This is a genomic window from Microbacterium sp. NPDC090003, assembly GCF_044748385.1.
GTDB lineage: Bacteria > Actinomycetota > Actinomycetes > Actinomycetales > Microbacteriaceae > Microbacterium.
The window spans coordinates 392,200-503,724 of sequence record NZ_JBIVFW010000002.1; the positions used below are offsets into that span (position 1 = coordinate 392,200).

The window sequence follows — 111,525 nt, forward strand, 5'->3', positions numbered from 1 at the left end:
CCTGGACGGTCTCGAGGCCAACGCCGGTCACGAAGCTCCGTACAACATCGAGCTGTTCTCCGGCGCTGCAACGGACGCCAACTCGTCCGTCTTCTTCGACGGCGCGATGGATGTGCTTCAGCCCAAGATCGATGACGGCACGCTGAAGGTCGTCTCGGGTCAGACGGAGATCGCTCAGACGGCGACGGAGGGCTGGCTCCCGGAGAACGCTCAGAACCGCATGGACACGATCCTGACCGGTTCGTACAGCGGTGACACCGTCATCGACGGTGTCCTCTCGCCGAACGACACGCTTGCACGCGCCATCATCACGTCGGTGCAGCAGGCGGGCAAGCCGGTCCCGGTCGTCACGGGCCAGGACTCCGAGGTCGAGTCCGTCAAGTCGATCATGGAGGGTGTGCAGTACTCCACGATCAACAAGGACACGACGCTCCTCGTGGCGCAGGCCATCAAGATGGTCGAGCAGCTGCAGAAGGGCGAGGAGGTCGACGTCAACGACACCGAGTCCTACGACAACGGGGCCAAGATCGTCGACTCGTACCTGCTCGACCCGGTGATCGTCACCAAGGACAACGCCGCCGAGGCCTACGCCAACGTTCCGAGCCTCCTCGAGATCGTGAAGTCGTACCAGTAAGCGATTCGCAGAGTCTCACGACGAACCGTCCGCCCTTCGGGGCGGGCGGTTTGTCGTTCTGGCCGATATCGGGAAATGCGGAGGAAACTCCCTGCTGGGTCATTTCTGTCTTCATATGTGACCCTCGTGTCGGTACGCGAGGCGACATATTCCGCCGCCGCGTTCGTCGTTCTGAACGAGGGGTTGACAGCCGATAGGAGCACTGGAAACGTACCGGCCATATCCCGCACAAAGGGGTGTGATCGGAGGAAGTCATGAAGAAGAAATCACTGATCGGCTGGGGCGTCGCCGCCGTGGTCGCGTTGTCGACCATCGCCGCGCCGAGCGCCGCCAGCGCGCAGAGCGCGCCGGCCAGCGCGCCGGCCACCGCTCAGGTCGCCGTTCAGCCCGCATCGACGGGTGACTACGAGTACATCTGTGTCGGCACCGATGGGTCGTCGTATTCGATGGCTAATGGCGCGCCGCTCAGCGACTGCAAGGGTTCTTACCTTCAGAAATACATCAACGGCCAGCAGGTCGACAGCATCAGCCTCACAGGAACAGGTGCCGTGGCGAGCGTTCCCGCGGATAAAGTCCAGTGCGTGATCTGGCTCGGGAAGACCGCGGGCGGTATGGTTCTCGGCATCGTGGTCGTGGGAGCCGGTCCATTCACTCTGGCGGGATTCTTGTCCAAAGTCGCTCTCGGCGCACCCAATTGCACCGCGTGATTCGGTAATGCATGTATAACGCATCGGCGTCATCGTGAGATGTGCCGAACGGAACCGCCCGGGTCGCCCGACCCGGGCGGTTCCGCGCGTGTGTGCCGGGGCGATCAGTCCGCGGCGACCGCGAGCGCGAGTTCGCAGAACATCGACTCCGCCCACGAGAACCACGGGCGGCTGAACACCGACGGGTCGTCGACGTGGATGCTCTCGTGGATGTGGCCGGTGCCGGCATCCGTCTCGGCGATCGTGCGGAGCAGTCGCACGCGGTCGGCCGGTGTGCCGACGAGGCCCTCGACCGCGAGGGCGATCGGCCAGACGCGCCCCTCCCGGGTGTGCGGGCTGCCGATGCCGCGCAGGGCCGTGCCCTCGAACCAGTACGGGTTCGTCGGGCTCAGCACTACACGACGTGTGTTCTCCCAGATCTCTCGGTCGATCACGGCGGGGGCGAACAGGGGGAGCGAGAGCAGCGAGGGCGTGTTCGCATCGTCCATCACGAGCGCACCGCCGAGGCCATCGACCTCGTAGGCGTAGATGGGGTCCCCGGCGGGCCCGTCGATGATGCCGTGCGACTGCACGCCCGCGCGGAGCTCGTCGGAGAGGGCGAGGGCGTCGATCGAGAGCGCCTCGTCGTCGAGCACCTCGAGGGCGATCTCGGCGAGGGCGCGCAGCGCCTGTGCGGCGAACAGATTGGCAGGGATGTTGTAGCCGTAGGTGCACGCGTCGTCGGAGGGGCGGAAGCCGCTCCAGGTCATCCCCGTGTGCGCGACGGCGGAACCGCGGCCGCCGCGGGGGAGAGTCTCGGTGGCGATCGCGGTCGCGCGCTCGAAACGGTAGGGAGAGTTCTCGTGGCGCTGCTCGGCTCGGAGCTGATCGACGATCGTGCGCAGCACCGCGTGCGCACGATCGTCGAAGACCGACGTGCGCCCGGTGCGCCGCCAGAGGGTGTGGGCGAGGGAGACCGGGTAGCAGAGGCTGTCGACCTCGTACTTCTGCTCCCACACCTCGGGGTCGTCGCAGACGTCGTCGGGGTCGTAGTGGGCGCCGGTCGGGCCGTCGTTGAAGGCGTTCGCGTAGGAGTCGTGCGCGAGGAATCCGAACTGCCGGCGCACCACACCCTCGACCAGGTCGGCCACCTGCGGGCTCCGATCGAGGAAGCGCAGGTAGGGGGTGAGCTGCGTCGTCGAATCGCGCAGCCACATCGCCGGGATGTCGCCGGTGATGATGAAGATGCGGCCGTCCGGATCGATCCCCACGGTGTCGGTGAGGGTGCGCAGCAGCGCCGATTCGACGAGCTCGCCGATGCGGTCGCCGCTCGTGCGCCGCACTCCGTCGGCGGCGTCGGTGATCAGCCTCCGCGTATGAACATCGGGTGCGAAAGCGTTCAGCTCGCCCATCCGGTGCGGCCTTCCTCGTCGGCGACGCGGATCGTGATCGCGTCGTCGGTCGGATCGTGCGCGGATGCCGGGTCGTGCCCCGATGCCGTCCACGCGATGATCTCGGCGGGCAGGGCCTCGGGTCGCCCGCTCGCCCAGGAGCCGAGGGCGTCGAGTCCGAGGTCGAATGCTGCGGTGGTGCGGGCCCCCGCCGCGACGGTCACCCGGGTCACCGCGAGCAGCGTCCGACGTCGGGGACGGACGCCGCGCTCGTGCCGGCGCCCGTAGAGCGGGACGGCGAGGGAGACCTCGGATGCCGAGGCGTTCGCGACGTCGACCTGGATCGTGCGGCGCTCGCCGGCCTGCAGATCGGTCGCGCGGATGGTGAGGGAGTCGGGATCGGCGGGACGCAGGCGGACCTCGACCGTCGATGGTGTGCCGGTGCCGAAGAGCGCACCGGCGGGGTGGCGTGCATCGAGGTAGCCGCGCGCGGTCTCGCGACGTTCGTCGTGGGCGACCGGGAGAGCGCCATCGGCCGAGGGGAGCGTCGCGGGCAGCAGGCCTCCGCCCACGCCGGTCGTGAGCGCCCGGACGATCGCCTCCCCGCCGCCGGGGCCGGGGAACGGCGCCAGGATCACGGAATCCGAGAGCGCGATGACGTCGTCGAGCGGACGCGGCCGTCCGTCGATCACGACGGCGATCACTCGCGAGGCATCCGACGCATGCGCCGCACGCAGCAGCGCGAGTTGAGCGTCGGGCAGCGCGAGGCGCGCGAGATCGACGCCCTCGCCGTTGGTGGTGTCGGGTGCCGGCGCATCGATCGCGCCGTTGTCGGCGAACTCGTCGTCGTAACTGCGGCGGCTCGTTCCACCGAGTACCACGAGCGCGACGTCGGCGCCGTCGAGGGCCGCGCGCACGGCCTTTCGGGCCGCTGCAGGATCGTCGAGTTCACCGCGATGGGTGGAGCCCTGAGCGAAGCGCACCCGCTGCGCACCGAACCGCGCGATCAGAGCCGAATGCACGGTCGAGGACGCCGGGTCGGGGGTCGGGCGCGGAGGGGTGTAGTCGCCGAGCTGGGCCTCGAGGTCCGAGGCGTTCGGTCCGAGGAGAGCGATCACGGCGCCGGCATCCCCGGGGTCTCCGACAGCCGGAAGCGGCAGCGCTGCCGCGTCGTGCACGACGATGACGGACTGCGCGGCGGCACGCGCGGCGAGGGAGAGGAACGCACGCTCGCGTTCCGGATCGACCGGGGGTGCCGGTGGGGCGTCGTCCGAACGGATCGCGCCGGACTCGCCGATCAGACCGAGACGGCGCTTGAGCGCGAGCACGCGCTCGGCGGCGCGCGTCACCACGCTCTCGTCCAGGACACCGCGCTCGACGGCTTCCTCGACGTGGGTGAACGCGTCGTCCCACAGGCTCAGGTCGACGCCGGCCTCGAGGGCGATGGCTGCGGCGGTCGCCGGGTCGGGGGAGCTGTCGCGCAGCCGGTCGATCGCGGTGCCGTCGGCCATCACGAGGCCGTTCCACCCCCAGTCCTCCCGCAGCGTTCCGGTGAGCAGCTCGCGGTTCGCGGTGCAGGGGATGCCGTCGATGTCGTTATACGCGGCCATGAAACCGGCGACGCCGACGCGGGCGGCGGCGTAGGCCGGGCGCAGATGGATCTCGCCCAGCTCCCGGCGCCCGATCGGTGCACCGGAGCCGTTGCGGCCTCCGATACCCGCGCCCTGTGCCGCGAGGTGCTTGGCGACCACGGCGACCCGTTCGGGGGCGATCTTCGCCCAGGGGGTCACGGCATCCGTCCCCTGCATCCCGCGCACCGTCGCCTCGACGAGAAGGGCGGCGAGCGCCGGATCCTCGCCGAAGCACTCCTCTGCGCGACCCCAGCGCGGGTCGCGCAGCACGTCGAGCCCCGAGACCAGCGCGACGTGCGTGCCGCGCGCCCGCGTCTCGGCGGCGACGTGCGCGGCGAGCTCGCGTGTGAGGTCCGGGTCCATGCCCGCGCCGAGCGCCAGGTTGACGGGCAAGGTCGTGCCGCCGAGAGCCAGGAGTCCGTGCGGCACCTCTTCGACGAACAGCGACGGCAGGCCCGCGCCGTGCGTGACGACGTACTCCTGCACGGCCGCGTAGACCTCGAGGCTGCGCTCGGGCGGGATGCCGTTGCTCCAACGTACCTGCGACCACGGGTCGGCGCGCAGCACGCCGTAGATCGCGCCGATCCCGCCCCAGCGATCGACCTCGCGGCGCAGGACGTCGGTGATGCGCGGCGAGCCGTCGACCCAGCGGACGGCCTCCCAGCCCTTGAGCCGCTGATTGATCTGGCCGACGCGTTCGCGCAGGGGGAGCGAGGCGGCGGTCGTCGTCGCCGGGTCGAGTGGCTTCATCGCTCGATCGCCCGTCATCCCTTGATCGCCCCGGAGACCAGCGCTTTCTGCATCTGCTTCTGGAGGACGGTGTACACGAGGTAGACGGGGAGCAGGGTCAGGAGGGTTCCGGCCATCAGCACACCGTAGTCGGTGCCCGCGTCGACCTTGAGGGTCGGCAGCGCCACCTGGATCGTGCGCTGGGCGGTGTCGGGTCCGATGAGGATCAGTGGGTACAGGTACGCGTTCCAGAACGAGAGGAAGTTCAGCAGCAGCACGGTCGCGATACCGGGGATGCAGATCGGCAGGTAGACCTGTCGGAGCACCTGCAGTGTGGTCGCGCCGTCCATCGAGGCCGCCTCCTCGAGCTCGCGCGGGATGGTGCGCATGAAGGCGGTGAGGATGACGATCGACAGGGGGAGGGCGGTCGCCGGAAGCAGCAGCACCACGAACGTGCGCGTGTGGAACAGCCCGAGCGATGCGGCGAGCAGGAAGGTGGGGAACAGCGCGGCGAACGAGGGGATCAGGAAACCGAGGCTGAAGACCGTCTCGATGATGCGGCCGACCCTGCCCGTGGCGCGGGCCAGGGCGAACGCGGCGGGGAGGGCGAGGAGCAGTGTGAGCACCAGCGCCGCCACGGTCGTCAGGGCGGAGTTCGCGACGGCGAGGCCCAGATCGGCCTGGCGCATCGCGGTCTCGAAGTTCGAGAAGTCCCAGCTCGACGGGAGCGCGAGGGGCGATTCGAAGATCTCCTCGTTCGTCTTGAACGACGACGCGATGAAGTAGTAGAAGGGGATGATCAGGATGGCCGCATAGAGCCAGGCGAGGGTGCCGCTCGTGAGGGATCCGACCCGGTCGCGGAGGGGGAGGACGGTGCGTGATGCCATGGGATGCTCCTTCGTCCGGTCAGTGGGTCGCACGCAGCGTGCGGCGGATCAGCCACATGCCGAGCAGTCCGAGGATGAACAGGATGACGCCGACGGCCTGGCTGTAGCCGAGGTTCGTCTCGACGAACGCCTTGCTGTAGATGAGGTAGGACAGCGTCATGGTCGAGGTACCGGGACCGCCCTGGGTGAGCAGCAGCACGGTCTGGGCGGAGTTGAACAGCAGTGACAGGAACTGCAGCATCGTCACGACGCCGATGAAGTCCTGGGCGATCGGCCAGTACATGCGCCACGCCACCCGCCAGTCCCCGGCGCCGTCGACTCGGGCGGCCTGCACGATCTCGGTGTCGACGCCGTCGAGGCGGGCGGCGATGAGCACGGCCGAGTAGCCGATGCCGCTCCACAGCTCGACCGCGATGATCGCACCGAGAGCAGTGCTCGGGTCGGCCAGCCAGGCGTTGCCTCCCAGGCCCAGGGGAGCGAGGATGCCGTTGATCAGCCCATCGGGGTTGAGCATGGCGTAGAAGACCATCGCCGTCGCCGGGGCGGAGATGAGTGCCGGGATGAAGAGCAGGTACCGGAGCACCCGGTGACCGCGCGGCTTCTGCACGACGTAGAACGCGAGCAGGAACGCGAGGACGATCATGATCGGCAGGCCGACGACGATCTGGATCGCGGAGTTGCCGAGCGCGGCCCAGAAGGTCGCGTCGGAGAACACGGCGCGGAAGTTGTCCCAGCCCGCGAAGGTCGGCGTCTCGAGCATGCCGGGCCAGCGCAGGAACGAGATCACGAAGATCGCGACCACGGGGCCGATCATGAACACGGCGTACCAGATGAGCGCCGGCAGGGCGAGGCCGGGGAACCGCTCGCGCAACGACGAGCGGCGGGGGCGTCCGTTCGGGGGGAGGGCGGTGACGAGCTGTTCGGTGGTGGGGGCGGGGGCGAGCGCGGTCATGGTGTCCTCTCGGGCATGGTGTCCTCTCGGGCCCTCAGGCCGCGGCGTAGGCCTTCTCGAACGTGTCGATGATCTGGTCGGCGGGCGCTCGGCCGTACGCCATCGCGGTCGCCCGGATCATCGGCTCGAAGACGGCGTCGGGGATGAGCAGATCGGGCAGCATCACCGGGGTGACCTGATCGGTCGTGAGCTGGGAGGCCTGTGCGACGAGCGGGAAATCGCGGCTGACCACATCGGTGACCCGGCTCATGTCGCGACCGGAGCCGAGGATGAACTCGCTCGTGACCTCGGGCGTGTAGAGGTTCTGGATGAACGGCTTCAGCAGATCGAGCTTCTCGGCGCCGTTCGCGCTGATCCAGATGCCGTGGCCGTTGAAACTCTGGATGACCGTGGGGTGGGCGACGACGCCGCCGCGCGACGGCACCGGCCAGCCGCCGACCGTGACCTCGGCGGCGCGCTCGGCCGGCACGAGGGCGAGGGCCGACGACATCGCCGGGACGATCGCCGCTTTGCGGGTGTTGAACTGGGTGAGTTCGGAGTCGGAGGTGTAGCCCTGCACGTTGTCGACGAAGACGCCCGCATCGCGCAGCTCGACGAAGTGCTCGACACCGGCCACGGCGCCCGGGAACTCCGAGAGTCTGCCGGAGGAGAACGCCTTCTTCGCCTCGTCGCGGGTGAGGAAGCCCTGCAGGATCTGCAGGAACATCTTCTGGCCGCTCCAGTCCGAGCCGCCGACGGTCACCGGGCCGATGCCCTTCGAGCGCAGCGCGTCGGCCACGGCGATCAGTTCGTCCGAGGTCGTCGGGATGCCGACGCCGGCTTCATCGAGGAGCCCGGTGTTGAACGAGACCGGCCAGTTGGTGCGGGTGAACGGGAAGGCGCGCAGATTGCCTTCGTCATCCGTCCATTCCTCGAGCGCCTCGGGGATGATCTTGTCGCGCAGGCCCCACTCGTCGAGCAGATGCTGCACCGGGATGGTGGCGCCCAGGCGGGTCCAGGAGAGCGTGCGGCCCTGGAGGTTGACCATCGCGATGTCGGCTTCCTTGCCGGCCAGCGAGCTGGTCTCGAACACGATCGGCAGGTCGGAGCCGTTCTTGAGGAGGGCGACGGGCCGATCGTTGGCACGCGAGTACGCGGCGACGACATCCGAGAAGACCTGGGCGCCCGACACGGCACCGCTGAGCTGCGTGTGCACGGAGATCGAGCCCGCCGCGCTGGACGTCGGCATGAGGGGGCCGCATCCGGTGAGCAGAGGAATCATCACCCCACCTCCGATCACCGCCCCGAGAAAGGTGCGCCTGCTGATGCCTTCGGTCATGAGCCCTCCTGAGAGCTGCAGTGCTGCGGATGGATGCTGTCGTGGGTGCTGTCGCGGGTGCTGTGTAAAGCGGTACACGTCAACGTGCGATTAATGTATACCGCTTTACAACGGAGGGTCAACACCCTAATCTCGGTGGTGTGAGCGAGAAGGTGACGAACGACAAGAAGCCCGCCCGCGCGACGATCGCCGCGGTCGCCGCGCGCGCCGGGGTGTCGCCCTCCGCCGTGTCGCACGTGTTCAACGGGCGGCCCAACGTGTCCGCGGCGACGGCCGCGCGCATCCGTCAGGCGGCCGACGAGCTGCACTGGCGCCCGAACTACGCGAGCCGCAAAGTGAGTGGTCAGGGCGGACGAAGCCTCGGTCTCGTGATCGCCCGCTCGGGTGACACGTTCGAGCGCGATCCGTTCTTCATGCGGTTGATCGCCGGCCTCACCGAGCCACTCGCAGAGATCGGATGGTCGCTGTCGCTCACCCTCGTGCGCGGCGAGGACGAGGAGCGCGTGTATCGCGAGTGGTGGAGCGAGCAGCGCGTGGATGCGTTCCTGCTCGTCGACCTGCGTGATGACGACCCCCGCATCGGCTTCGTTCGCGAGCTCGGTGCACCCGCCGTGCTGCTCGGAGCGCCGGTCGACGACGCGGTCCCGGCCGTGACCGTGCACGACGACGCCGCATACGAAGAGGTGCTCGCGCACCTGCACGGCCTCGGCCATCGCGCCGTCGCCCGCGTCAGCGATTCGCCGGGTCTCGTGCACGCCCGCGACCGCGATCGCCGCTTCGTGGATGCCGCAGAGAAGCGCGGCATGGCCTCGCTCGTGCTGCGGTGGGAGCGCGAAGCATCCGATCCGGTGGCGGATCTGCTGGCGCGCGCCGGTGCGACGACCGCTCTCTTGGTGGACAGCGAGGCCCTCGCGGCCGAGATCGTCGCGCATGCGCCCGAGATCGGTGTGCGCGTGCCCGAGCAGCTGTCGGTGATCGCGTGGGAGGACTCCTGGGTCTCGAGCCTGGTGCGCCCGCGGCTCACCGCGCTCGATGCCCCGGTCGAGGAGAGCGCTCGCACCGCCGTGGCGCTGCTCGCGCAGCTCGTGAGCGGCGAGGACGTCGTGTCGCACACCGTGTCGGCGCGGCGCTTGATCGTGCGCGAATCGAGCGGCCCCGCGCCGACGGATGCATGACTGCCGATCCCAAGACCTCCTGCCCACGATCGAGAAGGACCACAGATCAGTGACCGACAACACTCCGAGTTCCGATGCTCCGCGTTTCGATGCTCCGCGTTTCGATGCTCCGCGTTTCGATGCTCCGCGTTTCGGGGCGAACTACACCCCCTCCCAGGACTGGATGTTCCAGTGGATGGGGATCGACGCCGATGTCGTGCGCGCGGACTTCGAGGCACTCGCGGGGCTGGGGCTCGATCATGTGCGGGTCTTCCCGCTGTGGCCCGTGCTGCAGCCGAACCGGACGCTCATCCGCCGCAAAGCCCTCGACGACATCGCTCTCGTCGCCGACATCGCGGCCGAGTTCGAGCTCGACATCGCCGTCGACGTGATTCAGGGCCACATGTCGGGCTTCGATTTCGTGCCGGCGTGGCTGGTCAACTGGCACGACGGCAACATGTTCACCGATGAGACGGCGATCCAGGCGCAGTCGGCGCTCGTCGCCGCGGTCTACGACGCGGTGCGCGACAAGCCGAACCTCATCGGTCTGACGCTCGGCAACGAGCTCAACCAGTTCCAGCTGCCCAACCCTGCCGCGATGCCCGCCGAGAGCACGCAGATCACACACTGGCTCGAGAGCCTGCTGGGTGCGCCGCGCGATCGTGATCCGCGCCACCTCATCGCGCACAGCGAGAACGATCACCTCTGGTATCGCGACGGGCATCCGTTCCTGCCCGAGCACGCGTCCCGTCTCGGTGATGTCACGACGGTGCATTCGTGGATCTTCAACGGCACCGCGGCGCGCTACGGCGGCCTCTCGTCGCCGTCGGTTCGTCACGCCGAGTGGATGATCGAGCTCTCGAAGGCGTTCGCCACCGATCCGCAGCGCAAGGTGTGGCTGCAGGAGGTGGGTGCTCCGTCGATGAATCTCGCGGCCGAGGAGATGCCCGAGTTCGCCGCGCGCACGGTCGAGGCGGCGCTGACGACGGAGCGTCTCTACGGCATCACGTGGTGGTGCTCGCACGACGTGTCGCGCTCGCTCGGGGACTACAAGGATCTCGAGTACTCGCTCGGACTGCTCGACACCGAGAACGTCGTCAAGCCGCTGGGCCGGCGTTTTGCGGAGCTGGTCGCTCAGGCGCGGGCGGATGCGCGGGCGGATGCCCGGACGGATGCCGGGGCGGATGCCCGGACGGATGCCGGGGCGGATGCCCGGGAGGTGGCAGCGACGTCTGCGCAGTCGCGCAGCGCGTCGCGCGTCGTGCCGCGGACCGTGGGCGTCGTGATCGACGTGGACGGCGACGACCTTCCTCTCTCCCGCACCGACCTCGCCCCCGGTGGGCGGGTGTTCGAGCGCTGGCACGAGCTGCGGGAGCAGGGCGAGCCCGTGACCGTGGTCACCTCGCGCACCGCTCAGGATTCCGCGGCCCTCGCCGTTCGTGGAATCGACACCGTCGTCGAGGTCGTGCAGCGCGCCTGAGGGAAGCGTGCCTGAGCGCAGTGCGCCGGAGCGCAGCGCCCCGGAGCGCAGTGCACCTGAGCGCAGTGCGCCGGAGCGCAGCGCACCTGAGGCAGCGCGCCTGAGCGCAGCGCGCCTGAGGGCAACCCCGGAGGCCGCTCGCCCGCGGGCAGCAGCGCACCTCCGGGCGGCAACTCACCTGCGGTCGGTGAACCTGACCGTGTTCTGTTCGGGCGGTCGGTCGATGTAGGTCGTCCCGGTCGGACTGGTCCAGACGAGGTCCCCGGTGGTTCCGAGAGTCGCGTTCGTCTCTCGGGCCCCGCGAGCGGTCCCCGCGCCCTCCTCGCTGCGTCGTCGGCGTTCGACTCGCCACCGCGAGTGGTGTTTGAGCATGTGGTGTCGCCGGCAGAGGTGGGCGAGGTTGTCGGCGCAGGTCTCGCCACCGCTCGAGGCGGCGTGCGTGTGGTCGATGTCGCATCGCCGCGCGGCGATGTTGCAACCGGGGAAGCGGCAGCGCTGATCGCGAGCCCGCAGATGTCGGGTGAGTTGATCGGTGGGGCGGTAGCGGTCGACGGCGAGCAGCGCGCCGGTGATCGGGTGCGTGAGCACGCGTTCCCAGCCGGGCGTCCGGCCCGCGAGGAGGCGCGCCGTGTCGGTATCGATGGGGGAGCGGCCGTCGAGCTCTGCCGGGGGTGCGCCGGGGTGGTTCGGGTCCTCGTCCATGAGCGTGAAGACGGGGACGGTGACTTCCACGCGTGCGCGGATTGCGCCGAGCAGTTCCGCATCGCTGCCGTGTCCTGTCGGAGTACCGGTGAGCGCGATGTCGGCGAGCAGGTCGGCGCGCAGCTGATCCATCGTGCGGGAATCGCACTCGGAGCCGGATTCGCGGGCCGCCCGCCCGTTCTCGAGCGTGATCGTCCGCGCCATGCGCGTCAGACGATCGTGCATCCCGTGCACGAGCACCGCGGGGCCCAGCATCCCGAGCTCGGCCATTCCGTCATCGAGATCCCTCACCCACACCCGTCGCAGTTCCCGGGCATCGCGGTGACGTTCGGTGACGGTGCGCGCCTGGTACTGCTCCGCCATCCGTCGCGCTATCCGACGCAACCTGTTCGGCGACTCGACGGACGCAGCCTCCACCGCGCGCGCCGCATAGCGGGCCCGGTCGGCCGGGTCGTCCAGGTGCGCGCCGGCGTCGACGATGACCCGCGTGTGGGCGGCACTGATCCGCCCCGCGCCCTGCGCCGCCCACACCTCGGTGAATCGCTCGACCGCCCACGACGCCTCGTCCATCCGCCGCTCGATCGTCCGGTCGCTCGCCCGCACCGCCGCCCCGATCTCCGACGCGACCGCGCGCACGGCCATGTCCCCGCGATCCGGATGCGCCGCCTGTCGCGCGATGTCGACCGCGACGCGAGCGGCGACGGCGAGCATCCCGTCGCGCACCGCCGACAGGCGGGCGATCGTCTCCTCGACCGCCCGCACCGAGCCCACCAGATCGGCGATCATCGCCGTCTGAGGGTCCGTCGCGTCGAGAAGTTCCGTCATGCGAACAGCCCACCACGGGCCACCGACATTCGAACATACAAACGAAAGACGAGCGCCGACCCCGCCGGAGGTTCTCCACAGCACCGCGCCGCAGCTCTGGGCCGACCTCACATGTCCGATGGGCGCAGCCGCCTTTACCGTGGCTTCCCATCAGCGGTATCCGGCGGCATCCGATGAAGGGGAAACGACATGAGACACGACCTCCGCAGATTGCTCGGCCTCCCGACCGTGGTCGCCCTCACGGCCGGCGCAACCCTGGCGCTCGCCGCCGCGGTCGGCGCCCCCGCGACCGGCGCCCCCGCGACCGGCGCCGCCGCGATAGCCGACCCGCCTCCGCAGACCGTCCACGTCGCCTCGGCCCAAGGCGCCGCAGACGCCCCCGACGACTTCATCCGTGACGTCCAGACCTGGACCACCACCTCCGCCGCCGGCCGCGACTACAAGATCTCCGTCGCGCTCCCGGCGAACTACGACGAGACCGGCGACCCGTATCGCGTGCTCTACGTCACCGACGCGAACGCCGAGTTCGGGATCGCAGTCGAGACCGCCCGGCTCAACGCCCCCGGAACCATGGTCGTCGGCATCGGCTACGACGACCCCGGTCAGGGATTCGCGGCCTCCGGAGTACGCCGCACGCTCGATCTCACGCCGACCGAGATCACGGCCGACGTGCCGACCGGCGGCGCCCCCGAGTTCCTCGACTTCCTGCGTTCCGAGCTCGTCCCGCAGATCGAGAGCGAGTTCCACGCCGACCCCGCCGACCGTGCACTCATGGGCCACTCCTTCGGCGGTCTCTTCGCCACCTACGCCCTGCTCCACAACGACGGCCTGTTCCACCGGTTCGTCATCGCGAGCCCGTCGATCTGGTGGGACGACCGCACGATCCTCGACATGGAGGCCGACTACGCCGAGACGCACGACGCTCTCGACGCGCGCGTCTTCCTCTCCGTCGGCGAGCTCGAGGAGACGACGTCCGGATTCCCCATGACCAGCGACATGACGAATCTCGCGCGTACGCTCCAGAGTCGCGACTACGACCGACTCGAACTGGGCGCGACGGTGTTCCCCGACGAGACCCACCTCTCCGTGATCGGCGCGGCGTTCAGCCGCGGCCTGCGATTCGTCTACGCGGCGCCGGGCACGGAGGTCCCGGGGACCACCCTCCCGGAGCAGCAGGACGTCGCCCCGCAGATCGTCACGCATCCGTCGGATGCCGAGATCGGTGAGGGAGCGACGGCGACGTTCACCGCCGCCGCGACGGGAACCCCCGAGCCCACGGTGATCTGGCAGACGCACCTCGCGGATGCCGGCGACTGGGTGACGATCCCGGATGCCGCCGCCCCCACCCTCACGATCGACGCCGTCCCGGCATCCGCCTCGGGCACCCGCTACCGTGCGGTCTTCACCAACTCCGTCGGCGAGTCCGCGACCGAGCCCGCCACCCTCACGGTGACGGCAGCGCCCTCAGCCCCTTCGGCCGAGGATCTCACCGAAGGCAATCGAGGATCCGTCACGGCGCCGGCCGCGGTCGCCCAGGGCGCCCCTCTCGACATCTCGATCGGAACCGAGCTCGCCGGCGAATCCGTCGATGTGCACCTCTTCTCCGACCCCACCCACCTGGGCACGCTCACCGCATCGTCTGCCGGCACGGTGCAGGCGATCATTCCGACGGATGCCGAGCTCGGGGCGCATCGTGTCGCCGTCTACGCGACCGACGGCGACCTCATCGGCTGGGCGCCGGTCGAGGTCGTCGCAGCTCCGTCGGGCGGAGCGACGGCTCCCGATGACCGCCTCGCGAACACGGGTGCGGATGCCGGGATCGTCGCGCCGATCGCCGTCGCCGCGAGCCTCGCGGTGCTCGTCGGGGGAGCGGTCATGATCGCCGCCCGGCGCCGCCGTGACGGGGCCGATGCGACGACGTGATTGACTCGACGGATGCTTCTCCACGCCGAGATCACGCCGCCGACAGGCGGCACGACTGACGGCGCGAGCGAGAAGGACGCCGCGAGCATCGTGCTGCTGCACGGCCTGATGGGGTCGACCGAGAGCTGGCACGACGTCGTCCCTCACCTGGCCGCGAGCGGATGGCGGGTCATCGCGATCGATCTCCCCGGCCATGGCCGATCGCCGCGCGACCCTGAACTCACGGTGGCACGAGCCGCGGCATCCGTCGTGCAGACCGTGCGCGCCCATACGGCCCGGCCGCCCTTCGCGGCGCTGGGACATTCGTACGGCGGTACCGTGCTCGCCGCTGCGGCTCCCGCTCTCGAACCGCGTCTCGCCGTCTTCATCGACTCGGCCCTCGCCTTCGCCGGGCACGCCGATCGAGCATCGCTCACCGCGCAGTACGTCGCGGATGCCGGTGCCCGCACTGTCGCCAGGCTCCGCGAGCGCCCGGGATACTCGGCGGCGTCCGCGGAGCGGGAAGCGCGCGCGGCACGGCTCTTCGACCCGGCGACCTCCGCGTCGATCTCCTGCGGAGCAGACGTCGACGAGCATCCACCGCCGGGCTCGATCGCCGTGATCGCCGATCCCAGCCGCTTCGTCCCTCCGGCCGCCGTGAGCCGTTGGCAGGCGGCGGATGTCGAGGTGCGCAGAATCCCCGGAGCCGCGCACACCCCCTGGTACGGCCGCCTCGACGACTTCGTCGCCGCGCTGCCCGAGGTCTTCGACCCCCGCCCACCCGGTTACCCTGGACAGTGACATGGCACATCTTCTGGGGGCCGAGGCCCTGCACCTCGAATATCCGACGAGGGTCGTCTTCGACTCCGTGACGCTCGGCATCGAGGAGGGGGATCGCATCGGCATCGTCGGCCGCAACGGCGACGGCAAGTCGAGCCTGCTGGGCATGCTCGCGGGCATCAAGGAACCGAACTCGGGTCGTGTCACGGTGCGCGGCGGAACGACGATCGGTGTGCTCGATCAGGCCGACACCCTGCCCGACGACCTCACGATCAGCCAGGCCGTCGTGGGCGACACCCCCGAGTACGAGTGGGCCGGTGATGCGCGCACCCGCGACGTCATCGAGGGGCTGCTGACCGACCTGCCGTGGGATGCCGAGATCGGATCTCTCAGTGGTGGCCAGCGCCGCCGCGTCTCGCTCGCCCGCCTGCTCGCCGGTGACTGGGACGTCATCGCCCTCGACGAGCCGACCAACCACCTCGACGTCGAGGCGATCACCTGGCTCGCCGGGCACCTCAAGAAGCGCTGGGCCGCGAACTCGGGCGCCCTCATGGTCGTGACCCACGACCGGTGGTTCCTCGATGAGATCTGCACCGAGACCTGGGAGGTGCACGACCGCATCGTCGAGCCGTTCGAGGGCGGGTACGCGGCGTACATCCTGCAGCGCGTCGAGCGCGACCGCATGGCCGCCGCCACCGAGGCGAAGCGCCAGAACCTCGCCCGCAAGGAGCTCGCGTGGCTCCGCCGGGGAGCCCCCGCGCGCACGAGCAAGCCCAAGTTCCGCATCGACGCGGCCAACGAGCTCATCGCCGACGTGCCCGAGATCCGTGACAAGGTGTCGCTGCAGTCGCTCGCCGTCTCGCGCCTCGGCAAGGACGTCGTCGACCTCCTCGACGTGGGCGTGACGTACCCGACGGCCGATGGCGGCGAGAAGGTGGTGCTGCGCGATGTCGAGTGGCGCATCGCTCCGGGCGAGCGCACCGGCATCCTGGGCGTCAACGGAGCGGGCAAGTCCACACTGCTGGGCCTCATCTCGGGAACCGTCGAACCGACGGTCGGCCGCGTCAAGCGCGGCACGACCGTGAAGGTGCAGACGCTCACCCAGCGCCTCGACGAGCTCGACCAGTACTGGAACGACCCGGTGCGCGTGATCATCTCGGGCCTGCGCACCTCGTACACGCTGGGCGCCGGCTCGAAGGCGCAGGACCTCACTCCCGGGCAGCTGCTCGAGCGCCTCGGATTCTCCTCCGCCCAGCTCTCGACGCCGGTCAAGGACCTCTCGGGCGGTCAGCAGCGCCGCCTGCAGCTCCTGCTCGTTCTCCTCGACCAGCCCAACGTGCTGATCCTCGACGAGCCCACCAACGACCTCGACACCGACATGCTCGCCGCGATCGAAGACCTCCTCGATTCCTGGTCGGGCACCCTCCTGGTGGTCAGCCACGACCGCTACTTCCTCGAGCGCGTCACCGACCAGCAGTTCGCGATCCTCGACGGCCATCTGCGTCACCTCCCCGGCGGCGTCGACGAGTACCTGCGACTCCGCCACCTGCAGACCTCGAGCGCCGAGAAGGGGCACGCGGTGAAGGCCGCGACCACGACGGCGGCGGCGACGGCATCCGCTCTCGACGGTGCCGCCCTTCGCTCCGCGCAGAAGGAGGTTTCGGCTCTCGAGCGCAAGATCCAGAAGCTCACGCAGCAGGTGGATGCCGCCAAGCACGCGCTCGCGGAGCACGACCAGGCCGACTACGCGGGCCTCGGCGAGAAGATGTCGAAGATCAGCGCGCAGGAGGCCGAGATCGAAGAGCTCGAGCTGCGCTGGTTCGAACTCACCGAGCAGATCGGCTGACGCCGCTCGCCCCGTATCGCGGGCGGGCGCGTGAACCAGGGATCGGCAGTACCTGGTGATCTCGGTGCTGCGGGAATACCTTTGCCTTGCGACGCGCTGTGCTCTGGGCGGGGTCTGACGCCGGCCGGTGTCGCACAGCACGATTCTGCGGCACCGGGAGGTACACATGGAAGGACTCGAGGTCACGGTCCTGCTCGGACTCACGATTCTCGTCGGCACTCTGATCGCACCACGCGTGCGGTTGGCGCTGCCGCTGGTGCTCGTCGTCTTCGGGCTTCTCCTCGGCTTCGTGCCGGCGCTGCGCGAGGTGCAGCTGCCGCCCGAGACCGTGTTGCTGCTGTTCCTGCCGGTGATGCTCTTCTGGGAGAGCCTGACGACGTCGCTGCGGTCGATCCGCCGCGACTTCCGGTACATCCTCCCGATGAGCACGCTCCTGGTCGTCGCCTCGGCCTTCGCGGTCGCCGGTGTCGGCGTGCTGTTCGGGATGCCGTGGGAGATCGCCCTGATCCTCGGTGCCGCGGTCGCCCCGCCGGACGCCACAGCGGTCGCGGCACTCGGACGTCTGCTGCCCCGGCGCATGTTCATGAAGCTGAAGGCCGAGAGCCTCACCAACGACGGCACCGCGCTGGTGCTCTACGCCATCGCCGTCTCGCTCGCCGTCGGCGGCCAGGTCACTCCGTGGTCGGTGACGTGGACGGTGCTCGTGTCGTACGTGGGCGGAATCGCGGCCGGTGTCGTCGTGGCGCTGCTGGGGGTGCTGCTCCTGCAGCGTTCGAACCGCACGGCCGTCATCAACGTCACGATGCTCCTGATCCCGTTCACCGCGTTCCTCGTCGCCGAGCTCATCCATGCCTCGGGTGTGCTCGCCGTGGTCGTGGCCGGCCTCATCGCCTCCTACGTCTCGCCGCGTGTCACGACGGCATCCTCCCGCCGCCAATCCGACGCGGTGTGGCCCTTCGGGGTGTTCCTGCTCAACGGCGCACTGTTCATCCTCATCGGCCTCGAGGTGCAGTACGTCGTGCACGAGATCTCGGCCGCGATGATCGGCTGGCTCGTGCTCACGTCGCTCGCCGTCTGGGCGACACTCCTGGTCGTGCGCTACCTCTTCCAGTTCTTCACCGGGTTCTTCCAGCGGCCCGCCACGCGACCCCCGAGGGGACTGCGCGCTCGCTCGCGCGTGGTCTCGACCGTCGCCGGCATGCGCGGCGCGGTCTCGCTCGCGATCGCGCTGTCGGTGCCGACCAGCCTCGCAGAGGGAACGACGGGCCGCGACGAGATCGTGTTCGTCACCGCCGGGGTCATCCTGCTCAGCCTGCTCGTGCAGGGCCCGCTCCTGCCCGCCGTCGTGCGCTGGGCACGGATGCCGGTCGACCATGCCGAGCAGGAGGAGTACGAGCTCGCCGAACGGGCGATCTCGGGGGCCGCGCTGTCGGCGCTCGACGACCTCGCCGCCGAGCACGGCGTCGGTCAGGAGGTGCGCGATCGCGTGCGCTCCGAGGGGTACCAGATGCTCGAGCTCGCCAACGCGAAGGCGCTGGCCCGTGAGCAGGCGCTCGTCGACGCCGAGGCGCGCGAGCTCGACGCCCTGCTCGACACCCCCGACCCCACGGTGTCCGACACCACGGCGCCCGACGCCCCGGCATCCGATGCCCTCGACGACGTGCTGGGCGTCGGGGGAGTGACGGATGCCGTCGACGGCACCACCCTGCAGATGATCGCGACCTCGACGGATGTCGATGTGCTGCAGCGCTCGCCGCTCGTGCGCCACGAGGAGCACACCCGGCTCAAGCTGGCACTCCTCGAACGCAAGCGCGAGGTGCTGATCGGCCTGCGCCGCTCCGGCACCGTCGACGACATCGTCGTGCGCCGCATCGCCGCTCGCCTCGACCTCGAGCAGGTGCGCCTGCAGGGGATCGAGGAGTTCGACTGATCCGACACGCGCGGCGGTCGACGACGGTGACGCTGTGTGACAGCCGATTCCGTGCCCGGGGCCGCACCTGTCTACCGTATGTGAGTCCCTGAGAGAGGAACCCGCACACATCATGTCCCGTCGTACCACGTCCATCATCGCCGCGCTCGCCGCGGTCCCGCTCTTCGTCGCGCTCGCCGGATGCGCCACGTCCACCGGCGCCGGCTCCGACTCGGGCTCGTCCGAGAACGAGGTCGTCAAGATCGGCGTCGTCGGCAAGGGCGACCCGCAGTGGCCCGCGTTCGTCGACGCCGCCGCCGAGGAGGGCATCTCGGTCGAGCTCGTCGACTTCGGCTCCTACGAGCAGCCGAACCCCGCGCTGACCGAGGGCGAGATCGACCTCAACCAGTTCCAGCACATCGTGTACCTCGCCGGATACAACGAGGACTCGGGCTCCGACCTCACCCCGATCGGCTCCACCGCGATCTACCCGCTGGGGCTCTACTCGAAGAAGTACGACGACGTCGACAGCATCCCCGAGGGCGAGACCGTCGCCGTCCCGGACGACGCCTCGAACCAGGCGCGTGCCCTGCTCGTGCTCCAGTCGGCCGGCCTCGTCGAGCTCAAGAGCGGCGGCACGATCTTCTCCGACCTCGCCGACGTCGACACCGCGAAGTCGAAGGTCAAGGTCACGGCTCTCGAGGCCGCGCTGATTCCGACGTCGCTGCCCGATGTCGCCGCCGCGATCATCAACAACGACTTCGTCCAGGACGCGGGCCTCACGTTCGATGACGCCATCGCCCAGGACGACCCGGAAGACCCCAACGCCCTGCCGTACGTGAACATCTTCGCCGCCCGCGCCGAGGATGCCGACAACGAGACGTACCTCAAGCTCGTCGAGATCTTCCAGACGAACGAAGACGTCCAGGCCGGACTCCTCGAGTCGTCGGGCGACACCGCGGTGCCGCTGCAGACGCCGGTCGCCGACCTCGTCGCCTCGCTCGAGAAGGTCCAGAAGGACACCGCAGAGAACAAGTGATCAGGCGGGGGACACCCCGCCTGATGCGAGAGAATCGGGTGGCGCCTCGTGCGTCACCCGATTCGTCGTCTCCCGACATCCCACCCACCGGAGCATCCATGCCGATCGTGAGCCTGACCAACGTGTCGAAGGCCTATCCCTCCCGCGTACCGGGAGATGCCGAGATCATCGCCGTCGACGACGTGACCCTGTCGATCGAGAAGGGCGACGTGTTCGGCATCATCGGATACTCGGGCGCAGGCAAGTCGACCCTGGTGCGTCTGATCAACGCCCTCGAGCCCGCCACCGGCGGCACGATCCTCGTGGACGGCGTCGACCTCACCTCGCTCTCCGAGAGCGCACTGCGCAAGGTGCGCGGCGGCATCGGCATGATCTTCCAGCAGTTCAACCTGTTCTCCTCGCGCACGGTGCGCGCGAACGTGGCCTATCCGCTCAAGCTCGCGGGCTGGTCGAAGGCCGACATCGACGCCCGGGTGGCGGAGCTGCTGTCGTTCGTCGGCCTGTCCGACAAGGCCAAGGCCTACCCCGAGCAGCTCTCCGGGGGGCAGAAGCAGCGCGTCGGCATCGCTCGCGCCCTCGCCACGGGGCCCGCGATCCTGCTCGCCGACGAGGCGACGAGCGCGCTCGACCCGCAGACCACGCACGAGGTGCTCGATCTGCTCAAGCGCGTCAACCGGGAGCAGGGCGTCACCATCGTCGTCATCACCCACGAGATGGACGTCATCCAGACGATCGCCACGAAGGTCGCCGTCATGGAGAACGGGCGCGTGATCGAGCAGGGCGATGTCTTCGACGTCTTCTCCGCCCCGCAGAACCCGGCATCGCAGCGCTTCGTCGGCACGGTGGTCAAGGGCATCCCCTCGCCGGCCGAGCTGTCGGTGCTGCGCGAGCGCCACCGCGGACGCCTGGTCACCTTCTCGTTCCGCGACGGCGATTCCTCGCAGGCCCAGGTCTTCCTCGATCTCGCCGCGGCCGGTCTCGACTTCGAGCTCGTCTACGGCGGCATCAACGACATCCGCGGACGCGCCTTCGGCCATCTGACCCTGGCGATCCGCGGCGAGAGCGCCGCCATCGATCATGCCCTCGCGGCCATCGCCGAACGCGTCGAAGTCACCGAGATCGCGCGAGAGGAGGCCCGCTGATGGACCGCCTGCAGGAGCTGATGCCCGAGTTCTGGGCCGCCGCGCTCGAAACGCTCTACATGACGTCGTTCGCTCTCGTCCTCGGCGGCGTGCTCGGGCTCCTCATCGGCGTCATCCTCTACGTCACCCGCCCCGGGGGTCTGCTGCCGAACCGTGTCGTGTCGGTGCTCGCGAATCTCGCGGTGAACATCTTCCGCCCGATCCCGTTCGTGATCTTCATGGCCGTCGCGCAGCCGTTCGCGCGGGTCGTGGTGGGCGTGGGCATCGGCACCACGGCCGGAGCCTTCATCATCGCCCTCGCCGCCTCGTTCGCGATCGGACGCATCGTCGAGCAGCACCTCGTCTCGGTCTCGCCCGGTGTCATCGAGGCGGCGCGCGCGATGGGTGCAGGCCCTCTCCGCATCCTCTTCACCGTCGCGATCCCCGAGTCGCTGGGTCCGCTCATCCTGGGATACACGTTCATCGTGGTCGCCCTCATCGACATGACCGCGATGGCCGGTCTGATCGGCGGCGGCGGCCTCGGAGCGTTCGCGCAGATCTACGGCTTCCGCCAGTTCGAACCGGTCGTGATGTGGGCGGCGATCGCCCTCATCGTCGTGTTCGTGCATCTCGTACAGATGCTGGGCACGCGCCTGGCGCGCAGGATCATGCGCCGCTGAGCGCGCCCCTCAGCCGCCTGCGGGGGCTTCCGCCGTGTCGCCGGCGGGAGCCTCCTGCAGGCGTCGACGCGTCGTGAACACACGCTCCTCGCTCGACAACGGGTCGATGAACCGCAGTTCGCGGGCGAGCAGCTGCATGGGCCGCGCGAAGTCGTCGGGGGCCTCCGGGCGCAGCTCGGGATAGAACGGATCGTTCAGGATGCCGGCGCCCAGAGCGGCGAGATGCACGCGCAACTGGTGCATCTTGCCGCTGTGCGGGCGCAGGAGCGTGTGCACGACCCGGTCGTCGGCGCCGATGAACTCGATGAGGGTCTCCGAGTTCGGCTCGCGCTGATCGTCGACCCGCACGCGCAGCTCGCCGCGGTGCTTGTCGATGTGGGTGCGATACACGAGGGGGAGCGGCTGCCCCGCCAGCGCCGGTTGCTCGGGATCCCACCCCTCTGGCCGGGCCGACACCGCCTCGTAGGTCTTCTGCACCCGGCGGGTTTCGAAGAGCAGTTGGTAGGCGCCGCGCGTCGCCGGGCGAGCGGAGAACATCAGCACGCCGGCCGTCGCGCGATCGAGGCGGTGGATCGGGGCGAGGTCGGGGTTGTCGAGGAGGTTGCGCAGCCGTACGAGCGCGGAGTTCTGCAGGAACTTGCCGCCCGGCGTCGTCGGGAGGAAGTGCGGTTTGTCGACGACGACGAGGTCGTCGTCGCGGTGCAGGACCTCGATCTCGAACGGGATGGCGCTCTCGACCGGGGGCTCGCGGTAGTACCAGACGAACTCCACGCTCCCCAGGGGGGCGTCGCGCGCGACCGGGCGGGCATCGATGTCGACGATCTCACCGCGGTCGAAGCGCACCCGCAGCAGTTCCGGCTCGAGGTGGAAGAAGCGCTCCACCATGTAGTCGGCGATCGTCGGCCACGGGCCGATGAGCGGCACGTGCAGGCGTGTCGCGCCGACGCCGTCGCGCACGGGAAGGGGCGAGGGCATGCCCATCAGCGCACCCCGCTCACGCGTCGAAGCTCAGGCTGAGCTTGCGCAGCAGGCCGGCCAGCCGATCGCGGTCGCCCCGTGAGAGCGCCTGCAGCAGGTCGGCCTCGACGTCGACGAGACGGGTGATGGCGGCATCCACCCGCATGCGTCCGTCGTCGGTCAGCGTGACCAGGATGCTGCGGCCGTCGCCGGGATCGGCCTCGCGCCGCACCAGACGACGGCTCACGAGACGGTCGATCCGGTTGGTCATCGTGCCGCTCGAGACGAGCGTCTGCTGCAGCAACTGCTTGGGGGAGAGCTGGAACGGCGCCCCCGCACGTCGCAGCGCCGAGAGCACGTCCCATTCCCAGGGCTCGAGGTCGCTGCGGCGGAAGACGTCGCGGCGTGCGCGGTCGAGGTGACGCGAGAGCCGGTCCATGCGGGAGAGCACTTCGAGGGGCGAGAAGTCGAGGTCGGGGCGCTGGGTGTTCCAGGCGCCGACGATCCGATCGACCTCGTCCGTTGCGCTCATCCCTCCATTATCGCGCCCGAGGGCTCCGACCGCGCTTCGTCGCCGAGGTCGACGGCCATGAACGTGCTGTGCGGGTCGGGCCGGTAGTCGCCGAACGGCGCGCACTCCACGAACCCGGCCCGTGCATACAGGGCGTGCGCCGGACGGAAGAACTCCGCGCTGCCGGTCTCGAGCGAGATCCGGCGGATGCCGCGGCTGCGGGCGTCGGCGAGCAGGGCGCCGAGCATCGCCCGCCCCAGCCCCTGTCCCCGGCGGGCGGGCTCGGTGCGCATCGACTTGAGCTCCTCGTGACCCTCCGCGAGGGGAGCGAGTGCTCCCGTCGCGACGAGATCGGCGCCGTCGCGCGCCACGAACAGGCGCACGCCCGGGGCGAGGAGGCGATCGAGCGACAGTGCGTGCTGGCTCTCGGGCGGCGCGGTGCCGGCCATGTCGTCGTGGTGCGCGAGGAGGAACGCGGCGAGGCCGGGGGTGGGGCCTACGACGCGGTCGATCAGGATGCTCATGGTCGAAGCATCCCAGAGCCGTGTTTCGCGCCGATGACGGCGTGGCAGAATGAGCGGGCGGCTTTCCTCGCGGAGGCCGCGGTCCGCCGTGGTGTAATGGCAGCACGACAGCCTTTGGAGCTGTGAGGTCTAGGTTCGAGTCCTGGCGGCGGAGCATGACGGAGAACAACCTCGCGATCGTGGTCCTCGCCGCAGGGCAGGGCACGCGCATGAAGTCCCGGCTGCCGAAGGTGCTGCACCCGATCGGCGGTCGTCCGCTCGTCGGCCACGTGCTCACGACCGCCGCCCGGCTCAGCGCCGCGCACGTCGAGGTCGTCGTGCGGCACGAGCGCGACCAGGTCGTCGCAGCTCTCGCGAAGGACTACCCGGACGCCGTGTTCATCGATCAGGACGACGTGCCCGGCACCGGACGCGCGGTACAGGTCGCCATCGACGCGCTCCCCGGTGATTTCGACGGTGACGTGCTCGTGCTCTCGGGGGATGTTCCCCTCCTGGAAGCCGACACGCTCAGCGCCCTCATCGAGGGCCACCGAGCGGCCGCCGCCGCCGCGACGCTGCTGAGCGCGCGCCTCGACGACCCGACCGGATACGGCCGTGTCATCCGCGACGCGGACGGCACCGTTCAGCGCATCGTCGAGCAGAAGGACGCCACCGCCGATGAGGCCGCCGTCACCGAGATCAACGCCGGCGTCTACGTCTTCCGCGCCACCGAACTGCGCAGATTCCTCGCACAGGTCGGCCAGGACAACGCACAGGGCGAGATGTACCTGACCACCGTGATCGAGCTGCTGCGAGGTGCGCAACACCGTGTTGCGGCGGAGATCGCGGCCGACACCGCATCCACGTTCGGCATCAACGACCGCATTCAGCTCGCCGAGGCGGGACGCGTGCTCAACGACCGCATCGTCCGCCGCTGGCAGCGCGAGGGCGTCACGGTCGTCGACCCGGCCACCACCTGGATCGACGACGACGCACAGCTCGCACCCGACGTCACCATCCTCCCGAACACGCACATCCTGCGCGCCACGACGATCGCGGAGGGGGCGATCATCGGTCCGGACACGACCCTCGTGGACTGCGAGGTCGGCGAGGCCGCGATCGTGCGCCGCACCGATGCCACCCTCGCGGTGATCGGTGCGGAGGCGACCGTCGGGCCCTTCTCGTTCTTGCGCCCCGGCACGATCCTGGGCGCGAAGGGCAAGATCGGCGCCTACGTCGAGACCAAGAACGCCGAGATCGGCGAGGGCAGCAAGGTGCCGCACCTGTCGTACGTGGGAGACGCCACGATCGGCCGCGGCGTGAACCTCGGCGCGAGCACGATCACGGCGAACTACGACGACGTGAACAAGCACCGAACGGAGATCGGCGACGAGGTGCACACCGGGTCGCACACGGTGCTCGTCGCGCCCGTTAGGCTGGGAGCAGGCGCGAAGACCGGCGCCGGCGCGGTCGTCCGCAAGGATGTTCCGGCCGGTGCACTGGCCATGACCGTCGCACCCCAGCGCAACATCGAGGGCTGGGTCGAGAAGAACAGAGCAGGGACGGGCGCGGCGGATGCCGTGGCCCGAGAGCGAGCGGCGGAATAGGCAGGCCATGGCCCGGAAGAAGAAGACGGTCGATCTGGATCGCGACAACGGGGTAGCCCCCGGCATCATCGCGAAGACCAAGAAGCGGCTCGTCGTCGCGGGCGGCCGCTCGCACCCCGAGCTCACGGCGGCCGTCGCCGAGGCTCTCGGCACCGAGATCGCTCCGATCGAGCATCGCACCTTCGCCTCGGGCGAGATCTACGCACGCTACGAGGTCTCGATCCGCGGCGTCGATCTCTTCCTCGTGCAGACCTTCGGCGAGCCGGTCAACGAGTGGCTCATGGAGACGCTCATCATGATCGACGCCGCCAAGCGCGCCTCGGCCAAGCGCATCACCGTCGTCGCTCCGTACTATCCGTACTCGCGTCAGGACAAGAAGGGCCGCGGTCGCGAGCCGATCAGCGCCCGACTCGTCGCCGACCTGCTCAAGACCGCCGGCGCCGACCGAGTGATGAGCGTCGACCTGCACGCCGCCCAGATCCAGGGCTTCTTCGACGGTCCCGTCGACCACCTCTTCGCCAAGCCCGTTCTGCTCGACTACTTCGAGCGCACGCTCTCGCCCGCGGATCGCGAGATCCTCACGGTCGTCTCGCCCGACATGGGGCGCGTGCGCGTCGCCGACACGTGGTCCGACAGCCTCGGCGCCCCGCTCGCGATCATCCACAAGCGCCGCGATCCGAAGGTCGCGAACCAGGTCTCCGTGCACGAGATCGTCGGTACGGTCGAGGGTCGCACCTGCCTGCTCGTCGACGACATGATCGACACGGGCGGCACGATCGTCAAGGCCGCGCAGGCGCTCAAGGCGGCGGGCGCGCACCGCGTCATCGTGGCGGCGACGCACGCGATCTTCAGCGACCCGGCATCCGATCGTCTGCAGGACTCCTCGATCGACGAGGTCGTCATCACCGACACGATCCCGCTCACCGAGTCGCGCCGCTGGGACAAGCTCACGATCCTCCCGATCGCGCCGCTGCTCGCCCGCGCGATCCACGAGGTCTTCGAGGACGGTTCGGTCACGAGCATGTTCGGCGGCGACGCGTAGGCTCGACGTTCATCGTCAACGCCTCGACACGGCACAGCAGGCACATAGCCACCCTTCCTACTCTCGAATCATCGACACCGCATTCGCGGTCGTCGACGACACCGAGCCGGGAGGACCACCATGATCCGCACGACCGTACCGACTTCCGTTCGCACGGGCTCCGCTCTCGCGGGCATCGCCGGACTCCTCGTCCTGGCCGGATGCGCGACCACGCCCACCGATGCCGGCGGGACGAGCGACAGCACGTCCGGGACCGACAGCACGACCGGCTCGGGGTCTTCGTCCGGTGCCGACGCCTCGTCGACCTATGCCGACGGCACCTACACGGCGGAGGGCTCGTACCGGACCCCCGAATCGGTCGAGACGATCTCGGTGACCCTCACCCTCGCCGACGGCGTCGTCACCGACGTCGAGGTGACCGGCGACCCGCAGGCGCGCGAGACCGAGCAGTACCAGGGTGCGTTCATCGACGGCATCTCGGAAGAGGTCGAGGGCAAGGCGCTCGACGACCTGAACGTGAGCCGCGTCGCCGGGTCCTCGCTGACCAGCGGCGGATTCAACGCGGCCGTCGACGACATCAAGGAGCAGGCCGCAGCCTGAGCCCCGACGAGGTGATCGGGCGATGGTGACCTGGCCGTGGTGATCGGGCGATGGTGATCTGGCAGTTCGAGGCGATCGGCACACGCTGGGAGGTCGAGTCGGAAGGTGTGCTGTCGGCCGACTCCCGCGCCGCCGTCGATGCCGTGATCGAGCGCTTCGACCGGGAGTGGTCGCGGTTCCGCCCCGACTCCGATGTCACGCGTCTCGCGCGCGAGGGCGGCATGCTCGCCTCCAGCGACGCGGGGGCGATGCTCGACGCGTACTGTGAGCTGTCGGACGCGACCGCAGGGGCGGTCAATCCGCTCGTGGGGGAGAGCCTCGAAGCGCTGGGCTACGACGCCGACTACTCGCTCGCCGCAGGAGACCCGGTGATCGCCCCGACCGACTGGACCGAGCGGCTGCGCTGGACGGCGGGCACGGTTGCCGTCGCGCGCCCGGCACTGATCGACGTCGGCGCGCTCGGCAAAGGGCGGCTCGTCGACCTCGTGTGCGATGCGTTGAGGGATGTCCCGGGCGACCTGATCGTCGACGCCGGAGGCGACCTCGCGGTGCGCGGCGGCGGTGCGGACGGCGCCGGGGTGCGCATCGGCCTGGAGCATCCGTTCGATCCTGCGCGAGCGATCGGCGTCGCCACGATCCACGACCGGGCGCTGTGCGCCTCGGCGATCAACCGCCGTGCCTGGGGCGAGGGTCTCCACCACGTGCTCGACGCCCGCACGGGGCTGCCCGTGCGCACCTGGGCGGCGACCTGGGCGATCGCGCGCGATGCCATGACCGCGGATGCCGTCGCCACCGCGCTCTTCTTCGACGGCGGCCCCGAACTCGCCGCCCGCTGGGGCGTCGAGTGGGTGCGCATGAGCACCGACGGCCGAGCGCAGCGCTCGCCCGAGTGCCCCGTCGAGATCTTCACCCCCACCCGTTCGCCCCGATAGGGAAGAGTCGAGCCCATGAACCGTTCCTTCACCGCCGCCCGGCAGCGCGTCCTGGCCCTGCTCGGGGCGCTGTCGATGTATCGACTGGTGCTGTTCGCGCTCATCGCCCTCGCCGTCATCGCGCTCGGCCTGTCGGCGCTCGGAGTCATCGTCTCGCCCACTCCGATCGAGATCCTGGTGTCGTTCCTGGTGCTCGCCGTCGTGATCTCGGGCGTGGACGCGCTGGTGCAGCGGCTGCTCCGCCTGCCGTGGCGCATCGAGTCGTCGCTCGTGACCGCACTGATCCTGCTCTTCGTCCTCCGCCCGGGGGTGGAGGTGCAGGCGATCCTCGGTCTCGCGATCGCGGGCGGCGTGGCGAGCCTGTCGAAGTACCTCATCGCCTGGCGCGGTCGCCACATCCTCAACCCTGCGGCCTTCGGCGCCGCCGTCGTCTCGATCATCGGCTCGTTCGGAGCGTTCTCGTGGCTCGGCACCTCGGCATCGTGGTGGGTCGGCACCCCGTCGCTCACGATCCCGGTCGTACTGCTCGGTCTCGCCGTGCTGTGGCGCACCGAGAAGGTGCGCATCGTTCTGCTGTTCCTCGTGATCGCTCTCGCGACCTCGGTTCTGCGCCAGTTCGTGCAGGCGCAGCAGGCGGGTTTCGAGGTGGATCTCGGCACCGCCCTCTCGTTCGCGCTGCTGCAGTCGCCGTTCCTCTTCCTCGGGGCATTCATGCTCTCCGAGCCGTTGACACTGCCGCCGCGGCGTTGGCAGCAGTTCTCGGTCGCAGCGGTCGTGGGCGTGCTGGCCGGCTGGCCGATCTCGATCGCCGGCCTCTTCACGCTCGGTCAGGAACGCGCGCTCCTCATCGGCAACCTCGTGGCCTTCGCGTTCGCGGTGCGCGGCTCGGTGCGCCTGGTGCTCGAGAAGCGCCGGCTCGTCACGCCGACCGCACAGGAGCTGACATTCCGCGCGAAGGGCAAGGTGTCGTTCCTGCCCGGTCAGTACCTCGAACTCGATGTGCCGCATCACCGCCCGGACGCCCGGGGGACCCGCCGCGAGTTCAGCATCGTCTCCGCTCCGGCCGACCTCCCGACACTGCGCATCGCATACAAGAACGGCGATCGGCAGCATCCGTCGTCGTACAAGCGCGCCCTCGCCGCCGCCGAACCCGGAACGACGCTCGCCGTCACCGGGACCTGGGGCGATTTCCTGCTCCCGCGTGGCGAGACCCCCGTGCTGATGGTGGCGGCCGGCATCGGCGTCACGCCGTTCGTCTCGCAGCTCCGGCAGCTGCACGCGCAGGGCGTCTCGCGCGACGTGGTGCTCGTCTACGTCGCGGCGGACTCCTCCGAACTCGCCTTCCGCGATGAACTCGCCGCGACCGGCGCCCGTGTCGTCGTCTTCACCCGCGACGAGCCGCACGACCTCCCGCCGCACTGGACCTGGGCGCACGGCATCCGCCTCGACGCCGACGGCCTCGGCCGCTTCGTGCCCGACATCGCCGATCGTCATGCGTTCATCTCGGGCCCGCCCCGCCTGATCGCCGATCTCGCGCCCGCCCTGCAGCGTGCCCGCGCCCTGACGACCGACGCCTTCGCCGGGTACTGACCGCCCGCGTCGGCGCGGCCGACTGCTCTATGCCTCGCTCGCCGCCGACGGATCGTCCGCCTCCGACGCCGCGTCGACCCCCGCAGTCGCGGGGTTCCGGGGCAGGCGCACCGTGAACGTCGTGTCTCCCGGCTCGCTGGCGACGGAGATGAAGCCGCCGTGCCCCTCGACGATGGCCTTGGCGATCGCGAGTCCCAGACCGGTGCCGCCGGTCTGGCGGGCACGCGAGCTGTCGCCCCGAGCGAATCGGGCGAAGAGCTCGTCGCGTACGGCGGGATCGATGCCGGGGCCGTCGTCGTGCACGCGCAGCACGGCCTCGTCGTCCTCCTGCGCGACGGACAGCGTGATCGTCGTGCCGGCGGGGGTGTGCGTCCGTGCGTTCGCGAGCAGATTCGCGACGACCTGGTGCATGCGTCCGCTGTCGCCGACGATGACGACGGGCTCGTCGGGCGCTTCGATGTTCCAGTGATGATCGACCGCGGTCGGCCGGGCGTCGGCCAGGCTCTCGAGCGCGAGCTGCGTGAGATCCACGCTGCCGTAGACCAGCTCGCGGCCCTCGTCGAGGCGTGCCAGCAGCAGCAGATCCTCGACCAGACGCGTCATACGCAGGGACTGGGCCTGGATGCGCTCCAGCGATGTGGTCGTTCCTTCGATCGCCTCGGGCCCGTGGGCCTGCCCGAGCGCGCGCAGCGAGAGCTCCGAGTAGCCACGGATCGAGGCGAGGGGCGTGCGCAGCTCGTGGCTGGCGTCGGCGACGAAGCGCCGCATCCGCTCCTCGTTCTTCTGGCGAGCGGCGAGCGAGGTGTCGACGTGGTCGAGCAGCTTGTTCAGCGATGCGCCGACGAGCCCCGCCTCGGTGCGCGGGTCGGCTTGAGACGCGGGGATCCGTTCGGTGATCGACACCTCCCCGCGATCGAGGGGCTGGTTGGCCACGCGGGTCGCGGTCGCGGCGACGGCTCGGAGGGGGCGCAGACCCACCCGGATCGTGATCGCCGTGGTGAGGGCGAGCAGGATGAGGCCGCCGATGGTGGCGAGGGCGATCACCGTGAGCAGCGCGGTGAGCTGATTCTGGATGGCTTCGCGGGGGAGACCCGTCACGACGACGACCCCGGAGGGTCCCGTCGACGCCGTCACCCGGTACGATCCGAGGCCCTCGATCGTGACATTCGCGACGTGCTCGCCGTTGAGGGCTCCGGCGATCTGCACGAGCTGCGCCGACGTGAGAGCGTCCGTTCCGCCGTCGAAATCGTCGGTCGAGCTCGGCACCACGACACCGTCGATCCCGGTCGCCGGGTTCTGGATGGCCACCAGGAGCCCCGGTTCGCCGCCGCCGCGTCCGATGATGTTCTGGGCGGTGACGAGGTCGGGCGAGACCTGCTTGATGATCCGCGACACCGAATCCGCGTAGCCGTAGATCCGCTCGTCGAGCTGTCGTTCGAGCGTGCTACCCAGCGTCGCGCTGGTGATCACGGCGACGATCACGAGGATGAGCGAGACGAACCCGATGACGGCGGTCATCAGCCGCGTCTGCAGGCTCATCGGCCGATGCGTCATCCTCGTCCGACTCACTGGGGGGCCTTGATCATGTAGCCGACGCCACGCACGGTGTGCAGCAGGGGAGTGCGTCCGGCGTCGATCTTCTTGCGCAGGTACGAGATGTAGAGCTCGACCACCGACGACTTTCCGCCGAAGTCGTAGCTCCACACGCGGTCGAGGATCTGCGCCTTCGAGAGCACGCGTCGCTCGTTGCGCATGAGGTAGCGCAGCAGCTCGAACTCGGTCGCGGTGAGCTCGATCTCGGTCCCGTCGCGCACGACCTCGTGGCTGTCCTCGTTGAGGGTGAGGTCGGCGACGCGCAGGATCGACTGCCCGTCGTCGGCCATCGCGTGACCGGTGCGGCGGATGATCGCGCGCAGACGGGCGATCACCTCTTCGAGGCTGAAGGGCTTCGTCACGTAGTCGTCGCCGCCGGCGGTGAGGCCCGCCACACGATCGCCCACGGCATCCTTCGCGGTGAGGAAGAGTACCGGCACCAGGCTGCCGGATTCGCGCAGACGGCGCAGCACGGCCATCCCGTCGAGGTCGGGCATCATGATGTCGAGCACGAGGGCGTCCGGCTCGAACTCGCGCGCGACCTGGAGCGCCTCCATGCCGGACGACGCGGTGCGCACCTCCCAGCCCTCCATGCGCAGGGCCATCGCGAGCAGGTCGGTGAGCATCTGCTCGTCGTCCACCGCGAGGATGCGCAGCGGGGTGCCGTCGGGGCGGCGCAGGTCGGGGAGATCACTGGTCATGCACCCATTCTGCGGAACCACCTATGGGTTTTCTATGGAGACGGCTATGCGCAACCTGTGAAGATCGCCGACCGACATCGGATGCCGTCGTCCATAGCGTCTTCATCGTCTCGCCCTCGAATCCGCATAGACCGCGTTCCTAGCGTCGTCTTCGGCACCGCGACCTCCGCGGCAGAAGGAGAGAGATGTACGGAACATATCTGCGCCGCGAACTCGCGGGCCGCAAGAAGCAGACGACCATCGTCGCGATCGGACTCGCGATCGCGATCGGACTCGTGATCATCGTCAACGCCCTCACCGCCGGCGTGCGCGACGCGCAGGCGCAGGCGCTCGAGTCCGTATACGGCGTCGGCACCGATCTGACCGTCACGGGAGCTGCGGCGGAACCGGGGGAGGGCGGAGGCCCGCGCTTCGAGTTCGATGCCGACTCCGGCGAGACCGACGGCGACACGACCACGCTCGCCCAGTCCACGCTGAGCACCGACTTCCTGCGCGGCACGCTCGAGGCCTCGGTGCTCGATACGGTCACCTCGACCGAGGGCGTCTCGGCCGCGACGGGCGCGCTGAGCCTCACCAACTCCACGTTCTCCGGCGAACTCCCCAGTGGCGGGTTCGGGCCGCAGGACAGCGCGACGCAGGGCGATCAGGGGCAGATGCCCGCCGAGGGCCAGGCTCCTCCGCAGGGCGGGTCCGACGGCGCGGGCGGTGGAGCGTTCGGCGTCGACTCCTTCACGGTGCTCGGCATCGACCCGGCGGCGACGGCGATCGGCCCGCTCGCCTCGGTCGAGGTCAGCGACGGACGCGCGCTCGACGCCGATGACAGCGGAGAGCTCGTCGCCCTCGTCGACAGCACGTACGCGACCACGAACGACATCGCGGTCGGCGAAACGATCGACGTCGCGGGCTCCGACGTCGAGGTGGTCGGCATCCTCACCTCCACCTCGGATGCCGCCGACACCGCCGCGAACGTCTACCTGCCCCTCGACACGGCGCAGGATCTCTCGGGCGCCGGCGACGTGATCTCCACGGTCTACGTGCAGGCCGACTCCGCGTCGTCGATCGACGCCGTGCAGGCGGCGCTGACCGATGAGCTGCCCGATGCGACCGTCACCTCGCAGGCCGAGCTCGCGTCGAGCGTCTCGGGGTCGCTGTCGAGTGCGACGTCGCTCATCACCAACCTCGGCACCTGGCTCTCGATCATCGTGCTCGCGGTCGCCGTGCTGCTGTCGGTCCTGCTGACCCTCTCGGGCGTCGGACGTCGCACCCGTGAATTCGGCACCCTGAAGGCGATCGGATGGTCGAACGGGCGCGTCGTGCGCCAGGTGGCCGGGGAGTCCATGGTGCAGGGACTCATCGGCGGAGCGGCCGGTCTCGTGATCGGCATCGCCGGGATCGTGGTGATCAACATCATCCGACCGACCGTCGCCGCCGGTTCCGCGGCCACCGAGGGCGCACAGGGCGGCCCCGGCGGTATGGGCGGAGGCCCGACCGGCGGTGGAGGGATGTTCCAGACGGCCCAGACCGCCGACATCGTGCTGCACGCCCCGTTCACCCCGTGGGTGCTCGTCGCCGCGGTCGGTCTCGCGGTGCTCGGCGGCCTCGTCGCCGGAGCCTTCGGCGGCTGGCGCGCCGCCCGTCTCAGTCCGGCCGAGGCCCTGCGGTCGGTCGCGTGATCGCGCCGTTCACGACAACCATGACAGACCAGGAGAAGAACATGACCATCACCGATACCACCGCCACCGTTTCGGAAACGGATGCCGCGGCGCCGCTGTACCGCGCCTCCGGCGTCACACGCACCTACGCCCAGAAGGGCCGGACGGTGAAAGCGCTCACGGGCGTCGATCTCGAGATCGGTACCGGCGAGTTCGTCACGATCCAGGGACCGACCGGCGGAGGGAAGTCCACCCTGCTCCAGCTGCTCGGAGCGCTCGACCGCCCGTCGTCCGGCTCCTTGACCCTCGCAGGGACCGAACTCGCCTCGGCCTCGCCGAAGGAGCTCGGTCGCATCCGCGCCGAGGAGATCGGGTTCGTCTTCCAGGGGTTCAACCTCATCCCCACGCTCACGGCCGCCGAGAACGTCGACATGGCGCTCGAGCCGACATCGCTCGACCGGGCTGAGCGGCGCCGCCGCGTGAGCGAGGCGCTCGCGCACGTGGGTCTCGCCGACCGCGGCGATCACCTGCCCACCGAACTCTCGGGAGGTCAGCAGCAGCGGGTCGCGATCGCGCGGGCGATCGTCAAGCGCCCGCGCGTGCTGCTGGCCGACGAGCCGACGGGCAACCTCGACGAGAGCATGCGCGACGAGATCCTCGCCCTTCTCGAGGGACTCTGCGCCGGGGGCATCACGATGGTCGTCGTGACGCACGACTCGGCCGTCGCCCGCCGTGCCACCCGCCGGTTGCGGCTCTCGAAGGGGACCGTGCAGGACATCACGAAATAGGCGGACGCACGAAGGGCCCCGGCGTGATGCCGGGGCCCTTCGTGTGCGTCAGCGCGAGATCAGTGGGTGTCCTCTGCCTCGATCTCGGTGCGGTCGCCCGACCACTGCGTGTGGAAGGTGCCTTCCTTGTCGATGCGCTTGTACGTGTGGGCGCCGAAGAAGTCGCGCTGACCCTGTACGAGGGCGGCGGGCAGGCGGTCGGCGCGGATGCCGTCGTAGTACGACAGCGACGACGAGAACGCCGGAGCCGGGATACCGGCCTGCGCGGCGGTCACGACGACACGGCGCCACGCGGACTGGCCGCGGGTGAGCGCCTCGGCGAAGTACGGTGCGGTCATGAGAACCGGTAGCTCGGGGGTCTCGGCGTAGGCGTCGGCGATGCGGTTCAGGAACTGAGCGCGGATGATGCAGCCGCCGCGCCAGATCTTCGAGATCGCCCCGAGGTCGATGTTCCAGTCGTACTCGGCAGCGCCGGCGCGGATCTCGTCGAAGCCCTGCGAGTACGCGACGATCTTCGACGCGTAGAGCGCGAGGCGCACGTCCTCGATGAACTGCTCGGTGTTCTCGGACGAGACCGTGAACTCCTCGTCGGGGCCCGGGAGGGTGCCGGCGACCGCGCGCTGCTCGGGGTGCGACGAGAGCGAACGGGCGAAGGTCGCCTCGGCGATGCCGGAGACGGGAACGCCGAGCGAGAGGGCCGTCTGCACGGTCCATGCCCCGGTGCCCTTCGCGCCGGCCTGGTCGAGGATGACATCGACGAGCGGCTTGCCGGTCTCGGCGTCGACCTGACGGAGCACCTCGGCGGTGATCTCGATCAGGTACGACTCGAGCTCGCCCTTGTTCCACTCGGCGAAGATGTCGGCGATCTCGGAGGGGCTCTTGCCCGTGCCGCGACGGATGAGGTCGTAGGCCTCGGCGATCAGCTGCATGTCGGCGTACTCGATGCCGTTGTGCACCATCTTCACGAAGTGACCGGCGCCGTCGTGGCCGACGTGCGTCACGCAGGGCTCGCCCTCGGCGATCGCCGCGATGGACTTCAGGATCGGGCCGAGGGTGACCCACGACTCGTCCGAGCCGCCGGGCATGATCGAGGGGCCCGTGAGGGCGCCCTCCTCGCCACCGGAGATACCGGCGCCGACGAAGTTGATACCGGTCTCGCGCACAGCCTTCTCACGACGGATCGTGTCGGGGAAGTACGCGTTGCCGCCGTCGACGATGATGTCGCCCGGCTCGAAGACCTCGACCAGAGAGTCGATCACGGCATCCGTCGGGCCGCCGGCCTTGACCATGATGATCGCCGTGCGCGGCTTCTGCAGCGAGTCGGCGAACTCCCGGTAGGACTGCGCCGGGATGAAACCGGCCTCGGGGTGCGCGTCGAGAAGGCTCTGGGTCTTCTCGTAGCTGCGGTTGAAGATCGCCACCGTGTTGCCCTCGCGGCTGGCGAGGTTGCGGGCGAGGTTCGACCCCATGACGGCGAGTCCGACGACTCCGATGTTGGCTGATGCTTCGGGCACAGAAGGCTCCTCGATCGTGAAGAAGGGTGGTTCTCAGCGTATCGCTGTCACCGGGGACCCGTGCGCGTGTGTCTCGGTTTGCGTCAGCGACCGGCAGGGGGCCCGTCTGCGGGCCTCTACGCTGGATGCAGACGGCGTCTTCGAGGAGGAATCAGCGTGGTGCACAGCGGAACCAGACTGCGAGCGGTGGTAACGGTGCCGTTGCCCGAGGAGCAGTGCCGACTGATCGAAGAACTCGAGCCCCGGCTGGAGCTCGTGCGCGACCACTCGCTCGTGCATCCCGCTCGCTGGCCCGCCGACTGGTCGGGGGATCCCGACCACGTCCGCACCGCCGAGCAGCAAGCGGCGTTCGACGCGATGGTCGACTCCGCCGACGTGCTCTTCGGCATCCCCGATGTGGATGCCGCGGCCCTCGCCCGCACCGTGCGCGCCAATCCCGCCCTGCGCTGGGTGATGACGACGGCGGCGGGCGGAGGGGCCTCGGTCAAGGCCGCGGGTCTCGACCGCGCCGAACTCGATCGCGTCGTCTTCACCACGAGCGCGGGCGTGCACGGCGGCACGCTGGCCGAGTTCTCGGTCTTCGCGGTGCTCGCCGGGGCGAAGGGGCTTCCGCGTCTTCTCGCCGACCAGCGCACCCGCACGTGGCCAAATCGTTGGCAGATGCGGCAGCTCGACGAGATGACCGTGCTGGTCGTGGGCCTCGGCGGCATCGGCTCGGAGTGCGCACGCCGCTTCCACGCGCTCGGCGCGACGGTGTGGGGCACGACCCGTTCGGGAGAGCCGGTGGAAGGCGTCGACCGCCTCATCCCGCTGTCCGAGCTGACGGATGCCGTGGCCCACGTCGACGCGATGGTCGTGACCCTCCCGGGCACCGAGCAGACCCACCACCTGATCGGCGCCGATGTCCTCGCCGCCGTGAAGCCGGGACTCATCCTCACGAACGTCGGGCGCGGCACGGTCGTCGACGAGGCCGCGCTCCTGACCGCGCTCGACGACGGGCGCGTGGCGTTCGCGGGCCTCGACGTGTTCGAGCACGAGCCGCTCGACGAGCAGTCGCCGCTGTGGAGTCATCCCCGGGTGCTCGTGAGCCCGCACACGGCGGCCATCAACGCGAACGAGGAGGAGCGCATCGCCCGCCGCTTCGCCGACAACGCCGCCCGTCTGCTCGACGGTCGACCGCTGCGTGCGGTCGTCGACACCGTCGAGTTCTATTGAGCGGGTTCGGCGGGGGAGGAGTTCGATGACCGTGCGGATCGTCGTGATGGGGCCGAGCGGCTGCGGAAAGTCGACCGTGGGCCTGGCGCTCGCCGAGAGCATCGGGGCGCGGTTCGTCGATGCCGACGACCTGCATCCGATCACGAACGTCGACAAGATGGCCGCCGGCATCCCCCTCGATGACGACGATCGGATGCCGTGGCTCGGCGTGGTGGGACGGGCGCTCGCGGCCGACGACCGGATCGTCATCGCGTGCTCGGCGTTGCGTCGCACCTATCGCGACGCGATCAGGGCGGAGTCGCCGGATGCGTTCTTCGCGGAGCTGACCGTCGACAGGGCATCGCTGGAGAAGCGGATGCGCGCGCGAACCGACCACTTCATGCCGGCGGCATTGCTGGATTCGCAATTGGCGACCCTCGAGTCCCTCGACGGGGACGAGCGCGGCATCCGCGTCGAGCCGGCGGACGTCGAACGCAGTGTGTCGCTGATCCGGGCGGCGATCGGGGACCGGGCCGCCTGAGGCGTCAGTCCTTGCGGTAGCCGGAGCGGCCGAGTGAGAACAGTGCGGCGAAGCTGGCGATCGTGGCGCAGACGGTCATCGCGCCGATGACCCAGAGGATGACGTGCGAGAAGAAGGCTCCGTCGAGCATGAGGGGTCTCCGTGATCTGCGAGAGGGCGAACGGTGTCCCCAGCCTATCGGGTGATCCGGTACCATTGATCGAGTACCTCGGCGAGGGACGATGTCGCGCGTGCGCGAACGTCCGTTATCGACGCGGCGATGCGAGTCCCCGGTGGCTTTCCTCACGTGTCCATGTCGAGAAAACGACAACACACAGACCACCGCGCGGCGCAATCGCTGCGTGCCCCGAAGGAGAACCTCATGTCTGAAGACACCAAGGTCCAGGCCGAGCTGCGCAACAGCTTCGGCAAGGGCTTCGCCCGCCGTCTGCGCGCCGCAGGCAAGATCCCGGCCGTCATCTACGGTCACGGCACCGAGCCCGTGCACGTCGCACTGCCCGGCCACCAGGTCTCGCTCATCATCCGTCGCGCCAACGCGCTGCTCGAGCTCGACATCGAGGGCACGCCGCAGCTCGCCCTGGTCAAGGACGTCCAGAAGGACCCGGTGCACCAGATCATCGAGCACATCGACCTCCTGGTCGTGAAGAAGGGCGAGAAGGTCGCCATCGACGTGCCGATCGTCGTCACCGGCGAGTCGGCTCCCGGAACGATCGCCAACCTCGACGCGACCACGCTGTCGATCGAGGCCGAGGCCACGCACATCCCGCAGAACGTCGAGGTCTCGGTCGAGGGCCTCGAGGACGGCGCGCACATCACCGCTGCCGACGTGAAGCTCCCGAAGGGCTCGACGCTGCTGACCGACGCCGAGGTGCTCGTCGTCGCCATCTCCATCCCGGCTCTCGAGGTCGAAGAGGACGAGACGCCCGCCGAGGGTGAAGAGGCTGCCGCCGAGGAGACCGCCGCGGAGTGATCTCCGGCTGAATCACGGACAGAGGGGGCGCGATCCGATCGCGTCCCCTCTTTCGTACCCCGACCGGGCGGCCGTCGCGCGCCCGTGCGAGAGGATGAGGACATGACTTCCCCCTGGCTGGTGGTGGGGCTCGGCAACCCGGGTCCGCGCTACGAAGCGACCCGTCACAACATCGGGCAGATGGTGGTCGACGAACTCGCCGCGCGCCGCAACGAGAGCTTCCGCGAGCACAAGGGCGGAGCGCGCGTCGTCGAGACCTGGCTCCGGCCCGGTGGCGACAAGATCGTGCTCGCCAAGCCGAACACCTTCATGAACGTCTCGGGCACGCCCGTGGCGGCCCTCGCGCGCTTCTACTCGGTGCCGGCCGAGCAGATCATCGTCGTGCACGATGAACTCGACATCCCGTTCGACACCGTCAAGTTGAAGACCGGCGGAGGGCATGGTGGTCACAACGGCGTGCGCGACATCGCGCGGGCGATCACCACTCCCGACTTCCCGCGTGTGCGGGTCGGGATCGGGCGTCCCGTCGGACGCCAGGATCCGGCGGACTGGGTGCTCTCGCCGTTCGGCAAGGACGAGAAGCCGAACCTGCCGATCCTCGTCTCGGATGCCGCGGACGCGGTCGAGCTCCTCATCGGCGAGGGACTCCTCGCCGCCCAGCAGAAGCACCACGCGCCGCGCTGACGCGCCGGGTACACGGACGCAATCACTGACGCGCTTGAAGTACGGACGCGCCGGGTGCGCTGACGCGCCGGGTGCAGCGTGCGTCAGCTGTAGAGGCCGATGCCTCCGGCTGCCGCTCCGGCGCCGAGCGCGACCCCGGCGATGAGGAAGAAGATCGCGGGGCCCACGACCGCGACGATGAGCGCGCCGATTCCCTGGCCGCGACCTCTCTTGCGTGCGATGGCCATGATGCCCAGCACGATCGCGGCGATACCGAGGATCGTGCCGGCCCAGAACGAGATCTCCGCCCACAGCACCTGATCCCGGGCGGGGGAGAGGACGGCGAGCGACGAGAGGTCGTCGCTGTTGAGCCGAACGATCGCCTCGGGCACGCGTCGGCCGATCTCGTACGAGGCGAACGCCGCCACGATCGGAGTGACGACCGCCGCGACGAGAGCAAAGACCAGCGACAGCGTGCCGGTCAGCTTCGACGGCCGGGATGCCGGATCGGGAACGGTGTACGCCCCGGTGGGCGCCGCGTATCCGCCGACCGGCACCTGATAGGCCCCGGGAGGCGCGGCATAGCCGGGCGCCGGGGGAACGGGCGGCACGGCTGCCCCGTACGGTGCAGGAGCGGGCGGTGCAGGAGTGGGCGGCGCAGGTGCGACGGGCGGTGCGGCCGGAGGAGCCGGGGGCACGGAGCCGTAGGGAGGGGGCAGCGGGGAATCGGTCACGAGGTCATCCTAGGGTGGAGGGTCAGACCCGGCGGAGCAGGCCCACGCGGTCGTAGACCTGCGCGAGGGTCGCGTCGGCCACGGCATCCGCGCGTCCGGCGTTGTCCGCCAGGATGCGGTCGAGCTCGGCCGGGTCGTCGAGGAGCTCGAGTGCGCGGGCGCGCACCGGCTCGAACTCCGACACGACGACCTCCGCGAGGCCCTTCTTGAAGTCGCCGTATCCGCGTCCGGCGTACTCGTCCTCGATCGACGCGACCTGGCGGCCGGAGAGCGCCGCATAGATCGTGAGCAGGTTCGAGACGCCGGGCTTGTTCTCGCGGTCGAAGCGCACGGAGCCCTCGTTGTCGGTCACCGCGCGCATGATCTTCTTCGCGGACTTGGCCGGGTCGTCGAGCATCCACAGAACGCCGGCGTCGCTCTCGGCCGACTTCGACATCTTCGACGTCGGGTTCTGCAGGTCGTAGATGCGCGCGGTGTCCTTCTGGATCACCGGCATCGGCACGGTGAACGTCTCGCCGAAGCGCGAGTTGAAGCGCTCCGCGAGATCGCGGGTGAGCTCGACGTGCTGCTTCTGGTCGTCGCCCACCGGCACCACATCGGTCTGGTACAGCAGGATGTCGGCGGCCATCAGCACCGGATACGTGAACAGCCCGACGCTCGTGGCGTCCTGTCCGTACCGCGCCGACTTGTCCTTGAACTGCGTCATGCGCCCGGCCTCGCCGAAGCCGGTGATCGTGCTGAGGATCCAGGCGAGTTCGGCGTGGGCCCGCACATGGGATTGCACGTACAGGGTCGACTGCGAGGGCTCGATGCCGGCAGCGATGTACTGAGCGGCCGTGCGGCGCGTCTTCTCGCGCAGCACCGCCGGGTCCTGAGCGACGGTGAGGGCATGCAGATCGACGACCGAGAAGTACGCGTCGTACGAACTCTGCAGATCACGCCACTGGAGGAGCGCCCCGATGTAGTTGCCGATCTGGAGGGAGTCGGCGGAGGGCTGCATTCCGGAGTAGAGGCGAGGCTTGGTCACGCGTTCAATCCTATGGGGCGCGGGAAGACCCGCGTGTCGGTCAGTAGGTGTAGTCGACGACGACCGGAGCGTGGTCGCTCCAGCGCTGGTCGTACGCGGCGGCGCGGGCGACGTGGTACCCGGTCGCGCGCTCGGCGAGCGCCGGCGTTGCGAGATGGTAGTCGATGCGCCACCCGGAGTCGTTGTCGAATGCCTGTCCCCGCATCGACCACCAGGTGTACGGCCCCTCGACCTCTCCGTGGAAGCGGCGGCCGACGTCGACCCAGCCGAGTCCGGTGCCGACCGTGCCGTCGACACCCGTGACCTCGGTGCCCGCTGCGCCGAGGAACCGGTCGAAGTAGGCGCGCTCACGAGGGAGGAACCCGGCCTTCTTGCGGTTGCCGCGCCAGTTCTTGATGTCGAGCTCGCGGTGGCCGACGTTGAGGTCACCGGTCACCAGGGCGAGTGCGTCGTCGGCGCCGAGTTCGCTCAGGCGCTGCCCGAAGGCGTCGAGGAACTTCCACTTCTCGTCCTGCTTCGGGGTGTCCGCCTCGCCGGAGTGCACGTAGGCGCTGACCACGGTGAGCGGACGGTCGCCGAGCAAGAAGTCGGCCTCGACCCACCGGCCCTTCGAGTCGAAGTCCTCGGCACCGAACGACGTGCGAGAGACCAGCGCAGGGGTTCGGCTGGCGATCGCGACACCGGCGCGGCCCTTGGCCGTCGCCTCATCGTGCACGAACGACCACCCGGGCAGGGCCGCTTCGAGGTGCTCGTCCTGACCGCGCACCTCCTGGAGGGTCAGGATGTCGACGTCGGCGGTGTCGAGCCATCCGCTCATGCCGTTGCGGGCGGCCGCCCGGATCCCGTTGACGTTGACCGAGGCGATACGCAGATGAGGCATGTCATCCAGCCTACGGCCGGGGTCGGACATTACCGGTCGTCACGGCATCCGCCTCGGCATCCGCCCGCGCATCCGCCAGTCTCTGCTGCGCGGCCTTGAGCGCGCGTCGCGCGGCCGGGCGCCGATACCACGGCGCCGTGTCGGCGGCCTCCTGCGCTCGCCGCACCTCGACCCGCGCGGCGAGCAGGAGCGCCTGCACCTCGGCCCGACGCGCCGTCTCCGCGTCTTCCCGCTCGAGCGGCTGATCCTTGTCCTCGGCCGCCACCGCGATCCACGAAGCCGCCATCAGCACGACGATCGCCAGCCAGCGGCACCACAGAAGCAGGCCGATGATCACGGTGAAGGACGCGAGCAGGGGATTGCTGGGTGCGTGCGAGAGCAGCAGGCCGGCCCCGAGCTGCAGCACGACCATCGCGCCCCCGCCGAGCATCGCGCCCGGCCAGATGAATCGCCAGTGCAGCTGGGTGCCGGTGAGGAAGCGCACGAGCATCGCCAGAGCCGTCGCCTCGAGCGCGAAGGCCACGACGACCGACACGGTCTGCGCGCCGAACGAGAAGAACCAGGTGCCCGTGCTCCAGTCGAAGAGCAGGAAGATCTGCTCGAGGGCCCAGACGCTCAGCGAGATGAGTATCGCGCCCACGAGCATGGCCCCGCCGAAGACGACCGCCGCGAAGAAATCGCGGGCCTTGAGCAGCCAGTAGGCGCGGGCGTCGAAGGGCAGGCCGAACAGATCGCGCACCGCGCGGCGGGTGAACGTGACGGAGCTCACCGCTGTCCACAGCGCCACGCCGACGGCGATCGCACCGGTGACCCCGAGGACTCCCGTGGCGTTCTGGGCGATCTCGGTCACGTCATCGACCGAGAACAGGCCGCCTTCGGGCGCGATCAGGCCGGGGATGTACGTGTTCACCAGGCGCACGAGCGCTTCGATCGCGATACTGCTCGCCCCGAGCCAGAGACCCGCTCCCGCGAAGCCCACGTACAGCAGCGCGAAGAGCGCGAAGAGCACGTAGTAGCTCATCCCCGCCGACAGCAGGAAGCCGTTGCTGAACGCGAAGTTGCGCCAGACCCGCACGGGGAAGGCGGCGAGCGTGCGGTCCTTCAGCTCCGTCACCCGCTCGAGGGGCGCTTCGAGTCGCGCGCGGAGGGCACGGGGAGCGGACATGCCCTCCACATTATCGACCTGCGAGAACAGGCCGAAACGCGAGAACAGGCGGCTCCGCGAGGGAACCGCCTGTTCTCGAACGAGCGCCTGAAGCGGGGTCAGGGACGACCGCGCAGAACGGCCTGCTTGACCTCCGCGATCGCCTTCGTGACCTCGATGCCACGCGGGCAGGCCTCGGAGCAGTTGAAAGTCGTGCGGCAGCGCCAGACGCCCTCCTTGTCGTTGAGGATGTCGAGGCGCACCTCTGCGTTGTCGTCACGCGAGTCGAAGATGAAGCGGTGCGCGTTGACGATCGCCGCCGGCCCGAAGTACTGGCCGTCGGTCCAGAACACGGGGCACGACGAGGTGCAGGCCGCGCACAGGATGCACTTGGTGGTGTCGTCGAAGATCTCGCGGTCGGCGATCGACTGCGTGCGCTCCTTGCCCTTCTCGGGGACGGAGCTCGCGACGAGGAACGGCTGCACCTCGCGGTAAGAGGCGAAGAACGGCTCCATGTCGACCACGAGATCCTTCTCGAGGGGGAGACCCTTGATGGCCTCGACGTAGATCGGCTTCGAGATGTCGAGGTCCTTGATCAGCGTCTTGCAGGCGAGGCGGTTGCGGCCGTTGATGCGCATGGCATCCGATCCGCAGATGCCGTGCGCGCAGGAGCGACGGAAGGTCAGCGAGCCGTCGACCTCCCACTTGATCTTGTGGAGCGCGTCGAGCACGCGATCGGTGGAGTAGAGCTCCACGTCGTAGTCGACCCAGTGCGGCTCGGAATCGACCTCGGGGTCGAAGCGGCGGATGTTGAAGGTGACGATGAAGGACTGGATCCCGGTCTCTTCCGTCGTGTCTGCGGGTGCTTCGGCGATGGCGTTCGACATGCTCAGTACTTCCTCTCCATCGGCGGGTAGTTCAACTCGCCCTGGTCGTTCTTGGTGAAGACGACGGGCTTCCAATCGAGCTTGATGTGATCGCCCGGGTCGGACGAGTGCGCGTCACCGGTGAGGTACGCCATCGTGTGCTGCATGTAGTTCTCGTCGTCGCGCTTCGGGAAGTCGTCGCGCATGTGGCCGCCGCGGCTCTCCTCGCGGTTCTGCGCGGCGTAGACGACGACCTCGGCGATGTCGAGCAGGAAGCCCAGCTCGACGGCCTCGAGGAGGTCGGTGTTGAAGCGGTGGCCCTTGTCGTCGACGTGCACGTTCTTGTAGCGCTCGCGCAGCTCGGCGATGACGCCCAGCACGTGCTGCAGCGACTCGTGCGTACGGAAGACCTGTGCGCCCTTGTCCATCTCGTCCTGCAGCGTCTTGCGCAGCACGGCGATGCGCTCGGTGCCCTGGTTGTTGCGCAGGCCCTCGAGCATGTCGGAGACGAACGCCGCCGGGTTGTCGGGGAGCGGAACGAACTCGGCCGTCTTGACGTACTCGACCGCGTTGCGGCCGGAACGCTTGCCGAACACGTTGATGTCGAGCAGCGAGTTGGTGCCGAGACGGTTGGCGCCGTGCACCGAGACGCACGCGCACTCGCCGGCCGCGTAGAGACCCGGCACGATCGTGTCGTTGTCGGCGAGCACCTCGCCGTTGTTGTTCGTGGGGATGCCGCCCATCGCGTAGTGCGCGGTCGGCATCACGGGCACCGGCTCGACGACCGGGTCGACGCCCAGATACGTGCGGGCGAACTCGGTGATGTCGGGGAGCTTGGTCTCGAGCACCTCGGCTCCCAGATGCGTGCAGTCCAGCAGCACGTAGTCCTTGTGCGGTCCGGCACCGCGACCCTCCGCGACCTCCTGCACCATGCAGCGCGCGACGATGTCGCGGGGAGCGAGGTCCTTGATGGTCGGCGCATAGCGCTCCATGAACCGCTCGCCCGAGGCGTTGCGCAGGATCGCGCCCTCCCCGCGGGCACCCTCGGTGAGCAGGATGCCGAGGCCGGCGAGACCGGTCGGATGGAACTGGAAGAACTCGAGGTCCTCGAGCGGGAGGCCCTTGCGCCAGACGATCCCCACGCCGTCGCCCGTGAGGGTGTGCGCGTTGGAGGTGGTCTTGAAGATCTTGCCGAACCCACCGGTGGCGAAGATCACGGCCTTGGCCTGGAAGACGTGCAGTTCCCCCGTGGAGAGGTCGTAGGCGACGACGCCGGCGACCTGCGTTTTGCCGTCGGCATCCTTCACCGTCAGCAGGTCGAGCACGTAGAACTCGTTGAAGAAGTTGATGCCGAGCTTGACGCAGTTCTGGAACAGCGTCTGCAGGATCATGTGGCCGGTGCGGTCGGCGGCGTAGCAGGCGCGGCGCACCGGCGTCTTGCCGTGCTCGGCCGTGTGACCGCCGAAGCGACGCTGGTCGATCTTGCCCTCGGGCGTGCGGTTGAAGGGGAGGCCCATGTTCTCGAGGTCGATGACCGCATCGATGGCCTCCTTCGCGAGGATCTCCGCCGCGTCCTGGTCGACGAGGTAGTCGCCGCCCTTGACCGTGTCGAAGGTGTGCCACTCCCAGGAGTCCTCCTCGACGTTGGCGAGCGCCGCGGCCATACCGCCCTGCGCCGCGCCCGTGTGCGAGCGGGTCGGGTACAGCTTCGAGATCACCGCGGTCTTCGCACCGGGGCCCGCCTCGATCGCCGCGCGCATGCCGGCACCGCCGGCGCCCACGATGACGATGTCGAACTGGTGGTAGTGCACGCCGTCACGGACGACGGAATCCTGCGTCTCGGTAGTCACTTCTCGTATGCCTTCTTCTTTTAGTTGCCCAGCGACTGGCACGAATCCCACAGCGTGCTCGACTCGGTCACGCCCAAGCAGGGGTCGAACGTGAACACGACGAGGGTGCCGAGCAGGATCAGGAGTCCGGCGGCGAGGCCGAGGGCCCAGATGAGCGCCTTGCGGGCGGTGTTGTTCGTGACGTAGTCGTTCACGATCGTGCGCATTCCGTTCGCGCCGTGGATCAGCGCGAGCCACAGCATCAGCACGTCCCACCACTGCCAGAACGGGGTCGCGAACTTGCCGGCGATGAACGCGAAGTCCAGGGCGTGGATGCCCTCGCCGACCATGAGGTTGATGAAGAGGTGGCCGAAGATCAGCACGACGAGCACGATGCCCGAGGCGCGCATGAAGATCCAGCCCCACTTCTCGAGGTTGAATCCGCGGCGACGACGGGCCGGCGCGGCGATGGTCTGCGCGGACATCAGTGCCCCCCTCCCGTGAATCCGGCGAACGCGAGCATCAGGTGGCGCGGCACGAAACCGGCCATGATGATGCCCCACACCAGCAGCACACCCCAGAAGAGCTGGCGCTGGTACTTCGCACCCTTCGACCAGAAGTCGACGGCGATGATGCGCAGGCCGTTCATCGCGTGGAACACGATGCCCGCCACCAGCACGACCTCGCCGATCGCCATGATCGGGTTCTTGTAGGTGCCGATGACGGCGTTGTACGCCTCCGGCGAGACCCTGATCAGCGCCGTGTCGAGCACGTGCACCAACAGGAAGAAGAAGATGGCGACTCCGGTGATGCGGTGAAGCACCCACGACCACATGCCTTCGCGGCCCCGGTAGAGGGTGCCGCGGGGGGTCTTGGACGTGGTTTCCGAAATCGACGGTGTCAAGCGAGCGCTCGTGGACACGGTCGTCCTCCCTGGATCGATGTGCGTCGGTCGCATGCCGACAGGCACGCCCGATCGGGGTCCATCCTATTCCCGTCTCGGGCGGCGAGGCGACGAAGGGGAGCCTAAGTCCGGCGGGTCTTGAGGCGTTCTTGAGCGGCACCCCGAGTCTGCGATCCTCCCGGGCTACCCTGGCGGGATGATGCGACCGATCGAAGACTTCTACGCCGTGATCCCCGCGGGCGGAATCGGCAGCAGGCTCTGGCCGCTGTCGCGCGCGGATGCGCCGAAGTTCCTGCACGATCTCACGGGGTCGGGGCATTCGCTGCTGCGCGACACCTGGGATCGCCTGGTCCCCCTCGCCGGTCCCGACCGGATCGCGGTGGTCACCGGTCGCGCGCATCGCGCCGCCGTGGAGGAGCAGCTGCCGGGCATCGCCGACCTCAACGTCTTCCTGGAGTCCGAGCCGCGCGAGTCCGCGGCCGCGATCGGCCTCGCCGCCGCCATCCTCCACCGCCGCGACCCGGACGTGATCATCGGATCGTTCAGCGCCGACCACGTGATCCGCGGCACCCGGGTGTTCGAGTTCGCGGTGCGGGATGCCGTCGAAGTCGCCCGCGAGGGGTACATCTGCACGATCGGCATCTCGCCCACGGAGCCGGCCGTCGGGTTCGGCTACATCAAGATGGGGCCGGAGCTCGTGGTCGAGGGAGCGCGCGAGGCGGCGCTGGTCGACACCTTCGTCGAGAAGCCCGACCTCGAGACGGCGAAGGGATACCTCGCCGACCGCGGCTACCTGTGGAACGCGGGCATGTTCATCGCGAAGGCGAGCGTGCTGCTCGACGAGCTCGCGACGAACGAGCCCGAACTGCACGCCGGACTGCAGGAGCTCGCCGAGGCGTGGGACGACCGCGAGACCCGGGGGCCGGCGGTGGACCGGATCTGGCCGCGCCTGAAGAAGATCGCGATCGACTACGCGGTGGCCGAACCGGCCGCGCGGCGTGGGCGCCTGGCCGTGGTCCCCGGTCACTTCGACTGGGACGACGTGGGGGACTTCGCCTCGCTCACCAAGCTCATCACCAACGGGCGCAAGAACGACCTCGCCGTCCTCGGGCCGAACGCCCGGGTGCTCTCGGATGCCGCGAGCGGGATCCTCGTGAGTCAGACCTCGCGGGTCATCAGCCTCGTGGGTGTGCAGGACATCGTGGTGGTCGATACGCCCGATGCGTTGCTGGTCACGACGGTCGAGCACGCGCAGCGGGTGAAGGGTGTCGTGGAGTCGCTCAAACTCACAGGACGGGGCGATGTGCTCTGATGAGCAGCCGTCGGTGCTCATCGGCGCTCCAGGTTTCGAGTTTGTAAAGATTCACCGGAGCGAGGGTCGCCGGTATACGAAAAGGATGAAACAGTAGGTAACTTTGATCGATCCGCGAGGGCCGCGGCACCGTTCAGGAGGCATGAGTTGACCATCTCCACCACCAAGAAGCTTCTCGGCGCGACCGTCGCCGCGAGCGTCATCTTCGCTCTCGCCGGCTGTGGCCAGGCGCCGGCCGAATCGGGCGGCGACGCGGGCGGCGACGCTCCCGACTTCCTGCCCTGCATCGTCTCCGACATGGGCGGCTTCGACGACAAGTCCTTCAACCAGCTCTCCTTCGAGGGCGCGACGAAGGCCGCCGACGAGCTCGGCGTCAAGCTCAAGGACGTCCAGTCCAACGCCGAGACCGAGTACGGCCCCAACATCACCAACCTCGTCGACGAGGGCTGCAACGCGATCGTCTCCGTGGGCTTCGCCCTCTCGGCCGCCACGGTCGAGGCAGCCACCGCCAACGAGGACGTCGACTTCATCCTCGTCGACGACGCCGCCGACAACGACTTCGACGGCACCAAGGACGCGGACAACATCAAGCCGCTCCTCTACGACACCGCCCAGGCAGCCTTCCTCGCGGGCTACCTGTCGGCCGGCTACTCGAAGACCGGCAAGGTCGGCACCTTCGGTGGCATGGAGTTCCCGACCGTCACGATCTTCATGGACGGCTTCAAGCAGGGCGTCGACCACTACAACGAGGTCAAGGGCGCCGACGTCCAGGTCGTCGGTTGGGACGGCACGACCGGCTCGTTCACGGGTGGCTTCGAGGCCAACCAGGACGCCAAGCAGGTCGCGGTCAACGTTCTCGACCAGGACGTCGACGTCATCTTCCCCGTGGGTGGCCCCATCTACCAGTCCGCGCAGCAGGCCATCAAGGAGTCCGGTAAGGACGTCGCGCTGATCGGCGCCGACGCCGACCTGTTCGAGACCGACCCGAGCACGGAGGACGTCGTGCTCACCTCGGTCCTCAAGGCCATGGACCTCTCGACCTACGAGGCCGTCCTCGCCAGCGGCAAGGGCGAGTTCGACCCAGAGACCTACATCGGCACGCTGGAGAACGAGGGCGTCGGCATCGCCGACCTCCACAACTTCTCCGACAAGGTCGACGCCGGCCTGCAGGACGAGGTCACCCAGCTGCAGCAGGACATCATCGACGGCACCGTCACCGTCGAGTCCTACCTGAGCGAGTGAGTCACTGAGAACGGGGAGGCCGACGCTCGTCGGCCTCCCCGTTCCGTCCTGTCGGGAGGCATTCCCGACGCTCCGGTCTGCTGAATAGGATCGAATACATGAAGCTTGAACTGCGCGGCATCACGAAGAGATTCGGGGCGCTGACAGCCAACGACCACATCGATCTCACCGTCGAACAGGGTGAGATCCACTGTCTTCTCGGGGAGAACGGCGCCGGGAAGTCGACGCTGATGAACGTTCTCTACGGCCTCTACCAGGCCGACGAAGGAGACATTCTGCTGGACGACGTCGTCCAGCACTTCGATGGACCCGGTGACGCCATGGCGGCCGGCATCGGCATGGTGCACCAGCACTTCATGCTGATCCCCGTCTTCACCGTCGCCGAGAACGTCATGCTCGGCCACGAGCAGACCCGATTCGGAGGTCGTCTCGACCTCGCGGCCGCTCGCGCGAAGGTGCGCGAAATCTCGGACCGCTTCGGATTCGCCGTCGACCCCGACGCGCTCGTCGAAGACCTGCCCGTCGGCGTGCAGCAGCGCGTCGAGATCATCAAGGCGCTCTCGCGCGAGGCGAAGGTGCTCGTGTTCGACGAGCCGACCGCCGTGCTCACCCCGCAGGAGACCGACGAGCTGATGGCGACGATGCGCCAGCTCAAGTCGCAGGGCACGTCGATCGTCTTCATCACCCACAAGCTCCGCGAGGTCCGCGAGGTCGCCGATCGCATCACCGTGATCCGCCTCGGCAAGGTCGTCGGCGAAGCATCGCCCACGGCCTCGAACGAGGAGCTCGCCTCGCTCATGGTCGGCCGCGCGGTCGAGCTCACGGTGCACAAGGACGCTCCGACGCTGCGCGACAACGGCCTCAGCGTGCAGGGCCTCACCGTCACCGACCGCTCCGGCATCGTCCTCGTCGACGACGCGAGCTTCGAGGTGCGCGGGGGAGAGGTCCTCGCGATCGCCGGTGTGCAGGGCAATGGACAGACCGAGCTCACCGAGGCGATCCTCGGCCTGCAGGATCACGTGCGCGGAAGCATCCGTCTCGACGGCGAAGAGCTCGTCGGACGCAGCGTGCGCCAGATCCTCGACGCGGGTGTGGGCTTCGTGCCCGAGGATCGCAGCGTCGACGGTCTCGTGAAGGAGTTCTCGATCTCGGAGAACCTCATGCTCGACCGGTCGTTCGGCGGGGAGTTCGTCTCGGCCGGAACGGTGCGCCGTGGCGCCCTCGACGAGTTCGCGCGCGCCAAGATCGCCGAGTTCGACATCCGCACGCAGGGGCCCGCGCAGGCCGCCGGCCGACTGTCGGGCGGAAACCAGCAGAAGGTCGTCCTCGCCCGCGAGCTCAGCCGCGATCTCGCGCTGTTCGTCGCCGCGCAGCCGACCCGCGGAGTCGACGTGGGATCGATCGAGTTCATCCACAAGCGCATCATCGACACGCGCGATGCCGGTGTTCCGGTGATCGTGATCTCGACCGAGCTCGACGAGGTCGCCGCCCTCGCCGACCGGATCCTCGTGATGTACCGCGGCCGCGTCGTCGGCATCGTGCCCGGCAACACCCCCCGCGATCAGCTCGGTCTGATGATGGCGGGCATGAACGGAGAGAGCGCATGAGCGTCGCAGAGACCAAGGGACCGCTCGCCGAGCCGGAGACCGTCGTGGCGCCTTCGCGGTGGCGCGTCGCCTTCCAGCAGATCGTCTCGGGCAACGCGATCATCTCGGTGCTCGCCGTCCTGATCGCGGTCGTCGTCGGCTCGATCATGATCGCGGCCACGAACGAAGAGGTGCAGGAGACGGCGGGGTACTTCTTCGCCCGCCCCGGTGACATGATCGCCGCCGTCTGGCAGGCCGTCAGCGGTGCGTACGCCGCGCTGTTCCGCGGCGCGATCTACAACTTCAACGCCGATGACTTCGCCACCGGCATCCGCCCGCTGACGGAGACGCTGAAGTTCGCCACGCCGCTGATCGCGGCCGGACTCGGTGTCGGCCTCGCATTCCGCGCCGGTCTGTTCAACATCGGTGGTCAGGGGCAGATGCTCATGGCGGCCGCGGCGGGTGGCTACGTCGCGACCCAGATCGACATGCCGTTCCCGCTGCACCTGATCGCCGCCGTCATCGCCGGAATGGTCGCCGCAGCACTCTGGGCCGGCATCGCCGGGATCCTCAAGGCGCGCACGGGCGCGCACGAGGTGATCACGACGATCATGCTCAACCACATCGCCTTCTACCTGCTGGCCTGGATGCTGGCGACGCAGGGCATCCTGCAGGCGCCGGGATCGAGCAACCCGAAGACGGCGCCGATGCCCGACTCCGCCGTGCTCCCGCTGCTGCTCGGAGACACGTACAAACTGCACTGGGGCTTCCTGGTGGCGCTGGCCGCCGTCGCCTTCACGTGGTGGCTGCTCGAGCGCTCGTCGCTCGGTTTCCGCTTCCGCGCGGTGGGCGAGAACCCCGCGGCGGCCCGGGTCGCGGGTATCGACGTCGGCAAGATGTACTTCGTCGTCATGCTGATCGCCGGCGCGCTGGTGGGTATCGCCGGCATCAGCCAGATCCTCGGCACCGAGACCAGCGGCTTCGGCGGTTCGATCGACGCGGGCATCGGTTTCGACGCCATCACGGTCGCCCTGCTCGGGCGCTCGTCGCCGATCGGCATCCTCGGCGCAGGACTCCTCTTCGGTGCGTTCAAGACCGGTGGCTTCACGATGCAGTCCTCGCAGGGCATCCCGATCGAGATCGTGCTCGTCGTGCAGTCGCTGATCGTGCTCTTCATCGCGGCGCCCCCGCTGGTGCGCGCGATGTTCGGTCTCCCGCAGCCCGGGCGTCCCTCACGCAAGAAGACCCGAGCGGCCAAGAAGTCGCAGAAGCAGGAGGTGTCGGCATGAGCGCCGTCACGAATGCCGCCGTCGCGATCGAGGAGCCGCGCGCCGTCGCCGTCGCCTCGTGGAAGGCGCCGATCATCTTCGGGATCTTCACGGTCCTGTTCGCCCTGCTGCCGTTACTGGCCCCGCGCGACGGCGAGACGACGTTCCGCCTGGCCTCGGCCGACGCGTTCTTCGCGATCCCCGACGTGATCCTGCCCGCGAACGCGACCGCATGGGTCGCCGTCGTGGTGCTCGCCGCGGTCACGGTCTTCGCGTTCGTCCGGGCATCCGCTCGTCGCAGCATCCCGCTGTGGCTGGTGATCGTCTACGTCGCGGCGCTCCTGCTGGGCTTCCTCGCGTGGGCCGCCGCCGGTGAGACGCTGCGCATGATCAGCCTGCTCGGGGGAGCGCTGGCCCTGGCCACGCCCCTGATCTTCGGTGCCCTGGGCGGCGTGATCGGCGAGCGCGCCGGTGTCGTCAACATCGCCATCGAGGCGCAGCTGCTGGCGGGTGCCTTCTCGGCCGCGATCGCCTCGTCGATCACCGGGTCGCCGTGGGCGGGTCTGGTCGCCGCGATGGGGGCGGGCATGCTCGTCTCGCTCGTGCTCGGCGTCTTCACGATCACGTACTACGTCGATCAGGTGATCGTCGGTGTCGTGCTCAACGTGCTGGTGATCGGTCTGACGACGTTCCTCTTCCGAGTGGTGCTCGCCCCGAACACCGAGACCCTCAACAGTCCGGCCACGTTCGACACCGTGTCGATCCCCGTGCTGAGCGAGATCCCGGTCATCGGACCGATCCTGTTCCGCCAGTCGTTCATCGTCTATCTCATGTTCGTCGTCGTCGCGCTCGTCTGGTTCGGTCTGTACCGCACCCGCTGGGGTCTGCGTCTGCGGGCGGTCGGCGAGCACCCGCAGGCGGCGGACACGGTCGGCATCAAGGTGCTGGCCACCCGCTACCGGGCGATCCTCCTCGCCGGTGCCGTCGCCGGCATGGGCGGCGCGTTCTACACGCTCGTCTCGGTGCCGCGCTTCAACCAGGAGATGACGGCGGGCGCGGGCTTCATCGCCCTCGCCGCCGTGATCTTCGGTAAGTGGGACCCGATCAAGGCCACACTCGCGGCGCTGCTGTTCGGCTTCGCCACCAACCTGCAGGGCGTGCTCAGCGTCATCGGATCCCCGGTGCCGAGCCAGTTCATGCTCATGCTGCCGTACGTCGTGACGATCTTCGCGGTCGCCGGCCTCGTCGGGAAGTCGCGGGCTCCCGCGGCCGACGGCGAACCGTACATCAAGTCCTAGGAGAGACATGACAGATATCGACTGGGACGAACTGCGTCAGGTCGCCTCGTCGGCCATGGAGAAGGCCTACGCCCCGTACTCGCGCTACCGCGTGGGGGCTGCGGCGCTGGTGGGCGACGGGCGCATCGTGGCCGGCTGCAACGTCGAGAACGCCTCGTACGGAGTCACCCTGTGCGCCGAGTGCGCTCTCGTCGGCGATCTGCACATGTCGGGCGGCGGCCAGCTCGTCGCCTTCGTGTGCGTGAACAACGACGGGCAGACGATCATGCCCTGCGGACGCTGCCGTCAGCTGCTGTTCGAGCATGCGATGCCCGGCATGCTGCTCGAGACCGTCTCCGGCATCCGCACGATCGACGAAGTACTGCCGGATGCGTTCGGCCCCCGCGACCTGGAGGACGCACGATGAGCACGGTGGAGCCCTACGACGCGGTCGACGTCATCCGCGCGAAGCGCGATGGTGGAGCAGTTCCGGAGCCCGCCCTGCGGTGGATGGTCGACGCGTACACGCGCGGCTACGTCTCGGACGCGCAGATGGCCTCGTTCGCGATGGCGATCTTCCAGCGCGGCATGGAGCGCGACGAGATCCGTGTCCTCACCGACGCCATGATCGCGTCGGGGGAGCGGATGAGCTTCGCCTCCCTCGGCAAGAAGACGGTCGACAAGCACTCGACGGGCGGCGTGGGCGACAAGATCACGCTGCCGCTCGCCCCGCTGGTCGCGGCGTTCGGCGTGGCGGTGCCGCAGCTCAGCGGCCGCGGCCTCGGCCACACGGGCGGCACTCTCGACAAGCTCGAGTCGATCCCCGGGTGGCGGGCGGCGCTCAGCAACGAGGAGATGTTCGCCCAGATGCAGGGCGATGTCGGTGCGGTGATCTGCGCGGCCGGCTCCGGTCTCGCCCCCGCCGACAAGAAGCTGTATGCGCTGCGCGACGTGACCGGAACGGTCGAAGCGATCCCGCTGATCGCGTCGAGCATCATGTCGAAGAAGATCGCGGAGGGCACGGACGCCCTCGTGCTCGACGTCAAGTTCGGGTCGGGTGCCTTCATGCAGGACATCGATCGCGCGCGCGAGCTCGCTCGTACGATGGTGGCGCTCGGCACGGATTCGGGCGTTGCGACGACGGCCCTGCTCACCGACATGAACGTGCCGCTCGGCTTCGCGATCGGCAATGCGAACGAGGTGCGCGAGTCGGTCGAGATTCTGGCCGGCGGCGGTCCCTCCGACGTGCGCGAGCTCACGATCGCACTCGCTCGCGAGATGCTCGCGCTGGCCGGTCAGCCGGACGCCGACGTGGAGGCGGCGCTCGACGACGGGCGCGCGATGGACCACTGGAAGGCGATGATCCGTGCGCAGGACGGCGACCCGGATGCCGCGCTTCCGGTCGCCCGCGAGACCCACGTCGTCACGGCGCCCGCCGACGGCGTCGTCAGCCGCATGGACGCCCTTCCGTTCGGCATCGCGGCCTGGCGTCTCGGCGCCGGCCGCGCACGCGCCGAGGATCCCGTGATCTTCGAGGCGGGAATCGACCTGCATGCGAAGCCGGGTGACCGGGTCGTCTCCGGACAGCCGCTGTTCACGCTCTCCGCAGCCGACGACGCTCGCTTCCCGCGGGCGATCGAGGCGCTCGAGGGAGCGTGGCAGATCGGTGCGGACGCGCCGGAACGCGGACCGATCGTGCGCGAACGCATCACGGCCTGACCTCCGGCCCGCTACCCTGAACACGGCGGTCACCACCGCCACTATTTCTGCGACTGGAGGATCCCCATGGCGATCGATGCGAACGGCGACGTCAAGATCCAGGGGATCTCCCTGCGGAGTCTGCCCAAGGTGTCGTTGCACGACCATCTCGACGGCGCGCTGCGTCCGTCGACGATCGTCGAGCTGGCGGATGCCGCCGGCATCGAGCTGCCCCAGAGCGATGCGCGCTCCCTCGGCCGTTGGTTCGCGAAGCAGAGTGATTCGGGCTCGCTGGTCGAGTACCTGAAGACGTTCGACCTCACGATCGCGGTCATGCAGACCTCGGAGGCGTTGACCCGGGTGGCCCGAGAGTTCGTGCAGGACCTGGCGAAGGACGGCGTGATCTACGGCGAGGTGCGCTGGGCGCCCGAGCAGCACCTCGCGGGCGGTCTCAGCCTCGAGCAGGTCGTCGAGGCCGTGCAGCAGGGTATCGAGGAGGGCGAGGACGCCGCGGACGCCGCGGGGCACAGCATCCGGGTCGGCCAGCTGCTGTCGGCGATGCGCCAGCACGATCGTGCGCGGGAGATCGCGGAGCTCGCGGTCGACTTCCGTGGGCGCGGCGTGGTGGGCTTCGACACCGCGGGCCCCGAAGACGGCTTCCCGTCGTCGAACTATCGCGAGGCCTTCGACTACCTCGCCGACAATTTCTTCCCCGTGACGGTGCATGCCGGCGAGGCGGCCGGTCTCGACTCGATCCGCTCCGCCCTGCTCGACGGACGCGCTCTGCGGCTCGGGCACGGCGTGCGCATCGCCGAGGACCTCGAGGTCATCACGCGCGAGGGCGACGAGGTGCAGGTGCAGTTCGGCGAGGTCGCGCGCTGGGTGCGCGACCGCGAGATCCCGCTCGAACTGTCGCCGTCGTCGAACCTGCAGACCGGGGCGGTCGCCGCCTGGGGCTCGGAGCTCGCCGATCACCCGTTCGATCTGCTCTACCAGCTCGGCTTCGCCGTCACCGTGAACGTCGACAACCGCACCATGAGCGCCACCTCGCTCACCCGAGAGCTCGCGCTTCTCGTCGAGGCGTTCGAGTACGACCTCGACGACCTCGAGACCTTCCAGTTCAACGCGGCGGCCGCGACGTTCCTCCCTGTCGAGGAGCGCGAAGAGCTCGTGGAGATGATCGCCGAAGGCTTCGACGCCTGACCATGACGACTCGGGGGAGCCGTTCGCGGGCACGGCGCAGACGCCGGGCGATCTGGATCGGCGCGGTCGTCGCCGTGGTGGTCGTGGTCGGCGGTGCCGCTGCAGCGTTCACGTGGACGAACGGGGAGCCCGAGGCGATCCCGCGCGTCGAGGCGACGCCCATCGAGCGCCCACTGACCGCGGCGCAGCAGCTCGTCGCCGACTCCGGCGATCCGGACGGATGCGCCGTGTCATTCGCGGGCGAAGCCATCGCGCTCGACATGCAGGTGCAGTCGCAGGGCGGGCTCTACCAGCATCTGCCGATTCCGGCGCAGGACGGTCGCGTGTTCGCGGGGTGGTACGCCACCGCCGACGACGCGGCAGCGCAGAACGTCGCGGCGCGCGTCAACGGCGCCGACACCGTCGTGTGCACGGATGCCGAGGTCGAGCTGTTCGGCGCGTGGACGACGCCGGAGGCGAACGCGGCGGCCGATGTGCAGGTGCCGATCCTCATGTATCACCAGTTCACCTCGAACCCGGAGGGGGAGTCGGGCTGGCTGCGTGGAAACTACGCCTACATCGGCGACTTCGAGGCGCAGATGAACCACATCGCGACGACCGGCTTCTACCTGCCCACGTGGGACGAGTTGAGCGCGTTCATCGACGGTCGGCTGTCGCTTCCCGCGCGCTCCGTCATCATCACCGATGATGACGCCGACCAGACGTGGTTCGACCTCGCCGTACCGGTCGTCGACAAGTACGAGCTGCTCTCGACGTCGTTCATGATCACCGCGTACCGGCAGGACCCGCCGCCGTCGCGATACGTGCTGCGCCGCTCGCACACGCACGACATGCATCAGGCCGGGGCCAACGGCCGGGGCAGGATGGAGAACTGGACCGCCGACGAGATCGCCGCCGACCTCAACACCTCCGGCGACGTGCTGGGCGTGCGCGAGGTCATCGCCTACCCGTTCGGGCACTACAACGACACGGCGAAGCAGGGTGTGGCCCAGGCGGACTTCGAGATGGCCCGCACGATCGAGCCGGGCTATGTCGGGATCGGCACCGACAAGCTGGCGCTCCCCGTCGTGCGCATCGACTACGGCATGGGCCTCGAGTCGTTGATCTCGCGGATCGGCTGAGCGCTGAGATCGGCTGGCCTCCGCACTCAGCCCGCGGCGGCCTGCGCCTCCTCGGCGAGGAACGCCCCGAGGAGTTCGGTGACCGTGGCGTGCATCTCGTCCTCGGAGATCGACGGCGCGCCGTCACCAGCCTGCGGCCCGTAGTCCCCGAACGAGGCGTGCGAGGCGCCGTCGATCTCGACGAGGTCGGCATCGGCGGGCAGGTTGCCGCGCGCATCCGCGATCTTCGCCGGCGTCGAGAGGCCGTCCTCGGAGCCTGCAAGACTCAGCACCGCGAGATCGGTGTCGGACAGATCGGTGGCGCAGTACGAGCCGAAGAGCGCGAGGGCATCGGCATCCGCCGCGAGCTGGCAGGCGCGCACGCCGCCCAAGGAGTGGCCGCCCACCACCCACACGTCGACATCGGGCGCGGCGGAGGTGAAGGAGTCGAGGGGGCGCGGATCGAAGAAGGCGAGGTTCAGCCAGGGGCGCGTGATCACGACCGTGACGCCCTCCTCGGCGACGCCCTGCAGGATCGCGGCATACGCCCAGGGATCGACCTTCGCGCCGGGCACGAAGACGAGACCGATCTCGGAGTCGCCGTCGGCGGGCGCGAGGACGATACCCTGCTCTGCGTCGTCGACCGTGATCGCTGGGTTCTCGCGCACGGCGGCGAGGGGTGCCTTCTCCGCCCCCATCACACCGATCTGACTCCAGGCGACGATACCGCCGGCGCCGAGCACGACGATGATCAGGATGCTCCACAGCGTCCACTTCAGGACGCGCCGGCCACGCTTCTTCTGCACCTCTCCAGCGTACGCGCCATGCCGGAGAGGCCCCGCTCACGCGGGCTGCGCGAGAGCGCGCTGCTCGCGGCGGAGCGCGCCGCGGTAGGCGTCCTTGTTAACGTAGTAGGCCATGCGGTCGAGGTTCAGGTAGTGGTACCCGCCGGTGAGGTCGGGCCAGGCGGAGTCGGTGACTCTCGCGCGGAACCGGGCCGCGCGCGCCGGGTCCTGTTCTGCCGCCTCGAGGTACGCGGCGAGCAGCTCGGCCTGTTCGTAGCGGCCCTGCCAGCCGATGCCGGATGCCTCGATCATCCCCATCACGTACAACCCGTTGAAGGATGCCGGGAACACGTGCAGGAAGAGCTCGGGGGAGGCGCCGCGCCAGTTCAGGTGCGCGGGGTCGACGAACGGGTAGTCGAGCCGATAGCCGGTCGCGAGGAGCACCAGGTCGTAGTCGCCGGACGATCCGTCGCGGAAGCGCACGGTCGAGCCGTCGAAGCGGTCGACGTCGGGCCGGACGCGCAGATCGCCCTGGCCGAGGTGATCGAGCACCAGGGTATTCACGATCGGATGGGATTCGTAGATACGGTAGTCGGGCTTCGGAAAGCCGAACCGCACGGGGTCTCCCGTGAACGCGCGCAGCACGCGGGAATCGAGCGCCTGCTTGAGTCGGGCGGGGAGCGGACGACCCTGGTTCAGTGTGTCGCTCGGGCGACCGAAGAGGTAGCGCGGAACGAAGTAGTAGCCGCGACGCACGCTCATGTCGATCGCGTCGGCATGGTGCACGGCATCCACCGCGATGTCGCAGCCCGAGTTGCCGGCGCCGACGATGAGCACCCGGCGTCCCGCGAGCTGCGCCGGGGAGGAGTAGGCGCTCGTGTGGAGCAGCTCGCCGGTGAACTCGCCGGGGAAGGCGGGGAGGTTCGGTTCGGCGAGTGTGCCGTTGGCGAGCACGACGCCGGCGTACCGGCGCGTGTGCTCGCCGTCGGGGCCGCTACTCGTCAGGTCCCAGCCTCCGTCGCGGGGGTCGAGGCGCGTGACGCGCGCCTCGAAGCGGAAGAGCTCGCTGATGCCGAAATGATCGGCGTACTCCCGGAAGTACTCGAGCAGAGCCGCGTGCCCCGGATAGTCGACCGTGGTTCGCATCGGGAACTCTCGGAACTCGGTCGTCGTGCGTGACGAGATGAGGTGCGCCGACTCGTACATCGTGCTGCGCGGGTTGGAGATGTCCCAGAGGCCCCCGACTCCGTGCGAGGCCTCGTAGCCGTCGACGGGGATGCCGCGCTTCTGCAGCGCGCGGACGGCGGCCAGGCCCGACGGGCCAGCGCCGATCACGGCATAGGTGTCCATGTTGCCCCCGCACATCCGTGTACCGAAAACGCCCCCGCACCCCGATCGTATCGGGGCGCGGGGGCGGAGCAGAACAGTCGGTCAGGTGGCGCGGAGGGCGTCCTGCCGCGCGGCCACGACCGCCTCGACGTCCGCGAAGAGCGGATGCTGCGGCTCCAGTCCCGTCGTGCGCGTGGTGAACGTCTGCGCGTCGAGCGTGTCGAGCAACTGGCGCAGCTCGACGGCCTGGGTGTCCTCGGCATCCTCGAACTCGAGGGTCGCGGCGATGGCCGCCACGAGCGCGTCGGTCGACAGGCCGTGCTCGGCCGCGGCGGCGGCCGGACCGATGAACCGCTCGTGCCGGGAGATCTTGCGCAGGGGCTGGCGTCCCACGCGCTGCACGGTGTCGACGAGCGCGGGATTACGGAAGCGCTCGAGGATGGTCGCGCGGTACTCGGCCAGATCTGCCGGGTCGAGCCCGTGGGTCGCGGCGAGCACCGCCGAGGTCTCCTCGAGGGCCGCGCCCACCGCCGCAGCGATCCGCGGATCGGCGAGGGCGTCGGAGATGCGGTCGATGCCGGCGCGGGCGCCGAAGTACGCGGTGGCCGCGTGGCCGGTGTTGACCGTGAACAGCTTGCGCTCGATGTACGGGGCGAGGTCGTCGACGAAGTGCGCGCCGGGGATGTTCGGCAGCGTGCCGCCGAACGGCCCCTGCTCGATCGTCCACTCGAAGTACGGCTCGACCGTGACGTCGACGCCTGCGCCCTCGGGCTGCGCCGGGACGATGCGGTCGACGGCGGTGTTCGCGAAGACGGCCTTCGCGAGCAGCTCGTGCGCGTCGGCGCCCGCGGCGCTCTCGATCTCGGCGCGGAGCAGATCGGTCGCGCCGATCGCGTTCTCGCACGCCATGATCACCAGCGGCGCGGCGTCGGGGGAGCGGCGGGTGAGGCCGGCGACGATGGTCGGCGCGATGAAACGCAGCACGGTCGGTCCGACCGCGCAGGTGACGACATCGGCCGTGGCGACCTCGTCGGCCGCGGCATCCGGATCGGTCTTGCTGTTGACGGCCCGGAACCCGGTCACGGTGCGATCGACGCCGCCCGGTCCGACCTCGTGCACGGTGTACGCGTCGACCGCATTGATCGCGTCGACGAGTGCGTCCGCCACATCCGAGAAGACGACCTCGTAGCCGCCCTCGTGGAGCAGGAGCCCCACGAAGCCGCGGCCGATGTTACCGGCGCCGAACTGGACGGCCTTCATCCCTCGTTCACCGCCGAGAGCAGGGCGAAGAGCTCATCCGGGGTCTGCGCGGCGTTGAGCTTCGCGACGTCGTCCTCGTCGGAGAACAGGATCGCGATCTGCGAGAGGATCTCGAGGTGCTCGTCACCGCGTCCGGCGATGCCGATCACGAACGTCGCCGGCTCGCCCGCCCAGTCCACGCCTCCGTCGTAGCGCACGACGGAGAGGGCAGAGGCGAGGATCGCGTCCTTGGTCTCGTTGGTGCCGTGCGGGATCGCGAGGCCGTTGCCCATGAAGGTCGAGACCGTCTCCTCGCGCTGGCGCATCGCGTCGACGTAGGCCGGGGTCACGGCGCCCACCGAGACCAGGATGTCGGTCGCCTCCTGCAGGGCTTCCTCCTGCGTCGCCGATCCCGGGTGGATGCGGATCTGGTCGAGGGTGAGAACGCTCATGATGATTCCTTTCTGAGAATGGTCCGGTGGGCGGATGCCGCAGCATCCGCCCACCGGGGTGTGTCACGCGTCGGTGTCGCGCTGGGCGCGCACCATCTCGACGACCTCTTCATACTTCGGGGAATTCATGAAGTTGTCGACCGATACGTGCAGGGAGTTCGGCGACTGGGCCTTCGCGCGATCGGTCAGCTGCTGCTGCGTGATCACGAGATCGGCCGTTCCGTCGAGGTTCGCGATCGCCTGGTTGGTGACCGTGACGCCGTCGACGCCCGCCTTCTTGAACTTGTTGCGCAGGACGCTCGCGCCCATCGCCGAGGAGCCCATACCGGCGTCGCACGCGAACACGACGTTCTCGATGCGGCGGTCGGTGGCGACGGCGGCTCCGCCGGCAGCTGCGCCGCTCGAGGTGCGCAGCGCGTCCATCGCGGCCGACGACTTGCCCTTGTTCGCCTCGGTCTGCGCGATCGCGGCACCGAAGGTGTCGCCCTCTGCCTCGAGATCGCGCTTGCGGGAGGCACGCAGGATCACGGCCGTGATGAGGAAGGTCACAGCCGCGGCGATGAGCACCGACAGGTAGACGACGACGAGGTTGCCCACGCCCGAGCCGATCGCTCCGGCGGTGACGGCGATGATGCTGCCCGGTGCGGCCGGGAAGCCGAGACCGCCGCCGAGGATCATGTTCGTCGTGACACCTGCTGCGCCACCGGCGATCAGCGCGAGGATCGTGGTCGGCTTGCTGAGGGCGTACGGGAAGTAGATCTCGTGGATGCCACCGAAGAACTGGATGACGGCCGCGCCCGGAGCCGAGGCCTTCGCCGCGCCCACACCGAAGAAGGTGAACGCGAGCAGGAGACCGAGACCGGGTCCGGGGTTCGCCTCGATGAGGAACAGGATCGACTTGCCGGTCTCAGCGGCCTGCTCGATGCCGAGCGGGGTGAAGACGCCGTGGTTGATGGCGTTGTTCAGGAAGAGCACCTTCGCCGGCTCGACGATGATCGAGACCAGGGGCAGCAGGTTGAGCGAGACGAGCCAGTCGACCGCCGCACCGAGCACGGCGCTGATGCCGAGCATGACCGGCCCGAAGGCGAAGAAGCCGACGATCGCAAGAATCATGCCGAGGATTCCGGCCGAGAAGTTGTTGACGAGCATCTCGAAGCCGGGGCGGATCTTGCCGTCCCACAGCTTGTCCATCTGCTTCGTGATCCACGCCGCGATCGGGCCCATGATCATCGCGCCGAGGAACATCGGGATGTTGGTTCCGACGATGACACCCATCGTGGCGATGGTCGCCACGACGCCACCGCGCTCGCCGTAGACCATGCGGCCTGCGGTGTTCGCGATAAGCAGCGGCAGAAGGTAGGTGACCATCGGGCCGACCAGACCGACGTAGGCGAAGATGTTGCCGTCGGCGCCCTCGGCGACCGCCGTCATGGCGCCCTGCCATCCGATGACGGCGGAGTCTCCGCCGCCGCCGATGATCTCGGCCACCGGAGCCCAGTGCCAGCCGAAGGGGCTCTTGGCGCCGAAGAATCCAGCGGGGATGAACAGCATGGTGATGAAGCCCCACGCGATGAACGCCGCGATATTGGGCATGATCATGCCGGAGAGGAACGTGCCGAAACGCTGCACGCCCGTTCGGAGCCCGTTCGCCTTGGCGGGGGCTGGTGACGTCGTCGTCATGATGTCGTCTCTTTCTGGTGAGGAGGGAGGGCCGCGGATGCTTCCACCACGGCCAGGCGTGCACCGGCGGCGTCGTCTGCCGCCAGTGCGAGCTCGGCGAGGTTACGGGCCTCGTCGAGCGTGCGTTCGGAGAGCGCGTGGCGGACATCTGCCAGCGCTGCGGGAGCCATCGAGAGGCTCGTGGCGCCGAGGCCCACGAGCACGACGGCGAGGAGGGGATCGGCGGCCGCCTCGCCGCAGATGCCGACGGGCTTGTCCAGGCGTGCGCCGGCGGCACCGACCTCGCGCACCAGGCGCAGCACGGCGGGGTGCCAAGGATCCTGGAATGCCGAGACCGACCCGAGGAGGCGGTCGGCCGCCATCGTGTACTGCGTCAGGTCGTTGGTGCCGATCGAGGCGAAGTCCGCGTGCGCGAGCACCCGGTCGGCGAGCAGTGCGCTCGCCGGGACCTCGACCATGACGCCGGCGGTCTTCAGCCCGTACTCGCGCGCGAGGCCGGTGAAGTACGCGGTCTCCTCGACGGTCGTGACCATCGGCGCCATGACCCACAGATCGGCGGAGGTGGCGGCATCCGCCTCGGCGAGGGCCGTGAGCTGCTCGCGCAGGATGTCCTCGCTCGCCCGCAGGGAGCGCAGGCCCCGGAGCCCGAGGGCCGGATTCTCCTCGTGCGCGTCGTTGAGGAAGGCGAGGGGCTTGTCGGCTCCCGCGTCGAGCATGCGCACGACGACCTTCTTGCCCGGGAACGCGGCGAGCAGCTCGCGGTACGACTCGCGCTGCTGCGCGATCGTGGGCGCCTGGGTGGAGGACAGGAACAGGAACTCGGTGCGGAAGAGCCCCACGCCCTCGGCCCCGCGCTCGACGGCGTCCGCAGCATCCGCGGGCTTGCCGAGGTTCGCGAGCAGCGGGATCGCAGTGCCGTCGGCCAGCGCCCCCGGCGTCGCGGGTGCGGCGTCGGCGGAGGCGCGCTCCGCGGCACGCTGGGCTGCGCGGTCGAGAGCGTCCTGTGCGGGGTCGGCGGTGACGATCCCTGCCGCGGCATCGACGATGACCGTCGTGCCGGTCGCCAGCGTCGCCGCCTCGGTCGCGCCGACGATCGCGACGATGCCCTTCTCACGGGCGAGGATCGCGGTGTGCGAGGTCGGGCCGCCATCGCTCGTGATGAGCGCGAGCACCTGATCGAGGTCGAGCAGGGCGGTGTCGGCGGGGGCGAGGTCGCGCGCCACCAGGACGAACGGATGCCCCGGGTTCGGCACGCCGGGTGCCTCGACGCCGCGCAGACGGGCGAGCACTCGCTGGGCGATGTCGTCGAGGTCGGCGGCGCGCTCGCCGAGGTAGCCCCCGACGGCCTCGAGCGTGGCGCGGAAGCCCGCGAAGGCGTCGTGCACGGCCCACTCGGCGGTGGAGCCGGCGTCGATGCGCTCGTCGACCTCGTCCTGGAGCGTCGGGTCCTCGGCGATCATCGCCTGGGCCTCGAGCACCTCCTGTGCCGATCCGCCGGCTGCCTCGCCGCGAGCGGTGAGCTCCTGGGCGACGACCGACACGGCCTCGCGCACGCGGGCGCGCTCGGCCTCGGCGCCGACGGCGCTGGGCGTCTGGTCGGGCGCGGGCAGCGCCTCGGTCATGCGCACGACCGGGCCCTGCGCGACGCCGAGCCCGATGCCGACTCCGCGCAGCTCGCTCATCAGGATTCCTGGTCGTGGTCGGTGGTCAGTAGTTCGGTGAGCGTGTCGAGCACGCCCTCCGCACTGTCACCGTCGGCCGTGAGGGTGACGTAGTCGCCGTGCTCGATCGCGAGGGCGATGACCCCGAGGATGCTGGCCGCGTTGACGGCCTTGCCGGAATCCTTGGCGATCGTGACGGGAATGCCCGCCTCCTTGGCGGCCTGCGCGAAGAGCTTCGCGGGGCGCGCGTGCAGTCCGTGGGAGGAGCCGATCCGAACGGTGCGTGAAACGGTCATGGTGTTCCTTTCGGGGTTTTCTCCGCGGCGAGCAGTGCGCGCACGATGCTGAGCGTGCGTTCCCCGTCGCGGTCGGCGAAGATGTCGGCGGGCAGGAGGGCGACGGGGGCCCCGGCGCTCGCGCGCAGCGCATCCACCCGGTCCGCGAGGTGCGGGCCGACGAGGAGCGCATCCTGTGCGCCGGGGAAGACGGAGGATTCCACGCCGGCCACCGGGTCCCAGTCGAGACCCGCGTCGGATGCCGCGCGCCGTAGTCGTTGCGCGACGAACGTGCTCGACGCGCCCGCGCCGCACACAATGAGGATCCTCATCGATTCCACCTTCCTGAGAACAGTCTGGGAAACGAGCGGGGTGCGTCGCCAACAGGAACCTTTCCGCCCCCGCGGAACCCCGCTTCCGGCCCCCGGTCCGGCCGTGGCCTGACATCATGGGAGGGCGGCGGACACGGAAGTCGCGCACGTACGACGAGCGGAGGGAGGACCATGTCGCGCCAGCGCCAGGACCAGATCCTCACCGCTCTGCTGCGCCGGGGTTCGTGGGCGACCGCCGCCAGTCTCGCCGATCTGGTCGGAGTGACGCCCCGCAGCATCCGCTCGTACGTCGCCGCTCTCAACGCCCGCGTCGGCGGTGACGCCGTCGAGTCCGGTCCCGCGGGTTATCGCGCAGGCGCCGCCGCGCGCGATGCGCTGCGCGCCCGGTCGGGGGGCGAGTCCGCACCCCGCGATCGTCTGCACGCCGTGGTACGGATGCTCCTCGACGAGCCGGACGGCATCGACATCTACGCGACCGCCGAGCGGATGCACGTGAGCGAGGCGACCCTCGAGGCCGATCTCGCCCGGGTCCGCGGCCTCCTCGACGGCACGGACCTCGTGCTCGAGCGCGATCGGGAGATCGTTCGGCTGCGGGGCACCGAGGAGGAGCAGCGCCGCCTCATCTCGCGCCTCGCGCACGACGAGATGGATGCCGCGTCGTTCCATCCCGAGACGTTCCGTCGTGCGCTCGCCGGTACGGGGATGTCGGCCGAGGCGGTCGGCCCGTTCAAGTCGGCGCTCGTGCGCGAACTCGGCACGCTCGGCTACTTCGTCAACGAGCTCGCGATCTCGGACGTGCTCCTGCACATCGCGATCGCGACGGATCGCGTCGCGGCGGGGTACGCGATCGCCGGCGTTCCGACCGGAGCGCACGACGAGATCCCCCGGGTCGGCGAGACGATCTCACGGTTGGCGACCGAGCACTTCGGCGTCGAGCTGGGGGAGGGCGACAGCCGTCACCTCGCCTCTCTCGTGCTCACCCGGGTCGTCGCTCCCGGTGCGGAGGCGACGCGGGAGGTCGCTCGCAGTGGAGTGGAGGCGGGTGTCGAAGACGCGGTGCGCGCCGAACTCGCCCGGGCCGCGGCCGAGTACGACGTCGACCTCGTCGAGGACTCGTTCGTGCTCCGCCTCTCGCTCCACGTGCAGAATCTGCTCCGGCGCGCGCAGGGCCAGGCCTTCGCCCGCAATCCGCTCACGCGCTCGCTGAAGACCTCGTACCCCATGATCTTCGAGGTCGCGGTGTCGATCGCCTCGGGCCTGCACGACCGGCTGGGCACACCGATCCACGACGACGAGATCGCCTACATCGCCATGCACGTCGGCGGACGCCTCGAACGCAGCCGCAAGGCCGCGACGATCCTCACCGCCACCATCGTCTGCCCGGGGTACTACGAACTGCACGAGCTGCTGCGCTCGAGCGTCGACCGATCGCTCGGCTCGGCGATCGAGGTCACGAGCGTGGTGACCAGCGTCGACCCGGACTGGTCGTCGTTCGACACCGACCTCGTGCTCAGCACGATCGAGCCCGCCCTCACCGGCGATCGCTTCGTCCGCATCCATCCGTTCTTCACCGACTCCGACGTCGAGCGGGTGCAGCAGGCCGCCGGTCGCATCCGCCGCGGTCGCCGACTCACGCACCTGCGTGAGGAGCTCGCCCAGTACTTCGATGCCGATGCCTTCGTGCATCCGCTCCCCGACGAGGGGGAGGAGGCGATCATCCGGCGCCTCGGGGGATTGCTCGTGGACACCGGCGTCATCGGTGAGGACTACGTCGAGAACACCATCGTGCGCGAACGGATGTCGTCGACCGCGTTCACGGATGCGCTCGCGGTGCCGCACGCTCTGCAGATGACCGCCACGCGCACCGCGATCGCGATCGGTGTCGCCGACGGGTCCGCGGCATGGGCGGACGGTCGCGTCCAGGTGGTCGCGCTCGCCGCCTTCAGCGAGGGCGACCGCGCAGCCTTCCAGACCGTGTTCGAGCAGCTCGTCGAGGTCTTCAGCGAGCGCGAGAGCGTGCAGAGGATCGTGCGCCGGGGAACGACGTTCGAGGCGTTCCTCGACGAGCTCGTCGCCGTCATCGACGGCTGAGCATTCGCGCCGTCCCCACGGCTCGTGCCGGAGCGGGTCAGTTCGCCGGTGCGAGGACGGCCGCGAGCGTCTCGAGCAGCTCGTCGGCACCGGGCCCCGCCGCGGTGCGCAGCTCGACGGCGTCGCCCGCGCCGAGCGCGAGGTCCATCACGGCGAGCACGCTGCGCAGGTCGACGGTCGTCCCCTCGGACGTGCGCAGGGTGACCGGTGCGCCGTGGGCCTGCACGAGACGGACGATCTCGGCGACGGGTCGGGCATGCACACCGTTGTGCGCGCTGACGATGACGTGGCGGGTGGGCATGCTCCGATCGTATCCGGGTATGCCGACGGCGCGCGGCTCCGAGGGGCCACGCGCCGTCAGGTCGGATCAGGAGCGCTCGTCGAGGAGCTCCCGCACTCCGGTCTCGATCGTCGCGACCGCCGCGCGGGCCTCGTCGGACGAGGCGCCCGCGGCGTCGATGTACACCTTCAGCTTGGGCTCGGTGCCGCTCGGGCGCACGATCACCCGCGAGCCGTCGTCGAGCCGGTAGCGCAGCACGTCGCCCGAGGGCTGGCCGGCGGCGGCCTGCAGCAGATCCTCGGCCGAGGCGACCGGGCGGCCGGCGATCTGAACAGGAGGCAGCGTGCGCAGGGCCAGCATCACGCGTCCGATGATCGAGAGATCGTCGACGCGGATCGAGACCTGACCGCTCGAGAAGTACCCGTAGGTGTCGCCGAGTTCCGCGAGCAGGTCCGCGATCGTCACGCCGCGGTCGCGGGCCTCTGCGGCGAGGCCGAGGATCGCGACGGCCGCCGAGATGCCGTCCTTGTCGCGGACCGTCTCGGGGTTCACGAGGTAGCCGAGGGCCTCCTCGAAACCGAAGACGATGCCGGGTGCACGGGAGATCCACTTGAACCCCGTGAGCGTCTCATGGAAGTCGAGGCCGTGGTGCGCGGCGATCGCGCCGAGACCCGGCGACGACACCAGCGAGCACGCGAGCGCTGCGCCGGGCGTACCGGCGGCGGCGCGCGCGGCACGAGCGCCCAGGAGCAGGCCGACCTCGTTGCCGGTCAGGCGACGCCAGCCCTCGGGCGCCGAGTCGTCGGGGATGGCGACGGCGAGGCGGTCGGCATCCGGGTCGTTGGCGAGAATGAAGTCCGCGTTCGTGCGCCGGGCGCGCGCGAACGCGAGGTCCATCGCCCCCGGCTCCTCCGGGTTGGGGAAGGAGACCGTGCGGAACGTCGCGTCCGGTGCGAGCTGTTCGCCGACGACGGCGGGGCGCGGGTAGCCCGCGGCGGTCACGATGCGCGCGAAGGTCTCCCACCCGACGCCGTGCATCGCCGTGTACACCCAGCGCAGGCCCGATGCGCCCGCGGGAGCCGGGGCGACCGCGGCCGTGGCGGCCACGTACGCATCGATGACGTCTTCGCCCGCGATCTCGTAGGAGGTCGAGCGGGGTAGAGCAGAGATGTCGCCGGCCTCCGCGATGCGCTGGATGGACGCCGCGATCTCGGCGTCCGCCGGGGCGACGATCTGCGAGCCCCCGTCGTCGCCGCCGAGGTACACCTTGTAGCCGTTGTCGTTCGGCGGGTTGTGGCTCGCGGTCACCATGACCCCGGCATCCGCACCGAGGTGGCGCACCGCGAACGCGAGCACCGGCGTGGGCAGCAGACGGGGGAGCAGCACGGCGCGCAGCCCCGCACCGGCGAAGATCTCGGCGGAGTCGGTGGCGAAGACCCGCGAGTTGCGGCGTCCGTCGTAGCCGATCACGACGGTCGGCGTCGCGCCGCCCGCGCGTTCGCGCAGGTACGCCGCGAAGCCCGCGGCCGCCTGCGTCACGAGCACGCGGTTCATGCGGTTGCTCCCCGCACCGAGTTCGCCGCGCAGGCCCGCCGTGCCGAAGGCCAGGCGGGCGCCGAAGCGGTCGTCGAGGTCGGCCAGCGCGGCCTCCTCGCCGCTCGCCGCGCGCGTGATGATGCCGGCGAGCTGGTCGCGGGTCTCGTGGTCGGGATCCTGGCGCATCCAGGCGCGCGCCTGGGCGAGCCGCTCCTCGCTCACAGCGCCTCGACCACTCGGGCGAGGAGAGCCGAGATCACCGGCTCCGCCTCGCGACCGGCCTCGATCACCTCGGCGTGGCTGAGGGGAGTCGTCTGGATACCGGCGGCGAGGTTCGTGATGAGGGAGAAGCCGAGCACCTCCATGCCCGCCTCGCGAGCGGCGATCGCCTCGAGGGCGGTCGACATGCCGACGATGTGACCGCCGATGGCCTTCGCCATCTGCACCTCGGCCGGCGTCTCGTAGTGCGGGCCGCGGAACTGCGTGTAGACGCCCTCGTCGAGGCTCGGGTCGACGCTGCGGGCGATGTCGCGCAGGCGCTTCGCATACAGATCGGTGAGATCGATGAAGGTGGCGCCCTCGAGCGGAGAGTCGGCGGTGAGGTTGATGTGGTCGCTGATGAGCACCGGCTGGCCGGGTGTCCAGGTCTCGCGGATGCCGCCGGCGCCGTTCGTGAGCACCATGATCTCGGCGCCGGTCGCCGCCGCCGTGCGCACGCTGTGGACGACACGGCGCACGCCGTGGTCCTCGTAGTAGTGGGTGCGCGCGCCGATGACGAGGACGTTCTTGCCGTCGGGGGTGCGGATGCTGCGCAGGGTGCCGACGTGGCCCTCGAGCGCGGGCTTCGAGAAGCCGGTGACCTCGGTCGCGGGGATGGTCGCGACGGTCTCGCCGATGATGTCGGCGGCCTTGCCCCAACCGCTGCCGAGCGTGAGCGCGATGTCGTGCTTCTCGACGCCGGTCAGCCGGGCGATGTCGGCGGCGGCAGTGGCGGCGACCTCGAACGGGTTGGCGTTCGGGTCGTCCAGGGGGTTGCTGTGAGTCTCGGACATAGGCTCCACTCTAGGAAGGTGACGGCTCGGCTGCCAAGATTGCGGAAGAATGGCTTTCATGTCTTCCACCCCTTTCGAGCGCACTCAGCGCGTCGCCGTCCTCGGCGGCGGTCCCGGCGGTTACGAGGCGGCCCTGGCTGCCGCTCAGCTCGGAGCCGAGGTGACCCTGGTCGAGCGCGTCGGCGTGGGCGGTGCGGCCGTCCTCACCGACGTCGTGCCGTCGAAGAGCCTGATCGCCACGGCCGACGCCGCGGTCGCGATCTCCGAGGCGAGCGACCTCGGTGTGCAGTTCTACGCGAAGGGTGAAAAAGGCAAGCCGCTCAAGCCCGAGATCGCGATCAACCTCGCCGCCGTCAACAAGCGCCTGATGGCGCTCGCCGGGCAGCAGTCGGAGGACATGCGGGCGACCCTCCTCGAAGCGGGCGTGCGCATCCTCTCCGGTCACGGGCGCCTCGAGGGTTCCGACGCGATCGTCGTCTCGACCGGGCAGGGGGGCACCGACTTCGACCGCGTCGAGGCCGACACCATCGTGGTGGCGGTCGGCGCGGCTCCGCGTGAGCTGGACTCCGCCAAGCCCGACGGCCGCCGGATCCTCACGTGGACGCAGCTGTACGATATGAAGTCCCTCCCCGAGCACCTCATCGTGGTCGGCTCGGGGGTCACCGGCGCGGAGTTCGCCTCCGCGTACATGAACCTCGGTGCGAAGGTGACTCTCGTCTCCAGTCGCGACCAGGTGCTCCCCGGCGAGGACCAGGATGCCGCACGCGTGCTCGAGAAGGTCTTCAAGCGCGGCGGCATGACCGTGCTCTCGAAGGCCCGCGCCGACAAGGTCGAGACCACGAAGGACGGCGTCACCGTCACCCTCTCCGACGGCCGTACGGTCGACGGCAGCCACTGCCTCATGGCGGTCGGGTCCATCCCCAACACCGCCGACATCGGTCTGGCGGAGGCGGGCGTCGAGCTCACCGAGCAGGGGCACATCCGTGTGAACCGCGTGGCGCGCACCTCGGTGCCCAACATCTACGCGGTGGGCGACTGCACGAACTTCTTCCCGCTCGCCTCGGTCGCGTCGATGCAGGGCCGCACGGCCGTGTTCCATGCGCTCGGCGACATCGTGATCCCGCTCGACCAGATCAAGATCACGTCGAACATCTTCACCGCCCCCGAGATCGCCACAGTCGGGTACGGCGAGAAGGACGTCCAGGACGGCAAGGCCGACGGCATGGTCTACAAGCTGCCGCTCGCGGCGAACCCGCGCGCGAAGATGATGGGCATAAAAGACGGCTTCGTGAAGCTCATCGCCCGCAAGGGGTCGGGAACCGTCATCGGCGGAGTGATCGTCGCTCCGAAGGCCTCCGAGCTGATCTACCCGATCGCGATCGCGGTCGAGCGGCGCCTCACGGTCGATCAGGTCTCGCGCGTCTTCGCGGCGTACCCCTCGCTGTCGAGCAGCATCACGGACGCGAGCCGGGCGATGCACCTGTTCAACATCTCCTGACGGACCACACGAAAGGCGCCCCACCTCGGTGGGGCGCCTTTCGCATGAGCCGGGTCGGTCAGCTGATCGTGAGCAGCTGATGCCCGGCGGAGACCGTGGCACCGGCATCCGCATTGATGTTGCCGACGACGCCGTCCTTGTGGGCCTGCAGCGGCTGTTCCATCTTCATGGCCTCGAGCACGACGACGAGGTCGCCCTTGACGACCTGCTGTCCGTCCTCGACGGCGATCTTGACGACGGTCGCCTGCATGGGCGACTTGACCGCATCGCCCGAGGCGCCCGCGTTGGCAGTGGTGGCGTGGCTGCGACGTGCGGGCGGCACGGCGGCCGGACGCCCGGCGCTGCCGGGTGCGACGGCCACGCGGTCGGGCAGGCTGACCTCGAGGCGCTTACCGGCGACCTCCACGACCACCGTGTGGCGGCCGGCACCCGGGGTCGGGGCCTCCAGCTCGCCGTCCCACGCGGGGATGTCGTTGACGAACTCGGTCTCGATCCAGCGCGTGAAGATGCCGAACTCGCCGTTCTCCGCGGTGAAGGCGGGGTCGCGCACGACCTTGCGGTGGAAGGGGAGAACGGTGGGGAGACCCGCGACCTCGAACTCGTCGAGCGCTCGGCGCGAGCGCTCCAACGCCTCTTCGCGGTCCTTGCCGGTGACGATGATCTTCGCGAGCAGCGAGTCGAAGGCGCCCGACACCGTGTCACCGGCGGTCACGCCGGAGTCGAGGCGGATGCCGGGGCCGCCGAAGGTCTTGAAGACGTGGACGGGGCCCGGCTGGGGGAGGAATCCGCGACCGGGGTCCTCGCCGTTGATGCGGAACTCGAAGGAGTGGCCCTGGGGCTCGGGGTCGGCGTAGTCGATCGTGCCGCCCGCGGCGATGCGGAACTGCTCGCGCACGAGATCGATGCCGGTGACCTCCTCGGAGACCGGGTGCTCGACCTGGAGACGGGTGTTGACCTCGAGGAACGAGACCGTGCCGTCGGCGCCGATCAGGAACTCGCAGGTTCCGGCACCCACGTAGCCGACCTCCTGGAGGATCGCCTTCGACGCGGCGTAGAGCTGGGCGTTCTGCTCGTCGGTCAGGAACGGCGCGGGCGCCTCCTCGACGAGCTTCTGGTGGCGACGCTGCAGCGAGCAGTCGCGGGTCGAGATGACGACGACATTGCCCTCGGCATCGGCCAGGCACTGGGTCTCGACGTGGCGCGGCTTGTCGAGGTACTTCTCGACGAAGCACTCGCCGCGACCGAAGGCCGCGACCGCCTCGCGCGTGGCCGACTCGAACAGCTCGGCGACCTCGTCGATCTCGCGGGCGACCTTGAGGCCGCGTCCGCCGCCGCCGTAGGCCGCCTTGATGGCGATCGGCAGGCCGAATTCCTTCGCGAAGGCGACGACCTCGTCGGCGGTCTCGACCGGACCGGGCGTGCCGGGGGCGAGGGGTGCGCCCACCTTCTCCGCCACGTGGCGCGCGGTGACCTTGTCTCCGAGGGCCTCGATGGCCTCGGGCGACGGGCCGATCCAGATGAGTCCGGCACCGATCACGGCGCGGGCGAACTCGGCGTTCTCGGCGAGGAAGCCGTAGCCGGGGTGCACGGCGTCGGCGCCGGCGCGCCGGGCGACGGAGAGGATCTTCTCGATCTGGAGGTACGTCTCGGCGCTCGTCGCGCCTTCGAGTGCGTAGGCCTCGTCGGCGAGTCGCGTGTGCAGCGCGTCACGGTCCTGGTCGGCGTAGACGGCGACCGAGGCGATTCCGGAATCCCGGGCGGCGCGGATGATGCGGACGGCGATCTCGCCGCGGTTGGCGATGAGCACCTTGGCGATAGCAGGCATGGTTGCCAGCCTAGCGAGAAGCAGGGGGATCCATTTGACGACTCCCCACAAGAAAGAGCCGAGAACGTGGAGGGGAGTCTACGACGGGGTCGGGGCGTTCCAGAGGTCCGTCCAGACGACGCCGAGCTCGGCGGCGAGACGCCGCACGGTCGAGAGAGACATCCCCACCACGGTCGACGGATCGCCGTCGACCCGGGTGATGAACGCCCCGCCGAGACTGTCGACCGTGAAGGCGCCCGCGACCAGCAACGGCTCGCCCGAGGCGACGTAGGCCGCGATCTCCGCGTCGGTGATGTCGTCGGCGAAGGTGACGGACGCCGCCGCCGTCGCCGTGGCCTCGACCGGCTCCGCGCCGGGAGAGACGCGGAAGACCGAGTGTCCGGAGTGGAGGACGCCGGTCGCCCCGCGCATCTCCTTCCAGCGCCGCGTCGCCTCCTCGGCCGTGTAGGGCTTGCCGTAGACGCGTCCGCCGAGCTCGAACATCGAATCGCCCCCGATCACGACGCCGTCGAAGGAGCCCTCGGCCGAGAGCCGACGGGCCACGTCCGCGGCCTTCGCGCGGCCGAGCAGCAGCACGAGTTCCGCGGGCGGGAGCTCGGCGCCGCGTTCGACGGCTGCAGCCGCGGCCACCGCGTCCTCGTCGACGTCGGGGGAGAGGGTGAGCGGCTCGATCCCCGCCTGCCGCAGCAGCATCAGACGGGCGGGAGACGTGGAGGCGAGGCAGACGCGCATGTGGTCCACCGTATCCGTGGACCGCCGTATCCTCGAAGGATGACTTCCCCCGATGCGGACCTGCTCGACCTCGACATCACGGGGATCGCGCACGGCGGCACCTTCGTCGCCCGCCACGAAGGGCGCGTCGTCTTCGTCTCCGATGCCATCCCGGGCGAGCGCGTCCGTGCACGGCTGATCGCTCCCGGCGAGGGAGCGGATGCCTCGACCCGCAGCTTCTGGCGCGCCGAGACCGTCGAGGTGCTCGACGCGTCCGAGCATCGCCGGCCGCACCTCTGGTCCGAGGCAGATGTCGCCCGTGATCCCGCCGACCGTCCGGGCGGAGCCGATCTGGGGCATATCGATCTCGATCACCAGCGCGTCCTCAAGCGGCAGGTGCTGACCGAGGCGCTCGACCGCTTCGCGGGCACGGGCCTCGAGGCCCCCGAGATCGAAGCCGTCGAGTCGGGAGACGGGAGCGGCTGGCGCACCCGCGTCACGCTGCACGTCGACGACGCCGGTCAGGTGGGCCCGTACGCCGCCCGCAGCCACCGCGTGATCCCGGTGACCTCGCACCCGCTCGCTCGCCCGGCCATCGCCGAGGCCGCGCTCTCCTTGCGCGGAGAGGCCCCGGGACGCATCGAGCTCGTCGAGCCGGCCGACGGCACGGTGCGGGTCATCCGCCGCGACGCCACAGAGCGCCCGGCGAAGGTCGCCCGCGGCTTCCGCAAGCGCCCCGCACCCGAGGTCATCCACGAGGTCGTGAACGACCGGCGGTTCGCCGTCGACGCCACCGGGTTCTGGCAGGTGCATCCGCGCGCGGCATCCGTTCTGGATGCGGCGGTCTACGGCCTGCTCGACGGCCACGTCGATGAGCGAGCGACGCACTTCGACCTCTACGGCGGGGTGGGCCTGTTCGCCGCGACGCTCGCCGATCTCGGCGGCACCGACATCGTGACGGTCGAGTCGAGCGCCCGCGCGACCCAGCATGCCGCCGAGAACCTCGCCCCCCTCGCGGTGAACGCCGTGACGGCCCGGGTCGACCGGTTCCTCGCCACGCGCACCGGCGGCGGTCGCACCGGCGCCGTCATCCTCGACCCGCCGCGCGCGGGCGCCGGCCGCCAGGTCGTCGAGGCGGTGCACGCCCTCGCACCGGAGGCGATCGCCTACGTCGCGTGCGATCCGGTCGCCCTGGCTCGCGACCTCGGCACGTTCCGGGGACTCGGGTGGAAGGTCGACCGGCTGCGCGGGTTCGACCTGTTCCCGCACTCGCACCACTTCGAGGTCGTCGCCCTGCTCACCCGCTGACTAGGCTGTGGGGATGAGCACGGTCGCCCTCATCGATGATCACGAGTCCGTCCGCCTGGGACTCGAAGCGGCATGCGCGCGCGACGGACAGACGGTCGTCTTCTCCGGCAGCACCGTCGTCTCGTACCTCGACTGGCGCGCCGCCTCGGGCGCCGCGCCCGCCGAGGTCGTCGTGCTGGATCTCACTCTCGGCGACGGGACGACCGTGACCGAGAACGTCACGTCGCTCGTCACCGACGGCGCGAGCGTGGTCATCCACAGCGTCGCCGATCGTCCGGCCGCCGTTCGCGAGGCGCTCGCCGCGGGAGCCGCGGGCGTGGTCAGCAAGTCCTCCGCCCTCGACGACGTGCTCGACGCCATCCGTACGGTCGCCCACGGCGAGGCCCTGAACAACGTGGAATGGGCGAGTGCGGTCGACGGTGACCGCGACTTCGCCGATGCCCAGCTCTCGACCCGCGAGCGCGAGGTGCTCCGCCTGTACGCCGCGGGGCTGCCGCTCAAGGCGGTCGCCGAACGTCTGGGCGTCGCCTACTCCACCGCCAAGGAGAACATCACCCGCATCCGCGTGAAGTACGTCGAGGTCGGGCGCCCCGCGCCGACGAAGGTCGACCTGCTCCGACGTGCGATGGAAGACGGCATCGTCGAGCCAGACGGGGCGTCGAGTGGCCGCTGAGTCCCTCAGCATCCGTGAAGCGTGGAGTCAGATCCCCTCTCCCGGTGCGGCCGAGACCGAGTTCGAGCGGTTCACCGGCAAGCGCATGGAGCGCATCGTCGCGATCGTCGTGGCGATTGGGTGCGCGGCGATCGCCGCGCAGAGCCTGACCGTCGCGGTGCCCTCCCTCGCGCGCGCGGACGTCACGCACGCCGTCGTGTTCTTCGCGGTGTACATTCCGCTGGTGTGCATGCTCGTATGCTGCGTGGTCGGCCGCGGCACGCGCATCGCCTCCGGTGTGTTCGCGATCGTCTACGTGCTGGCGCTGGCGATCTGGCCGATGTTCGACACGAACGGCGCGGAGGGCGCGGCCGAGCAGCCCTGGATCTTCTACCTGGTCAACGTGGGCGTGGCCGCGGCGATGCTCGCGTTCCCGGTGCGCGTGCAGTATGCCTGGGCGGTCGTGGTCCCGTTCGTCTACGGATACGGTCAGCTCGTGCAGGGGGAGTTCTCGCGATCGTTCTGGGTGACGACCGCGTTCCAGGTCTCGTTCGTGCTGATCCTCGGCATCGTGATCATCTCGCTCGGGTGGATGTTCCGCTCCGTCGCGGCCGGCGTCGACGATGCGCGCGGGCGCACCGTGGCCTCCTATGCCGCCGCCGCCGCGGCCGCCGCGGCCGAAGAGGAGCGCATCGCCATGTCGGCCCTCATGCACGACAGCGTCCTCGCCGCTCTCATCGCGGCGGAGCGCGCCGAAAGCGAGAGGGCGAAGGAACTCGCGGTCGCAATGGCACGCGAGGCATTGACGCGCCTCGCCAACACCGAGGCGGCGGTGGCGCAGGAGGGCAGCGACGAACCGGTCGCCCTCGGTCAGATCGTGGCGGAGCTGCGCCGGGCACTCTCGGAGATGGGCGTCGACGCGAGCGTCGAGGAGCGCGGCGTGGCAGGCATGATCCCCGGGCGGGTCGCGCGGGCGCTCGTGCTCGCAGCGCGCCAGGCGATCGGCAACGCCGTCACCCACGCCGCCGGTCGCGGTCTGCACATCGTCGCGACGTCGACGGGCGACGACGGCATTCAGGTGATCGTCAGCGATACCGGCGGCGGCTTCGACCTCGGCGCGATCGGCGAGGATCGTCTCGGGATCCGTGCGTCGATCCTGGCGCGCATGGCGGGCGTGGCCGGCACGGCGCAGATCGACTCGGACGCCGAGGGAACGATCGTCACGCTGGAGTGGAGCGCGCAGTGAATCGTACCGTCCGGAGTGTCGCGACGTCTCTCGCCGTGGGTTTCGCGCTCTACTGCGCCGCGTCCGGCATCGTGTGGACGCCCGTCCAGCCGGTCGCCCCGCTGTTCATGGTGCTCGCGATCGCTCTGTACCTCGTCGTCGTCAACCTCTCGATCCTCGGCTCGCCCGAGGTCGTCAAGCTCCCGCTGTGGATGGCGATTCTCGCGGTGGTCGTCAGCGCGATCATCCCGTTCGCCGTCACCGCGTCGATGGACGAGGGGTCGCGCACGGCACCGTTTGCGACCTGGTACATCGGCGCCGTCGGGCTGCTCGGCGTCGTGGTGGTCGTACGCCGCCGGTTCGTCACCGGGTGGCTGATCCTCGTCATCCTCGCCGCGCTGTCATCGCTGGCCCTGGGATTCCTGACCGCCCTCAAACTCGGGCTGGTGGGTTCGATCATGTGGGTCTTCGTCGCGAACCTCCTGGTGTGGTTCTGGGACCGGGCGGTACGCGACACCGAGCGCCTCGCCGAGATCCAGCAGGCCGTGTCGGCCTGGCACGCCACCCAGCTCGTGCGTCAGCGCGAGCGTCGCGTGCGCACCCAGTTCGCGCTCGCGGTCGCCGGCCCCGTGCTCAGCCGTACGGTGGCCACGCGTGGCTCGCTGACCGAGGAGGAACGACTCGATGCCCGCCTCGCCGAAGGGCGCCTGCGTGACGAACTGCGCGGAGCCGACCTGCTCAACGATGCGGTGCGCGATGCGATCGAAGCGGCGCGGCGGCGCGGCGCGGTCGTCACGGTGTTCGACGAGGGCGGTCTCGACGGGGTCGACGAGGCGCGTCGCGTAGAGATCCGGGACGAGCTCGCGGGTGTCCTCGCGGAAGCCCATGCGGGGCGCCTCATCATCCGGTCCGCCAAGGACGATCGCACCGCCGTGACCGTCGTCGGGCGTGTGGGGTCGGGATCATCGCGCGATGACGACTCGGTCGATGTGTGGCACGAGATCCCGCGGAGCGCGACCCGCGACTGAAAATCGGTGATGGCGCCTCCCTCCGGCTCCGGCGGGGGGAGGGTGCCGGAGTCGAAGAAGAAGTGAGAATGGGCGAGGGGCGGCGATATCGCCAGCCCCTCGCCATGCGGCTCAGTTACCCGAAAACCAGCCGCGGATGATCGATCACCGTCTGTCTACCCTGGGACAGAGAGACCGATCGAACGCGAAGCGTCTCCATAAGTTTCGCGGCTCACAACCCCCGTGTCTGTAGGTATTTTGGGGGACATAGGTGCGCCGATGCGGGAAGATGGCCGGATGAGCACGCGGCGCGGAACGAACCTGCCCCGAATGGGCGACTTCAATCAGGCGGTCGTGGTCGAAGCGATCCGGCGCGCGGGGGATGCGTTGAGCCGCACGGAGCTCGCCGCGACCACGGGCCTCTCCGCGCAGACCCTGACGAACATCACCCGCCGTCTCCTCGACGAGGGACTGATCACCGAGGCCGGGCGTGCCGTCAACGGTCCGGGAAAGCCCCGCGTCCTGCTCCGTCTGATAGCCGAGAGTCGGTACTCGGTGGGCGTTCACCTCGATCCCGCCGTGGTGACGGTGGTGCTCCTCGACCTCACCGGCGAGGTGGTCGCGAGGCGCCTGATCCCGGTGGGATCGCCGGAGCCCGCGACGGTCATCGACGAGATGGCGCAGGCGATCGATGCCCTCATCGCGGAGGCCGGTGTCGATCGCTCACGGATCGCCGGGATCGGACTCGCCGCTCCCGGACCCCTCGACGAGGCGAACGGGACCGTGGTCGACCCGCCCATGCTGCGCGGCTGGCGCCGGGTGCCCCTGCGTGATCTGCTGTCGGCCGCGACCGGGTTCGGGGTGGCGCTGGAGAAGGACACCGCTGCTGCAGCCGTGGGTGAGCTGTGGACGCGCCGAGGCCCTGTGGACGACTCCTTCGTGTTCCTCTACCTCGGCACGGGGCTCGGCGCGGCGCTCGCGCGCGACGGCGATGTGACGCGCGGACGTACGGGGAACCTCGGTGAGATCGGACACGTCGTGGTCGATCCGGAGGGGCCGCCGTGCGCCTGCGGTTCTCGGGGGTGCGTCGCCGTCACGTGCACGCCGCAGGCAATCGTGGGCCAGGCGGTGCGTGCGGGGGTGCTGCCTCCGCAGGGTGACGACGACGAGCCCGGCGCACTCGAAGCGCGGTTCGCGCACCTGTGCGTACGGGCGGAGCAGGGGGATGCAGAGGCTTCCGCGATCCTCGCGCGCGCCGCGCGCTGCACGGCCGCTCTCCTGGTGGTGCTCACCGATGTCCTCGATGTGGAGCGCATCGTGCTCGGGGGACCGTTCTGGGAGTACGTCTCGGCGGTCTACCTCGCCGAGATCTCGGAGCACGTGCGGCGACTGAGTGCGACGCGATCCCTGCGGGAGATCCCGATCGACGGCACCGTCGTGGGCGCCGACGTGGGAGCGGTGGGCGCGGCGTGCGTGGTGCTGGATCGGGCGCTCAGCCCGCGAAGCTCGACGTTGATGCTCTCGGAACGCGCGGTCACGTCCGTCGCACCTTAAATCCAATCGATGTAGTATCTGGGGTGTTCCCCCGTCATCGTCGATCGGAACCCCTACATGCACGACAATTCCTCCCTGGTCGAAGCACGCATCCACAGGTTCGTCCGGGAGCGCCTCGAACCCGCGCTCTACGCCGACGCGCACGAGCTCGCGCTCGAGGCATGGGTGGTACCGGGCGAGCCCGTGCCGTTCGCCGAGGCGGTCGGGCAGACGTACGTCCCCTTCGCCGTCGGTACGGCATGGGGGCGTGCCTGGAGCACGATGTGGCTGCGGGTGACCGGGACGATCCCGCAGACGGATGCCGGGCAGCGAGCCGAGCTCGTCTTCGATCTCGGCTTCCACGGCGCGCAGCCGGGGTTCCAGGCCGAGGGCACGGTGTACCGCCCGGACGGATCCATCGTCAAGGCGGTGGAGCCGCGCAACGCGTACGTGCCGCTCGACGGTGCGCCGGGCGACCCGATCGAGCTGTACCTCGAGGCGGCGGCGAACCCGGACGTGGGCGACGGGTTCCGCGACTTCCGCCCGACGCCGCTGGGCGAGTGGGACTCCGCCGGCGACGAACCGCTGTACGAGCTGCGCCGCGCCGAGGTGGCGGTGCTCGACCTCACGGTCTGGGAGCTGCTGCAGGACGTCGCCGTGCTCGACGGTCTGCGCGCCGAACTCCCCGAGAGCTCCTCCCGTCGCGCCGAGATCCTGCGTGCCCTCGAGCGCGCGGTCGACGCGACGGACCCGGACGACGTCGCCGGTACCGCGGGCGATGCACGGGCCGCTCTCGCGGAGGTGCTCGGACGCCGGGCATCCGCGTCGGCGCACTCCGCTCACGCGGTCGGACACGCCCATATCGACTCCGCGTGGCTGTGGCCCGTGCGCGAGACGCAGCGCAAGGTGGCGCGCACCTTCTCGAACGTCCTCTCGCTGATCGGTGAAGACGCCGAGTTCTCGTTCGCGGCGTCGTCGGCGCAGCAGTACGCCTGGCTGAAGCGCTTCCAGCCCGAGCTCTTCGAGCGGTTGCGCGCCGCGGTCGCGGCCGGTCGCTTCCACCCCGCCGGCGGTATGTGGGTGGAGTCCGACACGAACATGCCCGGAGGTGAAGCTCTCGCGCGCCAGTTCGTGCGCGGCAAACGGTTCTTCCTCGAGGAGTTCGGGGTCGAGCCCCTCGACGTCTGGCTGCCCGATTCCTTCGGATACTCGGCCGCTCTGCCGCAGATCGCCCGGGCCGCCGGGTCGCGCTGGATGCTGACGCAGAAGATGTCGTGGAACGAGACGAACACGATGCCGCACCACACCTTCGCGTGGGAGGGTCTGGACGGCACCCGCATCTTCACGCACTTCCCACCGGTCGACACGTACAACTCGCAGCTCTCCGGTGCGGACCTCGCCCGCGCCGAGCGCCAGTTCGCCGAGAAGGGCGCGGCGAACGCCTCGCTCGTGCCCTTCGGATACGGCGACGGCGGTGGGGGACCGACCCGCGAGATGCTCGCCGCCGCCGCGAGACTGCGCTCACTGGAGGGGTCGCCGACCGTGACGCTCTCCGATCCCCGGCGCTTCTTCGAGACGGCCGAGGCCGAGTACCCGAACCCGCCGGTGTGGTCGGGGGAGATGTACCTCGAGTTCCACCGCGGGACCTATACCTCGCAAGCGCGCACCAAGCGCGGCAATCGGCGCAGCGAGCACGCCCTGCGCGAGGCCGAGCTGTGGGCGACGGCCGCGGCGGTGGCGGGTGCCGAGTACCCGCACGAGGCGCTGGAGAACGCGTGGGAGACCGTGCTCCTGCAGCAGTTCCACGACATCCTCCCCGGCAGCTCGATCGGCTGGGTGCACCGCGAGGCGGAGCGACGCTACGCGGAGGTCCTCGAGACGCTCGACGGCCTCATCGACACGGCGCTCGCGGTCGTCGCGGGCCAGGGGGAGATGGAGCTGGTCGCCAACGCGAGCCCCTACTCGTCGGATGGAGTGCCCGGACTGGCGATCGGGGTCGCCGAGTCCGGAGCGACGGCGGCGCGGGCCGGAGGCCACGGCGAGGAGATCGTGCTCGAGAACGAGCGACTGCGGGTCGTGGTGGATGCCGACGGACTCATCACCTCGCTGAGCGTGCGTGCGACCGGGCGTGAGACGATTCCGGCGGGGGAGCACGGCAACCTGCTGACGCTGCACCGCGACACCCCCACGGCGTGGGATGCCTGGGACATCGACGAGCACTATCGTCGTCACGCCGTCGAGCTGAGGGATGCCGTGGAGGTCGAGATCGTCGCGCACCCGACCGCCGCCGTCGTGCGGATCGAAAGGGCGATCGGCGCCTCCCGCATCACACAGGTCCTCACGCTCGCAGCGGGATCCCCGAGCCTCGACATCGAGACGATCGTCGACTGGCACGAGCGCCAGAAGCTGCTCAAGCTCGGCTTCCCGCTCGACGTGCACAGCGACCGCGCGGCATCCGAGATCCAGTTCGGTCACGTGCACCGGCCCACGCACACCAACACGTCGTGGGACGTCGCCCGCTTCGAGACGGTCGCGCACCGCTGGGTGCACGTCGGAGAACCGGGTTTCGGGGTCGCGATCGCGAACGACTCGACCTACGGCCACGACATCACACGGTCGCCGCGCGAGGGCGGTGGAACGACCTCCACGGTGAGGCTCTCACTCCTGCGCGCCCCGCTGTTCCCCGACCCGGAGGCCGATCAAGGACGACACGCGTTCCGTGTCGGCATCCGTCCGGATGCGGGGATCGCGGATGCCGTGCGCGAGGGGTACCGCCTGAATCTGCCCGCCCGTCCCCTGCGCGGCGCGGGGCCTGTCGGCCCGCTCCTCTCGGTGTCGTCGGATGCGATCGTGATCGAGGCGGTCAAGCTCGCGGAGGACCGCAGCGGAGATGTGATCGTCCGACTGTACGAGGCGCACGGCGGACGCGCGGCCGGGGAGGTCAGGCCGTCGTTCCCCTTCCGGTCCGTGCTCGAGACGGATCTGCTCGAGCGGGAGATCCCGCGAGCGGCGGTCACGGGCGTCGAGAGCGGCGTCGAACTGTCGCTGCGGCCGTTCCAGCTGGTCACGCTGCGCTTCGCGCGGTGATCGGCGGGCTCGGGGCGAATCCGACGGCGCTCAGCGGGCGAAGCGACCCCAGGGGATGTCCCGGCGCAGGGGCTTCCGCAGCGAGCGCTGTGTGCGCGTCCACGCCGAGACGACCGGCTCCTCGGCGACGGCATTCGACTCCTCGGCCGCGTAGGCGTCGCTGACCACGGCGATCAGCGCGGCGAGCTCCTCCTCGGTCGCCGTACCGCGGGTGATCTCGAGCGCCGGGCGGTCGTCGTTCTGCAGACTCACAGCGGGATGTTCCCGTGCTTCTTGGGAGGAAGCTCGGCGCGCTTGCCGCGGAGGGCTCGGAGGGCCTTCGCGATCGACACGCGCGTGTTCGCGGGTTCGATGATGCCGTCGAGCTCACCGCGCTCGGCGGCGAGGAACGGGGACGCCACGTTGTAGGTGTACTCGTTCGCGAGGCGCGTGCGCACGGCGGCGACGTCTTCGCCGGCCTCCTCGGCCTTCTTGATCTCTCCGCGATACAGGATGTTGACGGCGCCCTGGCCTCCCATGACCGCGATCTCGGCGGTCGGCCACGCGAGGTTGACGTCGGCACCGAGCTGCTTCGACCCCATCACGATGTAGGCGCCGCCATAGGCCTTGCGCAGGATGACGGTCACCAGGGGCACGGTGGCCTCGGCGTAGGCGTAGAGCAGCTTGGCGCCTCGGCGGATGACACCGGTCCACTCCTGGTCGGTGCCCGGCAGGTAGCCCGGCACGTCGACGAGCGTCACGATCGGGATCGAGAACGCATCGCAGAAGCGGACGAAGCGGCTCGCCTTCTCGCCGGCCTCGATGTTCAGCGTGCCCGCCATCTGCGAGGGCTGATTGGCGATGATGCCCACCGAGCGTCCCTCGATGCGGCCGAAGCCGATGACGATGTTCGGCGCGAAAAGGGGCTGCACCTCGAGGAAGTCGCCCTCGTCGACGACGTGCTCGATGACGGTCTTCATGTCGTACGGCTGGTTCGCCGAGTCCGGGATGATCGTGTTGAGCGAGCGATCGGCATCCGTCGTCTCGAACTCGAAGACGCCCTCGTACGAGGGGAGCTCGGCCATGTTGTTGTCGGGCAGGAACCCGAGCAGGGTGCGCGCGTAGTCGAGTGCGTCGTCCTCGTCCTCCGCCAGGTAGTGCGCGACGCCCGACCGCGTGTTGTGCGTGTATGCGCCGCCCAGCTCTTCCATCCCGACGTCCTCGCCGGTGACCGTCTTGATGACGTCGGGGCCGGTGACGAACATCTGGCTCGTCTTGTCGACCATGATCACGAAGTCGGTGAGGGCGGGGGAGTACACCGCGCCGCCGGCCGCCGGGCCCATGATGATCGAGATCTGCGGGATGACACCCGACGCGCGGGTGTTCAGGCGGAAGATCTCGCCGTACTTGCCGAGCGCGACGACACCCTCCTGGATGCGCGCGCCTCCCGAGTCGAGGATGCCGATGCACGGCATGCCGCCCGCGAGGGCGAACTCCATGACCTTGATGATCTTCTCGCCGGCGACCTCGCCGAGAGAGCCGCCGAACGTCGAGAAGTCCTGGGAGTAGACCGCGACCGTGCGACCGTTGATCGTGCCGACACCGGTGACGACGGAGTCGCCGTAGGGCCGGGAGCGATCCATGCCGAATGCGGTCGTGCGGTGTCGCACGTATTCGTCGAACTCGACGAAGCTTCCCGGATCGACGAGCAGCTCGATGCGCTCGCGGGCGGTCATCTTGCCCTTGGCGTGCTGCTTCTCCTTCGCCTTCGCTTCTGCGTCGACGACGGCTTCGGTGTAGCGAGCGCGCAGGTCCGCGATCTTGCCGGCGGTGGTAAAGAGGTCGGGCTTGTCCGTCACGGATTCCACACTATCGTCGCCGCGCCCCGGCCTGTTGGATGCTCGCCACAACGGGTGGCGTGATCCTTTGGCGAGGTGCTCTCTGTCCGATCAGCGAGGCGGGCCCTCGGTGCCCGGATTCTCGGGGAGTTCGTGATCGCCGTGCGCAGCGGTGTCGGGCTCGATCTCCCCACTCGTGCCGTGGCGCCCGCGGCGGGTGGTCAGTTCGCCGACCCTGCGGCCCGCCCAGCCCACTCCGCGAGCCGCCGTGCCGGCCGCGCCCGCGACCGCGGAACCCGCGTAGCGCGCGCCGCGGAGCACACGGAGTTCGACCTTCTCGGCGCCGTGAACGGGCTCGAGCTCGGCCGGGAGATCGAGAGGCGCGGCTCCGAACGCGCGGTGCGAGGTGGTCAGCACGCGTCTGCCGAGAATGTGGTTGCCCGCGCCGCCGATGGCCGCACCGACGCCGAACGGCAGCGCCTTGCCCAGGAACGAGGCTCCGCCGCGCGTCGCGAACTGCTTCACGAACATGCTCTTGAGCCGATCGACGAGCGGTCCCACGGCGGCGCGCGGGAGAGACTTCGTCACCAGTTCGCCCCAGTAGGCGTTCCGGGTGCCGCCGCGGCCGGCGACCTGACCGGCGAGCTGTCCGACCAGGTCGACGCCCTCCTTGCCGAGCATCAGGGTCATCACGAGCGCCCGGGCGCGGTCGGGGTTGGCGACGGCGATGCCGTGCACCTCGGCGACCGATTGCGCGAACAGGGCGGTCGACTCCACGAAGCCGACCGTCTCGACACCGGAGAGCGCGAGCGTCACGCCGGTCCCGATCCCCGGCACGACGGCGGTGGCCCCGACCGCCGCGCCGCCGGTGGTGACGGCGGCGAGGTAGCGCCGCTCGAGGATCCGCACGATCTCGGCGGGTGAGGCCTGGGGGTGGCGCAGACGGATGCTGCGGATGTGCGCGAGCACGAGCGGGCGCTGGATCGAGAGCACGCGATCGAGCCCGCGGACGACGAACGGATGCTCGGACGATCCCTGTGGGGGGATGCCCTTGTCCCACGGAGCGTCGTCCGGGAGGGTATGGATCTTGTGCACCTTGGGGGCCATATCACGATCCTAGGAAGCGAGGCCGCGAAAACGCCGGGAGCCGCACCCTCGAGGGGTGCGGCTCCCGGCGCGACGACCGAAGGCTCAGACGAACAGGTTCGCCCGCTCGAGGTCTTCGGCGAAGTCGACCTCGACCGCGTACAGGTCGGAGACGTCCATCGGCTCGAGCAGCAGGCCGTCCTCGGCGATGGCGAGCTCGAGGCCGCGTTCGAAGTAGTCCTGGTCGTCGACGCGCTGCAGCTGGCGCATGAACGCCTTCTTCTGCGTCGACGAGATGTAGTTGATACCCACGGCCTCGCCGAGGCCGCCGGTGACGGTCTTCGAGAGCTCCTTGATGAAGCCCTCGGCCGTGACCGTGTACTTCACCTCTTCGTCGCTGACCTTGGAGGTGTTCACGGTGACGAACGACTGATCGCGCTCGATGAAGGCGGCCGCGCGGCCGAGGATCATCGGGTCGAAGACGACGTCGCCGTTCATCCACAGCACGCCGCCCCGTCCGGTCGCGCCGAGGGCGCGCAGGAGGCTCTTCGACGTGTTGGTCTCGTCGTAGCGCTCGTTGTGCACGTAATTGGCGGAGGGGAAGGCCTCGATGATGGTCTCGGCGCGGTAGCCGACCACGGTGGTGATGCGCGCGTCGCTGCCGAACGCGGCGCGGATGTTGTCATGCTGCTGGCGCATGATCGTGCGGCCGTCGCCGAGTTCGGTGAGCGGCTTGGGCAGCGAACGGCCCAGGCGCGAGCCCATGCCGGCTGCGAGGATGACGGTCTGAAGAGTCACGAGTGCTCCTTTGGAAGGTGTGTTCATGGCCGGTTAACCAGCCGGACACTTCGTCGTGCCGCGTTCATGCTAGCGATGGACCCTGGGAAACACCGGGTCTCACGGCGCCCGTTGCCGTTTCGTGACCCACTCCACACCGTATACCCAGGGTCGACGTCGGCACAGCCGCCCGGGTGATTGTCAGGGTGAATGTTGCGTCCGACCCCGGGGAAGTCGGTTCGCGTTGATACCGTAGAACCCGTGACTGCCTCCCCCGACGCCCGCCCCGAAAAGGCGGAAGACCCCACGACCGAATCGAAGGCGACCCCGGAGAAGCGGACGGCGACGTCGAAGCGAGCATCCGCATCATCCGCGGCGGCGAAGAAGGGCTCCCCGGCCCGTACGTCGGCCGCCAAGAAGACTCCCGCAGTCCGCACGCCCGCGAAGCGTCCGAGCACGGCGAAGGCCGCGGCGGAGAAGGCGGCCGCGGGTACCGACATCGTCATCGAGCCCGTCTCGGCGGCGGGTTCGACGGAGAAGAAGGTTCCCGCGCGGCCGGCTTCCGGGGCACGAGCGACGACGCGCACGCCCGCGAAGACCGCGACTGCGGCGAAGACGACCGCGACGAAGTCGGCAGCGACGAAGAAGACTGCCGCCGCGAGCACGACCGGGGCGGCGAAGACCACTGCGGCGAAGACGACTGCCGCGAAGACCGCGGCCGCGAAGTCGACGGCCGCGAAGTCGACGGCCGCGAAGTCGGCAGCGGCTAAGACTGCAGCAGCCAAGACCGCGGCAGCCAAGACCGCCGCAGCCAAGACCGCGGCGGCCAAGACCGCGGCGACGAAGGCGCAGGCGGCGAAGTCGACCGCGCGCACTGCCGCATCGCGCGCCGCATCGTCGCGCACGACCGCGGCGAAGACTGCCGCGGAGAAGGCGGCCGCGGCTCAGGTGGCGGAGGTCGCCGAGCCGAAGCCGCAGGCACCCGTCACGATCGAGTCGACCCGGATCCACCCGCCTGCGGCACCGGCCGAGGCGGTCGAGGTCGCCGAGACGGCCGACGCCGCAGAGATCGCCGGCGTCGAAGAGATGGTCGTCGAGGCCGACAGCGGTGAGCCGGAGGCCGTCGAGCCGGAGGTCGTCGAGGCGGAGCTCGTCGAGGCGGAGCTTGTCGAGGCCGAGGCCACGACCGTCGAGGTCGAGCCGGATCACGCCACCGTCGAGTCCGATGCATCCGTCGCCGCCGCGGAGCCCGACGCCCCCGCCGCATCCGGTGTCGAGGCTCTGCGCATCCGAGGGCTCGTCAAGCACTTCGGCGACAACCGCGCCGTCCACGGCATCGACCTCTCGGTGCCGGCGGGCTCCTTCTACGGCATCGTCGGGCCCAACGGAGCGGGTAAGACGACGACACTGTCGATCATCGCGGGACTCCTGCGCGCCGACGCCGGAAGCGTCGTGATCTGCGGCATCGACCAGGCGACGAACTCTCAGGCGGCGAAGCGGGTGATGGGTGTCCTCCCCGATCGCCTGCGCACCTTCGATCGTCTGACCGGGCGCCAGCTCCTTTACTATTACGGGCTCCTGCGGGGGCTGGCCTCCGACGTGATCGAGAAGCGCGTCGCCGATCTCGCGCGCGCCTTCGATCTGGGGGATGCGCTCGGTCGCGTCGTCTCGGACTACTCGGCGGGTATGACCAAGAAGGTCATGCTCGCGGGGGCGATGATCCACTCGCCGCGCGTGCTCGTGCTCGACGAACCGTTCGAATCGGTCGACCCCGTCTCGTCCGCGGTGATCCTCGACATCCTGAGGGCGTACGTCGCGCACGGCGGCACCGTCATCCTCTCCAGCCACGGCATGGATCTGGTGGAGCGGGTGTGCTCGCGGGTCGCGATCATCGTCGACGGCGAAGTGCTCGCCGAGGGGACGATCGACGAGGTGCGGGCGGGCCAGACGCTCGAGGCGCGCTTCGTCGAGCTCTCCGGCGGTATCGGAGAGGTGGAGGGGCTCGAGTGGCTGCACACGTTCTCCGACTGAGGCTCGCTCTTCTGCTCGGATCGCTGCGCGGCGAGCGTCGCGCGCGGTCGATCCTGGCCTTCCTCGTCGTCGTGGCGATCACGGTCGTCGTGTGCACCTCGGTGCTCAGTCTCTCCGACGCACCGCTCGGGGTCGCCCGCACGGTCACAGTCCTCGGCGGCGCGGCGATCCTCCTCGGATTCCTCATCGGTCCGATCCTCGTGGGAGCCGTGGACCAGCTCGATCCTCGTCGCTTCGCCGTCTTCGGTGTCGATGAGCGTCAGATGCCGTGGATCCTCGTCGTCGCGTCGCTGATCAGCGTCCCGAGTCTGGCTCTTCTGGCCGTGTACCTCAGCGTCGGCATCGTGGCGGTGCAGCTCGGTGCCGCGTGGCCGCTCGTGATCGCGATGACGCTCGTGGGCATCGTCAGCACGATCCTGGTCGCGCGCATCGGCATGGCCGTCAATGCGCTGCTGCTGCCCGAACGGCGCTCGCGCGAGCTCACGGCGCTGTTCGTGCTCGCCCTTCTCGTCGTGGCTTTCCCGGTCGCCGTGTTCCTCGCGTCCTTCCGGTGGGACGGCGAGGTGCCGGCATCCCTGATCTCGCTGACCGGCGTGATCTACCTCACGCCGCTCGGAGCGGCGCCCGGCGCGCTGTTCCAGGCGCCCGAGAGCGCGACGGCGTGGCTCGTCGGCCTCATCGCCGTCGTCACCCTCGCCGGGCTCTGGGTGGTGTGGGAGTGGCTGGTCCGCCGTCTGCTCACGACGACCGAGCGGCCCGTGGCCGCGCGGGAACGTACCGGTCTCGGATGGTTCGCCCTCCTGCCGTCGACGGCGTTCGGAGCCATCGCTTCCCGCAGCCTCGTGTACTGGCTGCGCGACCGGCGCTACATCGTCAACGTGATCGTCGTCCCGGTCGCCGGTGTCCTCACGGTGCTCCCGCTCCTGGTCGCCGGGGTGCCGCTCGAAATCGCCGCCCTCGTGCCTGTCCCCGTGATGGCACTGTTCTTCGGATGGCTGCCGCACAACGATGTCGCCTACGACTCGACGGCCCTGTGGACGCATGTCGCCAGCGGCGTGCGCGGTCTGCCCGATCGACTCGGACGCCTGGTGCCCGTGCTGCTGGTGTCGGTTCCGGTCCTGGCGATCGCCGTTCCGCTCACACTCCTCGTCATCGACGACTGGCACCTGCTGCTGCCGCTCATCGGCCTCGGGTCCAGCCTGCTCCTCTCGGCTCTCGGTCTGTCGAGCATCGTGTCGGTGGTCGCGCCGTATGCGGTGTCGCGCCCGGGTGACAGCCCCTTCCAGCAGCCGCAGCGTCCGACGTCGCGCGGCGCGTACGGGCCGGCCGTCGCGTTCCTCGGGGCGATCCTGGTCAGCGGTCCGGTGATCTGGCTCTTCGCCTCGAACCTCCTCTCGGGTGAGGAGCAGGCGCTCGCGACGTTCTGGGCCGGCGTCGGCACCGGTGTCGGGGTCTTCGTCATCGGCGCGGTCGTCGGTGGGCTCATCTTCGAACGCAGCGGGGAACGCCTCATGGAGTTCGTCGAGACCGCGTGACGCCGCCCCGAGCACGCGTGGACGCGGCTAGACTCACGGGATGAGTACTCCGCTGGACAGCCCCGATCAGGGCGGCGTGGCAACGCTTGATCGCGAACTGGAAGAACTCCTCCGAGAGGAGAATCTCGAGCCGGGTGACCACGAGCGTTTCTCGCACTACGTCAAGAAGGACAAGATCCTCGAGTCGGCGATCACCGGGAAGCCGGTCCGCGCACTCTGCGGCAAGAAGTGGACGCCGGGGCGCGACCCCGAGAAGTTCCCGATCTGCCCCACGTGCAAGGAGATCTACGAGTCGATGACGCGCTGACCGCGCGGGCGCGATCTCATTCCGCGTCGATGTAGACGGTGGGGATGGCCGGGTCGGACTTGCTCAGCGCGAGCGCGCGTACCGGCAGCTCCTCGCGGACGCGGAGGTGGTGCTCGCGGGCGGAAGCCGTTCCCGCGGCGCCCTCGTGCGCGGAGTCGATCTCGCCGTTGTCGACGAACGTCACCTGGAGCGGGCGTCCCTCGACGGCGGATGCCGGTGCGTCCAGCTTCTCGAAGCCGTCGGCGACGAGGACCTGCTCTGCCGTGGCGACGCCGTCTTCGATGCGACGGAAGGCCGCCTTGCGTCCGCCGTGCGACGCCTTGTCGGCGGAAGCTTTGGCGACGCCGATCCAGGAGCCTGCGGCATCCTGCCGGGCGACGAGCTTGTAGACCATGCTGGCCGTCGGATAGCCCGATCCCGTGACCACCGAGGTGCCGACGCCATAGGCGTCGACGGGTGACGCGGCGAGGGCCGCGATGGCGTACTCGTCGAGGTCGCTCGTGACCGTGATGCGGGTCTCGGTCGCGCCGAGGGCGTCGAGCTGCTCGCGCACCGCGGCCGCCACGATCGGAAGGTCTCCGGAGTCGATGCGCACGCCGCCGAGGCCTGTTCCGGCGACGCGGATCGCCGTCTCCACGCCTGTCGGGATGTCGTAGGTGTCGACGAGCAGCGTGGTGTCGGTTCCGAGGCTGTCGATCTGCGACCGGAAGGCCTCTTCCTCGCTGTCGTGGAGCAGCGTCCAGGAGTGCGCGGCGGTGCCCATGGTCGGGATGCCCCACGTGCGCCCGGCCTCGAGGTTGCTCGTCGACCGGAACCCGGCGATGTAGGCGGCGCGGGCGGCCGCGACGGCCGACCGTTCGGCGGCGCGCCGCGATCCCATCTCGGCCAGGGGACGCTCGCCCGCCGCGATGCTCATGCGCGAGGCGGCGGTGGCGACGGCCGAGTCGTGGTTGAGCACGCTCAGCGCCAGCGTCTCGAGCACGACCGCATCGGCGAAGCTGCCCTCGACGGTGAGGATGGGGGAACCGGGGAAGTACAGCTCGCCCTCGCGGTAGCCGCGGATGGACCCTGTGAACCGGTAGTCCTCGAGATACCGCACGGATGCCGCATCGACCACGTCGTTGTCGCGGAGGAATCGCAGCTCGTCGTCACCGAAGCGGAAGTCGCGCACCAGGCCGAGCAGGCGTCCGGTGCCGGCGACGACGCCGAAACGGCGGCCCCCCGACAGGCGGCGCGAGAAGAGCTCGAACACACTCGGGCGCGATGCCGTGCCGTCGCGCAGCGATGCGGCGAGCATCGTGAGTTCGTAGCGGTCGGTGAGCAGCGCCGTCGACGAGGTCATGCGCTCAGTTTAGTGAGCGCGGCTCACCTGCGGCCGTGCCGTCGCGACTAGGCTGGGGAGTCATGAACGACGCGCCGATCGGTATCTTCGACTCCGGTGTCGGCGGGCTCACGGTGGCGCGGGCCATCCGCGCCCAGCTGCCCCGAGAGTCGTTCGTCTACATCGGCGACACCGCCCACTCGCCCTACGGACCGAAGCCCATCGCCGATGTGCGCCGCTACTCGCTCGAGGTTCTCGACACGCTCGTCGACCAGGGCGTGAAGATGCTGGTGATCGCCTGCAACACGGCCTCCTCGGCCATGCTCCGCGATGCGCGCGAGCGCTACGACGTGCCGGTGGTCGAGGTCATCGGACCCGCCGTGCGGAGGGCCGTCTCGACGACGCGCAACGGACGCATCGGCGTGATCGGCACGGTCGGCACGATCGGCTCGCGCGCCTACCAGGACATGCTCGAGGTCAACGAGCGGCTGCAGGTGTTCACGGCGGCCTGCCCGCGCTTCGTCGAGTTCGTCGAGGCCGGCATCACCGGCACCCCGGAGGTGCTGGCGGTCGCCGAGGAGTACCTCGCGCCGCTGCGCGACGCGGAGGTCGACACGCTCGTGCTCGGCTGCACCCACTACCCGTTCCTGCGCGGCGCCATCAGCTACGTGATGGGAGAGGGCGTCACCCTCGTGTCGAGCGACGACGAGACGGCCGGTGACGTCTACCGCCAGCTCGTCCGAGGCGACCTGCTCGCCCCGTCCGACGCGACCGCACGGTACGTGTACGAGGCCACAGGTGACTCCGCCTCCGACTTCACCGCGCTCGCGAACCGCCTGATGGGTCGCGAGGTGCGCGACGTGCAGCTGGTCCAGACCGGCGTCATCCCTTTGCCAGACTCCCTCTCCGAGCCGCGCTGAGCGGCCCCCTCTCCCCGAAACGAAGGAAGCCCATGTCTGACATCGTGCGTGCCGACGGCCGCTCCACCGACCAGCTCCGCGAGGTCACGATCGAGCGCGGATGGAGCTCGCAGGCCGAGGGCTCCGCGCTGATCAGCTTCGGCGGGACGAAGGTGCTGTGCACGGCATCCTTCACCAACGGTGTTCCACGCTGGCTCACGGGCAAGGGCAAGGGGTGGGTGACCGCCGAGTACGCGATGCTCCCTCGTGCCACGAACAGCCGCAACGACCGCGAGAGCGTGAAGGGCCGCATCGGCGGGCGCACGCACGAGATCTCCCGCCTGATCGGCCGCGCGCTGCGTGCGGTGGTCGACACCAAGGCGCTCGGCGAGAACACGATCGTGATCGACTGCGACGTGCTGCAGGCAGACGGCGGCACGCGCACTGCGGCGATCACGGGCGCGTACGTCGCGCTCGCCGACGCGATCGAGTGGGGTCGTGAGAAGAAGTTCATCGGTCGCAACTCCACCCCGCTGCTCGACTCGGTCGCCGCGGTGTCGGTGGGCATCATCGACGGAGAGCCCATGCTCGATCTGGCATACGTCGAAGACGTGCGCGCGGAGACCGACATGAACGTCGTCGTGACCGGTCGCGGCCTGTTCGTCGAGGTGCAGGGCACCGCCGAGGGTGCGCCCTTCGACAAGCGCGAACTCGACGCGCTGTTGCAGCTCGGCGTCGACGGCTGCGCGACCCTCACCGAGCGGCAGATCGCCGCGCTGGCGGCCGAGTGACGATGAAGGTCGTCCTGGCCACGCACAATCCGCACAAGGTCGCCGAGTTCCAGCAGATCGTCGCCCGCGTGCGCCCCGACCTCGAAGTCGTCGGCTACGACGGACCCGAACCGGTCGAGGACGGAGTGACGTTCGCTGACAACGCGCTGATCAAAGCGCGCGCCGCGGCCGCGCACACCGGACTTCCGGCCCTGGCCGACGACTCGGGGATCTGCGTCGACGTGCTCGGTGGGTCGCCGGGCGTGTTCTCCGCCTACTGGGCGGGGCAGAAGAAGGATGCCGTCGCCAACCTCGAGCTTCTCCTCGACCAGCTGCGCGACATCGCCGACCCGCACCGCGCCGCCCACTTCACCTCGACGATCGCGCTCGTGTCGCCAGATGGTGCCGAGGACGTGGTCACCGGCATCTGGCCGGGACGGCTCGCGCACGCGGCATCCGGCGCCGGCGGGTTCGGGTACGACCCGATCTTCATCCCCGACGGTCAGCCGGCGGACGCGCAGCGCAGCGTCGGCGAGTTCTCCGCCGAGGAGAAGCAGTCCCAATCGCACCGTGCCCGTGCGTTCGAGAAATTGGCGCCGCTGCTCGCCGACCTCTGAGCGCACCTCGGCGCGGGCGTGATGAGACTGGTTCTCGTTACCCTTCCCGACTAGGGAAAATCGTGGCTGAACGGCTGATTCCCCGCTTAGCCTGGAGACATGCACGATCACGCTCCCGCTGCCGGCGGCATCCGCTCGGCCGGTCACCGGCGCCTCCTGACGATCTCGCTGTGCCTCACCGCGTCGATCATGGTGGTGCAGGTGGTCGGCGCCCTGCTGACCGGTTCGTTGGCGCTCCTGGCCGATGCCGCGCACATGTTCACCGACGCCTCGGCCCTCGTGATCGCGCTCATCGCGGCGGCGGTGGCCGCGCGCCCCGCCGACGATCGACGCACGTTCGGATACCAGCGCGCCGAGGTCTTCGGCGCGCTGATCAACGCGATCATCCTGATCCTGCTCGCCGGGTGGGTGGGGTTCGAGGCCGTCGGTCGCCTGCTCGACCCGGGCGAGGTCGAGGTCGCCGGTCCGCTGATGCTCGCCGTCGCGGTGGTCGGTCTGCTCGCGAACGCAGTCTCGATGTGGTTGCTCAGCCGTGCGCAGCGCACCAGCATCAACGTGCGCGGAGCGTACCTCGAGGTGATGGGAGACCTGATCGGCTCGGCGGCCGTGATCGTCGCGGCGATCGTGATCGTGGCGACGGGTTGGATGCCGGCCGACGCCATCGCCTCGTTGTTCATCGCGATCCTCATCGTCCCGCGCGCGATCTCTCTGCTGAGAGAGGTCTTCTCGGTGCTGTCCGAGTCGGTGCCGAAGGGCATGGCCGTGGCCGACATCCGCACGCACCTGCTCGGCTACGACGGAGTCGTCGGTGTGCATGACGTGCACGTCTGGCAGCTGACCCGTGGCGCGCCGGTGTTCAGTGCGCATGTGCTCGTCGACCCGGCGATGCTCGCCGCCGGGGGAGCGAACCGACTGCTCTCGGAGATGCAGGGCTGCCTCGCCGAGCATTTCGACGTCGAGCACTCGACGTTCCAGATCGAGCCGGCGGAGCAGTCGGACTGCGAACCGCACCACGCCTGAGGCTCAGCTCTCGCGCACGACCTCGTCGGGTGACTTGTCGGGGCGCACGCCCCGCCAGCGTGCATGCCGCAGGATCCCGTCGGGCGTCCAGTTCGCGAACTCCACCTCGCCGACCAGCTCCGGGCGCACCCAGAGCGCGTCGGAGGCATCCGGCGCGGGAACCCCGTCGAGGGGCGCGGTCTTCGTGCGCAGCGGCTCGAGCAGGCCGAGCAGGTCGCGCAGGATGCGCTCGGTGAACCCGGTGCCGACCCGGCCGACGTAGCGCAGGGGCGAACCGGGCGAGTCGTGCACCGCGAGCAGGAGCGACCCGAGCGTGCGCTCGCGATCGCCCTTGCCCGGACGGATGCCGACGATCACCGCCTCCTGCATGCGGGTGTGCTTGAGCTTGAGCCAGGAGGGCGAGCGCGTGCCGACGCGGTAACGCGAGTCTCGGTCCTTGACGACCACTCCTTCCAGACCGAAGGCGTCGCTCGCGGCGAGAGCGTCGTCGACGTCGTCGAACACCGGCGGGACCTGCACCGGCGCGTCGAGATCGGCGATCAGATCGTCGAGCAGCGTGCGACGCTGGTGCAGGGGTAGGCCGGTGAGATCATGGCCGTCGAGGCGCAGCAGATCGAACAGCATGTACACGATGGGCGTGCGCACGACCTCCCGTTCGACCTCGCGCGCGCGGGTGAGGTGCATACGGTTCTGCAGCCGCGAGAAGCTCGGGCGGCCGTCGTGGTCGAAGGCGACGATCTCTCCGTCGACGACCGCGTCCGCGACGGGGAGGAACGGGGCGCCGTCGCTCGTGAGTTCGGGGTAGCGTGCCGTGATGTCGGTTCCCCGGCGGGCGTGCAGGCGCATCCGCCCGTTCGACCAGGTGCCCATCGCGCGGATACCGTCCCATTTCACCTCGGCCCAGGCGGGATCGCTCAGGCGGCGGGCGAGTGCCGGGGTGCCGTGCTCGGCGAGCATCGGCTCGAAGGTCGGGGGCGTCGTCGCGGGATCGATCGCACCGGGCGAGGCGCCGTGACCGCTCGGCCGGTGTCGCTGAGGCGTCTTCGCCGGCCGGTCGGCGGGTGCGGGGACCGGGGTCGGGGCTTCGGTCGAATGCAGCATCGCCATCGGGTCGATTCCTGCTGCCGCCCGCTCGAGCACCTCGTCGAGGTCGAGCTGTGCGAGGTCGGGATCGTCGAGCTCGTCCCAGGTGCGGGGAGCCGCCACCCATGGTCGGGCGCGGCCGCGCAGCGAATAGGGCGAGATCGTCGTCTTCTTGCCGTTGTTCTGACTCCAGTCGAGGAACACGCGGCCGCCGCGCACGGCCTTCGACATCGTGGCGGTCGCGAGATCGGGGTGCTCGTTCTCGATGAGTCGGGCGAGTTCCTTCACGACCATCGAGATCTCGGCGCTCGTCTGCTCGCCGGGGAGAGCCGCATAGAGGTGGATGCCCTTGCTGCCGCTGGTCACCGGCACCGGGTCGAGGCCCATACCGGTCAGGATGTCGCGGGCGAGGCGGGCGACGATCGCGCACTCTGCGAGGCCCACGCCGGGGCCCGGGTCGAGGTCGAGCACCAGGCGGTCGGGTCGGCCGGGAAGTCCGTCCGTTCCGAACCGCCACTGCGGCACGTGCAACTCGATCGCTGCGACCTGGGCCAGCCACACCAGGGTCGGCACCTCGTCGACCAGCGGATACTCCTTCGGGCCGTCGGAGTGCACGATCGCCTGACGGGGGATCCACTCCGGCGCTCCGCGTTCGAGCTGCTTCGTGAAGAAGGCATCGGCGGGGGCATCCGTCGTCCCGACGCCCTCGACCCAGCGTTTGCGGGTCACGGGGCGGCCGGCGAGCAGGGGGAGCAGCTGCGGCGCGATGGCCGAGTAGTAGGCGAAGATCTCGCCCTTCGTGGTGCCGGTCTCGGGATACACGACCTTGTCGAGGTTGGTCACGCGCAGGCGGCGTCCCTCGACCTGCACGATTCGACCGTCGACGACCATGGAGCCAGCGTAGTCAAGGGCTGGTCTCGGCCGGTGCCGCTGGTGTTCACTGGGGGCATGAGAACGATCTGGAAGGGCGCGGTCACGTTCGGGCTCGTCAACGTGCCGGTGAAGGTGTACTCCGCCACCGAGGACCACGACGTTCCGCTGCACCAGGTGCACGACAAGGACGGCGGACGCATCCGCTACCAGCGCACGTGCGAGATCTGCGGCGAGACCGTGGCCTACTCCGACATCGATCGCGCCTACGTCGACGAGGGGCACACCGTCGTGCTCACCAAGGACGATCTCGCCGCACTGCCGTCCGAGAAGAGCCGTGAGATCGATGTCGTCGAGTTCGTGCCCACCGACCAGGTCGATCTGCTGACCCTCGACAAGCCGTACTACCTCGAGCCGGATTCGAAATCACCCAAGGCCTACGTGTTGCTGCGCAAGACGCTCGAGCAGAGCGAGCGCACGGCGATCGTGCGCTTCACCCTCCGGCAGAAGACGCGTCTGGCGGCTCTGCGGGTGCGAGGAGACGTACTCGTGCTGCAGACGCTGCTCTGGGCCGACGAGGTGCGCGAGGTCGATTTCCCTTCGCTGCATGAGGATGTGTCGATCTCGAAGAAGGAGCTCGAGCTGTCGGCATCGCTGGTCGAGAGCTACTCGAGCGACTTCGACCCCGAGGAGTTCGTCGACGAGTACCAGAAAGAGCTGCGCACGCTCATCGACGCCAAGATCGACGCCGGCGAGGGCTTCGATGTCACCGACACCTTCGGCGAGACGGAGGGAGCGGAGAAGGGCGGCGAGGTCATCGACCTCATGGAGGCCCTGCGCGCCAGCGTCGCGAAGTCGAAGGAGCAGCGGGCGAAAGGATCCGCGGGGAAATCCGACGGCGCCGACGAGAAGGATGCCGACGCCAAGAAGTCCGCCGCGAAGAAGCCGGCCGCGAAGAAGGCTCCGGCGAAAAAGGCTCCGGCGAAGAAGAAGGCCAGCTGACGGAATCGCCCCGCGGCGCCCGTGGTCAGTGCTTGCCGTCGCCGTCCAGGTCGGGCGCGCGGTCGAAGACCTCGGGATCGAGCGTGAGGGCCTGCGCCTCGGCCGCGTCGGTGACGACGTCGTGGCCGGCATCCGCCTCTTTCTTCGCCTTGTAGCGCTCGCGGAGGTAGTGCCAGAGCGTGATCAGGGCCGTGCCGCCGACCGCTGCGAGCAGGATCAGGTCGATATAGCTCTCGACGAAGTGGGCGACGGGAGGGATGAACCCGATGGCGTAGCCGAACATCGTGAGACCGAAGCCCCAGAGCACGGCGCCGATGAGGTTGTAGAGCGTGTACTTGCGCCACGGCATGTGCCCGACGCCGGCGGCGACCGGGGCGAACGTGCGCACGATCGGCACGAACCGGGCGAGGATCACGGTGATGCCGCCGAAGCGCTCGAAGAACGCGTTCGTGCGCTCGACGTTCTTCTTGCTGAAGAGGCCCGACTCCTTGCGTTCGAAGACCGCCGGACCGCCCTTGTGGCCGATCACGTATCCGACCTCTCCGCCGACGAACGCGGAGAGACCGATGAGCAGCGCCACGAACCACACGTTGATGCCGAAGACGCCGTGCTCCGACCCCGCGAGCGGGTGCGACAGCAGGCCCGCGATCACGAGCAGCGTGTCACCCGGAAGCAGGAAGCCGACGAGCAGTCCGGTCTCGGCGAAGACGATGAAGCACACCACGAGGAGAGCCCACGGGCCCGCCGTGCCGATGATCGTGGCCGGGTCGAGCCAGGGGATGAGCGCGGCGTGATGCATGAGTGTCCCGTCGTGGTGCGATGATGCGGCGGTCGAGCAGCCGAACGCGCGAATGCGCTCGTCCTGTGCGGAAGGTGGGACTTGAACCCACACGCCCTGGGGCACAGGAACCTAAATCCTGCGTGTCTGCCAATTCCACCACTCCCGCGCGGTGCTCACAGTCTACCGAGCGGAGGCCTCCGCTTTCCCGGGAGAATCCGGTACGGGGAGAGGGCGGGGATCGCTCGATCCGTCGGGTGACTCGACCGTCCAGTCGACGCCCGCGCGATCGGCGGGGAGGAGGTCGGAGAGCCAGTGCGCGACCGTGTCGATCACCGCCTCCTGCAGCTGATCGCGTGACCATCCGCGCGGCGATCCGGGCACCGGAGGCTCCCATCCGTCCTCGGTCCACGCCACACCGAAGAGATGGCGTCGATCACCGAGCAGCGGTTCGAGTTCGAAGGCGTTCAGGCCGTCGAGACGCGCCCAGACATCGAAGGGACCCTCGGCGTCGTCGTCGACGAACACCTCGATGATCACATCGCGATCGCCCTGCGCCCGGGCGACTTCGTCGAGGAGCGCGAGGCGTTCACGGACGTCATGATCGTGTGTGCCGAGAACGAGCTGCAGCGCGTCGGCATAGGGGTCGGAGGCCACGTCATCAGTGTAGGACGGGGGCCGCTCCGAGGTCGTCCCGCCCTCGCTGTGGATAACTTCCGCGCCGTTCTCGTGATTCTTGCGAGGATGCTCGGCGTGAATCCTCCCTCTCTCGCCGTGGCCGATCGTGTGCGCCTCCGTCTGCGCAGCGACGGCACCGACCCGGCGATCGATCCGGATGCCGTCCGTCGGATCACCGAGGCGGAGGTGCGTCGGTACAACGACCTGGCGCTCGCCCGAGGGCAGGCCCTCATCGACGACGAGGCGCGCTCGATCCGCGATGTGCTCGCGGCAGTCAGCGGTTACGGAGCGTTGCAGCCCCTGCTCGATGATCCGGGGATCGAGGAGATCTGGGTGAACGGCGGAGACCAGGTGCACATCGCCCGAGGCGGAGTGGCCGAACGCGTCGATCTGCGTCTCGGCGAGACCGTCGTGCGCGACCTCGTCGAGCGGATGCTGCAGTCCACCGGCCGCCGCGTCGACATCAGTCAGCCGTTCGTCGACGCCTCGCTGCCCGACGGGTCCCGTCTGCACGTGGCGATCGCCGATGTGGTGCGTGGTGGGTGGGCGGTCAACATCCGAAAGTTCCTGCCCGGGCATCGGACTCTCGACGCGCTGGCCGCGCAGGGGGCGCTCCCTGTCGAACTCGCGCGGTTCCTCGGCGAAGAGATGCGGGCGGGGCGGAGCGTGATCGTCTCGGGCGCGACGCATGCGGGCAAGACCACGATGCTCGGGGCCCTTCTGGCCGCGTGTGCCGACGTGCAGCGCATCGTCACGGTCGAGGAGACCTTCGAACTCTCGGTCGACGGGCCCGATCTCGTCGCCCTGCAGGGGCGCCAGGCGAGTCTCGAGGGTTCCGGTGAGATCACCCTCCGCCGGCTCGTGAAGGAGGCCCTCCGGATGCGTCCCGATCGGCTGGTCGTCGGAGAGGTGCGCGACGCAGAGGCGCTCGACCTCGTGCTGGCGCTCAACACCGGTGTGCCGGGAGCGGCGACCGTGCACGCGAACTCCGCTTCGGATGCCCTCGACAAGCTCACGATGCTGCCTCTCCTGGCGGGACGGAACATCGACCGCTCGTTCATCGCGCCCGCGCTCGCTGCATCCGTCGATCTGGTGGTGCACTGCGCGCGTGACCCGGAGGGCGGACGGCGTGTAGGCGAAGTCATCGCCCCGACCGGCGAGTTCGCTGACGGACGTATCGCCAGCCGCGTCCTCTACTCGGACGCCGGCCGTGGCAACGCCCTGCAGGGCGCGCGGAGGGACTCGTGACGCTGCTCCTCGGCGCACTCCTGGCCGCAGGAGCGCTGCTGTGCCTTTCGCCGTGGCTGTGGCCATCCGGCGCGCGGAAGAGCACGACGACTCGGCGGGGGCGCCTCGCCCGGCTCGTCGCGGAGGCGGGTGTCGGCGTCATCACGTCGCGCGGCGTGTTCACCGGCATGATCGCGTCGGCGCTCGCCGCCGCCGCCGGCGCCTGGCTGATCTCCGGCCTTCCGGTCTTGTCGCTCCTTGCCGGTATCGCGGCGTGCTCGGCGCCGATCGGATACCTCCGAGGACGCCGACTGCGGCTGCGCCGTCTGCGCCGCCAGCTCTGGCCGGACGTCTGCGACCTGCTCATCGCGTCGATTCGCGTGGGCTTGTCCCTCCCCGACGCCGTCTCGGCGCTCGAGGACTCCGCGCCGGCGATGCTGCGCCCGGCGTTCGCGGTGTTCGCGCACGATGTGCGGGCGACGGGGCGGTTCGAGACCAGCCTCGATCGGCTCAAGGACACGCTCGCCGACCCCATCGGCGACCGCATCATCGAAACCCTGCGCATGGCCCGGCAGGTGGGTGGTACCGAGCTGACGGGCGTACTCCGCGCGCTCGCTGCGTCGGTTCGTGCCGATGCGACTCTCCGCGGCGAGGTCGAGGCGCGTCAGTCGTGGATCCGCGGGGCCGCAGTGCTCGGCGCGGTGGCGCCGTGGGTGATCCTCGGTCTGCTGGTGATGCGCCCCGAGGGCGCCGAGGCCTACGGGACGCCCGAGGGAGTGCTGGTGATCTGTCTGGGAGCGGCCGTGTCGACCGTCGCCTTCCGGGTGATGGTCCGGATCGGACGTCTGCCCGAGCCGCGTCGGTGGTTCGGATGAACGCCGGATCGGCGCTCGCGATCGCGGCGCTGCTGGGCGGGATGTTCGGATTCGGCATCCTGGGCGTCCTCTCGGTCGTGCCGCGCTGGAGTGCCGCATCTTTGGCCGTACGTATCGCTCCGTACGTGCGCGATGTCGTGGACGACGTCGACCTTCCGCTCTCGGCGCTCCCGTCGGTCGCCCTGCTCCCCACGGGGAGGCGCTCACCCTGGCAGCATCTCCTCGTCGTCTTCGAGAGGGTGCTCGGCGGGGGAGAAGCTCTCACTCGTCGCATCGCGCAGTCGGGCGCGAGCGTCACTCCGTCGGGATTCCGGGCTCGTCAACTCGGATGGATCGTCGGGGGGATCGCCGGCGGCGCGCTGGTGGTCGTGGTGCTCGTGCTCATCGACCGCATGACCGCACCCGTGGTCCTCCTCCCCCTTTTCTGCGGAGGGGCCACCGGAGCCCTCTACGACATGCAGCTGTCCGCTCGGGTCAAGGCGCGACGCACCCGTCTGACGGATGAGCTTCCGACGACGCTCGAGTTCCTCGCTCTCTGCCTGTCCGCAGGCGAGGGATTCCTCGATGCTCTGCGGCGGGTGTCTTCGGTCGGATCCGGCGAGCTCACGGGTGAATTCCGACAGGTCGTCCTCGCGGTCGGCACGGGGTCCCCATTGGCGGAGGCGCTGAGCGAGACCGCCGCTCGGCTCCAGCTGCCGGGACTCTCGCGCGCGATCGATCAGGTGATCGCCGCGCTCGAACACGGCGCACCCCTAGCCGCCGTCCTGCAGGCGCAAGCGGGGGACGCCAGGGAGGACGCCAAACGGATCCTCATCGAGCAGGCCGGGCGCAAGGAGATCCTCATGCTCCTGCCCAGGCAAATCTAGTTTCCAGCTCTCTTGTATCCCGTGATGTCGCTCGGTGTCGGCGCCCGAAAATCGGCGCCGTGTCGCCCCGCAAGGTATCTCCGAAGGGCGGCGATGATGCTGCTCATGGTCGAGGAACGCTGGTACACGTACAAACAGGCTGCGGCCCGGGTGGGCTCGTCGGAGCGGACGGTGCGCCACTGGAGAAGCGACGGCATGGTGATGGGCTGGGAGATCATCGAAGGGCAGCGCACGCGTGTCGTGCGCGAGGACGTGTTGCTCGCTTGGTGGCGCGACACGATGGACAGGAGTCCGGTCCACCAGTTCCGGGTGCGCAAGAGGGCCAAGGAGGCCGGCATCGCCTATGTGGCCCCGGTCCCGAAACCAAAGCCCAACCCCACACCGAAGTCAGTTCCGAAGCCGCCCGTCGTCGACGACGACGCCGACGACGGGGCGTCGTGGCCGGCGCCGCTGCCGTTCTACGAGCCTCTCGACCAGATGAAGCCGATGGTCGGCCGAGACGAGTTCGCGACCCTGTTGAAGGCGACACGGGACAATCCGACCGGGTGTCAGGACGTCGACGAGTTCACCGCCGATCAGGCCACCGTCGAAGAGCAGCGGGTACTCGCCGCGATCTGCGCCGAATGCCCCGTGCTCGAGCTGTGCCGCGCCTACGCGGTCGCGACGAAGCCAACAACGGGCTACTGGGCCGGGGCATCGTGGCGCGAGCTGCCGGAGGTAGCGGCGCCGTCGGCCGCCTGATGCTCAGCGTCGGAGGGGGTCGGGGCGCCCATAAGGCCAGATAGCGATTCCCATCTTCTCGCCGAGAGCCCCGAAGCACCCCTGCATCCCGAGCCGGTGCATCGCAAACCACCACACCTCGAGCTCGTCGGCGATCGCTGCGCTCACCCGTTCCAGGAACCGCTCAAAGTCCGCGGGGGTCCCACCCGGATAGCCTCCAACCTGATCAGCGATCGCGCTCTCTAGCCGCTCCCAATACTGCGCCGGCGGGTCGAACCGACCCTCGCTGCCCGTTGCGAGGACGTCGAGATAATGGAATCGGCCAGAGCTGCCGTACCGCGAGAGAGTTGCGAAGAGCAGCGGGAGCGTCGAACTTCCACGCACGCGGTCGATAAGTGACGCCGCGTAATCGGTGGCGACGGCGCCTGGCTGGTTCTCTTGTGCGGTTGTGAATAGCTTCTCGACGAGGGCGTCGATGTTGTGCCCCCACCCAATCATCGTTGACTTGGAGGGCCACCGCCCCGCTGCGTCGATCTCCGCGCATCCGATCATCATCTTGGCGAGCTTCTCGACTCCGATGCTGCCGAGCGTGAAGACAGCGTCGCTGTGGACGCTGGGCTCACGCAATCCTCTGATCGCCGCACACGCGTCTCGCATGAGGTTCTGCACTGACTGCCCCTCCGCGATGAGTGCGAAGGTCTGCTGCATCGACAGCGCGGGGTGGATCATTGGCATGCCGCGAGACTAGCGGCTGTGTGGCATGCTCAGGCGGACAGCTGACCGCAACGCACCCCCACCTCGGCCGCGACGGGGCATACTCGAGGTGGGAGAAATGCCCTCTGTTCTCGAGCTGCGCCGCGCCTACGCAGTCGCGACGAAGCCGGCGTCGGGCTACTGGGCTGGATGTTCCTGGCGCGAGCTGTCGTCATCGACGCCGGCGCCCTCGGCCGCGGACTCGACGAACGCGGCGTAGTCAAGCCCGTGCGAGACGGGCATGATCCGCCACTGCATCTCGTGCGTGCTGTCGTAGTGATCCGGTGACTCGAACTTCATCCGCGAGTGATCGCGGATCAGCATCATCTCGACGACCTGCGCAGCCCTCACAAGGTGATCTTCGACGTGGTCGCGATCGAACTGGGCGGGCGTCGTGATGTCGCCGGCGGCGAGGTCGACGTAGAAGCCGCGCTGCTTCTCCTGGTTCGCGACCTTCGCCGCGGCGCGCGACTCGGTCTCACGCTCCGCGTGCCAGCGCACCCAGTCGTCGTCCTCGGGGACTTCGGGGTAGTCGTCGCCCCAGAACGCGTCGAGTTCCCGACCGAACTCGTACGCGGCCGCGTACTTCGCGAGGTGGTCCCGGGCGCTGCCCTGCAGGAGCTCGATGCCCTCCTCGCTGAGCTTGCTCCACGCCCAGGAGAAAGTGTCGTAGACCGCAGTAGCCTTCCCGAGTTCTTCCTCGGCCAGGACCGTGAGGGCCCGCGCTCGTCCGATCGAGTCCGCGGCGAAAAGGAGGTTCGCGTCGGCGATCAGCCGAGTCGCGTTGTCCAACAGCGCGCGCCAGTAGGCGCGCGCTGCGGCAGGCTCGAGGATCATGAGTGGAGCGTACCGCCGTTCGATTGCAGTAGCTTGTGCCAGTCTTCTACTCATGGTCGAACTCGTGTATTTGGACGAAACCGGATCCGTGGGGCGAGGGGCATCGCAGCAACCCCTGCTGAGGCTCGTCGGCGTAGTAGTCAAGGAAGAGGCAGTCGAAGTTCTCGGTTCCAGGATGGCGGATCTTGCAATGGAGCACTTGGGCTGGCGCCCGGCACGCTTTGAGTTCCATGGCTACGATTTGTGGAACGCGAACGGCCCGTGGAGGAAGAAGAAGCCTCCGCAGCTACTCGCGGCATATGAGGCCGTGATTGGTCTACTCGCCGAACTCGATATTTGGATCGTCCATTCAGCCATTCGAAAGTCGGCTCTGCACCAAAAGTACGCCGGCGAGTATGACTCAAACGCATACTTGCTCGCGTTGCAATTCTTGCTGGGCAAGCTCGACAAGTGGCCCACCAATTCACGGCGGATCGTGGTAGCCGACGAGGCCAAAGAACACGAGACGCGCGCGATACGCCTCGTTCGCGACATGCAGACATGGGGGAACGGCGTTGTCCCCGACGCGCAGCTGCAGACGGTGATCGACTCGATGCACTACGTGGACTCTCGCGACAGCCCGGGAGTTCAGCTCGCGGACCTCGTCGCGTTCGTTCTTCATCGATCCACACTCCCAGGCCAAGGGCATCCCGATGCTGATGCCGCTGTCGCGCGAATGCGCGCTGAGGTGGATAGCCGTACCTACACCTGGCGCGAGCCTTGGCCCGCCGAGCAGACCGAGTAGATAACATGGCTGCCCCATGACAGGTGATGTTCTGCCCCCGCGATTCGAGTTCTCGTTCCTAGTGGGCGAGGTCGTGCGGAACGACGTCTTCGTGGAGACGGAGACTCGCGTCCTATGGACCGAGCTGATCGCCGCCGGCGTCGCGTCAGGCAGCTTCATGACGAACTTTGGCCGGCTCCTCCCTCTGGTGAGGAAGGCGGTGAGGGACGAGCACACGCCGACGCCGTTTCGCGAGGTCGCTCTGCCGGTCGTGCAGGCGGTCCAGGAGGCTCACCGCGAGCGGAACAGGCTCGTGCACGACCAATGGGTGCAGTCCCCGTGGTCACCCGGTGAGGTGCGCGCGCTGCGGCGACCTGAGCGGCGCCAACTGTCGGAGCTCCGCAAGCTCGCGGAGAGCCTTCTCGAGCTCACCTGGAGGATGCGGGGGCTCGCGGTCATCGCGCCCGCTTGGCTTCGCCCAGGGGACGACCCGGGCGAGGAAGAGCTGGACACGGAAGATCTGCACCAGTGGACCCGTGTGGCGATGGGCTTCATCGACTACGACGGCCACCAAGTGAGAGGCACCTCGGGGCCGGCGCCGATGCCTCGCGGCTACTAGATCCACTGCCCGGCTGATTCGCTCGAAAGCTACTCTGCGGCTGGGAGTTTGCTCCCCGTCCCCAGCTTGTAGAGCTCTGCCGCGGTGAGTGCCCCGAGGTCGGTGCCATCCGGGAGTCGCGTCTCGACGCGCGTGACTGCCCGCCGAAGCCAGATCCCCTCTTCATTCGCGAAGGCGATCGGGGTGCCCGCGAACTCCGCATGATTGTCGAACGGTGACAGCGACATCAGCGCGTCAGGGTCTGGAACAGCGACCTCGGGATGCAGCGTGACCACGACGACACCCGAGTCGAAACTGACTTCAGCGCCGACGGCGAGCAGGACGCCTGCCTCCGCCCGCTCTGCCAGAGATCCAGTGAATGCGGCGACGACCTGGTCGTCGCTTGGAGTGTTGGAGTTGTTCATGGTGTGAGGCTCGCACGCACTACCGACATTGGAGATCGGCGTGCCGCTGCGCCCGGGCAGCACGCAGAGTTGTGGGGCCGACCCCGCCCAGCGTCGGCCCCACAGGGTGTCTCAGGCGCCCGGCGTTGGCGCGCTGGACGTGGTAGTACCTGAGACGTCGTGCGCGCAGGCCCCAACCGGAAAGGTACGGCGGGCGGGCAGCGCGAACGAGATCTACGTCACCTCGGGTACGACGGCAACGGGCCGTGGTCCTCGGCGAACACGATTGCATCCAGCTCGCGGGGTTCCTCGGTCACGATCGGAGCCTTCCGGGAGAACTCGACAGCACGGCGCTGCTGCACCTTCTGGTGCACCTCAGCGATGCCGTTGAGGCGGAGCCCGGCGGACGCGAGCGCGAACCAGTCGAGGTGCGATGTCGTCTTGCCCTCGACGTAGTACCGGCCGTTGTGGCCCCAGCTGTCGCCCTCGGCGAAGAGCACGGAGAAGTCCACGCCGTGACTCCCCATCGGCTCGAGGCCGAAGGTGCGCGAGATCAGGATGCGGAACGAGGCAATCGGCTCCATCGCGAACCACGACTTCTTCGCGGCTCGGTATGCGGCGATCGTCTCGGCCGGCTGATCGACGATGAAGTCTGACGTGGTGTTGTAGGTGATCCCGTGGCGCTGTGCAGCGTCGACGAGGGGCGCGGCAGCCTCGTCGAAGCGCGGCTGCAGGCTGACGATGATTTCCTCGAGGAGCGGGACCGTGTCACGAACCACTTCCTCGCGGAGCTGGTCCTGCACCTTGCTCACACCGGGAGTCATACCGGTCAGGGAACGGAGGTCGTGACCGTCGTGGTTCCGGATGGCGATCTCCGTGATGCGGTCGCGCAGCTCGTCATCTGACAGGTCGAGAACGCGGCCGCCGGGAATCTTCGCGTACGCTTCGGCGACATCGAACAGGCGGAGGCCGCGGGCGAGCGGCTCCGGCACCGCGATGCCGAAGGCGTCACATCGCTGAGCGAAGACGCGCAGGTTGTCCCAGTTCATGCGTCAGCCTCGACCTTCTCGATGGCGTGCTGCTCGAGCAGGTGCTCGACGAGTGTGGGCCGCGTGCTCGCGGGGAGGTAGCCGTTGCGGTAGACGTACTTCTGGCCACCACCGACAAGATCGACGACGACGCACGGCGCGACCACCCGATACTTGGCCTGTCCGTGCAGGTATGTGTTGATCGTCACGGTCACGCCTTCCCGGGAGTGGACCAGCCGGCCTTCGCGGCAAGCGCATTGAGGGCGGCCTGCGTAGGTGCAGCGGGGCGCGGGGCCACGGCGGCTGCGGGCGCCGCCCAGCCGGCACGAGCGGCAAGCGACGCGGGCGCCTTGGGCGCAGCGTCGAACGCTGCGAGCACCTGATCGGCGCCGGCGGACGCTGCGACGCCGAGACGGGCCGACACGGCGTTCACGAAGCGCGCGGCGTCCGCGCGCTTGCGATCGAGCTCGTCGACGGCGGGGATGCTCGCGCGCGGATTGCGGCGAAGCGGATTGAATGAACGGGTCATCAGTGCTCCCAGGAGTGGAGGCGTTCACGCGCGGCCCCAGCCCGTCCGCGTGCTCTCCAACCAGGAGACTTCTGACCGTCGAAGCGAGCGACCCATACGGCCGATCACGCTCCCGTCGAGAACCACGATAGCGCGCGCCGTCCTCGCGGGCGAGGATCGTCGCTCTGCGGCGCGGCGAGATACGGTCGCGCCTCGAGAAGCTGCTCGAGCTGCGCGTACACGTCGCCCCAGATCAGTGCGCCGTCGGGACCGTACAGGCGATCGACGTTGACGAACCGGGCGAAGTCCGCCGGATCCGCGAGGACGTCGCGCAGCACGATGCCGAGCAGCATCCGGTTCTGCTCGACGATCGCCGAGCGCAGCCGGGCGAGCTGGGTTTCGGCCGCCCGTGCACGCCGACGAAGGCCGGCCTCGATCTTCGAATGGTTGCGAGTGTCCATCAGAACCCCCGATTTCGCGCGCGTGCGCGATGGGGGTGCCCAAATCGGGCGGGGAGAGAGGACCACACCCCGGGGCTCTGGTCCGCCCCCATCGCCGATGCTGGATTTTTCACGGGGTGGGGGGTCAGCGCGCTTGCGGCGCGCGGTTGCGGCATCGAGTGACCGAGAGGGTCGGGTACGCGGTGTGTCGAGGTACCGCCTCCTCTTATGCCAATAGTGCGCGCACTGTTGGCCTTTGTGTGAGCGAACATTGTGTTGCTCTCGTACCTGTCCCTGTATGTCACGGAATGCATGCGTTCACGGGGCACTCGCGGGATTCGGTGGTTAGCCCCGTCGGTCACTGGAGTGCGCATTCATTCGCCCCGTTCGTCACTGGCGGGGGGCGCAGAGGGGCACAGTGAAACGCCGACGTAGTACCTGTTCCCGTTCGAGCGGATCACCTGAAATCCGGCGAGGCGCATCGCCCTGCCGAGGATCGTGTTGGCGACCGGATAGCTATACGGGATCCCTCGCCGAGCGAGGTTTGCTTCGCGCCACTGGTGGTAGTGGGCGATGAGCTCGCCGGCGAGGATGCGGCCCCCGAGCTGGAGTTCGGCGGTTTCGGGGATGAAGTCATGCAGGATCTGGTCGGCGTAGGTGCGCACGGTCTCCGATACCTTCTGCTGCGAGTAGACCCTCCCGCCGTCGACGCGGGAGTTGAGGAGACGTGCGAGGTGCTTCGCCTGGGTTTTGCTGAGGAGCACGGTGTCGGCGTCGATCTTGAGCGCGATGAAGGTCTCGCCCTCGTGATCGATCGTGTGGACGTCGATCGCGCGATCGGCGGCGTTCATGCTGTGCCACCGCGGAGGATGGCGGCGATCTTGTCGCGCTGCTCGGGCGTGAGCGGGGGAGCGTCGGCGACGATGGCGGCGACGTGCGCGGCGATCGGGTCGGTGTCGGGCTCGAGGCTGGACATGTCGACGCGGATGACTTTGGGGCCGAGGTGGACGGCGCGGATGCGGCCGGCGGCGATCTGCCGGCGGATGGTGCGAGGATCGACGCGCAGTTGGGATGCGGCCTCGTTGACGGTTCCCCACGGCGTGGTGGAGGTGGCGGTAGGCATGGGTAGCTCCGTGAAAGATCGAGATCTCTCGCGGCTCCGTGGGAGCTGGTCGGGTCAGAGTCCTGCCAGCCCACGCGATGCGACTTGTTGCCCTTGCCTCGTGTGACTGAGGTGAATGCTGCTGGCCCTCGTTGCCGTGGTCTGACTCCGGCTTGGGCTGCTCACCTACTGAGGACATATTAACGCCCGGTGATGCATTTGCAAGCATCACCGGGCGTTGATTCGAGTGTGTTCAGGCGTCGTACTGCGTGCTCGCTCGATCGTGGCGGATCTCGTGCTCGAGGTCGATCATCATCTCCAACTCGAGCTGCACCAGCGGGTCGTTGACGATGGAGCCCAGATAGATCACGAAGAACCAGAAGCGGCCGGCCCGGTTCCATTTGCGAGAGGGCACGCCATCCCGATCGCACTTGCGGAACACCCGGCGCAGGTTCCTGATCTCCTCTTCGATGTCTGCGCGATCGTCGCTCGTCGCACCCCTGAGAGGTCGCACCACGAACTCGCGACGCGACGGCGTCCGCGAGACTCGGTGGTGGATGCGGAGTAGCTCCCCGCGAAGGTTCTCGTCGTAGTAGACGTCGAGCGGGAATTCCTCGCCGATGCGAACGGTGTAGTCGGCGTATGGCGCGGTAGATTTGACCATGATCGAGTCCTCCATTGACTTGATCTCAGGCCCTCGTCGAGCTGCAACTCGGCGGGGGCCACCTTCATCCCGGCGGGCGCCGGGAAGCTCATGTCGACGAGTGCCAGAGAATGCGCACGTCGTCGGGGTTGAATGATCGACCGATGCCGGTAGGCATGATGACGATGCGGGCGAAGGCGCGGATCACCGCGCGCTTGGCGTCGATGTGCAATCCGTCCCACACTGCACGCGCGCGCGGTCCGACGAGGTTGTGAGGCATCTGAGCGGGAAGCGCGGCCGCGAGATGCTTCTCGAGCTCGGTTCGCTTGGCCCGCAGCTTCTCGGTGATGCGGCGCAGCTGGTCACCGGTGAGCGTGCCGTCGGCGAACTGATCCGCGGCGAGCGCGAGGCGTGCATCTGTAGCGTCAATCGCTTCGCGGAGCTCGCGCGCCGCGGCGGGGTCTCCCGTGGTGAACAGCTCTGCGGCGTCGGGGCGCTCGAGACGGCCGACGATGATGCGGTCGACCAGCTCGTCGACGGGCTCCTGCAGCCGGCGCACCTTGTGGCACTGGTTGCACGCGTATGCGGCTTTCACCGGCTTGGATTTCGACCCCGGTTTCGGCTGCCACGGCGGGAGACGATGCATACGGCCGCCGAGGGTGTTCTCGCAGAGCCCGCACTCAGCGAGCCCTGAGAGCAGGTGTCGGGGCGTGCGGCCGCCTGACGGCCGCCGGCGTGCAGGGTCGTCGAAAACCGCCAGGAGGCGCTCGTGTGTGTCCGCGTCGAGGATCGGAGGGTGCAGCTCGGTGTCGAACTTGCCGACGACGGCGCCGCGGTGGGTCCGGAGTCCCGCGAGGCTGGGGCGGCGGAGCATCTGCCGCAGGGTGATTCCTTGCCATGGTGCGCCGGCAGGGGAGGGGACGGCGCGCGCGTTCAGGTCGGCGGCGATCGCGCGCAGCGACTCCGACGCGAGTACTCGCCGCGCGGCGTCGCGGATGACGGCGGCCTCCGGTTCGACGATGAGGTCGCGGCCGTCGGCTCGCTCGTAGCCATATCCGGGCCGTGCTGTCGGCAGCCCTCGTGCGGCGCGCTGGTCACTGGCGGACTTCTGTCGCTCTGCCTTGTGTTCGACCTCCTGCGCGCTCGCCGCGGCGAGGATGCGCGCAACCATGCGGCCCGACGCGGTGTTGAGGTCGATCTCTGACGAGGTGACGGTCAGGAACCGCAGTCGGCGACCTTCGGCGAGGTCGATGATCGGTTCGAGATCTCGGGGGAGGCGGTAGAGCCGGTCGGTGTGCCAGATGATGACCGTGTCGACGTCGCCGGCTCGGATCAACTCGAGGACCCGTTCGAATCCCGGGCGCCGCTTGCCGGTGGTCGCCGAGAGGTCGTTGTCGAGCAGCTCCTCGAGGACTTCGACTCCGGCGACTGTGGCGAGCCGGCGGCACTCATCGAGCTGGCGATCGACCCCCGCGGCCTTGCCCGTCGGATCGTCGCTGATTCGTCCGTAGATCACTG

Annotated in this window: 106 protein-coding genes and 2 tRNA genes (2 of these 108 cut by a window edge); 54 read left to right on the top strand and 54 right to left on the bottom strand. The window is 69.3% G+C overall.

All coding sequences use genetic code 11. From position 1 onward, the window contains the following. Positions 1-634, top strand: partial view of a substrate-binding domain-containing protein gene (locus tag ACIPVN_RS14805; RefSeq protein WP_400444296.1) — the 3' portion only. It extends 485 nt beyond the left edge of the window; 634 of the gene's 1,119 nt are visible here — the last part of the coding sequence; its start codon lies beyond the left edge, outside the window; it ends in the stop codon at positions 632-634. Between the two features lie 254 nt (positions 635-888). Next, complete coding sequence (locus ACIPVN_RS14810) at positions 889-1,341, top strand: hypothetical protein (RefSeq protein WP_400444298.1); 453 nt, start codon at positions 889-891, stop codon at positions 1,339-1,341. Positions 1,342-1,445: 104 nt separating this feature from the next. Here ACIPVN_RS14810 and ACIPVN_RS14815 read toward each other — a convergent pair whose 3' ends face one another. Genes ACIPVN_RS14815 through ACIPVN_RS14835 form a run of 5 tightly spaced genes read right to left on the bottom strand, consistent with a single transcriptional unit; the run spans position 1,446 to position 8,228 of the window. Beyond that, positions 1,446-2,732, bottom strand: a complete 1,287-nt coding sequence (locus tag ACIPVN_RS14815; RefSeq protein ID WP_400444301.1) for a glycoside hydrolase family 125 protein — start codon at positions 2,730-2,732, stop codon at positions 1,446-1,448. After that, a complete protein-coding gene (locus tag ACIPVN_RS14820) occupies positions 2,720-5,092 on the bottom strand; it encodes a glycoside hydrolase family 3 N-terminal domain-containing protein (protein ID WP_400444304.1) in 2,373 nt (790 codons plus the stop codon). The genes ACIPVN_RS14815 and ACIPVN_RS14820 overlap by 13 nt, the downstream gene beginning before the upstream one ends. Positions 5,093-5,106: 14 nt before the next feature. Beyond that, positions 5,107-5,958 carry a carbohydrate ABC transporter permease gene (locus ACIPVN_RS14825; RefSeq protein ID WP_400444307.1) on the bottom strand — a complete coding sequence of 284 codons (852 nt, stop codon included), beginning with the start codon at positions 5,956-5,958 and terminating at the stop codon, positions 5,107-5,109. Positions 5,959-5,977: 19 nt separating this feature from the next. Beyond that, complete coding sequence (locus tag ACIPVN_RS14830) at positions 5,978-6,910, bottom strand: carbohydrate ABC transporter permease (protein ID WP_400444310.1); 933 nt, start codon at positions 6,908-6,910, stop codon at positions 5,978-5,980. A 34-nt stretch (positions 6,911-6,944) separates the two neighbouring features. After that, positions 6,945-8,228 (bottom strand): ABC transporter substrate-binding protein, encoded by a 1,284-nt coding sequence (locus tag ACIPVN_RS14835; protein WP_400444313.1) that lies wholly within the window; start codon positions 8,226-8,228, stop codon positions 6,945-6,947. A 140-nt stretch (positions 8,229-8,368) separates the two neighbouring features. Here ACIPVN_RS14835 and ACIPVN_RS14840 point away from each other — a divergent pair, with 140 nt between their 5' ends. Next, positions 8,369-9,403: a LacI family DNA-binding transcriptional regulator gene (locus ACIPVN_RS14840; RefSeq protein ID WP_400444316.1), complete on the top strand. Its 1,035-nt coding sequence runs from the start codon at positions 8,369-8,371 to the stop codon at positions 9,401-9,403. Between the two features lie 49 nt (positions 9,404-9,452). Beyond that, positions 9,453-10,862: a glycosyl hydrolase gene (locus tag ACIPVN_RS14845; RefSeq protein WP_400444319.1), complete on the top strand. Its 1,410-nt coding sequence runs from the start codon at positions 9,453-9,455 to the stop codon at positions 10,860-10,862. Between the two features lie 174 nt (positions 10,863-11,036). Here the strand turns inward: ACIPVN_RS14845 and ACIPVN_RS14850 are convergent, their stop codons facing one another. Beyond that, positions 11,037-12,389, bottom strand: coding sequence for a DUF222 domain-containing protein (locus ACIPVN_RS14850; protein WP_400444322.1), 1,353 nt, complete (start codon positions 12,387-12,389; stop codon positions 11,037-11,039). 189 nt (positions 12,390-12,578) lie between these two features. On the opposite strand from ACIPVN_RS14850, the gene ACIPVN_RS14855 reads away from it, so the two are divergent. The 7 genes from ACIPVN_RS14855 (at position 12,579) to ACIPVN_RS14885 (ending at position 21,666) form a co-directional block, all read left to right on the top strand. Further along, positions 12,579-14,312 carry an alpha/beta hydrolase-fold protein gene (locus ACIPVN_RS14855; RefSeq protein WP_400444324.1) on the top strand — a complete coding sequence of 578 codons (1,734 nt, stop codon included), beginning with the start codon at positions 12,579-12,581 and terminating at the stop codon, positions 14,310-14,312. Between the two features lie 12 nt (positions 14,313-14,324). After that, complete coding sequence (locus ACIPVN_RS14860) at positions 14,325-15,092, top strand: alpha/beta fold hydrolase (RefSeq protein WP_400444327.1); 768 nt, start codon at positions 14,325-14,327, stop codon at positions 15,090-15,092. Between the two features lies 1 nt (position 15,093). Further along, on the top strand, positions 15,094-16,917 hold the full coding sequence (locus ACIPVN_RS14865; RefSeq protein ID WP_400444330.1) for an ABC-F family ATP-binding cassette domain-containing protein: 1,824 nt from the start codon (positions 15,094-15,096) through the stop codon (positions 16,915-16,917). 166 nt (positions 16,918-17,083) lie between these two features. Further along, positions 17,084-18,847, top strand: a complete 1,764-nt coding sequence (locus ACIPVN_RS14870; RefSeq protein WP_400444333.1) for a Na+/H+ antiporter — start codon at positions 17,084-17,086, stop codon at positions 18,845-18,847. Between the two features lie 112 nt (positions 18,848-18,959). After that, positions 18,960-19,865 carry a MetQ/NlpA family ABC transporter substrate-binding protein gene (locus tag ACIPVN_RS14875; RefSeq protein WP_400444335.1) on the top strand — a complete coding sequence of 302 codons (906 nt, stop codon included), beginning with the start codon at positions 18,960-18,962 and terminating at the stop codon, positions 19,863-19,865. A gap of 98 nt (positions 19,866-19,963) precedes the next feature. Then, entirely contained in the window at positions 19,964-21,007 is a 1,044-nt protein-coding gene (locus ACIPVN_RS14880) for a methionine ABC transporter ATP-binding protein (protein WP_400444338.1), read from the top strand. After that, on the top strand, positions 21,007-21,666 hold the full coding sequence (locus ACIPVN_RS14885; protein WP_400444341.1) for a methionine ABC transporter permease: 660 nt from the start codon (positions 21,007-21,009) through the stop codon (positions 21,664-21,666). Before ACIPVN_RS14880 ends, ACIPVN_RS14885 begins: the two co-directional genes overlap by 1 nt. A gap of 9 nt (positions 21,667-21,675) precedes the next feature. On the opposite strand, the gene ACIPVN_RS14890 is transcribed toward ACIPVN_RS14885, so the two are convergent. Genes ACIPVN_RS14890 through ACIPVN_RS14900 form a run of 3 tightly spaced genes read right to left on the bottom strand, consistent with a single transcriptional unit; the run spans position 21,676 to position 23,658 of the window. After that, positions 21,676-22,641 carry a pseudouridine synthase gene (locus ACIPVN_RS14890; RefSeq protein ID WP_400444344.1) on the bottom strand — a complete coding sequence of 322 codons (966 nt, stop codon included), beginning with the start codon at positions 22,639-22,641 and terminating at the stop codon, positions 21,676-21,678. 19 nt (positions 22,642-22,660) lie between these two features. Further along, positions 22,661-23,155 (bottom strand): MarR family winged helix-turn-helix transcriptional regulator, encoded by a 495-nt coding sequence (locus ACIPVN_RS14895; RefSeq protein ID WP_400444346.1) that lies wholly within the window; start codon positions 23,153-23,155, stop codon positions 22,661-22,663. Further along, positions 23,152-23,658 (bottom strand): GNAT family N-acetyltransferase, encoded by a 507-nt coding sequence (locus ACIPVN_RS14900; RefSeq protein ID WP_400444349.1) that lies wholly within the window; start codon positions 23,656-23,658, stop codon positions 23,152-23,154. The genes ACIPVN_RS14895 and ACIPVN_RS14900 overlap by 4 nt, the downstream gene beginning before the upstream one ends. Before the next feature lie 82 nt (positions 23,659-23,740). Between ACIPVN_RS14900 and ACIPVN_RS14905 the strand changes: the two genes are divergently transcribed. The 6 genes from ACIPVN_RS14905 (at position 23,741) to ACIPVN_RS14930 (ending at position 29,408) form a co-directional block, all read left to right on the top strand. Then, positions 23,741-23,812: transfer RNA gene (locus tag ACIPVN_RS14905), tRNA-Gln, on the top strand. A 1-nt stretch (position 23,813) separates the two neighbouring features. Then, a complete protein-coding gene (gene glmU, locus ACIPVN_RS14910) occupies positions 23,814-25,244 on the top strand; it encodes a bifunctional UDP-N-acetylglucosamine diphosphorylase/glucosamine-1-phosphate N-acetyltransferase GlmU (RefSeq protein WP_400444352.1) in 1,431 nt (476 codons plus the stop codon). Positions 25,245-25,251: 7 nt separating this feature from the next. Beyond that, positions 25,252-26,286 (top strand): ribose-phosphate diphosphokinase, encoded by a 1,035-nt coding sequence (locus ACIPVN_RS14915; RefSeq protein WP_400444355.1) that lies wholly within the window; start codon positions 25,252-25,254, stop codon positions 26,284-26,286. A 120-nt stretch (positions 26,287-26,406) separates the two neighbouring features. Continuing rightward, the gene (locus ACIPVN_RS14920) at positions 26,407-26,886 is read left to right on the top strand and encodes an FMN-binding protein (RefSeq protein ID WP_400444358.1); all 480 of its coding nucleotides are present in this window, start codon (positions 26,407-26,409) and stop codon (positions 26,884-26,886) included. Positions 26,887-26,936: 50 nt separating this feature from the next. Next, a complete protein-coding gene (locus ACIPVN_RS14925; protein WP_400444361.1) occupies positions 26,937-27,818 on the top strand; it encodes an FAD:protein FMN transferase in 882 nt (293 codons plus the stop codon). 15 nt (positions 27,819-27,833) lie between these two features. Further along, on the top strand, positions 27,834-29,408 hold the full coding sequence (locus tag ACIPVN_RS14930) for a flavodoxin reductase (protein ID WP_400444364.1): 1,575 nt from the start codon (positions 27,834-27,836) through the stop codon (positions 29,406-29,408). A 27-nt stretch (positions 29,409-29,435) separates the two neighbouring features. Here ACIPVN_RS14930 and ACIPVN_RS14935 read toward each other — a convergent pair whose 3' ends face one another. Continuing rightward, positions 29,436-30,947: a sensor histidine kinase gene (locus tag ACIPVN_RS14935; RefSeq protein WP_400444366.1), complete on the bottom strand. Its 1,512-nt coding sequence runs from the start codon at positions 30,945-30,947 to the stop codon at positions 29,436-29,438. Between the two features lie 26 nt (positions 30,948-30,973). Next, positions 30,974-31,702 carry a response regulator transcription factor gene (locus ACIPVN_RS14940; RefSeq protein WP_247624850.1) on the bottom strand — a complete coding sequence of 243 codons (729 nt, stop codon included), beginning with the start codon at positions 31,700-31,702 and terminating at the stop codon, positions 30,974-30,976. Between the two features lie 185 nt (positions 31,703-31,887). Between ACIPVN_RS14940 and ACIPVN_RS14945 the strand changes: the two genes are divergently transcribed. Next, positions 31,888-33,375 (top strand): ABC transporter permease, encoded by a 1,488-nt coding sequence (locus ACIPVN_RS14945; protein ID WP_400444369.1) that lies wholly within the window; start codon positions 31,888-31,890, stop codon positions 33,373-33,375. Positions 33,376-33,416: 41 nt separating this feature from the next. Beyond that, the gene (locus ACIPVN_RS14950) at positions 33,417-34,142 is read left to right on the top strand and encodes an ABC transporter ATP-binding protein (protein ID WP_400444372.1); all 726 of its coding nucleotides are present in this window, start codon (positions 33,417-33,419) and stop codon (positions 34,140-34,142) included. 59 nt (positions 34,143-34,201) lie between these two features. Here the strand turns inward: ACIPVN_RS14950 and gndA are convergent, their stop codons facing one another. Next, complete coding sequence (gndA, locus tag ACIPVN_RS14955) at positions 34,202-35,656, bottom strand: NADP-dependent phosphogluconate dehydrogenase (RefSeq protein ID WP_400444375.1); 1,455 nt, start codon at positions 35,654-35,656, stop codon at positions 34,202-34,204. Positions 35,657-35,842: 186 nt separating this feature from the next. Here gndA and ACIPVN_RS14960 point away from each other — a divergent pair, with 186 nt between their 5' ends. Beyond that, the gene (locus ACIPVN_RS14960; RefSeq protein WP_400444378.1) at positions 35,843-36,871 is read left to right on the top strand and encodes a D-2-hydroxyacid dehydrogenase; all 1,029 of its coding nucleotides are present in this window, start codon (positions 35,843-35,845) and stop codon (positions 36,869-36,871) included. Positions 36,872-36,896: 25 nt separating this feature from the next. After that, the gene (locus ACIPVN_RS14965; protein WP_400444380.1) at positions 36,897-37,391 is read left to right on the top strand and encodes a gluconokinase; all 495 of its coding nucleotides are present in this window, start codon (positions 36,897-36,899) and stop codon (positions 37,389-37,391) included. A 4-nt stretch (positions 37,392-37,395) separates the two neighbouring features. Here the strand turns inward: ACIPVN_RS14965 and ACIPVN_RS14970 are convergent, their stop codons facing one another. Beyond that, positions 37,396-37,521, bottom strand: coding sequence for a hypothetical protein (locus tag ACIPVN_RS14970; protein ID WP_400444383.1), 126 nt, complete (start codon positions 37,519-37,521; stop codon positions 37,396-37,398). Between the two features lie 231 nt (positions 37,522-37,752). Here ACIPVN_RS14970 and ACIPVN_RS14975 point away from each other — a divergent pair, with 231 nt between their 5' ends. Both ACIPVN_RS14975 and pth read left to right on the top strand, forming a co-directional pair. After that, positions 37,753-38,361 carry a 50S ribosomal protein L25/general stress protein Ctc gene (locus ACIPVN_RS14975; RefSeq protein ID WP_400444386.1) on the top strand — a complete coding sequence of 203 codons (609 nt, stop codon included), beginning with the start codon at positions 37,753-37,755 and terminating at the stop codon, positions 38,359-38,361. A gap of 102 nt (positions 38,362-38,463) precedes the next feature. Further along, positions 38,464-39,045 carry an aminoacyl-tRNA hydrolase gene (gene pth / locus ACIPVN_RS14980; protein WP_391479099.1) on the top strand — a complete coding sequence of 194 codons (582 nt, stop codon included), beginning with the start codon at positions 38,464-38,466 and terminating at the stop codon, positions 39,043-39,045. An 83-nt stretch (positions 39,046-39,128) separates the two neighbouring features. Here pth and ACIPVN_RS14985 read toward each other — a convergent pair whose 3' ends face one another. From ACIPVN_RS14985 to sdhC, 8 genes are all read right to left on the bottom strand, one after another. Continuing rightward, positions 39,129-39,758, bottom strand: a complete 630-nt coding sequence (locus tag ACIPVN_RS14985) for a hypothetical protein (RefSeq protein WP_400444389.1) — start codon at positions 39,756-39,758, stop codon at positions 39,129-39,131. 22 nt (positions 39,759-39,780) lie between these two features. Further along, positions 39,781-40,785, bottom strand: coding sequence for a tryptophan--tRNA ligase (gene trpS, locus ACIPVN_RS14990; RefSeq protein ID WP_400444392.1), 1,005 nt, complete (start codon positions 40,783-40,785; stop codon positions 39,781-39,783). A 40-nt stretch (positions 40,786-40,825) separates the two neighbouring features. Continuing rightward, positions 40,826-41,665 (bottom strand): exodeoxyribonuclease III, encoded by an 840-nt coding sequence (locus ACIPVN_RS14995; protein WP_400444394.1) that lies wholly within the window; start codon positions 41,663-41,665, stop codon positions 40,826-40,828. Positions 41,666-41,675: 10 nt separating this feature from the next. Next, complete coding sequence (locus ACIPVN_RS15000; RefSeq protein ID WP_400444397.1) at positions 41,676-42,830, bottom strand: YihY/virulence factor BrkB family protein; 1,155 nt, start codon at positions 42,828-42,830, stop codon at positions 41,676-41,678. Positions 42,831-42,928: 98 nt separating this feature from the next. Continuing rightward, positions 42,929-43,696, bottom strand: coding sequence for a succinate dehydrogenase iron-sulfur subunit (locus tag ACIPVN_RS15005; RefSeq protein ID WP_400444399.1), 768 nt, complete (start codon positions 43,694-43,696; stop codon positions 42,929-42,931). A 2-nt stretch (positions 43,697-43,698) separates the two neighbouring features. Further along, positions 43,699-45,525, bottom strand: coding sequence for a succinate dehydrogenase flavoprotein subunit (gene sdhA, locus ACIPVN_RS15010; RefSeq protein WP_400444400.1), 1,827 nt, complete (start codon positions 45,523-45,525; stop codon positions 43,699-43,701). A 20-nt stretch (positions 45,526-45,545) separates the two neighbouring features. Next, complete coding sequence (locus tag ACIPVN_RS15015) at positions 45,546-45,989, bottom strand: succinate dehydrogenase hydrophobic membrane anchor subunit (protein WP_336641939.1); 444 nt, start codon at positions 45,987-45,989, stop codon at positions 45,546-45,548. Then, positions 45,989-46,426, bottom strand: a complete 438-nt coding sequence (sdhC, locus tag ACIPVN_RS15020) for a succinate dehydrogenase, cytochrome b556 subunit (RefSeq protein WP_247624837.1) — start codon at positions 46,424-46,426, stop codon at positions 45,989-45,991. Before sdhC ends, ACIPVN_RS15015 begins: the two co-directional genes overlap by 1 nt. A gap of 178 nt (positions 46,427-46,604) precedes the next feature. Here sdhC and ACIPVN_RS15025 point away from each other — a divergent pair, with 178 nt between their 5' ends. The 9 genes from ACIPVN_RS15025 to ACIPVN_RS15065 all read left to right on the top strand — a co-directional run bounded on the left by ACIPVN_RS15025 (position 46,605) and on the right by ACIPVN_RS15065 (position 57,115). Next, the gene (locus ACIPVN_RS15025; RefSeq protein ID WP_400444404.1) at positions 46,605-47,720 is read left to right on the top strand and encodes a mannose-1-phosphate guanylyltransferase; all 1,116 of its coding nucleotides are present in this window, start codon (positions 46,605-46,607) and stop codon (positions 47,718-47,720) included. 147 nt (positions 47,721-47,867) lie between these two features. Further along, complete coding sequence (locus ACIPVN_RS15030; RefSeq protein WP_400444407.1) at positions 47,868-48,962, top strand: BMP family protein; 1,095 nt, start codon at positions 47,868-47,870, stop codon at positions 48,960-48,962. 98 nt (positions 48,963-49,060) lie between these two features. After that, on the top strand, positions 49,061-50,569 hold the full coding sequence (locus ACIPVN_RS15035) for an ABC transporter ATP-binding protein (protein ID WP_400444410.1): 1,509 nt from the start codon (positions 49,061-49,063) through the stop codon (positions 50,567-50,569). Then, entirely contained in the window at positions 50,566-51,837 is a 1,272-nt protein-coding gene (locus ACIPVN_RS15040) for an ABC transporter permease (RefSeq protein WP_400444413.1), read from the top strand. Before ACIPVN_RS15035 ends, ACIPVN_RS15040 begins: the two co-directional genes overlap by 4 nt. Further along, positions 51,834-53,114 (top strand): ABC transporter permease, encoded by a 1,281-nt coding sequence (locus ACIPVN_RS15045; RefSeq protein WP_400444416.1) that lies wholly within the window; start codon positions 51,834-51,836, stop codon positions 53,112-53,114. Before ACIPVN_RS15040 ends, ACIPVN_RS15045 begins: the two co-directional genes overlap by 4 nt. 7 nt (positions 53,115-53,121) lie before the next feature. Continuing rightward, positions 53,122-53,520 (top strand): cytidine deaminase, encoded by a 399-nt coding sequence (locus ACIPVN_RS15050; RefSeq protein ID WP_400444419.1) that lies wholly within the window; start codon positions 53,122-53,124, stop codon positions 53,518-53,520. Further along, positions 53,517-54,812 carry a thymidine phosphorylase gene (locus ACIPVN_RS15055; protein WP_400444422.1) on the top strand — a complete coding sequence of 432 codons (1,296 nt, stop codon included), beginning with the start codon at positions 53,517-53,519 and terminating at the stop codon, positions 54,810-54,812. The genes ACIPVN_RS15050 and ACIPVN_RS15055 overlap by 4 nt, the downstream gene beginning before the upstream one ends. Before the next feature lie 66 nt (positions 54,813-54,878). Then, positions 54,879-55,994, top strand: coding sequence for an adenosine deaminase (locus tag ACIPVN_RS15060; protein WP_400444425.1), 1,116 nt, complete (start codon positions 54,879-54,881; stop codon positions 55,992-55,994). 2 nt (positions 55,995-55,996) lie between these two features. After that, the gene (locus tag ACIPVN_RS15065; RefSeq protein WP_400444428.1) at positions 55,997-57,115 is read left to right on the top strand and encodes a polysaccharide deacetylase family protein; all 1,119 of its coding nucleotides are present in this window, start codon (positions 55,997-55,999) and stop codon (positions 57,113-57,115) included. A gap of 26 nt (positions 57,116-57,141) precedes the next feature. On the opposite strand, the gene ACIPVN_RS15070 is transcribed toward ACIPVN_RS15065, so the two are convergent. From ACIPVN_RS15070 to ACIPVN_RS15105, 8 genes are all read right to left on the bottom strand, one after another. Further along, a complete protein-coding gene (locus ACIPVN_RS15070) occupies positions 57,142-57,900 on the bottom strand; it encodes an alpha/beta hydrolase (protein ID WP_400444431.1) in 759 nt (252 codons plus the stop codon). 36 nt (positions 57,901-57,936) lie between these two features. Continuing rightward, a complete protein-coding gene (locus ACIPVN_RS15075) occupies positions 57,937-59,229 on the bottom strand; it encodes a flavin-containing monooxygenase (RefSeq protein WP_400444433.1) in 1,293 nt (430 codons plus the stop codon). A gap of 81 nt (positions 59,230-59,310) precedes the next feature. Then, complete coding sequence (locus ACIPVN_RS15080) at positions 59,311-60,468, bottom strand: mannitol-1-phosphate 5-dehydrogenase (RefSeq protein WP_400444436.1); 1,158 nt, start codon at positions 60,466-60,468, stop codon at positions 59,311-59,313. Further along, positions 60,465-60,899: a PTS sugar transporter subunit IIA gene (locus ACIPVN_RS15085; protein ID WP_400444439.1), complete on the bottom strand. Its 435-nt coding sequence runs from the start codon at positions 60,897-60,899 to the stop codon at positions 60,465-60,467. Before ACIPVN_RS15085 ends, ACIPVN_RS15080 begins: the two co-directional genes overlap by 4 nt. A 63-nt stretch (positions 60,900-60,962) precedes the next feature. Then, entirely contained in the window at positions 60,963-62,579 is a 1,617-nt protein-coding gene (locus ACIPVN_RS15090) for a PTS mannitol transporter subunit IICB (protein WP_400444442.1), read from the bottom strand. After that, positions 62,576-64,261, bottom strand: coding sequence for a phosphoenolpyruvate--protein phosphotransferase (ptsP, locus tag ACIPVN_RS15095; RefSeq protein WP_400444445.1), 1,686 nt, complete (start codon positions 64,259-64,261; stop codon positions 62,576-62,578). Before ptsP ends, ACIPVN_RS15090 begins: the two co-directional genes overlap by 4 nt. Continuing rightward, positions 64,261-64,536: an HPr family phosphocarrier protein gene (locus tag ACIPVN_RS15100; protein WP_247624821.1), complete on the bottom strand. Its 276-nt coding sequence runs from the start codon at positions 64,534-64,536 to the stop codon at positions 64,261-64,263. Before ACIPVN_RS15100 ends, ptsP begins: the two co-directional genes overlap by 1 nt. Beyond that, positions 64,533-64,847 (bottom strand): PTS sugar transporter subunit IIB, encoded by a 315-nt coding sequence (locus tag ACIPVN_RS15105; RefSeq protein WP_400444449.1) that lies wholly within the window; start codon positions 64,845-64,847, stop codon positions 64,533-64,535. The genes ACIPVN_RS15100 and ACIPVN_RS15105 overlap by 4 nt, the downstream gene beginning before the upstream one ends. Positions 64,848-65,018: 171 nt before the next feature. Here ACIPVN_RS15105 and ACIPVN_RS15110 point away from each other — a divergent pair, with 171 nt between their 5' ends. After that, entirely contained in the window at positions 65,019-66,938 is a 1,920-nt protein-coding gene (locus ACIPVN_RS15110; RefSeq protein ID WP_400444452.1) for a BglG family transcription antiterminator, read from the top strand. A 37-nt stretch (positions 66,939-66,975) separates the two neighbouring features. Here ACIPVN_RS15110 and ACIPVN_RS15115 read toward each other — a convergent pair whose 3' ends face one another. The 3 genes from ACIPVN_RS15115 to ACIPVN_RS15125 all read right to left on the bottom strand — a co-directional run bounded on the left by ACIPVN_RS15115 (position 66,976) and on the right by ACIPVN_RS15125 (position 69,806). Next, positions 66,976-67,239, bottom strand: a complete 264-nt coding sequence (locus tag ACIPVN_RS15115; RefSeq protein ID WP_400444455.1) for an HPr family phosphocarrier protein — start codon at positions 67,237-67,239, stop codon at positions 66,976-66,978. A 66-nt stretch (positions 67,240-67,305) separates the two neighbouring features. Further along, positions 67,306-68,976: a phospho-sugar mutase gene (locus ACIPVN_RS15120; RefSeq protein WP_400444458.1), complete on the bottom strand. Its 1,671-nt coding sequence runs from the start codon at positions 68,974-68,976 to the stop codon at positions 67,306-67,308. Next, on the bottom strand, positions 68,973-69,806 hold the full coding sequence (locus ACIPVN_RS15125; protein WP_400444461.1) for a purine-nucleoside phosphorylase: 834 nt from the start codon (positions 69,804-69,806) through the stop codon (positions 68,973-68,975). Before ACIPVN_RS15125 ends, ACIPVN_RS15120 begins: the two co-directional genes overlap by 4 nt. A 49-nt stretch (positions 69,807-69,855) precedes the next feature. Between ACIPVN_RS15125 and ACIPVN_RS15130 the strand changes: the two genes are divergently transcribed. Next, positions 69,856-71,304: an NAD(P)H-quinone dehydrogenase gene (locus ACIPVN_RS15130; protein ID WP_400444464.1), complete on the top strand. Its 1,449-nt coding sequence runs from the start codon at positions 69,856-69,858 to the stop codon at positions 71,302-71,304. Between the two features lie 58 nt (positions 71,305-71,362). On the opposite strand, the gene ACIPVN_RS15135 is transcribed toward ACIPVN_RS15130, so the two are convergent. Together ACIPVN_RS15135 and ACIPVN_RS15140 are read right to left on the bottom strand one after the other, a co-directional pair. Then, on the bottom strand, positions 71,363-73,129 hold the full coding sequence (locus ACIPVN_RS15135; protein WP_400444467.1) for an acetyl/propionyl/methylcrotonyl-CoA carboxylase subunit alpha: 1,767 nt from the start codon (positions 73,127-73,129) through the stop codon (positions 71,363-71,365). 78 nt (positions 73,130-73,207) lie between these two features. Beyond that, positions 73,208-73,861 carry a Maf family protein gene (locus tag ACIPVN_RS15140; protein WP_400444469.1) on the bottom strand — a complete coding sequence of 218 codons (654 nt, stop codon included), beginning with the start codon at positions 73,859-73,861 and terminating at the stop codon, positions 73,208-73,210. A 39-nt stretch (positions 73,862-73,900) separates the two neighbouring features. Between ACIPVN_RS15140 and ACIPVN_RS15145 the strand changes: the two genes are divergently transcribed. The 6 genes from ACIPVN_RS15145 (at position 73,901) to ACIPVN_RS15170 (ending at position 82,652) form a co-directional block, all read left to right on the top strand. Continuing rightward, complete coding sequence (locus tag ACIPVN_RS15145; protein ID WP_400444471.1) at positions 73,901-75,148, top strand: class I SAM-dependent RNA methyltransferase; 1,248 nt, start codon at positions 73,901-73,903, stop codon at positions 75,146-75,148. A gap of 13 nt (positions 75,149-75,161) precedes the next feature. After that, positions 75,162-75,821 (top strand): response regulator, encoded by a 660-nt coding sequence (locus tag ACIPVN_RS15150; RefSeq protein WP_400444473.1) that lies wholly within the window; start codon positions 75,162-75,164, stop codon positions 75,819-75,821. Further along, positions 75,811-77,046, top strand: coding sequence for a sensor histidine kinase (locus ACIPVN_RS15155; protein WP_400444476.1), 1,236 nt, complete (start codon positions 75,811-75,813; stop codon positions 77,044-77,046). Before ACIPVN_RS15150 ends, ACIPVN_RS15155 begins: the two co-directional genes overlap by 11 nt. Continuing rightward, a complete protein-coding gene (locus tag ACIPVN_RS15160; RefSeq protein ID WP_400444479.1) occupies positions 77,043-78,053 on the top strand; it encodes a hypothetical protein in 1,011 nt (336 codons plus the stop codon). Before ACIPVN_RS15155 ends, ACIPVN_RS15160 begins: the two co-directional genes overlap by 4 nt. A 276-nt stretch (positions 78,054-78,329) precedes the next feature. Then, positions 78,330-79,586 carry an ROK family protein gene (locus ACIPVN_RS15165; RefSeq protein WP_400444482.1) on the top strand — a complete coding sequence of 419 codons (1,257 nt, stop codon included), beginning with the start codon at positions 78,330-78,332 and terminating at the stop codon, positions 79,584-79,586. Positions 79,587-79,643: 57 nt separating this feature from the next. Further along, positions 79,644-82,652, top strand: coding sequence for an alpha-mannosidase (locus ACIPVN_RS15170; RefSeq protein WP_400444485.1), 3,009 nt, complete (start codon positions 79,644-79,646; stop codon positions 82,650-82,652). A 30-nt stretch (positions 82,653-82,682) separates the two neighbouring features. Here ACIPVN_RS15170 and ACIPVN_RS15175 read toward each other — a convergent pair whose 3' ends face one another. From ACIPVN_RS15175 to ACIPVN_RS15190, 4 genes are all read right to left on the bottom strand, one after another. After that, entirely contained in the window at positions 82,683-82,904 is a 222-nt protein-coding gene (locus ACIPVN_RS15175; protein ID WP_400444488.1) for an acyl-CoA carboxylase subunit epsilon, read from the bottom strand. Beyond that, complete coding sequence (locus ACIPVN_RS15180) at positions 82,901-84,490, bottom strand: acyl-CoA carboxylase subunit beta (protein WP_400444491.1); 1,590 nt, start codon at positions 84,488-84,490, stop codon at positions 82,901-82,903. The genes ACIPVN_RS15175 and ACIPVN_RS15180 overlap by 4 nt, the downstream gene beginning before the upstream one ends. A 90-nt stretch (positions 84,491-84,580) precedes the next feature. After that, positions 84,581-85,576 carry a hypothetical protein gene (locus ACIPVN_RS15185; RefSeq protein ID WP_400444493.1) on the bottom strand — a complete coding sequence of 332 codons (996 nt, stop codon included), beginning with the start codon at positions 85,574-85,576 and terminating at the stop codon, positions 84,581-84,583. An 84-nt stretch (positions 85,577-85,660) separates the two neighbouring features. Then, positions 85,661-86,353, bottom strand: coding sequence for an NTP transferase domain-containing protein (locus tag ACIPVN_RS15190; protein WP_400444496.1), 693 nt, complete (start codon positions 86,351-86,353; stop codon positions 85,661-85,663). A gap of 240 nt (positions 86,354-86,593) precedes the next feature. Here ACIPVN_RS15190 and ACIPVN_RS15195 point away from each other — a divergent pair, with 240 nt between their 5' ends. Genes ACIPVN_RS15195 through ACIPVN_RS15205 form a run of 3 tightly spaced genes read left to right on the top strand, consistent with a single transcriptional unit; the run spans position 86,594 to position 90,205 of the window. Then, the gene (locus ACIPVN_RS15195) at positions 86,594-88,363 is read left to right on the top strand and encodes an ABC transporter ATP-binding protein (RefSeq protein WP_400444499.1); all 1,770 of its coding nucleotides are present in this window, start codon (positions 86,594-86,596) and stop codon (positions 88,361-88,363) included. Then, positions 88,339-89,898: a hypothetical protein gene (locus ACIPVN_RS15200; protein ID WP_400444502.1), complete on the top strand. Its 1,560-nt coding sequence runs from the start codon at positions 88,339-88,341 to the stop codon at positions 89,896-89,898. The genes ACIPVN_RS15195 and ACIPVN_RS15200 overlap by 25 nt, the downstream gene beginning before the upstream one ends. A 40-nt stretch (positions 89,899-89,938) precedes the next feature. Then, on the top strand, positions 89,939-90,205 hold the full coding sequence (locus ACIPVN_RS15205; protein ID WP_247624800.1) for a DUF3039 domain-containing protein: 267 nt from the start codon (positions 89,939-89,941) through the stop codon (positions 90,203-90,205). A 16-nt stretch (positions 90,206-90,221) separates the two neighbouring features. On the opposite strand, the gene ACIPVN_RS15210 is transcribed toward ACIPVN_RS15205, so the two are convergent. Further along, positions 90,222-91,547, bottom strand: coding sequence for a nicotinate phosphoribosyltransferase (locus ACIPVN_RS15210; RefSeq protein WP_400444505.1), 1,326 nt, complete (start codon positions 91,545-91,547; stop codon positions 90,222-90,224). Between the two features lie 62 nt (positions 91,548-91,609). Here ACIPVN_RS15210 and murI point away from each other — a divergent pair, with 62 nt between their 5' ends. The 4 genes from murI to ACIPVN_RS15230 all read left to right on the top strand — a co-directional run bounded on the left by murI (position 91,610) and on the right by ACIPVN_RS15230 (position 94,832). Further along, the gene (murI, locus tag ACIPVN_RS15215; RefSeq protein WP_400444508.1) at positions 91,610-92,446 is read left to right on the top strand and encodes a glutamate racemase; all 837 of its coding nucleotides are present in this window, start codon (positions 91,610-91,612) and stop codon (positions 92,444-92,446) included. A gap of 32 nt (positions 92,447-92,478) precedes the next feature. Further along, on the top strand, positions 92,479-93,216 hold the full coding sequence (rph, locus tag ACIPVN_RS15220; protein ID WP_247624797.1) for a ribonuclease PH: 738 nt from the start codon (positions 92,479-92,481) through the stop codon (positions 93,214-93,216). Between the two features lie 2 nt (positions 93,217-93,218). Continuing rightward, positions 93,219-93,812, top strand: coding sequence for an RdgB/HAM1 family non-canonical purine NTP pyrophosphatase (gene rdgB, locus ACIPVN_RS15225; RefSeq protein ID WP_400444512.1), 594 nt, complete (start codon positions 93,219-93,221; stop codon positions 93,810-93,812). A 99-nt stretch (positions 93,813-93,911) separates the two neighbouring features. Then, entirely contained in the window at positions 93,912-94,832 is a 921-nt protein-coding gene (locus tag ACIPVN_RS15230) for a cation diffusion facilitator family transporter (RefSeq protein ID WP_400444514.1), read from the top strand. Positions 94,833-94,835: 3 nt separating this feature from the next. Here the strand turns inward: ACIPVN_RS15230 and ligD are convergent, their stop codons facing one another. Further along, on the bottom strand, positions 94,836-96,806 hold the full coding sequence (gene ligD, locus ACIPVN_RS15235) for a non-homologous end-joining DNA ligase (RefSeq protein ID WP_400444516.1): 1,971 nt from the start codon (positions 96,804-96,806) through the stop codon (positions 94,836-94,838). Positions 96,807-96,863: 57 nt separating this feature from the next. On the opposite strand from ligD, the gene ACIPVN_RS15240 reads away from it, so the two are divergent. Further along, entirely contained in the window at positions 96,864-97,787 is a 924-nt protein-coding gene (locus tag ACIPVN_RS15240; protein ID WP_400444520.1) for a Ku protein, read from the top strand. A 25-nt stretch (positions 97,788-97,812) separates the two neighbouring features. On the opposite strand, the gene ACIPVN_RS15245 is transcribed toward ACIPVN_RS15240, so the two are convergent. From ACIPVN_RS15245 to ACIPVN_RS15255, 3 genes are all read right to left on the bottom strand, one after another. Further along, on the bottom strand, positions 97,813-98,586 hold the full coding sequence (locus ACIPVN_RS15245) for a DedA family protein (protein WP_400444523.1): 774 nt from the start codon (positions 98,584-98,586) through the stop codon (positions 97,813-97,815). A gap of 66 nt (positions 98,587-98,652) precedes the next feature. After that, a tRNA-Leu gene (locus ACIPVN_RS15250) sits at positions 98,653-98,734 on the bottom strand. A gap of 14 nt (positions 98,735-98,748) precedes the next feature. Then, a complete protein-coding gene (locus ACIPVN_RS15255) occupies positions 98,749-99,222 on the bottom strand; it encodes a DUF6389 family protein (RefSeq protein WP_400444526.1) in 474 nt (157 codons plus the stop codon). A 96-nt stretch (positions 99,223-99,318) separates the two neighbouring features. On the opposite strand from ACIPVN_RS15255, the gene ACIPVN_RS15260 reads away from it, so the two are divergent. The 4 genes from ACIPVN_RS15260 to ACIPVN_RS15275 all read left to right on the top strand — a co-directional run bounded on the left by ACIPVN_RS15260 (position 99,319) and on the right by ACIPVN_RS15275 (position 102,952). Further along, the gene (locus tag ACIPVN_RS15260) at positions 99,319-100,491 is read left to right on the top strand and encodes a CpaF family protein (RefSeq protein WP_400444529.1); all 1,173 of its coding nucleotides are present in this window, start codon (positions 99,319-99,321) and stop codon (positions 100,489-100,491) included. Then, a complete protein-coding gene (locus ACIPVN_RS15265; protein ID WP_400444531.1) occupies positions 100,488-101,345 on the top strand; it encodes a type II secretion system F family protein in 858 nt (285 codons plus the stop codon). The genes ACIPVN_RS15260 and ACIPVN_RS15265 overlap by 4 nt, the downstream gene beginning before the upstream one ends. Beyond that, positions 101,342-102,211, top strand: a complete 870-nt coding sequence (locus ACIPVN_RS15270) for a type II secretion system F family protein (protein WP_400444533.1) — start codon at positions 101,342-101,344, stop codon at positions 102,209-102,211. The genes ACIPVN_RS15265 and ACIPVN_RS15270 overlap by 4 nt, the downstream gene beginning before the upstream one ends. 93 nt (positions 102,212-102,304) lie before the next feature. Next, complete coding sequence (locus ACIPVN_RS15275; RefSeq protein WP_400444536.1) at positions 102,305-102,952, top strand: WhiB family transcriptional regulator; 648 nt, start codon at positions 102,305-102,307, stop codon at positions 102,950-102,952. A gap of 3 nt (positions 102,953-102,955) precedes the next feature. Here ACIPVN_RS15275 and ACIPVN_RS15280 read toward each other — a convergent pair whose 3' ends face one another. Together ACIPVN_RS15280 and ACIPVN_RS15285 are read right to left on the bottom strand one after the other, a co-directional pair. Further along, on the bottom strand, positions 102,956-103,666 hold the full coding sequence (locus ACIPVN_RS15280; protein WP_400444539.1) for a hypothetical protein: 711 nt from the start codon (positions 103,664-103,666) through the stop codon (positions 102,956-102,958). A 156-nt stretch (positions 103,667-103,822) separates the two neighbouring features. Continuing rightward, positions 103,823-104,521, bottom strand: a complete 699-nt coding sequence (locus tag ACIPVN_RS15285) for an AbiV family abortive infection protein (protein ID WP_400444542.1) — start codon at positions 104,519-104,521, stop codon at positions 103,823-103,825. Between the two features lie 52 nt (positions 104,522-104,573). Here ACIPVN_RS15285 and ACIPVN_RS15290 point away from each other — a divergent pair, with 52 nt between their 5' ends. Next, positions 104,574-105,305, top strand: a complete 732-nt coding sequence (locus ACIPVN_RS15290) for a DUF3800 domain-containing protein (protein WP_400444544.1) — start codon at positions 104,574-104,576, stop codon at positions 105,303-105,305. A 16-nt stretch (positions 105,306-105,321) separates the two neighbouring features. After that, entirely contained in the window at positions 105,322-105,903 is a 582-nt protein-coding gene (locus tag ACIPVN_RS15295; protein ID WP_400444547.1) for a hypothetical protein, read from the top strand. A 29-nt stretch (positions 105,904-105,932) separates the two neighbouring features. On the opposite strand, the gene ACIPVN_RS15300 is transcribed toward ACIPVN_RS15295, so the two are convergent. The 9 genes from ACIPVN_RS15300 to ACIPVN_RS15340 all read right to left on the bottom strand — a co-directional run. Next, on the bottom strand, positions 105,933-106,307 hold the full coding sequence (locus ACIPVN_RS15300) for a hypothetical protein (protein WP_400444550.1): 375 nt from the start codon (positions 106,305-106,307) through the stop codon (positions 105,933-105,935). A 218-nt stretch (positions 106,308-106,525) separates the two neighbouring features. Then, complete coding sequence (locus tag ACIPVN_RS15305) at positions 106,526-107,335, bottom strand: hypothetical protein (protein ID WP_400444553.1); 810 nt, start codon at positions 107,333-107,335, stop codon at positions 106,526-106,528. Beyond that, positions 107,332-107,523: a hypothetical protein gene (locus ACIPVN_RS15310; protein WP_400444555.1), complete on the bottom strand. Its 192-nt coding sequence runs from the start codon at positions 107,521-107,523 to the stop codon at positions 107,332-107,334. Before ACIPVN_RS15310 ends, ACIPVN_RS15305 begins: the two co-directional genes overlap by 4 nt. A 2-nt stretch (positions 107,524-107,525) precedes the next feature. Continuing rightward, on the bottom strand, positions 107,526-107,843 hold the full coding sequence (locus ACIPVN_RS15315) for a hypothetical protein (RefSeq protein ID WP_400444557.1): 318 nt from the start codon (positions 107,841-107,843) through the stop codon (positions 107,526-107,528). Between the two features lie 104 nt (positions 107,844-107,947). Continuing rightward, positions 107,948-108,283 (bottom strand): hypothetical protein, encoded by a 336-nt coding sequence (locus tag ACIPVN_RS15320; RefSeq protein WP_400444560.1) that lies wholly within the window; start codon positions 108,281-108,283, stop codon positions 107,948-107,950. Between the two features lie 353 nt (positions 108,284-108,636). After that, a complete protein-coding gene (locus ACIPVN_RS15325; protein WP_400444563.1) occupies positions 108,637-109,113 on the bottom strand; it encodes a hypothetical protein in 477 nt (158 codons plus the stop codon). After that, positions 109,110-109,385: a helix-turn-helix domain-containing protein gene (locus ACIPVN_RS15330; protein ID WP_400444565.1), complete on the bottom strand. Its 276-nt coding sequence runs from the start codon at positions 109,383-109,385 to the stop codon at positions 109,110-109,112. The genes ACIPVN_RS15325 and ACIPVN_RS15330 overlap by 4 nt, the downstream gene beginning before the upstream one ends. A gap of 232 nt (positions 109,386-109,617) precedes the next feature. Further along, positions 109,618-110,028, bottom strand: coding sequence for a hypothetical protein (locus tag ACIPVN_RS15335; RefSeq protein ID WP_400444568.1), 411 nt, complete (start codon positions 110,026-110,028; stop codon positions 109,618-109,620). 88 nt (positions 110,029-110,116) lie between these two features. Continuing rightward, on the bottom strand, positions 110,117-111,525 hold the 3' portion of the coding sequence (locus ACIPVN_RS15340) for a recombinase family protein (protein ID WP_400444570.1). 7 nt of this gene lie beyond the right edge of the window; only the last 1,409 of its 1,416 coding nucleotides appear in the window; its start codon lies beyond the right edge, outside the window; the stop codon is at positions 110,117-110,119.

What these genes read in the sequence shown, in the direction of transcription:
- ACIPVN_RS15325 (WP_400444563.1), bottom strand. Translation starts at nt 109,113, where the DNA reads ATGAACGCCGCCGATCGCGCGATCGACGTCCACACGATCGATCACGAG.
- ACIPVN_RS14885 (WP_400444341.1), top strand. Translation starts at nt 21,007, where the DNA reads ATGGACCGCCTGCAGGAGCTGATGCCCGAGTTCTGGGCCGCCGCGCTC.
- ACIPVN_RS15005 (WP_400444399.1), bottom strand. Translation starts at nt 43,696, where the DNA reads ATGTCGAACGCCATCGCCGAAGCACCCGCAGACACGACGGAAGAGACC.
- ACIPVN_RS15040 (WP_400444413.1), top strand. Translation starts at nt 50,566, where the DNA reads ATGAGCGTCGCAGAGACCAAGGGACCGCTCGCCGAGCCGGAGACCGTC.
- ACIPVN_RS14865 (WP_400444330.1), top strand. Translation starts at nt 15,094, where the DNA reads ATGGCACATCTTCTGGGGGCCGAGGCCCTGCACCTCGAATATCCGACG.
- ACIPVN_RS15240 (WP_400444520.1), top strand. Translation starts at nt 96,864, where the DNA reads ATGAGAACGATCTGGAAGGGCGCGGTCACGTTCGGGCTCGTCAACGTG.
- ACIPVN_RS15105 (WP_400444449.1), bottom strand. Translation starts at nt 64,847, where the DNA reads ATGAGGATCCTCATTGTGTGCGGCGCGGGCGCGTCGAGCACGTTCGTC.
- ACIPVN_RS14935 (WP_400444366.1), bottom strand. Translation starts at nt 30,947, where the DNA reads ATGAGCCTGCAGACGCGGCTGATGACCGCCGTCATCGGGTTCGTCTCG.
- ACIPVN_RS14930 (WP_400444364.1), top strand. Translation starts at nt 27,834, where the DNA reads ATGAACCGTTCCTTCACCGCCGCCCGGCAGCGCGTCCTGGCCCTGCTC.
- ACIPVN_RS14860 (WP_400444327.1), top strand. Translation starts at nt 14,325, where the DNA reads ATGCTTCTCCACGCCGAGATCACGCCGCCGACAGGCGGCACGACTGAC.
- ACIPVN_RS15285 (WP_400444542.1), bottom strand. Translation starts at nt 104,521, where the DNA reads ATGATCCTCGAGCCTGCCGCAGCGCGCGCCTACTGGCGCGCGCTGTTG.
- ACIPVN_RS15170 (WP_400444485.1), top strand. Translation starts at nt 79,644, where the DNA reads ATGCACGACAATTCCTCCCTGGTCGAAGCACGCATCCACAGGTTCGTC.
- ACIPVN_RS14925 (WP_400444361.1), top strand. Translation starts at nt 26,937, where the DNA reads ATGGTGATCTGGCAGTTCGAGGCGATCGGCACACGCTGGGAGGTCGAG.
- rdgB (WP_400444512.1), top strand. Translation starts at nt 93,219, where the DNA reads ATGAAGGTCGTCCTGGCCACGCACAATCCGCACAAGGTCGCCGAGTTC.
- ACIPVN_RS15140 (WP_400444469.1), bottom strand. Translation starts at nt 73,861, where the DNA reads ATGCGCGTCTGCCTCGCCTCCACGTCTCCCGCCCGTCTGATGCTGCTG.
- ACIPVN_RS15075 (WP_400444433.1), bottom strand. Translation starts at nt 59,229, where the DNA reads ATGGACACCTATGCCGTGATCGGCGCTGGCCCGTCGGGCCTGGCCGCC.
- ACIPVN_RS15025 (WP_400444404.1), top strand. Translation starts at nt 46,605, where the DNA reads ATGATGCGACCGATCGAAGACTTCTACGCCGTGATCCCCGCGGGCGGA.
- ACIPVN_RS14970 (WP_400444383.1), bottom strand. Translation starts at nt 37,521, where the DNA reads ATGCTCGACGGAGCCTTCTTCTCGCACGTCATCCTCTGGGTCATCGGC.
- ACIPVN_RS14850 (WP_400444322.1), bottom strand. Translation starts at nt 12,389, where the DNA reads ATGACGGAACTTCTCGACGCGACGGACCCTCAGACGGCGATGATCGCC.
- murI (WP_400444508.1), top strand. Translation starts at nt 91,610, where the DNA reads ATGAACGACGCGCCGATCGGTATCTTCGACTCCGGTGTCGGCGGGCTC.
- ACIPVN_RS15280 (WP_400444539.1), bottom strand. Translation starts at nt 103,666, where the DNA reads ATGCCAATGATCCACCCCGCGCTGTCGATGCAGCAGACCTTCGCACTC.
- ACIPVN_RS15165 (WP_400444482.1), top strand. Translation starts at nt 78,330, where the DNA reads ATGAGCACGCGGCGCGGAACGAACCTGCCCCGAATGGGCGACTTCAAT.
- ACIPVN_RS14915 (WP_400444355.1), top strand. Translation starts at nt 25,252, where the DNA reads ATGGCCCGGAAGAAGAAGACGGTCGATCTGGATCGCGACAACGGGGTA.
- ACIPVN_RS15210 (WP_400444505.1), bottom strand. Translation starts at nt 91,547, where the DNA reads ATGACCTCGTCGACGGCGCTGCTCACCGACCGCTACGAACTCACGATG.
- ACIPVN_RS15080 (WP_400444436.1), bottom strand. Translation starts at nt 60,468, where the DNA reads ATGAAGGCCGTCCAGTTCGGCGCCGGTAACATCGGCCGCGGCTTCGTG.
- ACIPVN_RS14965 (WP_400444380.1), top strand. Translation starts at nt 36,897, where the DNA reads ATGACCGTGCGGATCGTCGTGATGGGGCCGAGCGGCTGCGGAAAGTCG.
- ACIPVN_RS15230 (WP_400444514.1), top strand. Translation starts at nt 93,912, where the DNA reads ATGCACGATCACGCTCCCGCTGCCGGCGGCATCCGCTCGGCCGGTCAC.
- ACIPVN_RS14835 (WP_400444313.1), bottom strand. Translation starts at nt 8,228, where the DNA reads ATGACCGAAGGCATCAGCAGGCGCACCTTTCTCGGGGCGGTGATCGGA.
- ACIPVN_RS15130 (WP_400444464.1), top strand. Translation starts at nt 69,856, where the DNA reads ATGGCTTTCATGTCTTCCACCCCTTTCGAGCGCACTCAGCGCGTCGCC.
- ACIPVN_RS15015 (WP_336641939.1), bottom strand. Translation starts at nt 45,989, where the DNA reads ATGTCCGCGCAGACCATCGCCGCGCCGGCCCGTCGTCGCCGCGGATTC.
- ACIPVN_RS15270 (WP_400444533.1), top strand. Translation starts at nt 101,342, where the DNA reads ATGAACGCCGGATCGGCGCTCGCGATCGCGGCGCTGCTGGGCGGGATG.
- ACIPVN_RS14940 (WP_247624850.1), bottom strand. Translation starts at nt 31,702, where the DNA reads ATGACCAGTGATCTCCCCGACCTGCGCCGCCCCGACGGCACCCCGCTG.
- ligD (WP_400444516.1), bottom strand. Translation starts at nt 96,806, where the DNA reads ATGGTCGTCGACGGTCGAATCGTGCAGGTCGAGGGACGCCGCCTGCGC.
- ACIPVN_RS15045 (WP_400444416.1), top strand. Translation starts at nt 51,834, where the DNA reads ATGAGCGCCGTCACGAATGCCGCCGTCGCGATCGAGGAGCCGCGCGCC.
- ACIPVN_RS15290 (WP_400444544.1), top strand. Translation starts at nt 104,574, where the DNA reads ATGGTCGAACTCGTGTATTTGGACGAAACCGGATCCGTGGGGCGAGGG.
- ACIPVN_RS14875 (WP_400444335.1), top strand. Translation starts at nt 18,960, where the DNA reads ATGTCCCGTCGTACCACGTCCATCATCGCCGCGCTCGCCGCGGTCCCG.
- ptsP (WP_400444445.1), bottom strand. Translation starts at nt 64,261, where the DNA reads ATGAGCGAGCTGCGCGGAGTCGGCATCGGGCTCGGCGTCGCGCAGGGC.
- ACIPVN_RS15110 (WP_400444452.1), top strand. Translation starts at nt 65,019, where the DNA reads ATGTCGCGCCAGCGCCAGGACCAGATCCTCACCGCTCTGCTGCGCCGG.
- ACIPVN_RS14950 (WP_400444372.1), top strand. Translation starts at nt 33,417, where the DNA reads ATGACCATCACCGATACCACCGCCACCGTTTCGGAAACGGATGCCGCG.
- ACIPVN_RS14815 (WP_400444301.1), bottom strand. Translation starts at nt 2,732, where the DNA reads ATGGGCGAGCTGAACGCTTTCGCACCCGATGTTCATACGCGGAGGCTG.
- ACIPVN_RS15090 (WP_400444442.1), bottom strand. Translation starts at nt 62,579, where the DNA reads ATGACGACGACGTCACCAGCCCCCGCCAAGGCGAACGGGCTCCGAACG.
- ACIPVN_RS15185 (WP_400444493.1), bottom strand. Translation starts at nt 85,576, where the DNA reads ATGGCCCCCAAGGTGCACAAGATCCATACCCTCCCGGACGACGCTCCG.
- ACIPVN_RS14995 (WP_400444394.1), bottom strand. Translation starts at nt 41,665, where the DNA reads ATGCCTCATCTGCGTATCGCCTCGGTCAACGTCAACGGGATCCGGGCG.
- ACIPVN_RS14975 (WP_400444386.1), top strand. Translation starts at nt 37,753, where the DNA reads ATGTCTGAAGACACCAAGGTCCAGGCCGAGCTGCGCAACAGCTTCGGC.
- ACIPVN_RS15050 (WP_400444419.1), top strand. Translation starts at nt 53,122, where the DNA reads ATGACAGATATCGACTGGGACGAACTGCGTCAGGTCGCCTCGTCGGCC.
- ACIPVN_RS15035 (WP_400444410.1), top strand. Translation starts at nt 49,061, where the DNA reads ATGAAGCTTGAACTGCGCGGCATCACGAAGAGATTCGGGGCGCTGACA.
- ACIPVN_RS15135 (WP_400444467.1), bottom strand. Translation starts at nt 73,129, where the DNA reads ATGCCTGCTATCGCCAAGGTGCTCATCGCCAACCGCGGCGAGATCGCC.
- ACIPVN_RS15305 (WP_400444553.1), bottom strand. Translation starts at nt 107,335, where the DNA reads ATGAACTGGGACAACCTGCGCGTCTTCGCTCAGCGATGTGACGCCTTC.
- ACIPVN_RS14830 (WP_400444310.1), bottom strand. Translation starts at nt 6,910, where the DNA reads ATGACCGCGCTCGCCCCCGCCCCCACCACCGAACAGCTCGTCACCGCC.
- ACIPVN_RS15000 (WP_400444397.1), bottom strand. Translation starts at nt 42,830, where the DNA reads ATGTCCGCTCCCCGTGCCCTCCGCGCGCGACTCGAAGCGCCCCTCGAG.
- ACIPVN_RS14895 (WP_400444346.1), bottom strand. Translation starts at nt 23,155, where the DNA reads ATGAGCGCAACGGACGAGGTCGATCGGATCGTCGGCGCCTGGAACACC.
- ACIPVN_RS14825 (WP_400444307.1), bottom strand. Translation starts at nt 5,958, where the DNA reads ATGGCATCACGCACCGTCCTCCCCCTCCGCGACCGGGTCGGATCCCTC.
- ACIPVN_RS15295 (WP_400444547.1), top strand. Translation starts at nt 105,322, where the DNA reads ATGACAGGTGATGTTCTGCCCCCGCGATTCGAGTTCTCGTTCCTAGTG.
- glmU (WP_400444352.1), top strand. Translation starts at nt 23,814, where the DNA reads ATGACGGAGAACAACCTCGCGATCGTGGTCCTCGCCGCAGGGCAGGGC.
- rph (WP_247624797.1), top strand. Translation starts at nt 92,479, where the DNA reads ATGTCTGACATCGTGCGTGCCGACGGCCGCTCCACCGACCAGCTCCGC.
- ACIPVN_RS15315 (WP_400444557.1), bottom strand. Translation starts at nt 107,843, where the DNA reads ATGACCCGTTCATTCAATCCGCTTCGCCGCAATCCGCGCGCGAGCATC.
- ACIPVN_RS14880 (WP_400444338.1), top strand. Translation starts at nt 19,964, where the DNA reads ATGCCGATCGTGAGCCTGACCAACGTGTCGAAGGCCTATCCCTCCCGC.
- ACIPVN_RS15100 (WP_247624821.1), bottom strand. Translation starts at nt 64,536, where the DNA reads ATGACCGTTTCACGCACCGTTCGGATCGGCTCCTCCCACGGACTGCAC.
- ACIPVN_RS15060 (WP_400444425.1), top strand. Translation starts at nt 54,879, where the DNA reads ATGGCGATCGATGCGAACGGCGACGTCAAGATCCAGGGGATCTCCCTG.
- ACIPVN_RS14890 (WP_400444344.1), bottom strand. Translation starts at nt 22,641, where the DNA reads ATGCCCTCGCCCCTTCCCGTGCGCGACGGCGTCGGCGCGACACGCCTG.
- ACIPVN_RS15245 (WP_400444523.1), bottom strand. Translation starts at nt 98,586, where the DNA reads ATGCATCACGCCGCGCTCATCCCCTGGCTCGACCCGGCCACGATCATC.
- ACIPVN_RS15330 (WP_400444565.1), bottom strand. Translation starts at nt 109,385, where the DNA reads ATGCCTACCGCCACCTCCACCACGCCGTGGGGAACCGTCAACGAGGCC.
- ACIPVN_RS15335 (WP_400444568.1), bottom strand. Translation starts at nt 110,028, where the DNA reads ATGGTCAAATCTACCGCGCCATACGCCGACTACACCGTTCGCATCGGC.
- ACIPVN_RS14855 (WP_400444324.1), top strand. Translation starts at nt 12,579, where the DNA reads ATGAGACACGACCTCCGCAGATTGCTCGGCCTCCCGACCGTGGTCGCC.
- ACIPVN_RS15320 (WP_400444560.1), bottom strand. Translation starts at nt 108,283, where the DNA reads ATGGACACTCGCAACCATTCGAAGATCGAGGCCGGCCTTCGTCGGCGT.
- ACIPVN_RS14945 (WP_400444369.1), top strand. Translation starts at nt 31,888, where the DNA reads ATGTACGGAACATATCTGCGCCGCGAACTCGCGGGCCGCAAGAAGCAG.
- ACIPVN_RS14920 (WP_400444358.1), top strand. Translation starts at nt 26,407, where the DNA reads ATGATCCGCACGACCGTACCGACTTCCGTTCGCACGGGCTCCGCTCTC.
- ACIPVN_RS14870 (WP_400444333.1), top strand. Translation starts at nt 17,084, where the DNA reads ATGGAAGGACTCGAGGTCACGGTCCTGCTCGGACTCACGATTCTCGTC.
- ACIPVN_RS15145 (WP_400444471.1), top strand. Translation starts at nt 73,901, where the DNA reads ATGACTTCCCCCGATGCGGACCTGCTCGACCTCGACATCACGGGGATC.
- ACIPVN_RS14820 (WP_400444304.1), bottom strand. Translation starts at nt 5,092, where the DNA reads ATGAAGCCACTCGACCCGGCGACGACGACCGCCGCCTCGCTCCCCCTG.
- ACIPVN_RS14900 (WP_400444349.1), bottom strand. Translation starts at nt 23,658, where the DNA reads ATGAGCATCCTGATCGACCGCGTCGTAGGCCCCACCCCCGGCCTCGCC.
- ACIPVN_RS15150 (WP_400444473.1), top strand. Translation starts at nt 75,162, where the DNA reads ATGAGCACGGTCGCCCTCATCGATGATCACGAGTCCGTCCGCCTGGGA.
- ACIPVN_RS15205 (WP_247624800.1), top strand. Translation starts at nt 89,939, where the DNA reads ATGAGTACTCCGCTGGACAGCCCCGATCAGGGCGGCGTGGCAACGCTT.
- ACIPVN_RS15275 (WP_400444536.1), top strand. Translation starts at nt 102,305, where the DNA reads ATGATGCTGCTCATGGTCGAGGAACGCTGGTACACGTACAAACAGGCT.
- ACIPVN_RS15125 (WP_400444461.1), bottom strand. Translation starts at nt 69,806, where the DNA reads ATGTCCGAGACTCACAGCAACCCCCTGGACGACCCGAACGCCAACCCG.
- ACIPVN_RS15085 (WP_400444439.1), bottom strand. Translation starts at nt 60,899, where the DNA reads ATGAGCGTTCTCACCCTCGACCAGATCCGCATCCACCCGGGATCGGCG.
- ACIPVN_RS14810 (WP_400444298.1), top strand. Translation starts at nt 889, where the DNA reads ATGAAGAAGAAATCACTGATCGGCTGGGGCGTCGCCGCCGTGGTCGCG.
- pth (WP_391479099.1), top strand. Translation starts at nt 38,464, where the DNA reads ATGACTTCCCCCTGGCTGGTGGTGGGGCTCGGCAACCCGGGTCCGCGC.
- ACIPVN_RS15055 (WP_400444422.1), top strand. Translation starts at nt 53,517, where the DNA reads ATGAGCACGGTGGAGCCCTACGACGCGGTCGACGTCATCCGCGCGAAG.
- ACIPVN_RS15065 (WP_400444428.1), top strand. Translation starts at nt 55,997, where the DNA reads ATGACGACTCGGGGGAGCCGTTCGCGGGCACGGCGCAGACGCCGGGCG.
- ACIPVN_RS15300 (WP_400444550.1), bottom strand. Translation starts at nt 106,307, where the DNA reads ATGAACAACTCCAACACTCCAAGCGACGACCAGGTCGTCGCCGCATTC.
- ACIPVN_RS15115 (WP_400444455.1), bottom strand. Translation starts at nt 67,239, where the DNA reads ATGCCCACCCGCCACGTCATCGTCAGCGCGCACAACGGTGTGCATGCC.